Source organism: Paraburkholderia sp. BL25I1N1, from assembly GCF_003002025.1.
Lineage (GTDB): Bacteria > Pseudomonadota > Gammaproteobacteria > Burkholderiales > Burkholderiaceae > Paraburkholderia.
Map to the genome: position 1 here is coordinate 112,541 of NZ_PVZB01000003.1, position 115,343 is coordinate 227,883.

Genomic DNA, 115,343 nt, shown 5'->3' on the forward strand with positions numbered 1-115,343 from the left:
CCGCGATGCCTTCCTGCGAGGCCTCGGTCAGATAATGCGGCATCAGCAACACGCCGCTTGCGCCAAGACGTTCGGCTTCCTGAGCGTAGTCGATCGCGACGCGCGTCGGGCCGCCCGCGCCCGCGAGAATCGGCACCTTGCCCCGGCAGGTGTCGGTCGCCGTGCGGATGACGTTGGTGTAGTCGGTTTTCGTCAGCGAAAAGAATTCGCCCGTGCCGCCCGCGGCGAACAACGCAGTCGCGCCGTAGGGCGCGAGCCATTCGAGGCGCGCAGCATAGGTGTCGGCGCGAAACTCGCCGTGGGCGTCGAAGTCGGTCACGGGAAAGGACAGCAGCCCTTCGGAAACGATGGTTTTGAGTTCTTGAGGTGAAGTCATGGCGTGTATGGCGTGTATGGCGTTCAAGGCGTCAGGCGTGGTGGGCGCGCGCGGTGATTCGCGCCACCACACGGATCATCGATTGGATTAGCGCACCAGGCACGGACGCTTGTTATCGAACTTCCAGTTCGGAATCAGGTATTGCATGGCCACGCCGTCGTCGCGCGCGCCCAGGCCGTGCTGCTGATAAAGCGCGTGCGCCTTTTCGATCTCGTCCATGTCGAGTTCGATACCGAGCCCCGCGGCCTGCGGCACCTTGACCTTGCCGCCGACAATCCGCAGCGGCTCTCGCGTCAGACGCTGGCCGTCCTGCCAGATCCAGTGCGTGTCGATCGCGGTGATCTTGCCGGGCGCGGCGGCCGCCACGTGCGTGAACATCGCGAGCGAAATGTCGAAGTGATTGTTCGAGTGCGAGCCCCACGTGAGGCCCCAGTCGTTGCACATCTGCGCGACGCGCACCGAGCCCTGCATGGTCCAGAAATGCGGATCGGCCAGCGGAATATCCACGGAGTGCAACTGGATCGCGTGACCCATCTGGCGCCAGTCGGTCGCGATCATGTTGGTCGCCGTCGGCAGGCCGGTCGCGCGGCGGAATTCGGCCATCACTTCGCGGCCTGAATAACCGTTTTCCGCGCCGCACGGATCTTCCGCGTAGGCGAGCACGTCGTGCTGATCGCGGCACAGGCGCACCGCTTCGGCGAGCGACCAGGCGCCGTTCGGGTCCAGCGTGACGCGGGCTTTCGGGAAACGTTCGGCGAGCGCGGTGACGGCTTCGATCTCGGCGTCACCCGACAGCACGCCGCCTTTGAGCTTGAAGTCGTTGAAGCCGTAGCGCGCTTGCGCGGCTTCGGCCAGACGCACCACCGCCTCGGGCGTCATGGCTTCTTCGGTACGCACGCGCTCCCAGTCGTCGCGGCCTTCGGCGCCGCTCGCATATTCCAGATCGGTTTTCTTGCGGTCGCCGATATAGAACAGATAGCCGAGCATTTCCACTTCGTCGCGTTGCTGGCCTTCGCCGAGTAATGCGGCAACGGGCACGCCGAGATGCTGACCGAGCAGATCGAGTAGCGCGGCTTCGAGCGCGGTCACCGCGTGAATGGTGGTGCGCAGATCGAAGGTCTGCAAACCGCGGCCGCCGGCGTCGCGATCGGCGAATTGCGTGCGCGCCTTGTTCAGGACCGCTTGCAGATTGCCGATCGACTGACCGACGACGAGCGGACGCGCGTCGTCGATAGTCTTGCGGATACTCTCGCCGCCCGGCACTTCGCCGACACCGGTGTGCCCCGCGCTGTCGCGCAGAATGACGATATTGCGCGTGAAGAACGGGCCGTGCGCGCCGCTCAGATTGAGCAACATGCTGTCGCGCCCGGCAACGGGCACGACACGCAGTTCAGTGACGACCGGAGTAGCGTTCGATTCGGAAGGTTTCGTGGACATGAGGTTGGACCCGATGAGTTAGTGAGCCGGGCGGCGAAAATCGAGGCGCTTTGCGAGCGCGCTCGATAGCGGCACCGGACGGAAACTGGCAATGACGTGACGCATACTGGGCGGCTCTGTCAATCAGTGTAGTCAGTGAGTTTTATGCTGGAGCGATTCCGGCAGCGCGTCGTGATTCACGCGCCGGTTGCGCGCGAGGAAACCGGCCGCCGCCGCGATCAACGAAGCCACCGCGAGGCCGTACAGGCCGCCGGTAATTGAACCGGTGTGCTGCTGCAGATAACCGAATGCCGCTGGCGCGAAGAACCCGCCGAGATTGCCCACCGAGTTGATCAGCGCGATCACCGCCGCGGCCACGCGGGCGTCGAGATAACCCTGCGGGATCGGCCAGAACAGCGAAGCCGCCGCCTTGAAGCCGATCGCCGAGAAACAGATCGCCACAAAGGACAGCACCGGATCACCGGAAGTCGAAGCGAACAGCCCACACGCTGCGATGACGAGCGCCACGGCGAGCCACGCTTGCTGGAAGCGCCATTTCGCCGACAACAACGCGAAACAGTACATCGCGAACATGGCGATAAGCCACGGAATCGCGTTGAGCATGCCGACTTCGAAGTCGGACAGGCCGCCTATTTTGCGGATGATCGTGGGCAGCCAGAAGGTGGCCGCGTAGATGGTCAATTGAATCGCGAAATACAGGAAGCAGAACAGCAGAATCTGCGGATCCTTGAGCAGCTTCAAGGCCGGCAGATGCGCGCCGCCATGCGCCTCGCGTTCGGCCTGCTCCGCCGCGATCGAGGTTTGCAACACATGCTGCTCTTCAGCCGTGAGCCACGAGGCATCGCGAATACGCGACTTCAGCAGCGTCCAGCTCACCGCGCACAACACGATCGAAAAACCGCCTTCGACGAGAAACATCCATTGCCAGCCGTGCAAACCGAAGCCGCGAATGGACAGCAGACTGCCGGTGATCGGACCGGACAACACCGAGGCAAGCGCGGAGCCGCCGAGAAAAACCGCCACCGCCTTGCCGCGTTCCTTCTGCGGCAGCCATTGCGTGAAGTAAAAGACCACGCCGGGAAAGAAGCCGGCTTCGGCAACGCCGAGCAGAAAGCGCAACACATAGAACGAGGTGTCGTTCCAGACGAACGCCATCGCCGCCGCGACCAGCCCCCACGTGCCCATGATGCGGGTGAGCCACGCGCGCGCGCCGTACTTCTGCATCAACACGTTCGACGGCACCTCGAACAGCGCATAGCCGATAAAGAACAAACCGCTGCCGAGGCCGTAAGCCGCAGCACCGATACCGAGATCGGTCTGCATGTGCGAATTGACGAAGCCGATGTTCACGCGGTCGATGTAGTTCGCGATGAACATGATCAGAAACAGCGGCAGCACGTGCCGCTTGACCTTGGAGACCGCTGATTCGAGCGGATCGGCAGCGGTGGTGAGAGCAGACGTCAAGATTGTCTCCAGTTTCGGCCGCTCCGGCGGCCTGATCGAGCGCAACACGGCGCGTTCAGGAGCGCTGATTCGCGCTCCAAACGCGTGATACGTTGTCTGACGACAGTCTACCGTGTTTGCATCATGCTTTCCAATGCCGTGTTTACCCTGCAATCACGCCGTTTAGGCCGCTCCCAAGCGGAACGTGGCGTTGAGCAGAAAAGGAGATAACATTAAATAGGACGTCCGACCTCCTCGGAGATTAGCGTGCTGTCTGTGCGGACTCCGCAGCCGAACCTCGTCCCCGCAAACCATCGTCAACGCGAGAATCAAATCGTTCTCATCCGGACAAACGCTATGATGGCTATACCGAGCGTCACACGTCGCGACTCGCACGCGCAACGTGCGCATTTCCAGCCGAACAATCAACCAGCCACAGAAATGAGCAGCCTAACTGAGAAGGTGGTGGCCACCCTTTCCGATGAAATCCGCCGCGGCGCCCTGAGGCCGGGCGACCGCATTCCCACCGAAGTCGCGATGATGAAGCAGCTCTCGGTGAGCCGTTCCGTGGTGCGTGAGGCGATTTCGCGCCTGCAAGCGGCCAAGGTGGTCGAGACGCGTCACGGCATCGGCACCTTCGTGCTGGAGCCGGCCACGGAAAAAACCATGCAGTTGCCCGCCGCCGATCTTTCCAGCATGCTCGACGTGATGGCGATCATCGAATTCCGCATCGATGTCGAGGCCGCCTCCGCCGCACTCGCCGCGGCGCGCCGCACCGATCAGAATCTCAAGCAGATGCGCGCCGCGCTGGAGCGTTTCGAGTCCGAACTCGAGCGCGGCAGCACGGACACGCTCGCGCACGACATCGAGTTTCATCTGCAGATCGCACGCGCGAGCGGCAATCGCTATTTCTTCGACGTGCTCAGCCAGCTTGGCCGCGCGGTGAGTCCTCGCACGCGTCTGGGCTCAGCGGAGATCGCGGAACTCGACCATATCGAGCATTTGCGCAACGTGCTCAGCGAGCATCAGATGATCTATCGCGCGATAGAACGGCAAGACCCGGACGACGCGCGCGCCGCCATGCGCATGCACCTGAGCAATAGCCGCGAACGGCTGCGCCGCGCGCACGAGTTGAGCCAGGCGAGCGGCTGATTCGCCTTTAAGCCGGCGGCTCTCTGCCGCCTTTCATCCCCACAAAAAATACAATCGTACTGGTTTAAATACCAACCGGACGGCGAGGTGCGAGCCGATACGAATTGCAAGCAACTCGCCACGTTCATCGTGTCGTCGACGCAAGGCGCGTTTCTGCTCGCCAAAGCGCAGCGCAATCCGGCGCCGGTCGTCAATCTGAAGGAAGTGCTGTTTTCCAGCGTTTTGCAGCGGGCCTGACAAGGAGCTTCCCATGACGCAGCCCGATCAGCCAGATCGTTCTGCCGCAGCCACGGCGCGCGTACCCGCGCAGACCGTGAACGGCGAGAGCGGCGCTTCGCCCGGCGCGATGGATCGCTTCGGCTCACTCAACGTGTTCGTGCGCGCCGCCGAAACCCGCAGCTTCACTGAAGCGGGGCGCCAGTTGGGCATTTCGTCGTCGGCGGTGGGCAAGGCGATCTCGCGGCTCGAAGGACGCCTCGGCGTGCGGCTCTTTCACCGCAGCACGCGCAGCATCGCGTTGACACCCGAAGGCGCGACCTTTCTGACGCGCTGTCAGCGCATCATCGGAGAAATCGAAGCGGCCGAGAACGAACTGGCGCTCGCCAATGCCGCGCCACGCGGACTGCTGCGCGTCAGCATGCCGATGGTCAGCACGTTGATGATGCCGGTGATCGCGGCTTTCATGAAGACGTACCCGGACATCGTGCTGGATATCGACTTCTCGGACCGCATGGTCGATGTGATCGAAGAAGGTTTCGATGTCGTGACCCGCACCGGCGATGCGATCGACTCCACACTCGTCACGCGCACGATGGGCACGTACCGGCATGTGATCGTCGGATCGCCCGCCTACTTCGCGCAGCGCGGTATACCCAGCGAGCCCGAACAACTGCGCGAGCACGCGTGCCTGCAACATCGTTTCCCCACCACCAACAAACTGCGGCGCTGGCCGTTGATGCGCGACGGCGAGTTGCTGAACATCGACCTTCCGACCACAGCCATCGCCACCGCCGTCGAGCCCTTGACCATGCTCGCCGAACAGGACCTGGGCCTCGCCTGCGTGCCGGACTTCACGATACGCGCGCAGCTCGCTCGAGGCTCGCTGGTTGCCGTGCTGCAAACGTACACGGATACCCCGACTGTGTTTCGCGCGCTGTGGCCTTCCGGGCGTCAGATCTCACCTAAAGCGCGAGTCTTCGTCGATTATCTGAGCGAGCATCTGTTTCCGGTTTCCGCGGCGGCGGCGCGTGGCGCCGGCCACGCTTGAATGTGAAGCCTGTGGGCGCCTGGACATTTTCAACGCGTACCGCCACGCGCGAAAGAGCCGGCGTATTCAACAATATGCTGAGCATGCCGGCTTTCATGAGACATCCTGCTTCGCGCCTTCAGCGAGCTTATGCGTTCGCGGCCTCTTCCTCATAAAATGGATAGTCCGTATAGCCCACTTCAGTGCCGCCGAAGAACGTCGGCCGGTCATACGCATTGAGCGGCAGATTAAGGCGCAAGCGTTCCGGCAGATCCGGGTTGGCGATAAAGTCGCGGCCGAACGCGACGAGGTCGGCGTCGCCGTCGACGAGGATCGCTTCCGCCGAATCGCGCTTGAAACCACCCGCGGCGATGATCGTCCCCGCATAGTGCTTGCGGATCGTCTGCGCGGCGACCGGATCCGGATTGCGGCTTTCATCTTCGACATTGCCGGCGATGCGCGGCTCGATCAGATGCAGATAAGCGAGATCGAGCTTGGCCAGTTCAGCGGCGACATAGCTGAAAAGGCCGACCGGATCGCTGTCCGACATATCGCCCCACGAACCGCTCGGCCCGAGACGCACCGCAACCTTGTTGCTGCCCCACACGGAAATCACGGCACGGGTCGCTTCCATCAAAAGGCGCGCACGATTTTCGAACGAACCGCCGTAGATATCCATGCGCTTGTTGCTGCCGTCCTGCAGGAACTGGTCGAACAGATAGCCATTCGCCGCGTGCAATTCGACGCCGTCGAAGCCGGCCTTCACGCCACGTTCAGCCGCGGTGCGGAAACTCTCCACAATGCCGGCGATCTCGCCGATCTCCAGTGCGCGGTTCGGCGTGTTGGGAATCCAGCCGGCCGTGGTGTAAGCGACGCCGCCATGCAGCACTTCCGACGGGCCCACCGGACGCCGTCCTTGCGGCTGCAACTCAGCGTTCGACTGACGTCCCGCATGATAGAGCTGCAGGAAGATCCTGCCACCCTTCGCGTGCACCGCGTCGGTGACTTCGCGCCAGCCGGCGATCTGGCTGTCGTCGTAAAGGCCGGGCGCGCCGAGGTAGCCGTTGCCTTCAACGGCGGCAATGGTCGCCTCGCCGATCAGCAATGCGCCTGCGGAAGTGCGTTGCGCGTAATACTCGACCATCAGGCGGCCGGGGCGCGCGCCGTCTTCGGCACGCATGCGGGTCAGCGGTGCGAGCACCACGCGGTGCGCGAATTCATAAGGTCCTACTTTGACCGACGTAAAGAGCTTGCTCATGATGTTTTCTCTCTCGATGTGATCCGGGGAATGATTGCCGCCGAGCGTTCCGAACACTGTCTGGCGTTGATGACAATCTATAGGCGCGGATCATCGAGAAAAACGGGCCGCGGCTCCGAAGACTTGGGAGCCTGCAGTCCGCAATGCGCTGAAACCCTTGCGCCTGCTGGACTGCACAGCCGTCACCGATTGTTTCAATGGCGCGGCAACTGTGTTTCAACAGCGCACCGGTTACTTGTCGAGCACGTCCTTGAGGCTCGCGCGACGTGTGCTGAACGTCATGATCACGAGCAAGCTCAGCACCGCGGTCAAGCCGCCGAAGTGCATAGTCGAGGCGATGCGGAAGTGATCGACCACCGTGCCGCTCGCCAGCGAGCCGAGCGCGATCGGAGTCTGCACGGTGCTCACGAACATCGACGAACCCGCCTCAGGGCGTTCCGGCGGCGTCCATTGCATCCAGATGCTGAGGCTCAGCGGGATCGCACCGTACGCGATGCCCCCTCTATCCGACGCGCCGGCATCTCACGCCGAAGGTGCGGCTTTTTATCGATGAGTTGATCGAAGCGTGGCGGCCAGTGCCGCCCTGGGAAGAAGCGGACGCCCGAGGCAGCCGCAAACGTATCAGCGCACTACGAGGCAGGCGCCTCGACATCGAGATCCATCAACGCCGAACTCAGCGACTTGCCGTGCGCATCGAGTGCGAGCGAACGCGTTACACCGCCGCCGAGCGCATTGCCGAGCACGAAGTTAAACGCTGCAATCGTGGGCAGTTCATGGCGCACCACGTCGCCCTGCACGACATCACGCAGATGCGCCTTCACGCGTTCCGGCGTCAGTACCGTGCGTAGATGTTCGTAATGCTTCGCGTCGTAACAGATCACCGAGATGTTCAGCGTATTGCCTTTGTCGCCGGTGCGCGAATGAGCCAGTTCACGTAATTTCATCTCACGCCTCCACCATCGAGAACGCCGGCGTCACATGCTCGCGCGGCAGCAAAACCGATTGCACCGCGACGACTTCGCGCGCCGACTTCGTGACGCCGCCTCCGCCCGCCGGACCGTTGGTGTAAAGCGTCTCCACCTCGTTACCGAGTTGCACGGCCTGCGCGAGCGAGGCCGTGCGCCCCGCCACTCGCGCTCGTACTTCGTACGGCTCGGCGTAACCGGCAGCCGCGGTTTCGCCATGCAATGCGTTCACGCCAATCAGATCGAAGCGCAATTCACGCGTCTCCACACCGGTCAACACGAGCCGTTCCCGCACGATATCGAGTGCGAGCCGCGCACGCGCCAACGCGCCCGGACCGCCATAGGAAATTTGCCCTTCGCCGATATAGCCATCGAAATAAGCAACCGACACCTTCAACGTATCCGTGCGCGGCGTGCCTCGCCCGCCGCGCACGCGAACGCGATCCGGCGCTTCCTGCGCGACGCGAACCTGGGAGAAATCCGCGACCACGTCCGGTTGCAGATAGCGCTGCGGATCGTGAATCTCGTACAGCAGTTGTTCCTTGCACGTCGCTTCAGTGACGCGTCCGCCGGCTTGCGCGAGCTTGGTGATGACCACGGCGCCGTCCTGCCCGACTTCGGCAATCGGAAAGCCGAGTCTCGCGAGGTCAGGAACATCCTTGAAGCCCGGGTCCGCGAAGTAGCCGCCGGTGATTTGCCCCGCGCATTCGAGCAGATGCCCGATCACCGTCGCCTGGCCGAGCGTCTGCCAGTCGTCCATGCGCCAGCCGAATTCGTGAATCAGCGGCGCGACGAACAGCGAAGGATCGGCCACGCGTCCGGTCAACACGATCTGCGCACCGGCCGCAAGCGCATCGACGATCGCGCTCGCGCCGAGATACGCGTTTGCGGACACGAGCCGCTCCTTGTAGTCCGCGACACATTCTCCGGATTCCACGAAGCTGAAGTCGCCCTGACGCACCACGTCGAGCACGTCGTCACCGGTGACGGCGGCAATCTTCACGTCGCCGAGACCGAGCGAGCGCGCGATTTCCGCGGTCTTGCGCGCCGCCGCGAGCGGATTCGCGGCACCCATGTTCGAAATGATCCGCACGCCGTTGCGCAACGCGGCCGGCAACACCGCCTTCATGCGCGTTTCGAGCAACGGGTCGTAGCCGAGTTCGGCCTCTTTGCTGCGCGCCTGTTGCGCGATCGCGATTGTCCGCTCCGCGAGGCACTCGAAGACGAGGTAATCGAGCGCGCCGTGTTCCGCCAGTTCGACCGCCGGTTCGATGCGATCGCCGGAATAACCCGCGCCCGCGCCGATACGCACGGTCCGTTGAAATTGAGTGGCTGTCATGCTCGTCACATCCGTTCGTTCAGTGATGCTCACAGTGGGAATATCCCCAGCACGACGCAAGCAATCGTCATGACGATCGACGCGCCGAACAGCAAGGGGAACGTGAATTTCTGATGGTCGGCGAGATCGATTCCGCACAGGCCGACCACGAGAAACGTGGCCGGTGTCAGCGGGCTAACCGGAAAGCCGGTGGTCATCTGGCCGAGCAAGGCGGCCTGGCCGACGTGCACCGCGGGCACGCCGAGTTGGCCAGCCACTTCCGCGATCACAGGCAGCACGCCGAAGTAGAACGAATCAGGATCGAACAACATGCTGAGCGGCATCGACAGCAAGCCGAGCGCGACGGGAATATGGCCGGCCATCGCGGGCGGCACGAACCCGACCGCCGCCTGCGCCATCGCCTTCAGCATGCCGCTGCCTTGCATGACGCCGGTGAACACGCCGGCCGCCAGCAGAATGCCCGCCATCATCAAGGCCGCGCGGGCATGCGCGTCGATCCGTTTGCGCTGCATGTCCACGTTCGGATAGTTGACCATCAGCGCAATGCACAGACCGACCATGAACATGATCGCCGGTGGAATCTTCTCGCCCATCACGACCATCGTGCCGAGTACGACCAGCGTCAGCACGATGTTGAACCAGAAGTTTTTCGGCCGGCGCAGAGCCTGTTCTTCGGGCGTCAGTTCGCGTTTGGGCATGGGCACCGACCCGCTCGCGGCCGTGAGACCGAGCCGCTTTTCCTCGCGCCGGCCGAGCCAGAACGCCATGCCGAACACGAACACGAGGCCGATCGCCTGCACGGGAATCAGCGGATTAAACAGCGCCGAGATCGGCAGATGCAGCGACGCGGAGGCGCGAATCATCGGCCCTGTCCACGGCAAAAAGTTGATGCCGGCCGCCATTGAAACCGCCGCCGCCAGCACGCGCCGATCCATCTTCAGGCGATCGTAGAGCGGCAGCATGGCCGGAATCGTGACCAGAAAGCAGACAGCGCCGGAGCCGTCCAGATGGATCAGCAGCGCGAGCAGCGTAGTGCCCATCACGATGCGCGTGGGCCGCGTGCCGACGGCGCGCAGAATGCGGTCGATGATCGGATCGAGCGTGCCCGCGTCAGTGATGGTGCCGAAGTACAGAATCGCGAACACGAACATGCCGACGACCGGCGCGAGATTCTTGAGCCCGTCGATCACGAACTTGCTGGTCTGAAACCCGAAGCCGCCGATAAGCGACGCCGCAATCGGCACGATGATGAGCGCCACCAGCGGCGACATGCGTTTCGACAGAATCGCGCCGAGCAGCACGACGATGGTTGCGAGCCCCAGTAATGGCAGCATGTGCTTGTCTCCAAAGATTGTTTTTTACTGCGATCCAGCGTAAGTTCGAAGCGGCTATAAATCAATTGAAATGATTTGATCGCAGCAATTACAAACCATCATGGATCTGAATCTTCGGGACATCCGCGCGTTTATCGCCGTCGCGCAAACGGGCAGCTTCACGCGCGCGGCGACGCGGCTGCATCTGTCGCAACCGGCGCTGACGGTGCAGATTCGCCGGCTCGAAGAAACGGTCGGCATGCGCCTATTCGACCGCAACAGCCGCAATGTCGCACTCACACCGACCGGCCGTGAATTGCTGCCACTGCTACAGAAGTCGCTGCATGACATGGAGCATGTGTTGATCGACGCGCGCGCCCTGGGCGTTGGCGCAAGCGGTACGGTACGGATCGCCTGTTTGCCGACGTTCGCGGCCAGCGTCCTGCCCGAACTCGTGCAGGACATCAAGAAGGCCGTGCCGCGCGTGAGCTTTCATGTGCGCGACGTGGTCGCCAGCATGGTCAACACGTTGGTGCGCAACGAAGAGGTCGACATCGGGCTGACCGGCGGCCAGCTCGACGATGCCGCTTTCGAGGTGCTGCATGCGGGCATCGACCGGCTGGTTGCGGTGTTCCCGAAACGGCATGCGCTCGCTCGGCGGCGGCGCATCACGCTGGCCGATCTCGCGGCCGCGCCGCTCGTGTTGACCGCGCAAGGCACGAGCGTGCGGGCGGTGGTCGATAGCGCTTTCGCGAACGCCCGCTGCACGCCGGAGATCGCGTGCGAGCCGACCTACATGATGACCGCGGTCGCAATGGTGCGCGCCGGCCTCGGCGTAACGATCCTGCCGGAGTCGGCCCGCGAAGTCAGGGCGGAGCCCGAGTTGATCGTGCGCGCGGTCGACGACCCCGCATTCACTCGCCCTATCGCGCTCATCAAAAAGCGCGGCCGGACATTGCCGCCCGTAACCGAGACCTTCGTTTCGATGCTGATCGAGAAGCTCGGCGAGAAATGAACAGCAGCCGAATGCGCGTTAGCTTTCATTTTCAAACAGAGCCCGAATATCGCCGTTAATCGTCTGATTTAATTTAACACTCCCGCGCTAATATCGGCTTCGCGGGAGTTCGGGGGATTAAAGACCGCTCGCGCGTGTTTCCAAAACTCCAAAACTTCGAAAACGAAAACTGATAATGAGTCAATTTCGAATACTCGCGGCGACCGCGGCTTCGTTCGCTCTGACAGCGCTGACCGCTCCGGCGTATGCGGCACTGGGCGGCGCACCGACCTATCCGGTCACGGCCAGCAGCACGAGCGCAGGGGCGGCCGGCCAGAATAACGCGGCAGTGGCGCGCTTCGCCGCCAGCGGCAATGCGGCCTCGGCGAATTACACGGTGAGCCAGACCACGCTGCCCTCGGGCACCGTCGTAAGCGAGTACATCAGCGCCGGCAATACGGTGTTTGCCTTGAGCTGGGAAGGCCCGACCATGCCGCCGCTCAAGACACTGCTCGCCACTTATTTCCCGACTTACGTCCAGGCACTCACCGACGCCCACGCCACGCAAGGCGGCGGCTACGGGCCCGCCGTCGTGCATCAGTCGGCGCTGGTCGTGGAGACCGGCGGCCATATGGGCGCGTTCGTGGGCCGTGCCTATTTACCGCAAGCGCTGCCGCAAGGCGTGAGCGCTGACGATATCAAGTAACTCATTAAAATCATTAGAGAGAGAACAACAGTGCGCAAAATCGCAAGGATTATTGCCGCGGGGCTCGGGCTCGGGTTGGCACTCAGTCTCGCCGGCTGCGGCGGGGGTGGCGGCTCCAGCAACAACGCAACGGCCAACGCACCAGTTGCCGCCAGTGCGCCGGTGGGCCCGGGCAACACGACGTCCAATCCCCTCGTCACCGACTCGACACCCAACGTGCTCGCCGTCGACGCCTCCGCCGTGCCCACACCAGCCAATGCCGGCAACACAATGTCGGTCACGGTCAGCGCAACAGGCATTCATAATCAGCCGATGGTCAGCGTCAAGATCTGCGCCCCCGGCTCCAACGCAGCCACGAGTTGCACGACGATTCCGAACGTGATCGTCGATACGGCGTCGTTCGGGCTGCGACTGGTGCGCTCGGCGATCCCGAACGCCACGTTCAGTGCGCTCACCGCCGAAACGGACCAGTCGAGCGGCCTGCCGCTTGCTGAATGCGCATTGTTCGGCAGCGGTTATGCATGGGGTTCGGTGCATCTCGCGGACATCGGGCTGTCGAGCGAGGTTGCCCCGTCGGTGCCGATCCACGTGATTGGCGATCCCGCGCTGACCATTGCCGCACCGTCTGAATGCCAGGTCGGCCGTCAATTGGCGAGCGCGGCCGATCTCGGCGCGAACGGCATTCTCGGCATCGGCGTGAGCCCGACGGACTGCGGCTCGCAATGTGCGCTGACGACGATCTCGCAGTTCTATTACACCAATGCCGGCAATGCCACCTCGGTGCCCGTCGCAAAACAGATCAGCAATCCGGTCGCGCGCTTCCCGCAAGACAACAACGGTGTGATTCTGGAGATGGCGCAGGTGTTGGATAGCGGCAGCGCGACCGCTCAAGGCACGCTTGTGTTCGGCATCGACACGCAGGCCAATAACGTGCTGAACGGCACGGGCGCGCCGATTCTCCGGACGGATCTGAATGGCGACTTCACGTCGTCATATGGCGGCACCACGTTCACGCAGACGTTCTTCGATTCGGGCTCGACGGTGCTGTTCTTTCCGGACACGACGATCGCTCGCGACACGTCGTCCGGGTACTACATCCCGGCTGCGACCGTGGGTCGTACTTCGACGCTGGCAGGGACCAATCCGGCGAGCGTGACGCTCGGCTTCAATATCGCGAACGCCGCGACGCTGACATCATCGGGGAATAGCGCGTTCAACAATCTCGGTATCTACATGACCCGGCAGTTCGACTTCGGTCTGCCGTTCTTTTATGGCCGTCATGTGTATTACGGCATTTCCGGCCGTGCATCGACGGGTGGTGGCACGGGGCCCTACGTCGCTTACGTGTCGAGCTGAGCGCCGGTCTTCCCGCCTGTGAATGACGCTCGATCCGTCATGACGGGGCAATTGTGCGGCATGACACGGCAACAGGAGGCGGACCCACACCGCCCGAATGCAAAAACTCGTAGGTCTGTTGATCTTCTGATGGCAACGCTGGCAACCTAGCGAATCACAACGCAGCATGTTGCAAGGACCGGAGTAGCGCGCCAAAAGCGCCAACTCCGGTCGACACAGCGGAGACAACGGCAATGGAACCCTCCACCCACCCGCACGACGAAGACCTCGAACACTTCGAAGCCCACGGCGCCGCGCCGCTGCCGGTCCCGAGCGACGAAGGCTACGTCGAGCACGAAGGCGCGCGAATCTGGTACGCATCGTATGGCGCAGGCGCGCCGGTGATCCTGCTTCACGGCGGTCTCGGACACAGCGGCAACTGGGGCTATCAGGTTCCGGCGCTGCTCGACGCGGGGCATCGCGTGGTGGTCGTCGACAGCCGCGGCCACGGCCGCAGCACCCGCGACGCGCGGCCCTACCGCTACGAACTGATGGCCTTCGACGTGCTGGCCGTCATGGATGCGCTGCAACTCGAACGCGCCGCGCTGGTGGGCTGGAGCGACGGCGCCTGCGTCGCGATGGTATTGGGCGCCACGGCCCCCGAGCGCGTAGCGGGCGTGTTCTTCTTCGGCTGCAATATGGATCCGAGCGGCACCAAACCGTTTGTACCCACGCCCGCTATCGAGCGCTGCTTCAGCCGCCATGCCAAAGACTACGCGCAGCTATCGGCGACACCGCGCGACTTCGAGGCGTTCGTCGGCGCGGTCAGCGCGATGATGAAAACAGAGCCCAACTATTCCGCCGACGATCTGGCAAAGATTCGCGTGCCGGTCGCGATCGTGCAGAGCGAGCACGACGAGTTCATCAAGCCGGAACACGCCGACTATCTCGCGCGCAGCATTCCGGGCGCGGAGTTGATCCTGCTGCCCGGCATGAGCCATTTCGCGCCGCTGCAAAGGCCCGCGCAATTCAATCGCGTGGTGCTGGATTTCCTGCGCCGAATTGCACGTTGAACAGGACGGCGGCGCTCCTCGCGTCTTCTGGCTGCCACGCTTCGGCGCAAGCGTCGCTCAAAACCCTCAAAATTTCACGATGCGGAACGATCACGCGCTTCGTAAAAAATCGTGGTGCGTGGCACAAATTCGGCATTTCGCAATGTCGCCCCACGTTGCATATCGTGAAACCGAATCGATAAGCCGTTATTTATAAACAATAATTTTATAAGCAACGAAGCGTCTCACAGCCACTTGCGCCGCTGCGTGCTGACGTAGACTCTTTTACAAGAGCCGGCGCTTCAGTAGTCGAGCGGAGCGGGAAGAGACAAAACACTGTCTGAAGAATCCCAACCTCTGGAACGAAGCCGCCACGGCACCGCGGTTTTTAAATGGTACTTGGGAGACTAAAAATGAAAGGCTTTCGCTTCGGTTCGAATCAGGGTGCTTTCTATATTTTGCCGGGCCAGGACGGTTGGGAGGCGACCTACGGCAATGAAACGCTCGGTGAATTTGCCAGCCCGCAACAGGCGGCGGACGACCTCGCCCGCGGCTTGATCTGCCCGCATCTCTCGGAAGCCGACGACACGTCGACGCTCGAGATTCCAGAGAAACTCAGCGATTGGGAAATCGTTCACGTGTGATGGCCGGTATGGCCATTGTCCACGTTGGCGTAGAAACGACGATGGCGCTCGAAAGCGCCATCGTCATGTTTACCGCTTGTTTCTGTGCAGCCTACGGCCTCAATGCCTTACGCAATCGCGTCCACGATCTTGTTGAGCGTGGCGCTCGGACGCATGGCCTTGCTCGTCAGTTCGACATTCGGACGATAGTAACCGCCGATATCCACCGGCTTGCCTTGTGCCGCAGCCAGTTCTTCGACGATCTTCGCCTCGTTCTCAGCCAATGCCTTCGCCACGCCGGCGAACTGCGCCTGCAGCGCCGCGTCTTCGGTTTGCGCGGCCAGTGCTTCGGCCCAGTACAGCGCGAGGTAGAAGTGGCTGCCACGGTTGTCGATACCGCCAACCTTGCGCGCCGGCGACTTGTCGTTGTCGAGGAACTTGCCGGTTGCCTGATCCAGCGTCTTGGCCAGAACCTGCGCCTTCGGGTTGTGATACGCGCTGCTCAGATGTTCGAGCGACGCGGCCAACGCCAGGAATTCACCCAGCGAGTCCCAACGCAGGAAACCTTCTTCGACCAGTTGCTGAACGTGCTTCGGCGCCGAACCGCCCGCGCCGGTTTCGAACATGCCGCCACCGGCCATCAGCGGGACGATGGACAGCATCTTCGCGCTCGTGCCCAGTTCCATGATCGGGAACAGGTCGGTCAGGTAGTCGCGCAGCACGTTGCCGGTGACCGATATCGTGTCCTTGCCGGCGCGGATGCGTTCGATCGAGAATTTGGTCGCCTCGACCGGCGTCATGACGCGAATGTCCAGACCGGTGGTGTCGTGGTTCTTCAGGTATTGCTCGACCTTCTTGATGATCTGAGCGTCGTGCGCGCGAGCCGCGTCGAGCCAGAACACGGCCGGCGTGTTGGTGGCGCGGGCGCGATTGACCGCGAGCTTGACCCAGTCCTGAACCGGCGCGTCCTTGGTCTGGCACATGCGCCAGATGTCGCCTGCTTCCACCTGGTGTTCGATCAGCACCGTGCCGGCCGCGTCCGTCACGCGAACCACGCCGTTTGCCGGGATCTGGAACGTCTTGTCGTGTGAGCCGTATTCTTCAGCCGCTTGCGCCATCAGGCCGACGTTGGGCACCGTGCCCATCGTGACCGGATCGAACGCGCCGTGCTTCTTGCAGTCTTCGATCACCGCCTGATACACGTCCGCGTAGCAGCGGTCCGGAATCACGGCCTTGGCGTCGTGCAGCGCGCCGTCCGCGCCCCACATCTTGCCCGACTCGCGGATCATGGCCGGCATGGACGCGTCGACGATCACGTCGCTCGGCACATGCAGGCTGGTAATGCCCTTGTCCGAATTGACCATGGCCAGTTGCGGACGCTGTTCGTATTGCGCCTTGATGTCGGCTTCGATCGCGGCAACCGTTTCAGCCGGCAGGTCTTTCAGGCGCGCGTACAGATCGCCGATGCCGTTGTTCGGGTTGAAGCCGGCTTGCGCCAGCGCGTCGGCGTGCTTGCTCAGCACGTCTTTGTAGAACACCGACACCACGTGACCGAAGATGATCGGATCCGACACCTTCATCATGGTGGCCTTCAGGTGCACCGAGAACAGCACGCCCTTCGCCTTCGCGTCCGCGATTTCCGCTTCGATGAAGCTGCGCAGCGCGTTCTTCGACAGCACCGAAGCGTCGATGATCTCGCCCGCTTGCACGGCCGTCTTTTCCTTCAGCACCGTCTTCGAGCCGTCCGCTGCCGTCAGTTCTATCTTCACCGAACCGGCTGCGCCGATCAGCGCCGACTTTTCGCTGCCGTAGAAATCGCCGCCGCTCATGTGCGAGACGTGCGACTTCGAGTCCGCGCTCCACGCGCCCATCTTGTGCGGATGCTTGCGTGCATAATTCTTGACCGACAGCGGCGCGCGGCGGTCCGAATTGCCTTCGCGCAGCACCGGGTTGACGGCGCTGCCCTTGATCTTGTCGTAGCGAGCCTTGACGTCTTTTTCGGCGTCGGTATTCGCGACGTCCGGATACGCCGGGAGCTTGTAACCCTGATCGCGCAGTTCGCTGATCGCGGCCTTCAACTGCGGCACCGACGCGCTGATGTTCGGCAGCTTGATGACGTTCGCTTCCGGACGCGTGCTGAGTCCACCCAGCTCCGCCAGATCGTCGGGACCCTTCTGTTCCGCGCTCAGGTAATCGGGGAATGCAGCGATGATCCGGCCGGCAAGCGAAATATCGCGCGTTTCGACGATCACGTCGGACGAGCGCGTGAACGCCTTCACGATCGGCAGCAGCGAGTAAGTCGCCAGAGCAGGCGCTTCGTCGGTCAGGGTGTAGATGATCTTCGGCGGTGTGGACATGTTCGGTGCTTTGCTAGGTGAAGTGTTAGACAGAGCGTTCGGCGGTGCCGACCAGCACGTTGCGGCAAAACAACATTGCGGCGCGACGCACGGCACTACTTTCTACGGCCAAGCCGTGAGTATATGCGTGTTTTCCTCTACTCGCTGCTAAACAAACATATCCCGGAAACGCCATCAAGAGGGTCGAGCCCCGCCAGACAAGGCTTTCGGCCGATTTAGCGTCGTCTTATGACAGATGTCTTATAGATGACTCAGAACTCGCAACAAATATATTGTTAATGCGAATCAGATGCATTACCATTTAAACGCACCTGTGTTCTTACATTTCGATTACTCCAACCACTCGCTGTCGCTGAGGCCGTTTCGCACTTTTCCAGGTGCGTGACAGGCGTCACTCTGTCCAATTCAAACAACATGCAGATATTCTTTGTCGCCGGCCGACCGGCGTTTGTGCGCGGCCAACGCCGCACTCCCTCGCTGCTGAGCGCGGGGCTTCTCGCCAGCGTCGGTTTGACGCTTTCCACGCTATCGACTTCGGGCTGGGCGCAGGTCGCGGCCAGCGACGCCGGCGCGACGCTGCCGGCCGTGAGCGTCTCGGCGTCGAAAGACACTACCGTGGCGCAGGCCGACACAATCAGCGCGGGCGCGCTGGGTTCGCGCAAGCAGGTGGACACGCCGTTCTCGACCCACGTCGTGACGAGCGACGAAGCGCAGGACCTGTTCGCGACGACCGCCAATGATCTGTACAAGTACGATCCGGCGGTCTCGGTGACCAGCGAGAACGCGATCAGCGAAAACTCCATGTTCACCGTGCGCGGCATGCCGATCGACACGCTGAACAGCGTCAAGGTGGACGGCCAGAGTTTCCCTTCGTGGGATACCGACCTCTCGCTCGAACCGTTCGAGCAGGTCGAGTTGCTCAAGGGCCTGTCGGGCTTCATGTACGGCTTCGGCTCGCCGGGCGGTATCGTCAACTACGTGTTGAAGCGCCCCACCGACACGCCGTACCGCAGCATCTCGGTCGGCTACAAGTCGGCCGGCGTGTTCAGCGAGGCGGTGGATCTGGGCGGCCGCTTCGGCAATGACGACCGTTTCGGCTATCGCCTGAACCTCGCCAACGAAAACGGCAACACCGCCGAAGACCACGGCCACGTGCGCCGCCAGGTCGCTTCGCTCGCATTCGACTTCCGCATCACGCCCGATCTGACGTGGAGCGCCGACGCGTTCTACCAGAAGCGCAGAACCAACGGCACGCTGTTCGGCCTGATGTTCGGCGCCGACGCCGGCGGCATTCCCGACGCGAGCAAAGTCACCCACGCGCTCACGCAACCGCAGAACTACTATGAGACCGAAATGGCCTCGTTCGGCACGGGCCTGGATTACCGCATCTCCGAAAACTGGCATGCGAGCATCAAGTATCGCTTCGCCAAGGAGAACCGCACGAATTCGGATAGCTTGCTGTTCGTCACCGACCCTGCAGGCAACTACTCGAACACGCTCTACGCGGCCATGACGCGCTACTTCTATCAGAACGTCGACGGCATGGTGCAAGGCCATTTCAACACAGGCAGCATCAAGCACGACGTGGTGGTGGGCGCGGGCTTCCTGACGCAAACCAGTGAGTACAGCAACAGCACGGGTTGGAACGACGGCTACTTCCTCGGCAACGGCAATCTGTACGCCAGCACGTTGCTGACCAACGACGAAGTCAGCATCGGCTCGAACCTGTACCGTCAGCAGCGCACCACGCAAGCCGCCGTGTACGCGAGCGATACCGTGCAACTCACGTCGCGTCTGTCGGCACTGGTCGGCGTGCGCTACACGCAATATCAGCAGCACGTGTACGACCCGAGCGGCGCGGTGTCGTCGCAGTATCAGGCGGACCCGGTTACGCCGACCTTCGCGTTGATGTTCAAGACCGATCCGTACTCGACGCTGTATGCGAGCTACGTGGAGTCGCTGGAACAAGGGGGGGCGGCTTCGAACACCAACCTCAACTACCCGGACACCTTCGGCCCGCTGCGCAGCAAGCAGTACGAAGTCGGCTTCAAGACCGATCACGCCAAGTGGGGCGCCAACCTCGCGCTGTTCCGCGTCGATCAGGGTTACAACTACACGAACGTCGACAATATCTTCGTGCAGGACGGCACCAAACGCTATCAAGGCCTCGACGCGAGCGGCTGGCTTGCGGTCACGAGCGAATGGCGCGTGCTGGGCGGCGTGATGTGGCTCGATACGAAGGCCGTGGACGTGAACGACCCGACCGTGGAAGGCAAGCGCATCTACGGCGCGCCGCGCTTCACCGTGACGGGCCGCATCGAATACAACCCGTCGTATCTGCGTCCGCTGACGCTGGCATTCGGCGGCAAGTACGTCGGCAACCAGGCCGTCGATGCGCAGAACACTCAGTTCGTGCCGGCATACACCACGTTCGATCTGAGCGGCCGCTATGAGACGAAGATCGCGGGCAAGGACGTGACGTTCCGCGCGGGCATCAACAACCTGTTCAACCGCCGTTACTGGACGACGGCGTGGGGCTACTACGTGGCGCCGTCGCCCACGCGCACTGCCGTAGCCAGCGCAACGCTGCAGTTCTAAGCATCGCTTGAACGAGGGGCGCCCCTGGCGGGCGTCCCGATCATGGCGGGAATCTCCGCAACCAGCGCATCGATCGCACAGCGCGTTTTCAGCGGCAGATAGCGGCTTTTCGGCCACACCAGGTGAATCTCCTGAGCAGGCCGGAAACAATTCTCCATCACCGTCACCAGCTCGCCTGTTTTCTCATAACGGGCCAATAGCCAACTCGGCAGCCATGCGAGGCCGAAACCGGCGAGAGCGGCATCGACAATCCCTTTCATGTCGTCGAAACCGAGTTGCGGCTGAACCTGCGCGCGGCGGATTTGCCCGTCGACGTCGACCACATCCCACGGCTGCGCCGATCCTGCTCGCAAGTAGGCGATCACCGCATGGCCGCGTAATTCCTCCACGTTGCGCGGCGTGCCATGACGCGCGAGATAAGCCGGCGCGGCGCCGATACTCGCATGCTGCATGCCGAGCTTGCGCGCGGCGAGGCTCACGCTGTCGGCGAGCGGGCCCACGCGCACCACGAGATCGAAACCCTCTTCAATCACGTCCACGAAGCGGTCGGTAATCGAAATGTCGATCTTCAATTGCGGATGCTTGCGCGCAAGTCCGAGCAGCACAGGCGCCACGCAGTAGTGACCGAAAGCCTGCGGCACGCTCACGCGCAAACGGCCTTGGGGCTCGCGTCGGCCAGAGTCGAGATCGGCTTCGGCGGCTTCGAGTTCGGCCAGCGCGCGCACGCAGCGGTCGTAGTAAGCCTGGCCGTCTTCGGTGAGACGCTGGCTGCGCGTCGTGCGATTGAGCAGGCGCACGCCGAGGCGCTTCTCCAGCCGCACGATCACTTTGCCGACCGCCGAGCGGGTCAGGTTCATCCGCTCCGCCGCGAGCGCAAAACTGCCCGTTTCCACCACGCGTACGAAGGTCGTCACGCCGTCGAGGATGTCGCTCATCTGTTCGCCCTATTGGTTCCCATGGAGACGCATTTCCGGGATTTTTATGCGTCAATCGGGACGTGATTTCCCCCTATATTACACAGTCCATGGTGGGCGAGCCCATCGACTAACGAGGTGAATATCCATGTCACAAGACCCGATCGCGCCGCCACGGCGTGCACAACGGCCCAGCACGAACGCAGCGGTTCGACGTCAACCGATCTCGCGCGAAGCGCATCGTGCACGAAGCGTTGCGAGCGACGACACCCCACAACCCGCCGCTTTCCTCTCGCTCCGCAAAAACACTTTGGCGTTGGGCGCGGTATGCCTTGCGTCGCTGATGTTCGGCCTCGAAATCTCCAGCGTGCCGGTGATCCTGCCGACGCTCGAACGCGTGCTGCACGGCGACTTCAAAGGCATGCAGTGGATCATGAACGCCTACACGCTCGCGGTGACCACCGTGTTGATGGCGACCGGCACACTGGCGGACCGGTTCGGCCGCCGGCGCATCTTCGTGATCGGCATCGCGTTGTTCGGCATCACCTCGTTGATCTGCGGACTCGCGCAAAGCGTGCCGACGCTGATCGTCGCGCGCGTGCTGCAAGGCGCGAGCGGCGGCGCCATGCTGATCTGCCAGGTGGCCGTGCTATCGCATCAGTTCAACGAAGGCCCCGAACGCGCTCGCGCATTCAGCGCGTGGGGCATCATCTTCGGTATCGGACTCGGCTTTGGGCCGATCGTCGGCGGAGCCATCGTGGCGTTGTCGAGTTGGCAATGGGTCTTCTGGGTGCACGCGCTACTCGCTGTCGTGACCTTGACGCTCGTTTTCAGCGGCGTGCAGGAATCGCGTGACCCGCACGCGCATACGCTCGACGTTGCCGGCATCGTCACGTTGTCGCTGGCGGTGTTCGGGCTCGTGTATTTCATCACGCAGGTTCCGGCGCTTGGTTTCAGCAATCCACGTGCGCTCTTCATCATCGCGGCGACGCTGGTCGCTTTCGTGGCTTTTCTGTTTGCCGAGAAACTCAATGCGCGGCCCATGTTCGACTTTTCCGTGTTCAGGATTCCGCAGTTTTCCGGCGCACTGATGGGCTCGGCGGGCATGAACTTCAGCTTCTGGCCGTTCATGATCTATCTGCCGATCTACTTCCAGATCGGCCTCGGCTATGACAGCGTGAGCGCAGGACTCGCGTTGCTCGCCTACACGCTGCCGACGCTGCTGTTTCCGCCGCTTGGCGAACGTCTGGCACTTCGTTACGGCTCGGGAATCGCCATACCTGTCGGACTGTTTACGATCGGCGTCGGCTTCATGCTGATGCGTTACGGCAGCGGCGCCGCGCATGCCAACGCATGGACCCTGTTGCCAGGTTGCATGATCGCGGGCGCGGGCCTCGGTCTCACCAATACGCCCGTCACCAATACGACGACCGCTGCGGTTCCCGCGGAACGCGCCGGCATGGCGTCGGGCATCGACATGAGTGCGCGGATGATTACGCTCGCAATCAACATCGCGTTGATGGGTGCGATCCTGGTCGGCGGGATTCTCTTTAACCTGAAGACGCAATTGCCGAAGACGCTCGACACCGCGCCGCTCGGCAGACTCGCGGAGAAGATTGCGGCGGGCGATGTCGAAGCGGTCAGAACGGGGATGCCCGTGTTGGCGCAAATCGACCCGTCGGGCAGCGTCGTGCATGCCGCGTTGATCCAGGGCTTCGGCTGGGTGATGGTCTACGGCGGAGTCGGCGTGTGGGTGCTTGCCGCGCTCAGTTTCGTGATTTCGGGCAGCGCATCGAGAAGACTAAAAAGCGAGAAGCCCGCGCCGGCGAAGCAGCAGCAACAACCAGCCCGATGCGACGCGTGTTAGTTAGCGCTTCATCGACGGCGCGATGCGCAAGCAGATAAGTTTGGAGCGGCGCCTACACGCCGCCTCACCGCTCACGCTTCCACTTGTACCTTCTGGCCCGCCATCATCGCGAGCCCTTCATTCAAAGCCGGGAAAAGACTGCGGTTGAAATTGTTCCAGCGCAGTTCGAGGATCGTATCGTCCTTATCGATTTCGGTATTCAGCACGTCGTGAATCACCTCGCCCGAATCGATACCGTTGTCGACATAGTGAAACGATGCGCCGGTCAGATAGAGCGGTTCGACCGCCACGGTCTCCATCGTCTTCCAGTTGACGACCTTCTGGCCGCGCGCTCCGTAGAGCGCATCGAGCGTCGCATAGGCGCCGCGCCGCTCGTACGGCGATTCGGCGCGCGTCACGCCCGGATGAATGTTTACGATCTTGCGATAGAACGGCGCGCCCGGCCGAACCAGTTCGTCGAGAATGATCAACAACCCGTCGAGCACGACGATATCGGCCTTCAACTCCACCAGCGTATCTAGCAGATGCTTTTCGAAAGCGCTCTTGCCTGCCGGTCGTCCGGGCGCATCGAGCGGCTCACGCCGGTACGTCGATGGAATGGCGAGCAGCAGATCGTTGACCGGCTTGCCCTGCACACGCAGATTCGGCGGATAGAACCAGCGCTTGCCCGGTTCGTAAGCGAAGCCGTATTCCTTCAGTTTCTCGCGATCCACGCTGGACCCGGCGTCATCGTCGTAAATGACTTTTTCGAGTGAATACTGGTCGCCCAGTTCGGTGTCGTTGAGCGCCTCGACGAGTGACTCCAGCACCGACTTCATGTAGCGCGTGCCGCTCTTGTACGCGACGTCTTGCCCGGCCTTGTCGGCGGCTGCGTTTCTCAGCGACCAGATATAAACGAGTTTTTTCTTCGGCATAGTGGTTTCCTATGTGTGAGTCGTGGCACGCCAGGACCGGGTTTTTCTACGGCTGAAGCGGCCGTCTTTTATTAAAGAGCGAAGGCCATGCGGCCCACGTTTGTCGCGTTTTCTTGTGCCTGTTGTGTCCGGCCGGCCGGCCGGTCCTGCGATGCGTGGTGCGCGAGCGACGCGGCGATTTCGTCTGAGCGCAGCGCGAGCACCGACAGCAGCGTGTCGGACAGCCCATGACTGTCTTCGCAGCAGCCCTGCAGATAAACGCGCGGTTTGAAACTCGCCGGCGTGGCGAGCCGATAATCGCGTTCGACGTTGCCTTGCGCAAGCGCATCGCCGAGATGCGGTGCGAGGCCATCCAGCAGTTCGAAATGCGTGTCGCGGCGATAGCCCGTCGCGAGCACCAGCGCGTCGAACTGCTCGGCCCGCGCGTGGCCGCTCAGACGATCACGCAATGTGAGTTCGATCTGGCCGCCCGCCGTGCGCACCGCCGTTTCGATGCCGGTGTTCGCGAGCAGCCGGTGCCGCGGATCGGCGGACACGTTCTGCAAGTAAAGCATCTCGTAGATCTGCTCGATCAGCGGACGATCGACCACCGCGTAGTTGGTGTCGCGAAAGCGCTCGATCAGCGAACGGCGGCCGTCGCGCGGCTGCGCGTAGACGATATCGGTAAAGGCCGGGCTGAAAATCTCGTTGACGAAAGGGCTGTCGTCGGCGGGCTTCAGCGCGCTCGAGCGGATGACGAGGCTCGCATCGACGTGCGGAAAGCGGCGCGTCAGATCGACGAACACCTCGGCCGCGCTCTGTCCCGCGCCGATCACCGCCACGCGTTTTCGCGCGCCGCCCGCGGGTCCGACCGCGCGGTCGATGGACGTCAGGTACTGCGACGAATGCACGATGTTGTGCGTACCCAGCGCGGCGAAGGCTTCCGGAACCTGCGGACCGCCGCCGATGCCGACCGACAGCGCCCGCGTCACGCGCTGCCACTCGCGGCCCTCGCTGTCGCGCGAGAAAACCCGCAGCGCTTCGACGTCGTTCGTGTTGGCTGCACTCTTGACCGCTTCGATGCCGGTCACGGTTTGCCCGTAGTTCACGCGATCGTCGAACGACGCCGCGACCCAGCTCAGGTAATCGTGGAACTCCACACGCGTCGGATAGAAGTTCTTCAGATTGACGAAATCCGCCAGACGTCCACGCTCAAACAGATAATTGATGAACGTGAAGCGGCTTTTCGGATCGCGCATTGTCACAAGATCCTTCAGGAAGGAAATCTGCATCCGGCAATCATCGAGCAGCATGCCGCGATGCCAGCCGAATTCCGGCTGACGCTCGATGAAGCAATGCGCGAGATCCGGCACGCCGGCCTCTTCGGCGAGGCGCACGGCAAGCGCAAGATTCGACGGTCCGAAGCCGATTCCGATCAGATCAAATACGGTGTCTCTGTGCATGTCGCAGGTCCTTATCGGTGGAAGCCGGCGCCCCGCGTGCGCGGGCCGGTGAAAAATCTTTCGTGATTGATGCGGTTTTTATTGACTGCGGTTTTTGCCGGCTTTCTTACTGGGCTCATGCGTCGTCCCGTAACTCGACGACGCTCGATCCCCGCGCAACGAGCCGCGCCCCAAGCTGTGCGAAGGTCGGCGCGGCGAACATGTCGGCGATTTCCAACGCATGGCCGGCGGCCCGCGCGGCATCGACGAAGCGGACCACGTCGAACGAACTCGCGCCCGCTTCGAACAGGTCGTCGTGATGCGCGGGCGTGTTGCCTTCGAAGAGATCGCTCCAGACGCGTTCGAGCGCCTGCGCGCGTTGCGATGCTTTGTCGTGAGAGGTCGCGCGCGCCTGCGTGCCGGCCGCAACGCTGGCGGACTCCAGTGCAAAGCGCGCGGCTGAAGCACCGAGTTGCTCATGCGGTGCATCGACGAACTGTTGCACCACGTCCAGATAGTCTGCGGTCAGTATCTCGACGAAGCGGCCGTCCACCAGCTCGTTCGCGTACGAGAAGGCGCCGGTCACGCGCCCGTCGGCATGCTCGACCACATCCAGTTCCAGTTCGAACACCACGCGGTGCCGCACGTCGTTGAAATCGTCGAGCGTGAGGCCGGCCCAGTCGCGTTCCGCTGTTGCCGCCGGGCGCAGGTAGTTGAACATCACTGAGAACAAAGGATTGGCCGCTTCGGTACGAGGAGCGCGCAACGCCGCGACCACGTCGGCAAACGGCGTGTCAGCGTGCGCATAAGCGGCGAGCGCGGCGTCACGGACTTCGGCGAGCAGCGTCGTGGGTGTGTCGGTTTTCGCGAGCCGCGTGCGCACGACGACCGCATTGATAAAGAGTCCGAGCGCGCGGCGCGCGGCCTCGCCGGTCAGTTCGCGCGTGGAGGCGAGAACGCCGACCGGTTGATCGGTGGCGCCCGTCGCGCGATAGAAGGCCACGTTCAGCGCGGCATGCAGCAGCATGGGCAAGGTGGCGTGGACTTCGAGCGCCATCGAGCGGGCGCGGCGCACGAGCGCCGGGCTGAATTCGAACGCGAGACGGCCGCAACTCCAGGTGGGCGACACGGCACGGCCCGACGACGGCGACGGCAGCACCTGCGACGGCGCGTCGGCCAATGCATCGCGCCAGAACGACAGACGCGCTCGCGGCGCGGCGACCGGCAAGACCAGCTCTCGATTCTCAGCCGTTCCCACCACCGAAGCTCTCGGCGACGCGCCGCGCACGATCGCGACATATGTGGCGCGCACGTCGTCGAGCCATAGATCGATCGACTGACCGTCCGACACGATGTGATGCACGACCAGCGACAACACATGATCGCGCTCCGCGAGACGCAATAGGCGCACACGCCAGAGCGGCGCATTGTCGAGCAGATGGAATGGCGTGAGCGCGTCTTCGTCGGTGAGCGCGACAGCGGCGCTCTCGCGGATCGTGTCCGATCGATCGCCAGATAGATCGACAACGCGCAGATCGAACGGCGCCGGCTCGGCCACGCGCTGACCCGGCAACTGCCCATCGCGTTCAACCAGCCGCACACGCAGCGCCGGATGCCGCGCGGCCGCTTGAGCAAACGCTTCGCGCAACGCATCGACATCGAGCGCGCCACGCAAACGCAGCGCAACAGGAATGTTGTACGCCGCGCTCTCCGGTTGCGAGCGCCACAGGAACCACAAGCTCAATTGCGCGGAAGAAAGCGGCAGAATGCCGTTCGCGTCCGCTATCGGTTGTGAATTCGAAGCGCCACTCGAAGCGTCGTTGCCCGCATCGGCCAGCGCTTCGCTGTGGGCCGAAGCCAGCACCCGTTGCGCGTATTGCGCGAGCGTCGGTGCTTCGAAGAGCGTACGCACCGGCACATCACGCGCGAGCCGCTCGGCCACGCGCGTCGCCACACGAACTGCGGCCAGCGAATGCCCGCCGAGTTCGAAGAAATGATCGGCGCGGCCGACGCGCTCCACGCCCAGCACTTCGCGGAAAATCTGCGCAAGCGCGCTTTCGAGTCCCGCAGCAGGCGCCTGATAGACCCGCGCGACTCGCTGCGGCTCCGGCAATGCCGCGCGGTCCACCTTGCTGTTGGCATTGCGCGGCAATGCGTCGAGCACGACGATGTGCGCGGGCACCATGTAATCCGGCAACGTGTGACGCAGATGCGCGTCGAGCTCCGCCGCATCCGCGCGCGTGCTGCGCTCGCGCGCTTCGGCACTCAATTCCACGTATGCCACCAGCGCGGCTTGCGCGCCCTTGCCATGCACGATCGCCACGGCTTCACGCACATCGTCGTGCGCGGCGAGTTGCGCTTCGATCTCACCGAGTTCGATCCGCAAGCCGCGCAGCTTCACCTGATGATCGACGCGGCCGATAAAGTCAAACACGCCGTCCGCGCGCCGCTTGACGAGGTCGCCCGTACGATAGAGCCGTGCGCCCGGTGGACCGAACGGATCCGGCACGAAGCGCTCGGCCGTGAGCGCCGGCCGGTCCAGATAGCCGCGCGCGACACCCACGCCCTCGCCGCCCAGATACAACTCGCCGATCACGCCGACCGGCAGCGGATTCAAGCGTGCATCGAGCACGTGCGCCGAGCGCGCGCCGACCAACGTGCCGATCGGCAAATAGGCGCTGTCCGCGAGCTTCGCGGTGTCGTCGGTTGGGTAGAACATCCACAGCATCGGCGTGATGACGGTTTCGGTCGGCCCGTATCCGTTGACGATGCGCGCGTTCGGAAACGCCCGGCGCATCAGCGCGAACGCTTCGCGCGAGGTGGCTTCACCGCCCACCGTCAGCGAACGCAAGCTGGGCGGCGCACCGTGCGCGATCGCCCATTCGGCGAGTTGGGTTGCGCAACCTGGCGGCACGTAGGTCATGGTCGCGCCTTCGCGCGCCATCATCCGGCAGGTTTGCGCGGGCGGCCACAATGTGTCCGCGGTGACGGCCACGGCCGCGCCGGACATGTATTGCGAGAACCAGCCTTCATGCGCGCCGTCGAAATTGACCGACTGGAACAGCAGGAACACGTCACGCTCGCCCGCGCCGTAGCGCTCCGCGATCGCCGCGCAATGCAGCGCGAACGAACCGTGATCGACCACGACGCCCTTCGGCTTGCCTGTCGAGCCGGACGTATAAATCACATACGCCGCCTGGTGCGGCGACACGCGCGGCAACTCGACGTCCGCTGCCAAGGGCTCGTCAGCATGCGGCTCCTCGTCGATCAGCCACAATCGCAAACGGTCCGACGCCGGCAACGCAGCGAGACTCCCGCGTTCCGTGATGACGTGCGTGATCTGCGCGTCGTCGAGAATCTGTGCAAGACGCTCACGCGGATGGCTCGGATCGAGCGGAACGAACGCTCCGCCCGACTTCAGCGCCGCGATCAGACCGACCAGCAGATCCACCGAGCGGCTCAACGCGACGCCGACCCGCATCTCCGCACTCACGCCTGCCGCGACGAGGCGTTGCGCCAAACGCGCGGCTCGCGCATCCACTTCACCGCGCGTGAGCGAGCAGTTCATATCCGCGACGCCGCGTGCATCCGGCCGCGCTCTTGCGTGGTCGGCCACGCGCTCATGCACCGGTCTGAATACTGTTTCAGAAGGGGTTGCGGTGCTATTCCATGCGTCGAGTTGTGCGCGCTCCGCTTCCGGTAGCCATTGCAAGTCGCCAATCGCAGTGGCCGATGCCGCCGTCGCGTTCGACAGCAACTCGATGAATCGCGCAGCGAGGCGCTCTATCGCATCGGCGTCGAATAGATCGAGCGCGTAGATGAAGTACGCATCGATCGAACCGTCGTTCCGTTCCTCGAAGCTCAGCGTCAAATCGAACTTGGCGAACGGCGCACCGGAAGGCAACTCCGTCATGCGCACTTCCGCGAGCGACGGCAAACGACGCCGCGCTCCATATGCGGCCATCACCTGAAACAGCGGATGATGACTCGCGCTGCGCACCACGCCGAGCGCTTCGACCACCTGTTCGAACGGCACGTCCTGATGCGATTGGGCGTCGATCAGCGTTTGCTGCGTCGCGCCGACCAACGCGGCGAATGGCTGCGTCGCCGGAACCGGCGTGGCAAGCGTAAGCGTGTTCACGAAGAAGCCGACGAGACCGGCCACTTCGCCGCGCTCGCGATTGGCCGCGGGCACGCCGATCTGAATCTGCGTTTCACCCGACGAACGCGCGAGCAACGCACTCAACGCCGCCAGCAGTACGGCGAACGGCGTCGCGCGCTGCGCATGGGCCAGTGTCTTCACTTGCTGCACGAGCGCGGCATCGAGGACGAAACGATGCCGTGCGCCACGCGCGCTGCGCTGCGCCGGACGCGGCGCGGCGCCCGGCAACATCAGCACGTCGCGATTCGCATCCAGCCGATCGCGCCAGAACGACAACTGGCGTTCGCGTTCGCCCGCATCGAGCCAGCGACGCTGCCACAACGCGAAGTCGGCGTACTGGATCGGCAACGGCGCGAGCGAGACCGCCTCGCTCTTCGCATACGCGCGATAGAACGATGCCAGCTCCGCCAGTATCACATCCGAAGACCAGCCGTCGGAGACGATGTGATGTGTCGTCAACGCGAGCCAATGCGTGTTCGCATCGAGACGGATCAGATGCGCGCGCATCAGCGGACCGAGCGATAGATCGAAGGACTTCGCTTCATCGATCCGTGCGATGTCGGCGGCACGCGCCTCGCGCTGATCCGCGGGCCACGCGCTCACATCGCTGGCGTGCCATGGGCAGCGCGAGGGAGCATGCACCGTCTGCAAAACGCCGTCGCCGCTTTCGGCGAAAGTCGTACGTAGCGCTTCGTGGCGCGCGATCAGCGCGTCGCACGAAAGACGCAGCGCGTTGGCATCGAGCGCGCCGTCGAGTCGCAGCCGTTCGGTTATGTGATACGCGGCTGGTTCGTCGATCATCCGCGCATGCAGCCACAGACGCGTTTGCGCGAACGAAGCCGGCACGCTTGCGGTGCGCTCGGCGCGCGGCGGAATCGGCAGCACGCGAAAGTCGATGCCGGCGGCGTCGAGTTTCGTGAGAAAGGCCTTGCGCTGCACATCCGGCAACAGCGCGAAGCGTGACGCGAGGGACAGCAGATCCGGTTTGGCAGTGGTCATGCTAAGTGGTCTCAGTACGGGCCGACGTGTTGGCTCATTGCAGTTCGAATTCGTCGAGGAGCGCATCGATCGCGCTCGCGGTATCGCCTGCGCCGTGCGCGTCTCGCTCGGCGAGCGCGCGGTCGATCGCGGCGGCGCAGCGCTGCAAGGTGCGCTCGTCGAACAGGGTGCGTAGCGGCAGGATCAGCGTCCAGTGCAGATTCGCCTGAGCGTTGGCTTGCGTTGCGAGCAGCGAGTGGCCGCCCAGCGCGAAGAAGTCATCGTCGCGGCCAATCGTGTCGACGCGCAGCACCCGCTTCCAGATCTCGGCGAGTTCACGCTCCGTCTCCGTGGCGGCCACGCAGACAGCGCTTTCTGAGGCGGTCCCACGCACAGGAGCCGGCAATGCGTGACGGTCGCACTTGCCGTTCGGCGTGACCGGCAGCGCGTCCATCGCGATCAGATACGAAGGCACCATGTACGACGGCAGTCGCGCACGCAAATCGTCGAGCAGCGCCTGCGTATCGAGTGCGTTGTCCGCGCCGCACGCCACGTAGCCGATCAGTTGCTCGTCACGCACGATCACCACCGCGTCGTGCACGCCCGGCGCCGCACGCAGCAACGCTTCGATTTCACCGGGCTCGATCCGTTGACCACGCAATTTCACCTGCGTATCCAGGCGGCCGAGATAGTCGAGCGCGCCGTCCGCGCGGCGACGCGCAAGGTCGCCGGTTCGATAGAGCCGCGCGCCGTGCGAGAACGGATCGGGAACGAAGCGTTCCGCCGTCAGTGCGGCGCGGCCGAGGTAGCCGCGCGCCAGCCCCACGCCGCCCAGGTACAGTTCGCCGATCGCGCCTTGCGGCAGCGGTTGCAACGCCGCGTCGAGCACGTGCAATTGCAGGTTGGCAATCGGATGACCGATCGGCACGGACGCCGCGTCGGCATCGCGCGCCTCGCACGTCCAATGCGAAACGTCGATGGCGGCTTCCGTCGGGCCGTAGAGGTTATAGAGCCGCGCGTGCGGCAATTGTTTGGCGACCCGCGCCACCAGTTCCGGCGCGAGCGCTTCGCCGCTGGCGACGATTCGCTCGATGCTCGCGCAGCGCGCCGCCGCATGAAAGTCTTCCAGATGAGCGACAAAGGCCGCGAGCATCGACGGCACGAAATGCAGCGTCGTGACGCGATGTGTTTCGATGGCCGCGACGAGGCGCGCCGGATCGCGATGGTCGCCGGGCGCCGCGATGGCGAGCTTCGCGCCGATGGCGAGCGGCCACACGAACTCCCATACCGACACGTCGAAACCGAACGGCGTCTTGTGCAACACGACGTCGTTGGCGTCGAGGCGATACGCGTCCTGCATCCAGGCAATGCGGTTCGCCAGCGCGCGATGCGTATTGCCCGCGCCCTTGGGCTTGCCTGTGGAACCGGACGTGTAGATCAGGTAGGCAAGTTGATCGGGCGCGACTGGCACAGGAGCGCTGAGCGTGAAGTCGGCGCCGCGCAGTGCGTCGACGGTGAGGATCTTCACGCCGTTATCGCCAACCGCCGCCATGACACCTTCCAGCAGATGCGGCTGCGTCAGCACGACAGCGGGCTTCGCGTCATCGAGCAGATAGGCGATGCGGTCCGCCGGATAGTCCGGATCGATTGGCAGATACGCGGCGCCCGCTTTGAGCACGCCGATCAGCGCCACGACCATCTCGAACGAACGCTCGACGCAAAGCGCCACCGCTGTGTCCGCACGCACGCCGGCTTCGACGAGCGAGGCGGCGACGCGATCGGCGCTCGCATCGAGTTCGCCGTAGGTCATTTGCTGCGTGCGCCCTTGCGCGTCGACATATTCAAGCGCAATCGCGTCGGGCAACGCCAATGCCTTCTGTTCGAACTGGCGATGCAGCGCCTGCTGCTGTGTGTCCGGCCACACTTGCGCGGTCGAATTGAAACGCGCCAGCGCGGCCAGATCGCCGGCGGTGGAAATCGAAATCGTGCCGAGCGGCGCATCCGGATGGGCGATCAAGCCCGCGAGGCACGCGGCAAATGCGCGATGCAACGCGGCGACACGCGTTTCGTCGAGTTGCGCGGCGTCGTAACCGTAGTCGATCGTAAGCGTCGCGCCCGCTTCGATCAACAGCGTGAGCGCGAAGTCGGTTGCTTCGATATTGCGCAATTCACGCAGTTTGAGCGCGCGCTCGTCGCGTCCTTGCCAGGGTTCATCCACGGGATAGTTTTCGAACACCACCAAGGTGTCGAAGAGCGCGCCGCCACCCTGTCCCGCCCATTGCTGGATTTCATAGAGCGGCGTATGCGCATGCTCCGCGGCTGCGGCGTTGTCGCGCTGCAAATCGTGCAGCCATGCCGATGCCCGGCGTTGCGGCAACGGCGCGGTAATCACCGGCAGCGTGTTGATAAAAAGCCCCAGCACGGTATCGACGTCCGGCAACGCATCTGGACGGCCGGCGACGGTCGCGCCGAACGCGACGGCCGTGTGATGCGTCATCCGTTGCAGCGCGAGTGCCCACGCGCCCTGCACCATCGTGTTGACCGTGACCTTCAGACGGCGCGCGGTGTCGGTGAGGCGCGCTGTGGTCGCTGCGTCGATCGTTTCCCGCCGCGTGAGATGCCGCGGCTCGCGGCCGCTCGCGGACTCGCGCCCGGCAACCCGCGTCGGTTCGTCGAGCAACGCGAGACGCTGCAGCCAGAAGGCGCGCTCGCTGTCGGCGTCGCGTGCGGCCAGCCACGCGATGAAGTCGCGATAGCGCGTTTTGGCGGGCGCCGCAAAGGGTTGCGGACGCGGCGGCTCGATATAGTCGCGCAGCACGTCGGCGAAGAAACGCGCCGTGCTCCAGCCGTCGAGCAGCAAATGGTGACGTGTCCAGACGAGACGCCAAGCGTCGTCCGTCATGCGGATCAGCGCGACACGCATCAGCGGCGGCGACGTCAGATCGAAACCGCGCGCACGGTCGGCGCTGAGCCAGCTTTCGAATGCATCATGCGCTTGCGCACCGCGCTCGCGCCAATCGAGAATCTCCACCGGCATACGCGCCTGTCGATGCACGATCTGCATCGGCGTCGCTTCGTCCGGCGTGAAGCTGGTGCGCAGAATGTCGTGGCGCGGCACGGCGGCTTCGAATGCAGTGCGCAGACGCACCACGTCCGGCTCGATCAAGGTCGCGACCAGTTGATTCACATAGGTGGATTGCTCGGGCGCGAACAGCGAGTGGAACAGAATGCCGTGCTGCATCGGCGAAAGCGGATAGATATCGTCGACGCTGCGCAAGTCGAGCGGCACGCGTTCCAACGCGGCCTGCGTCAAGCCCCCCGCGCGTGCGAGCGGATAGTCGCCGGGCGTTGCGCCGCCGCCGCGTTGCGCGAGACGCGCCGCGCATGCCGCTGTCAATGCCGCGAGCGCGCTTTCAAAGCGCTGCGCAATGGCTTCCACGGTAGCGCGCTCGAATTGCGTTGCACCGTAGACCCAATGGATTTTGAGCGTGCGCGTGGCGTCGCCGTCGATATAGGCGTGAATCGCCAACGCATTGCCGATCGGTCCCGCCGGATCGCGTTCGCGGCCCGCGCCGCCGAAACGCGGCGCGAGCGCCGCTTCGCGCGGCGCGTCGAACTGGCCGAGATAGTTGAAGGTCACATGCGGACGCGGCACGGCGGCAAGCGTCGCGCGCGTGGCCGGGTCGCCGTAGTGGCGCAGCACGCCGAAACCGAGACCTTTGTTCGGCACCGCGCGCAGCGTGTCCTTGACCGCGCCGAGCGTGGCCGCCGGCGTGCTTTCAAGCGTGAACTGCACCGGATAGTGACTCGTGAGCCAGCCCGGTGTGCGGCTCACATCGACATCGTCGAACAAAGCCTCTCGGCCGTGGCCTTCGAGTTCGATACGGCACACGGGCATGTCGAGCGACTGCGCCAGCGCCGCGATCAGCAACTCGATCATCTGCGTGCGGTATGCGGCATTCGCTTCCGTCAATGCGGCGCGCGTCAGATCGGCGTTGATGGTCTGGATCACGGATTGTGCGTCGGCGTTGGTCGCCCTCGCTTGCGGACGGTCGAGCGGCAGATCGTCGTAGGGCGCGGCGAGCGCGGCCCAATACGGCAGTTCGGCGGCAAACGGCGAGTTAGTAATGTCGAGCGCTGCACGTGCGAGCCGTGCCGCCCATTCCTGCGCACTCGTCCCCGTCGACGCGAGACGCACGCTGCGACGCTCGCAAGCGGCGCGATAGGCGGCATCCAGGTCGTCGAGCAACACACGCCACGTCACGCCGTCCACAATGAGGTGGTGGATCGCAAGATAGAGCTTAGTCGTCCCGTCTGGCAGCAGCGCGGCCAGCGCGCAGACGAGTGGACCATGCGTCAGATCGAGCGTGCTCTGCAAGGCGTCGAATTGGGCTAGCGCGTCGGCTTCGTCGCATGCGGAACTCGCGGCAAGCGGCAGTGTTTCGAATGCGCGCTCGGCCAGTTCGAGACGCCATTCGCCTTGGGTGCCGACAGGCGTGAAACGCTGACGGAAAATCTCATGATGCGTCAGCAGCGTTTCGAATGCCCGCGCAAAAGCGTCGAAGTCGAACGGTGCCTGCGTATCGAGTTCGATGGACTGATTCCAGTGACCACGCCGCGGAATATCCAGCGCGAAGAAACGCAGTTGCGCGGGCGTGAGCGTAGCGGAGAGCTCGCGTTTTGCGGGTGCGGCCGGTGACTTCGACACACCCGGCGCAGCCTGCGCGGTGACATCCACTATCGTTGCAACACGTGCGAGTTGCGCTAACGTTGGCGCATCGAACAGTTGTTTCGGTGTGAAGCGCACACCGCGCTTGCGCGAACGGGCGATCACCTGCAACACCAGAATTGAATCGCCGCCCAACTCGAAGAAGTTGTCGTCACGGCCCACGCGCTCGGCTTTGAGTACATCCTTCCACACTGCGGCGAGCGCTTCTTCCGTTGCGTTTCGCGGCGCATCGCCCGCGGCCACCGACGGCGCCGGGGCAGCCGCCAGGGCCCGCAATGCCGCACGATCCACCTTGCCGTTCGCGGTTACTGGCAGTGCGGCGACATGCTGCAACACGGCCGGCACCATGTAGTCCGGCAAGCGCGCGCTCAACGCTGCGCGCAATGCGGCTTCGTCGAAACGGGCACCACTCGTCAAGGCGACGAATGATGCCAGACGCAAACGCCCCTCATGCTCCACGGCAAGCGTTTCAGCTTGAGCGATGCCGTCGAGCGCGCGTAGTGCCGCACTGACTTCGCCAGGCTCGACGCGGTAGCCGCGAATCTTGACCTGATCGTCGAGGCGGCCCAGAAAATCCAGCCGGCGATCGGCGCGCAACCTCACGCGATCACCCGTTCGATAGAGACGCTCGCCCGGCGCGAACGGATTCGGCACGAAACGCTCAGCGGTCGCCGCGGCGCGATTCAGATAACCGCGCGCCAAACCCGGTCCGCCTAGATACAACTCGCCGATCGCGCCCGGCGGTACGCTCGCGCCGAGGCTGTCGAGCACGCAAGCGTATGCGTTCGGCAGCGGCAGACCAAGCGGCACCGCTTGTGCGTTGCGCGCGCTCAGCGCGTGCAACGCGGCTTGCGCCGGCGCGGACGTGTCGCACGTCAATGCGCCTACCGTCGCTTCGGTCGGTCCATAGTGATTGATTACGCGGCAGGCCGGCTTCAGTGCCGCGATCCGCTCGACCAGCGACCACGGCAGCGTTTCGCCGCCCGTCACCAGCGCATGCGCGGGCAGCACGTCGGCCGGATGTTGCGCGTCGAGCAATGCATGCAGGTGGCTCGGCACGATCTTCAGAATGCCGACATGGCGCGTGCGCATTTCGTGGGCGAATCGATCGGGATCGAATGCGCATTGCGCGGGCAATAGATGCAGCGTGCGGCCCGAACAGAGCGCGCCGAATAGCGTCGTGTGGCCGAGGTCGGCGGCGACGGTGGAGATCATTGCCATGGATGCGTCGGCGACGAATGCGAGTTCGTCGAGCATGCCTTCGACGTAGTCGGCCAGTGCGCCGTGCGAGATGACGACGCCTTTCGGCGTGCCGGTCGAGCCGGAGGTGAAGATCAGGTAGGCAGCCTGGTTCGCTAGCGGTGACGTGTGCGCGATCGTGTCGTCCACACTTGCTGGCGATGAAGCTTGGGTGAGCGTATCGAAGTCGAGCGCGGTCGCTGCGCCTACTGGCGTCTCAGCTTGCGCTAGCGCCGCTGCGAGAATCCATCGCGCGCCGCACGCCTCGACGGAAGCAGTCAGACGCTCACGCGGCGCGGCAGGATCGAGCGGCACGACGTAAGCACCGGACTTCATCACACCGATCAGCGCAACCGCAAAGCGCACCGACCGCTCGATACAGACGGCCACCGGCTGCTCCACGCCAACCCCACGTTGGCGCAGAGCAGATGCGATACGGTCGGACGCAGCATCGGCTTCGGCGTACGTGAGTTGCGTCTCGGCATCCACAAGCGCCACGCGATCCGGCGTTTCACGTGCATGCCGCGCGAACAACGCAATCACGTTGTCAGCCGCCGGCTGGAATTCACGACCACGCCGCGCGGCGCGATAGTCAGCGCCATCCGCGCAATCCAGTTCGGCAATCGCACGCTGCGGATCGCGCACGGCATCGGCGACGAGCGCGGCATAGCTGTGCAGCCACGCGCGGGCGGTCGCTTCCTCGATACCGTCGAGCGCATAGGCGACGACCAGTTCGATGCCGCGCGGATCGTCGGTGAAATCGAGCGCGTAGTCGAAGCGGGCGGCAAGGTCCAGACCCGGCGACATGCGCACGGAAGCGCCCGGCAATTCAGCCGACAGTTCCAGATCGAACTGCTGCGCGAACTTCACCGTGAGCCACGCGTCGCCGCGCCGCACCGGCGGCTTGACCGCGTCGAGCACCTGATCGAACGGCACATCCTGATGCGCGAACGCGTCGAATGCGGAATGGCGCACGCTGTCGAGCAGCGCGGCGAACGATTGATCCGGCGCGACACGCGCGCGCAGCGCAAGCGTGTTGAGGAAAAGACCGACCAACGGCGCGGTCTCCGCGCGTTGCCGATGCGCGATCGGCGCGGCCACGACTATATCGGTCGTGCCGGTCAACCGGTAAAGCCAGGCGTCGAAGGCCGCGAGCAGCACAGTGAACGGCGATGCCTGCGCGCGTCGCGCCGTTTCGCGCACGGCCTCGGAAAGCGCGACGGGCAAACGCAGCGCGACACGGCCACCGCGATAGTCGTGTTCCGGCGAGCGTGGCCTGTCGAGCGGCAAGGCTAGCGCTTTGGGTGCATCGCGCAATGCGTCGCGCCAGTACGCTAGTTGCCGTTCGCCTTCGCCGGCTGCGAGCCAGTCGCGTTGCCATTGCGCGTAGTCGGCGTATTGGACAGACAACGCGGGCAATTGCGGCTCGCTTCCCGTTGCGAACGCCGCGTAGGCGGCTCGCAGTTCGTCGAAAGCGCAGCGTGAACTCCAGCCGTCGCTGATCGAATGATGCGTGGTCAGCAGGAAACGCTGCGTGTTGTCGGTGAGCGTGACGAGCGCGGCCCGCACGAGTGGACCTTTAGACAGATCGAAAGCCGCGCCCACTTGCTGTTCGGTCAACTCCACCAATCGCGACGTGCGTTCGGCCTCGCCGCAAACGCGCAAATCGATTTGCGCGACCGGCACCGGCAAGCGTGCATGAATGCGCTGTACGACGATACCGTCGTCGGACTCGACCAGCGTGGTTCGCCACGCCTGATGACGCGCGATCAGACAATCGAGCGCGCGCTGCAGCGTGCCGATCTCCAGCACGCCCTGCACGTCCCATTGCACGGCGACGTGATATGCCGCGCCGGCGTCCTGCGTTTGAGCGAGCACCCAGAAGCGCTGCTGCGCGAACGAGGCGGCACGGTCGACGAACGGCGCGCCCGTGGTCTGCACCACGGTGATGGCATCCGAACCCACCGACGTTTCGGTCTCGCTGTCGTCGATCAAACGCGCCAGTGCTTCGAGCGGTTGATCGTCGAACAACGCGTCGAGCCGCAGATTCACGCGCCACTCGATACGGATCGCCGCCTGCAATTGCATTGCCGCAAGCGAATCGCCGCCGCGTGCGAAGAAGCGGTCGCCGCAACCGATCGGCGCCGGGTCGCTCAGCAAGGTTTGCCAAAGCGCGGCGAGCCGCGCTTCCGTAGCGGTTCGAGGCGCGACGTGATTCACATCGACAACGGCCGGCATCGTGGCAATGAAGTCACGCAATGCCGCGCGATCGAGCTTGCCGTTCAATGTGTACGGCAGGCGCTCGAAGCGCACCAAACGATGCGGCATCCACGCCTGCGGCAGATGCGCGGCGAGATGCGCTTGCAGCGCGGCATCGTCGAGTTCGTCTTGCAGCACGACGCAGGCGATCAGTTGCGTTCGGCCGCCAGCCGTCTCGGCGAGCACACCCGCATCGGCCACTGCCGGATGCGTCAGCAGACAAGCCGCAATCTCGCCCGGTTCGACGCGCACGCCGCGCACCTGAACCTGATCGTCGATGCGGCCGAGATAGTCGAACGAGCCGTCCGCGCGTTCACGCGCGAGGTCGCCGGTGCGGTAGATCCGCGCGCCCGGTTCGCCGCTCGGGTCCGGCAGAAAACGTTCAGCGGTGAGTGCCGCGCGACCATGGTAGCCACGCGCGAGACACACGCCGCCCAGCAACAACTCACCGCTTTCACCCTGTTGCGCCGCGCCGTCGATGCGCGCCACGCGCCGCCCAATCGGCCAACCGATCGGCAGCGACGCAAAGCCATTGCCATCTTCGAGTGCCGGTGTCATGCCGGGATCGACGGGCCACAGCATCGGCGAAATCACCGCTTCGGTCGGCCCGTAGCCGTTGACCAGACGCACCGCAGGAAACACACGGCGTATCTCGTCGAAACTGTCTTGTGACATTGCCTCGCCACCGAACAGCAGTGTGCGCAGCGAAGGCGGCACGCCGAGGCGTTCGCAAACGTTCGCGAACTCGCGCACATAAGCGGGCGGCAGTGTCGTATTGGTGATGCCTTCACGCAGCATGAACGCATGCGTGGTTTCCGGCGCGAACGGCGGCGGATCGCTGATCACCACGCTGCCGCCGACGGCTAGCGGTACTAACCATGCCTCGATTGACACGTCGAAATTGACCGACGCGAAATGCAGCACGCGGTCATTTGCACCGATCGGCAACGAGTCGGCCAGCGCTTCGCCGTGCGCGGCGAGCGGTCCATGTTCGACGGCCACGGCTTTCGGCGTGCCCGTCGAACCCGATGTATAGATCATGTAGGCCGCCGCGCGCGGATGCACCGGCGCTTCTTCTTCATCGCCATCGAAACGCGGTGCTGCCGCATCTGTCGCAGCAGCGCTTGCGACGTCGAAGCATTGCGCGAAACGCGCGCGCATCGCCGCGTCGGCGGAACCGTCGACGATACCGTGCATGAGCCCCGCGTCCTGCGCGACCCAATCGAGGCGCGCCGCCGGATGACGCGGATCGAGCGCGACGAATACGCCGCCCGCCTTCAATACAGCGAGCAACGCGACGAACAGATCGCACGACCGCGCGACGCACACACCCACGCGCACTTCAGTCGTCACACCCGCCGCGCGCAGTTGCGCGGCAAGGCGCGCCGCGCGGTTATCCAGTTCGCCGCGCGTCAGCCGCACGATATGCGGCGTAAAGGACGCCAGCGCGGGCGCATCGGGATCGATGCGCGCCAGCGCGCGGATCTGGTGGTGCAACGCAATCGGGAAGCTCGTCATGGGCATGAAATCCGTTAGAACTGACCGTATAGGCCAAGTCGCAGGCCGCAATGGGCCGCTTCATTGGTGTGACGATCCGCAATCGCAAATCTTTACCGCCTGTGCTGTTTTTATTTGGACTGCATCTTTTTGATGTGGCAGATGAACGCGCGCGGTAAATGTTTGCTTCGCCCATTCGTCTATCAGGCGAGGGGCGTGTCTTTGCGCCCCGCTGGATGGCCGCACGCCCGCATGCGCCGCCCTTCACCGATCCATTGCGACCCACTGCGACACATTGCCGATGACCGCTGCCAACGAGCGCTACGACGCGCCACCCTCGTCTGCTTCACCTCCCTCCCACTCCGCGGGCAAGCCCGCCATGCGCCTGATCGTGGCGCTGCTCAAACGCTCTCGCGGTGCCTTCGCGATCGCGCTGACCGCCTGCGTGCTGAATGGCATCGCGAGCGTGCTGCTCGTGGCGACCTTGAGCCGCGCGCTGTCGCAAACAGGCGCCGCCGATATGTCGCTCGCCATGCGTTTCGCGGTGTGCGCGGTCGTCGCGCTCGTCACGCGCGTGATCACCGGCGTGCTGTTCGCGCGCCTCTCGCAGGACACGATGGCGCAGTTGCGTGAGCATGTCGCGCGGCGCGTCGCCGAGGCCGAGTTGCGCGATGTCGAACGGATCGGCGCGGCGCCCGTGCAATCCGTGCTGACCGACGACGCCACCAACGTGTCGATGCTGTTCTTCGCATTGCCCAATCTGGTGATGCACGGCTCGATCGTGTTCGGCTGCCTCGGTTATCTGGCGTGGCTGTCGTGGCCGGTTTGCCTGCTTGCGGTCGCCGCGATCCTGGTCGGCTCGTTCGGCTATCACGCCGGCGACAAGCGCGCGATCGCCTCGCTCGAAGCCGCGGGCCGCTCGCAGGACAAACTGTTCGGCTATCTCGGCGCGCTCTTCACCGGCGCGAAGGAACTCAAGCTGCATCAGGCGCGTTCGCGTCAATTCGTGGACGGCCAGCTCGGCTCGGCCATCGACGAAGTGCGAGATCACCGGCGTCGCGCGTTCAGCGCGTATGCGGTCGGGGTCGGCTGGATCGTGTTCCTGTTCTATGTGTTCCTGGGCGTCGCGGCATTCTGGCCGGCACTCGGCGTGCACGCCGATGCACCGTCGGCATCGGGCTACGTGGTGGTGTTCCTTTTCATGCTGCTGCCGCTGGACGGCCTGCTCAACAACGTACCGACTTTGAATGCGGCGCGCGTCTCGCTCGATCGCATCGAAAAAGTGATGGGCGAATTCGGCGCGCTGCGCACCTCGCCGCCGCCCGACGAAAATGCTTCGCACGCGCCGTATCGCACGCTCACGCTCAGCAACGTCACGCACTCGTACTTTCATGAGCGCGACGAGCGGATGTTCCGGGTCGGGCCGGTCAATCTGACCTTCAGGCCGGGTGAGCTGGTGTTCATCGTCGGCGGCAACGGCAGTGGCAAGACGACGCTCGCGAAAGTGCTGACCGGTCTCTACGAACCCGAAGACGGCACGATCGAACTGGACGGCAAGCGGGTCGGCTTTGCTGAGCGCGCCGCGTATCGTCAGCGCTTTACGGCGGTGTTCAACGATTTCCATCTGTTCGACGCGCTGCTTGGCATCGTCGATCCGAACGATGCCTCACGCGCGCAGGCGGATGCCCGCGCCAACGCCCTGGTCGCGAAGCTCGCGCTCGATCACAAGGTGCAGGTTGTGAACGGCGCGTTCTCCACGCGGGCGCTCTCTACCGGTCAGCGCAAACGCCTCGCGCTGGTCGTCGCGTATCTGGAAGACCGGCCGTTCTATCTGTTCGACGAATGGGCCGCCGATCAGGACCCGCAGTTCAAAGCGGTGTTCTACGAGCAACTGCTGCCGGAGTTGCGCTCGCGCGGCAAGACCGTGCTGGTGATCAGCCACGACGACCGCTACTTCCATCTTGCGGACCGTGTGTTGAAGCTGGAGAACGGCAGTATCGTCAGCGAGACGCATGGTTCGGCACAAGCGGTGCAAAACCCGGCGGTGGCCAACGGTACGATGGGGTGATGATCTGAAGGATGGCTCGCCAGGCCCTGGTGGTCTGGCGCTCAGCGGACTTACGCATCTCGCGTAACGAATAGGGACGCATCGCCCACCTTCGCGGCTTGCTCTACGCATTTTTTTGTACCTTCATGTCATTGGCCTGTCGAATCCTTGTGGATTCGATCGTCGTAGTGTTGAAGTCACCGAATGCATGTCTTCCGACGAAACAGGTGACCCACCTTTCTGACAGGAGAAACGAAATGCGCGTGATGGTCATGGTCAAGGCAACCCCCGAATCCGAAACGGGGCAACTGCCCAGCAAGGAAGAGTTCGCGGCGATGGGCCGATTCAACGATGAACTGGTCAAGGCCGGCATCCTCGTCGATTGCGACGGTCTGAAGCCCAGTTCGAAGGGCGTGCGGGTGAAGTTTTCCGGCAAGGATCGAAGCGTCGTTGACGGTCCGTTCGCCGAAACCAAGGAGTTGGTTGCCGGCTTCTGGATCTGGCAAGTGCAGTCCATGGAAGAAGCAATCGAATGGGTGCGCCGCTGCCCGAACCCGATGCCGAGCGCCTCGGAAATCGAAATTCGTCCCTTCTACGAGGCTGCGGACTTTGGAGATGCGTTCACGCCTGAACTTCAGGAAAGCGAGGCGCGGCTGCGACAGCAGATCGAATCCAATCAAGGTAAACAGCGCCGTTGATGATTCGTGTCCGAGCCGATTGGATTGCGGACCGACTACCGGACGGAGTCGCAGGACCGTGTTGGAGGCTGGCTGGATTCCCACGCCTGGCCTCTGCACGAACCGGCTCGTCGTCGAATTAGCGCTCCTGCTTCCTGACACCCGGCGCCGGCAACGACAGCAACGTATCTGTCATCGTATCGGCGAGCCGCAGCGCCGACATCGGTCCACCAAAACCCCAGATATTCCGCTCGACAAGCCCGACGCGTCCCGCGCTGCGAGCCGGCACGAAACGCCAGATCGGCGAATCGAGTTTCGTGGCGAGCGGGACCTGCGTTTCCGTCGCACTGACGAACAGCACGGTCAGCTTCGGCTTCTTCAATAGATCTTCCGAACTCACATACGCGGTGCCTTCGCGCGTCGCCTCAGCGGGCCACAAGTCGAGCCCGAGCGCATGCGCGACACCCGCTGCCGTGCTGTTGCCGGTGAACGCCCAGTAGCGGTCCGGCAAGCCCAGTTCCTGCAACCACGCTACCTGTTCGCCGCGACGGCCCGCTTCGGCGAGGCGCCGCGCGTCGCGGGCGAATCCTGCATCGACCCTGGCTTCGACGGCGCGCGCCGCCTCCTCGCGTCCCGTCAGACAGCCGATGGTACGCAGAATCTTGCGGCTCCAATCGAGTTGCGTGACGCGCGAGCCGTCTTCGGTGAAGTTCGGACCGTATTTGAACAGCACGGTCGGCGCAATGCGCTCTAACGCCGCAAAAATCGGCGCATGGCGCAATCCGACGCCGAGGATCAGATCGGGCTTGACCGCCGCAATCGCCTCGAGACTCGGCTCCTGACGCGTGCCGATATCGGGCACCGACGCAAGACGCGCATTGTCATAACCGATCCACACCGGGTAATACTCGGGATCGGCCATGCCGACCGGCGTGATACCGACGGCTGCCAGGTCCTCGGCGAACATGAACTCGAGGACGACGATGCGCTTCGGCTTTGCAGGCAATGACGGGCTGGCTTGCGAGACGATCGGGTTGTCGGCGAGCGGCTTGCAGGTTTGCTGCTGCGCTTGTGCGGTGTTTGGGTGAGTCGGGCTGCTTGCACTCGCAGCGGCCGCTGCGCCGCTGCTACCTTGTGCAAATGCATACGCGGTGGAAAACAAGGTGGCCGCGATCACCGCATGCGTGCAAAGCTGCCTGAAACGCCGAGCTTTCTTCTCGCGGCGCGACCTCGGCATTGAGGGCGTCCTTAACTTAATCACTGTCAATGCGAAGCGGCCTGCAATGCGATTTCCGCATCGCTCATCGTCAGTAGCAGGGGGCAGCGTCCACACAATTGCGTCTCTCCAGGAATTTCATAACGTACGCAGCACACGCGCCGTGCGCTGAACGGATTCGGCAAACTCGCGGCGCGCGGTTTTGCCGGTCGCACGGGCAGACGCAGCGGATTAGTCTCGCCATCGGCAGCGATCGGACCGAAGAGCCACGCGATGTCGCTCGTCAGATCGAACTGCGGCGCGCATTGTTCGAACAGGTAGTCCAGCAGATTGCCGGCGTTGCTCCACAACACGCGCGGCGCAATTTTTGTCATTGCGCACAGCGTCTCGATCACCGAATCCAGATGTTCGACCAGCGGCGCAAAACGGCGTGCCGGATCGCACTCAACCGGCTGCAATGCGTCGGGCGCGAAATACGCGGCGATGGGAAGACCGTCGCGCAGCACGACATGCGTTTTATCCGGCGACATCGCGAGCGGCCGGCGCAGCAACGCTGCCGCAACGAATCCTGCCGTCGCCGCGAAACCGAAGTAGTACTTGGTCCATTGCGACAACAACGCACGTGCATGCGTTTCGCGCTCGCCGCCGTAGAGCGTGACCATTGCATCGAGCAATTCAGCGCGATGCCCGGCCAACTCGCTGACGCGAATCACGCTCAGCGACGCGGTTGCGTCGCCGGCGAGTGCGGCTTCCTCGATCGCGTTCGGCGTGCCGAGCCACACATGCTCGAGATAATGCGCGATCGACTCCGGCGCAAACTGCGCGAAGCACTGCGCGCGCTCATCGTCGTCGCGTTGCCGCATCACCGTTTGCCCCGCTTCTCGCGCCGAGCCTCCACGATCAGCAGCGCAAGCAGATAAGGCGCGCCGATCAGCGCAGTCAGCACGCCGGCGGGAATTTCGCGCGGCGCCAGCAGCGTGCGCGCCGCGATATCGGCCACGACCAGCACCAGCGCCCCGCACGCCGCCGCGAGCCACAAGCGCGTGCGATGAGCCCGCGCGCCGAGCATGGACGCCAGATGCGGCGCCATCAAGCCGATAAAGCCCACCGGTCCCACCGCGGCCACGGCGGCGCAGGTGGCAAGCATCGCCACGGTCAGCACCAGCGGACGCAACACGCCGATCGGCAAGCCCAGTGAGGCGGCCTGGTCGTCGCCCAATGCAAGCAGATCTAGCGGCCGCGCGAGCAGTGCGAACACCGGCACGGCCAGCACGCACCACGGCAGCAACGTCGTCACTTCGCCCCAACTGCGCCCGTACGTGCCGCCCACCAGCCACACGACGAAGCGCGCGGGCTGCACGCTTTGCTGCGTGATGAGCCATTGCGACAGCGTCGTCCACAGCGTGCCGATGACGATGCCCGTCAGCGCGACCGCGAGCGGCGCATAGCGATGCCGGCGATTCAGCAACAGCGTCAGGGCCAGCGTGAGGCCGCCACCCGCGAGCGAAGCGGCGGCCAGCGTCGAATGGGCGGCAAGCGGCCACATCACGAGCGCGGCGAGCGTCGCGAGGCCCGCGCCCTGCGTCACGCCGAGAACCTCCGGTCCGGCAAGCGGATTGCGCACGATGCTTTGCATCAGCACCCCGCTCGCGGCGAGCAGCGCGCCCGCGAGCAATGCGCAGATGAGGCGCGGCAAGCGCAGGTCGAGCAGCATCCGCGCGAGGTCGTCGCGGTGATCGAACGCTGCGAGCCAGCGCTGCACACCGACGGTCGTGGGACCGAACGATGCGCCCGCACAGACGAGCACGACGCCGAGCAGCACCAGCACGCATGCTGTCAGCAGCCACGGCCACGCGTCGATCGCGCGCACGAAGCGCGTGCCCGCCCGCGCGACCGCGCGCTCCTGACCGGCGTGCAACGCGCCCGACCACGCGGCGCCGCTGCGGATCATCGCGAGCATCAACGGCGTGCCGACGAAGGCAATCGCCACACCGGTCGAAAGCGTCGCGTCGAGGTCGAGCGCCTGCACGGCGCTATCGGTGACGAGCACCAGCGCGCCGCCGACCAGCGCGGACAAGGGCACGAGCGCCGCCAGCCGCGACGCTTTCGCGCCACGCATCTGACGCAACAGGTTCGGCGCGATCAGGCCGACATACGAAAGCGGTCCGGCAACGCTGACCGCGACGCTCGCGAAGCCCACCGCGACCACCATCGCCGCGAGCCGGGTGGCATCCACGCGAACGCCGGCTGCCGCTGCGGCGTCGTCACCCAGGGCGAGCGGATCGAGTGGGCGAATCACGAAGGGCAACGCGATCAGCGGCAGCACGAGCCAGGACGCGGCGATCTTGAGCCCCGCAGCGCCGGGTTGATAAAGACTGCCGCTCGCCCACAACGACACGCCGACGATGCTCTGCTCGAAGAACGCGAGAATCAGCGTGGTCAGCGCGGAGAACAGCAGCATGCAGACGCTGCCGGCGAGCACGAGCCGCAACGGCGTGGAGCGCCAGCCGCCGGCCGCCGCGGCCACGCACGCGGCCGCGCCCAGACCGCACACGAACAGCAGCGGCACGGACGCCACGCCCGCGAGCGACGGCACCAGCATCGCGGCAAGCAAGCCGAGTTGCGCGCCGCCGGTGATGCCGAGCAGATCGGGCGAAGCCAAAGGATTGCGCGTGAGCGATTGAAACAGGGTGCCGGCCACCGCGAGGCAGCCGCCTGCCACGAGGGCCGCCAGAATGCGCGGCACGCTCAGGTCGAACAGCAGAATGCCGGCAAGTTGCGCGGCATCGCTGCCCGTGGGCGCGGCCAGCCATGTGCGGAAACCGGGCGCAAGCCGCATCACCGCCACGATGACGATCAACGCGACGAGTGCTGCGCCGATTGTCGTGACGCGGCTTCTGACAGGCGCGCGATAGCTGTCGGTCGCTGGCGTGCTATGGCGCAGGCGTTTGCGTGCGGCAAGCGTCGTCATGCGGCGACGTCCTTGCTCATCGCTTCCTCGCGGAGGGAAGCGGCGTCGGCTTGGTTGCCCATGAAGTCGCCTTCGTAGGCCGGCACGCACATCGGCGCGCCCGTTTGCGGGTGCGCGATCTTGAGCATCGGCACGCCGAAGGTCTCGTTCAAGTGACGCGGGTCGAGCATTGCATCAGGCGAGCCTTGTGCGACGATGCGGCCGGCGCGCATCAACACGATCTCGTCGCTGTAGGCCGCCGCCTGATTCAGATCGTGCAGCACCCACACGATCGTCAGGCCGCGCTCGCGATTCAGGCGCCGCAATTCACGCAGAATATCCAGTTGATGATGGATGTCGAGATACGTGGTCGGTTCGTCGAGCAGCACGATCGGCGCCTGTTGCGCGAGCGCCATTGCGATCCACGCGCGTTGCCGTTCGCCGCCCGAGAGCGCGGCAACGTCGCGTGCGGCGTCGTCGGCGAGACCGCTGGTCACGAGCGCTTCGTCGATCGCCGCGTGGTCGGCGCGCGAGAGTCCGCGCAGCCAGCCGCCGTGCGCGTAGCGGCCATACGCGACCAGCTCGCGCACGGTGAGGCCGAAGGGGATCTGATTGAACTGCGCGAGCATGGTGAGCGTGCGCGCCAACACGCGGCGCCGGTGCGAAGCGAGCGGCACACCGTTCACATCGACGCTGCCGGACAATGCCGGTTGCAAGCCGGCAAGCGTGCGCAGCAGCGTGCTTTTGCCGCAGCCGTTCGGTCCGCACAACGCCGTGACGCGGCCGGCCGCGATGTTCAGATTCAGACCGTGGAGCACGACGTGATCGCGGTAGCCGACCGTCAGCGAATGCGCTGCAAGCGCCGCGCCCTGCGATTTCGTCATTGCGCGGCCGTCCGCTTTTCGCCTTCGGCTTCGCTGTAGCTTCGCGCCATCGCGACCACGACTTTGCGCGGGCCTTCGAACGGATCGCGTGCGTGCGCCGTCAGCATGTTGTCGAGCATCAGCACGTCGCCGGTTAGCCACGGGAACACGATCCGTTGCTGATCGAGCACGCCGCGAATTTCCGCGAGCGCGTCGGCTTCGAGCGGTTCGCCGTCGCCGTAATAGACGTTGCGCGGTACGTTGTCGAGGCCGACCGAATCGATCAACGCCTCCTGCATGTCTTCGTCGAGCGACGAAAGATGGAACAGATTCGCCTGATTGAACCAGACACGCTCGCCGGTGCGCGGATGGCGCGCCACCGCCTGGCAGCGCTCGCGCGTTCGCAGCAGCAGTTCGCCGTCTTCGCTGTCGCGCCATTCGCATTCGATGCCGCGCGCACGGCAAATCTGCTCGACGGTGCGCGGGTCGTCCGAACCGAACGCCTGCTCCCACGGCAGATCGAGCCCTTGCCCGAAGTTGCGTACGTAGAGCAGTTTACGTTTCGCAAAGCGCTCGACCAGCGCCGGATCGAGCGCACGATAGATCGCGCGGCTATCGGCGATCGGCGTCGCGCCACCGCTGCGCGCGGCAAGCGCGCAATGGAACCAGATACGCAGCGGCCATTCGCGCGTGTACGACTGCTCGTTATGCAAAGGAATCGAGCGATGCGGCGGATATTCCGTCGAGGTATAGACCGCGCCTTCCACCTGGCTGCGCGGCGTCGAAGCGAACTCATAACCGATCAGCGGATGCCCGAACGAACCCGCGAAACTTTGAAACGCGTCGATCGAGGCCACGCGAAACCCCGTGAACAGCACGCCGCCCGCGCGCTCGAGCGTGTCGTCTACGATCGAACGTAGAAGCGGCGCCGCTTCCTCCAAAGACATCTCGGCGCCCGCGCGCGGCGAGACGACAGTCGGCAAGCCCGGCTCGATCGATAAATCGGCGAGCGTGGGCAGCGGCATGGAAAGCATGGTCATACTCTGAATCCTTTTGCTGAAGCGGGGCGGTTGGCACATAGCCGACCCACTCAATGGCACTGCGCGTGCTTAGGCCGTCACGTTCTTCAGGCCGTTGCGTCCATGTGTCTGCGCAAGCTGGCTGGACGCATGTCGGTCCACACGGCCTCGATGTGCGCGAGGCATTCGGCCTTCTGGCCGCGCACGCCCACTTCGCGCCAGCCGGCCGGCACGTCGCGGAACGTCGGCCAGATCGAGTACTGCTCTTCGTCGTTGATGACGACGGTGTAGACGAGGTCGTCCGCCTCGCCGGCTGCGGCGCTGGAAGTCTGCTGTGCTTGCGTCATGATGAAAGGCTCAGTCGATGAAAGGTCAGGAAGCGCTGGGACCGCCCACTGGCATGTCCCGGCATTGCGGCGCGGGCATTCGCTCACGCACCGCTTCTAATCAGTTGACGTTTGATGCGCGCGCTTTTTTACCGCCGGCGCGAGCGGCCGCTACAGAACGCGGGGCCGGCCACGCCGCGATTGCAGGCGTCGAGGCAATCGACGCAATGCTTCTCGGCGTCGCGCACCATGAAATGCACCAGCGTCTGCGAGACGTCGAGGGCGCGCGCGGTGTTTTGCAGCGTTTCCTCGCGCAGGCGCACCATTTCGAAGGCGGCGCGGCTGCGCGGCGGCAGTTGCTCCAGCGCGTTGTAGACGTGCCGCAGCGTGTCGCGCACGAGCAGCGCCGCCTCCGGCGAAGGTTCCGGCGATGGCACGTGCAGGCCGTCGTCTTCGTCGGCGTGATAGGTGTTTTCGAGGCTCTGGCGGCGGAAGGCGTCGATCGACGCGTTGCGCACCATGCGCGTGACGTAGGCGACCGGCTGACGCACGGCGTCCTGATCGTGAAAGTCGACCAGCTTGATGAAGACGTCGTGCACCACATCTTCCGCGAGACTCGCGCAACCCACGAAGCCGCGCGCCAGATTGACGAGCATCGGCCGGTTGTCGATCAACACGTCAAGCAGTGTGCCCTTCTTCCCATCGACCGCGCGCGCGTGATTGCGAGGGCGCCGCGAAACCGGTGGACAGGCGCCTGCGGCGTTGAGAACCAATATCGGCATCGCTGTTGAAGGCTCTCGCCGAACGAGCACCTCAGCCATAGATTCGCTCCGCTGTCTCAAAGGATGGAGCGCCAATCTAACGTAAACGCGAATCATTCTCAATCAAGATTTAGAATAACCTTACAATTTCCAATAGCTTTGTCTGATGCATTCCAGATGCATAACGGTCATCGGCCGTTTGACGGCTCGGCTAGCGGGCGGGAAATTATGTAGGCATCCGTATCATTGGCGACGAAGCGCGCGGATCGAGACACCTGCGCGACAGCGGAAACACGTGCCCTGGTCCCCAGCCATCGCGTCGGGCTCTCTTGCGCTCCCACGCCTGGCACACTCCGCATGCATCGAAGTCTTCGCGACGGAACGCTACACATTTCCCCGCAGCGTCGACGCACTGGAGCAAGGCGATCCGAATCTGGTACAACTGATGTCTGCGCCCATGAAGGACGGCGCCGTCGTGGCCTCGACCCCGCGACAGCGAGTCGTGGAATCCGCATCCTGAACGTTGCAACGTCGATGTACTCACCCTGTTGGAGTGACTGATGGCCCATGCTTACCTGCAGGTGATCGCGCATTTTTTCGCCAAGCCCGGTAATGGCGACGCGATCGTGAAGCCGCTTACGGAACTCGCCGCCGCAACCCGGAAAGAGCCCAAGAACCTTTACTACGAATTCTTCCGCTCGCCGCTGGAGCCCGACCACTTCGTGATTCTCGAGAAGTACAGCGACGCCGACGGGCTCGCCGATCATCGCGAAACCGAGCATTTCCAGCGACTCGGCTTCGGCACCATCATTCCGCTGCTCGACCGGCGCGAAGTCGAGAGCCATTTAGTGTCCGGAGACGCGCCATGATGAACCCGTTCCGGTTTCAAACGGTGCCGACGCTCGTCGTCGAGTTCGGTGCCGCGCGCCGCCTCGGCGCTTTGTTGCGCGCGCAATTTCCGGGGCTGTCGCGTGTGTGCGTCGTCACCGATGGTTTTCTGCACACTAGCGGGTTGTTGAATCCGGCGCTCGCCGATCTCGCGGCGCATGGCTGGGACGCCACCGTGATCAACGACGTGATCGCCGATCCGCCCGAGCACATCGTGCTCGAAGCGACATCGCGGGCCCAGACCGCCGGTGCGGAAATCGTGCTGGGGCTCGGCGGCGGTTCGTCGATGGATGTGGCCAAGCTGATCGCCGTGCTCGCGCCGCAGCAACAGCAGGCGCTCAGCGAGATGTACGGCGTCAACAAGATCACGGTCGCGCGTCTGCCGCTCGTGCAGATGCCGACCACCGCAGGCACCGGTTCCGAAGTCACGGCCGTGTCGATCGTGACGGTGGGCGAAGCGAAGAAGATGGGCGTGGTCGCGCCGCAGCTGATCGCGGATCTGGCGATTCTCGATGCCGAACTCACGCTTGGCCTGCCCGTTGCAGCGACCGCGGCGACCGGCGTTGATGCGATGGTGCATGCCATCGAGGCGTACACGTCCGCGCATCTGAAGAATCCGGTTTCCGACCTGCTTGCGGTGAAGGCGCTCGACCTGTTGTCGCGCAACCTGCTGCCCGCTTGCGAGAACGGCGGCAACCGCGAGGCGCGTGAGGCGATGTTGCTGGGCGCCACCTTCGCGGGTCAGGCGTTTGCGAATTCGCCGGTCGCCGCGGTCCATGCGCTCGCGTACCCGATCGGCGGCATTTATCACGTGCCGCATGGTCTCTCAAACGCGCTCGTGCTGCCGCATGTGTTGCGGTTCAATGCGGAAGCGGCGGCGCCGTTGTACGCGGAACTCGCAGAGGTAGTGGTGCCCGGCGTTACGGGCAGCGACGAGAGCAAAACGCAGGCGCTGATTGAACGGCTCGAACATATGATTGCCGCGACGGCGATTCCCGCGCGTCTGCGCGACGTCGGCATCGAGCAAGGCGGGCTGGAGCGGATGGCGAGCGATGCCATGTTGCAGACGCGGTTGCTGGTGAATAATCCGCGACCGGTGACGGAGGCCGATGCGCTGGCGATTTATACGGCCGCGTTTTGATGCGGGTTTGCGGCATCGGCCGGCCGTTTCGATGCGAAGGTGCTGCTTTGATGGATTACGGCGTGCTTCGTATCGTTACGGCGGCCGCTCGCGTTACGTAGCACGCTCGCGGAACACGGATCTGAGTCGAGACGTCAAACCACGATTTTGTCGGGATAAATTCTTATTTTGTTTGATTTTTTGGATATACCTTTGCTTTGAGCGCGTGATCGAGCAATAACCAGCATTTGGCGTGTAACTTGCAGCAGTGTCCCCGTCAATAGTCGTTCAACGGGGACATCATGAAGAAATTTGCTGGTCGGACAGCCATCGCGGTGGCGGCGTCTACATTACTCGCGCTGTATGGATGCGGATCAACGCTCAACACGCCAAGTCCCGGGCTTGGCGGGGGCGGTTTGGGCGGCACGTCGGGGGCGGGGACTTCTGGGACTTCTGGGACTTCTGGGACTTCTGGGACTTCTGGGACTTCTGGGACTTCTGGGACTTCGGGGACTTCCGGTACTTCGGGGACTTCCGGCACTTCCGGCACTTCGGGCACTTCGGGCACTTCCGGCACTTCCGGCACTTCGGGCACTTCGGGCACTTCCGGCACTTCCGGCACTTCCGGCACTTCCGGCACTTCCGGCACTTCCGGCACTTCCGGCACTTCGGGCACTTCGGGCACTTCGGGCACTTCGGGCACTTCGGGCACTTCGGGTACTTCGGGTACTTCCGGCACTTCGGGTACTTCCGGCACTTCGGGTACTTCCGGCACTTCGGGCACCTCTGGTACATCGGGCACCTCTGGTACATCGGGCACCTCTGGTACATCGGGCACCTCTGGTACATCGGGCACCTCTGGTACTTCGGGCACCTCTGGTACGTCGGGCACCTCTTCCACCCCGATCGGCAACATCATCACTCAGGCCAGCAATCTCATCACAGCCGTCGGCACGACAGCCGCCGATACCGGCACCAAGATCACCGGCACCTCGGTGCCCGGCGTCAACGGCGCAACGACCTAAAACCTCGGCAACGCCATCACCGATCTCGGCAACGGCGTGAAGGTGCTGGGCAACGGCACCGCCACTGGCCTCGGCACGGTCGGCAGCACGGCCAATCCGCTCGGCCCGACGCTGACTTCGACTTCCGGTGTCGTCGCCGATACCGGTGCCGCCGTGACCGCGCTGGGCGGCGTAGTGAACAGTCTCGGCAGCGGCCCGTTGAAACCGCTTTCCCCGGTGACGTCGACGCTGGGCAGCGTCGTCGGCGGTGTGGGCAGCGGCGTCAACGCAGTGGGCTCGGGACTGAATACCGCGCTCACCAGTGCGCCAGTCCAGCAGATCGAAACGCAGCTCAGTTCGTCGATCAACCCGATCACCACTACCGTCTCCAACACGACGCAGACGCTCGGCAACGCGACAGGTCTCGGCGCGCCGCTCAACAATCTGCTCGGCACGCTCGGCAACGGACTCAACGCGGCCGGCATCAAAGTGTCGGGCGCCACCGGCGATCAGGTCGGCAAGGACGTCGGCGGCGTCGTGAGCCAGTTGGGCAAATCCGTGACGGGCACGGGCGGACTGTTCACCGGCGCGACCACCAATCCGCTCGCGCCGATCACGGGTCTGCTCGGGCCGCTCGGCGGACTGGGCGGCGCAGGTGGCTCGAGCGGTGCCTCCATTCCGCCGTTGACCGGACTGATCGGCAACCTCGGATCGCTGGGCGGCGCAGCGGGTGGCACGGGTGGCGCCGGCGGCGCGGCCGGCCTGCTCGCGCCGCTTACCGGCCTTCTCGGCAAGCTCGGTTCGCCTGGCGGGACGTCGGGCACGGGCGGTCCGCTGGCGCCTGTCGTCAACGTGGTCGGGTCGTTGACGGCCGGCGTCACAGGCGGTGTCGGCGCCGGGGGTTCGTCGGGCGGCATGGCCGGCAATCCGGTGACGGGCCTTATCAGCGGTTTGACTGGCGGCTCGGCCAGCGCCTCGGGCAGCAGCGGCTCCGGTAGCAAGAATCCGCTCGCGCCGGTGACGAACCTGGTCGGCGGACTGCTCGGCGGCGTCGCAGCGGCCGGCAAATAAGCGTTACGCAGGCACGCGGCCGGGCACCAAAAAATCAATAGCCCGGCCGCCTTCAATGTCATGACGACGAGGGATGACATGAACTCCACTTTCCATACCGTCGCGCGCGTGCATGACCCGCGGCCGCGCTCGGCGACACCTTCTTCGATCGGCCTGCTCGGGATCGCCGTCGGACTGCTCACGCTCTGGTTGCTGCGCGACAGCAGTTCGCTCGATGGCGCGACGCGAAGCACCGTTGCCTGTCTGGCGATCATTGCGACCATTGCCGCTTACGAGCTATTCGTCGCGCGCGTCTATTTGCGCCCGAGCGCCGGCCTCGCGAGCGGTGCGTTGCGGCCGCTGAGCATCGTGCGCGTGGAATTGCGCCTCGCGGCGCTGGCCTCGGTGTACGCGGGCATCGGCTCGCTTTACTGGCTGCTGCCCGAGTACCACGGCGCCTTCTATAACCCGTTCTGGTCGCTGCTCGGTACGCTCGCGCCGTATGTCCTTATCGCGGCGCCCTTCTACTTTGCGTGGATGGACCGGCATCAACGCGAAACCGACGACGCGTACCTGCTATGGGCGCGCTTCCTATTTCGCGGCGAGCATCCGGCGAACTGGCGCCCAGTGCGCGAAATGCTGGCGGGATGGATGGTGAAGGCATTCTTCCTTCCGCTGATGATCGTCTACCTGTCCACCAACGCGGATCACCTCAACGCGTCGTTGACGGCCGCGCTGAACGCGCCGTTTTCGCTCGCGACATTCCGGTTCATGTATGACCTGTCCTTTGCGATGGACTTGATGTTCGGCACTGTGGGTTACCTCTGCACGTTGCGCATACTCGACAGTCACGTGCGCAGCGCAGAGCCGACGACGTTAGGTTGGCTCGTGGCGCTGATCTGCTATCAGCCGTTCTGGTCGCTCATCTCGAACCAGTACATTCGCTACGAAGGTTCAGTGTTCTGGGACAACTGGCTTATTTCGATGCCGCTTGTGCGAGTCGTGTGGGGTACGGTCATCGTTGCATTGCTGCTGTGCTATGCACTGGCGACCATCTCGTTCGGTTTGCGGTTTTCGAATCTGACCAATCGCGGGATCATTACTTCGGGACCCTATCGGTTCACCAAGCATCCCGCTTATATCGCGAAGAATATGTCTTACTGGATGGTCACAGTGCCGTTTATCGAGCCGCTGGGATGGCGAGCAGCGGTGACGCATTGCGCGGCGCTACTGGCGGTGAACACGCTTTATTTCTTGCGGGCGAAGACGGAAGAAAAGCATTTGATGAATGATCCGGAGTACCGGGAGTACGCGGAGTGGATTGCAAGAAATGGCGTCTTTGCCCGGTTGTCGCGAGTGTTTGATTGAGCAGCGAAGTCTGGGAAAAGCCTGCGCTCCGATACCCACAACCAGCTCAATCAGCAGTTGCTCATGGCCAACGCCAATCGAGCAAGCAGCGTCATTGGAAACAATGCAGGCCAACCGTAAGCGAGTCGCCTTTCCATGGATGCAAATAACTGACACCATGCTCGAATTCGCCGGCTTTCGACCCGGCTAGCGTGTCTTTCTCAGCATTGGTCATCGTTGTAGCCGGATCACCATCGGCGTCGATCGCGACTACACGATTGCCGGGAACCGATGACGAAACAGCAGATCATGCAGTGCAGCAAGCGCATGTCGGATTGAACAGACCACGTGACGGCCCGTTTGGGTCGGGCCGTTCTTGCGTCATCGGGAATTGGAAACCTTGACCGGGGGATTGCGGCTTTGTAGGATGATGGCCGCCGCAATCGGACACGCACTGCCTGATAGATTCAGCCCACCCGCAACGTACGAACAGAACAGGACCACTACTAAATGAATGGTGAGGTCATCGGGGTTATGGCATGACAATGGATGAAGACATCGCGCACGTGGCGCGTGTGATGGTGCCGTCGCTGAGCGCGTTTCGCGGTGAGCCCGTGTTGCAGCCGGCTTATTGGCGGAGGCGGCTTCAACGGATACAGAGCGAATTCCGGTTGACTGAGATGCAAGCTTCGCAGATCCAGCATTTGCTGGGGGATCTGGATAAGTTTGAGGCGGAAAAGGGCGCGAAGAAAAAGGGGGTTGGTGGTGAGATTCCGGCGCCTTGGAGGCCGCGGTGACGCGGCACATCTACCAGTTTCTTTGAGTGGAGTGACAATGCGCGGCAGGCTGACAGGGGTCACGTCTTCCTCGCCCTCAGCTGCGATAGCCACACAACCGACCATTCCCGTTGATTGCGAATCAGCGGCGTTCGCGGCATTGTTCAAATCTGCAATACGCTCATCTAAGCGCGATGCAGTACATCAGACCATACCGCAGTAACTGCGATACGCGCACGCACAACTCTGTGCATCTAGCGGTGAACCGTCCTCGCGAAAACGGACACATCGCCAAAATAGAGTTCCAGTGCATCGACGTCTGAAGGCTGCTTTAACCAACCGGGTTTGTATATTCCGAACTTCAGATATGCGCGTCGGTCGCGAGGATATGCATTCGCCAAGCCGTTTCCGTCGAGCACAAGCTTCCCGCTTTTCCAGAGGCGCGTCACCGCCTCCTGCCCGCTGGCGTCTGGCGCATACTGTAACGTCCAATTAACCCACCTGCCGAGATCGCTGCGCGCACAACAAACGCGGCCACCTGATCCGTGCTCTGTATTTAACCCTCCGCGCACGGAAAACGTATAGTCCTCACCGAGCAGCGTCAGCATGAACGGCGGCGGGCCGCTTGATTCACTCTGATGGATCTGCGTGATGATTTCCATTTGCTGCCGATCAAATGCGAAATCACGCGGGAGATATGTCTGCCAGCGGATCAGATATTCTTGGCCCGGGCCCATGTAAACATTTCGGGGCAACGTGAACTCACTGCGCGGTGCGCCGTTGGCCACCTTCGAAAAATCGTTGTTCTTGTGGATTTGTACGCGAATGACATGCCGGCTCGGGGCAGCGGGATCGTTAGCCAACGCCACGTCGGTCGCTTGGCCTGCCTGAATTAGCAAACCTCCAAATCCAATTCCTGAAACAATTGAGTAAGCCGCAAGATAAGTACCGCTGCTTGGGACTGTCTGGCCTGACGGACCGACTGCCTCTGCCGGCGAAAGCGTAAAGATTAGTCCAAGCATCGACACCAACGCTCTGAACAAGGACGGCTTCCTATTCATATATCTCTTTTTCGCTGAGACATAACCGCAGCCAACGCGAGGTATGGAGCGACGACAGCCGACACGAAGACGTGACCTGCCGACGACGCCATTGCAACAATGATCCAGAAAAATATCCGGCCAAACCGACTAGCTGTGCGGTCTGAACCGCCGCAAGCAAAGGTCCGTGCCAGCGCGGCAAAATAGATTATGAAAATGGGAAAGCCAAAGGCGAGTATCAGATCTGGAATGTCGATCTCCACCATGTATCGAACGACGGGATGCCCGCCAGTTAACAACGCAATGAAGTTATCCTTCTGAACCTCGGCCCAAACGTTGGCGAACTTTAAGTTTCGTCCCGACAGCAGAAGCGTCACAATCTTATCGTCACCGATTCGCCCGCCCTGGTGCTGAAAATAACGCAAACTTAGATCAACAGCCGCATTGACCTTCGGTATGAAGAGGTAAGCAGACGCAGCCATTGTTGCCAGAGCCAGCAGAATCAGGCTCGTGTAAAACGTTGCCTTGATTGCGTTGTGGCGTGAGTAGAAATACGCGCACGTCCCAGCAAGCGCCCCGAGGATTGCACCCTTCGTGCCGGTCAGCGCGGCCGCGGCCAGCATGCATCCGATCAGCAGGACAGAGCGCCACGACCAACCGCGCAGCAGCGCGTGAAGGTAGCCGAACCCAATGGCCACAACGACGAGAGCCGCCGCTTCGTTTTGCGCGTAAATAATGCCTTTGTATCCGGATCGAATGTGAGTGTCTGCCTGGTAGCTGAGAAACATGTCAATTGACAGCGCAGCGCCCATCACTATCGAAACGCCATAAACCATTAGCGATATGAATGCAACCAACTCGATTTGCTTCAGGCGTCGATCGCTTAGCATGCTCATCGCAGCAGGATAGACAAAAAAACTGAACACCTTCAGTACAAATATCACCTGTTCCTGAAGCTCGTGCCTTGTTAACACTCCGAACACATAGGAACCGAACGTCGCACATAGCACAAATGCAAATGCGATCGCTCGCCACAGTCCAGTTTGAGTTAATCGAAACCCATACGTCAGCGAAGCAATAAGACCGACAATTGTCACGCCTCTCAACAATAGCGAGACTCGCGCATCAGCGGCGTGAGACGGCACGCCCTTTGCTGCATAGACAGACAGAAAATCCCCAATCGGAGAAAGCCCTAAACCAATGACCAGGACTGTCCACGCGAGCGTCGTGGCGACCCGCGTGTTCGACTCCGGAAAACCTGCGGCCGGAGCCGCCCCGTATGGCAAATAGCGGCTATTCATGGTGCGGATACATCTTCTCGCGGGAAGCCGTTGCCATAAGCAACGCCACTACTAGCCATCGACCACCCGTACGTATGACTCTTAGAGGCTTAAGCGCCATCTCATAGGCGAAAGACCGGCGCTTTGATAGCACATCCCGACTTGATGAAATTGAGCTCGGCATCGTCTCGAATGCTTCCCAAACGACGTACGGCCGCAACTCGGCAATGCGCAAACCGCCATGGTCGCGATGCCATGGCCAGTCGTCGAGAAGTCTCCCAATTCGTCCGCATGCATGATCAAGCGCCTTGCGAGCACCACTGGCACTGATCCAGTAGCCGACCGAACCGCTCGTCCATTGTTTGAACGGTACGCCAATCCATAACCTGCCGACACGGCTCGCGCGCATCAGCGGCTCGTACACATAGGTTGTCTTCGCGTGCCGACGCGCGAGCTTGGAGCGTCCGAGCAGAACAACGTCGGCATTTGCCGATAAAGCACTCTCCGATGTGTGCAACACTGATTCAAAAAAAGCGTCGTCCAGCATCGCATCATCTTCCAATATGATTGCCGCACGCCCGGATCGCGCGATCTTCGGCCACAGCGACCGATGGCTGTAGAAACATCCCACTTCGCCGCGACTGAGTGGACGCCCGTAGCGCATCGTTGCTTCCATCGGATCGCAAATCTCAGTAAACGCATCACCGTCAAGGCTCCGCGCATCGAACGCGTTTTCGAATTGACATTCCAACCCACGATCTGCCAGTACTTTCTCAATCGAAGCGCGGCGCGGTGATCCCGGAAGTGAAATTACGTAAATATCAAACATGGTCGGTCTCAGGATGTCTTTAGCTGCATAAAGTGAGCGCGCATTTCCGTGGAGCGGACAATCCACATCACATATACGCCAAGCAATGCGACCTCCGCCGTCAGATACGCCACCGCTGCGCCGTACGCGCCGAATCGTGGTGCAAGAAGGAACGCCAACAGAACATTGAACCCGCCTGCTCCGAGCATCGCGCGGGCGCGCCGTGCAGATCCACTGAATGGCACAAGCACTTGCAAACCAAGAAAATAGGCCAGGTTGCCGAAGATCGTCGACAAGCAAAGCAAGTCGACGATCGGGGCCGCCTCCACGAAATTTTGGCCGAGTGCAATACGGGTGAGAACGTCTGACAGCGACAAGCACACGATCAAACCAATACACGTTGTCGCCGCGGTCGCGAGAAGGCCCACGGTCGTCAACCTTGCAGCCATCCTCACCCCTTCCGCTGTTTGCTGGGAAAAGAACGCAGCGACACGGGGGTAAAGCACAGTATTGATCTGAGCCGGCACCATGTTTCCCACGGTCTTCAGCTTGTCAGCCGCCGCGTATAGACCGACCTGATACGGGCCGGAAATACCGCCAAGAATGACCGCATTGGTTGCGCTGAACAAGCTGACCGACGCTGTCGAAATAAACATATCCGTACTTTCAACGAGCTGCGTGCGAATGGTGCGCCAGGAAAATAGCGGAGCCGCCAGTAGGCCCTGCTGGTAAGCGACAGACATTGAACCCACTGCGACGATCAAGGATGCCGCCGACTGGACGGCTACGGCTGCGTTGACGTCACTCGGCGAAGTGACCACACAGAAGGTCAATGGAAGCGTCGCAAACCGCCCAACGAGCGCGATCGTTGCGAACAGCGAAAAGCGTTCGAGACCTTGAAGGAGCCAGTTAAGAGTAAATACGTTTGCCAGGACGCTCAGCCAGCCGATCCAAACCGCGGCTCCCAACCCCTGTATGTGGTGATCAAAACGAATAACCGCGAACAGAGCGGTGGACGAAATGACACACAGGCTCGCCTTAGCTCCGATGATCGACCAGACCAGTTCATTCAGCCTGGCCCGGTCCTGACGGCACTGCGAGACCATGCGGGGCCCGCTTAGATTGAATCCCCACTCAGTGCACACCGTGCCATACACCGTTATCGCGATCACATAGCTCACAACGCCGAACTGCGACGGCCCGAGAATGCGTGTCAGATATGGAAACGTGGCAAGAGGCACGAGGTAATTTCCGACCTGCCACGCCAGCATCGCCGCAAAGTTCCGGCCGAGTCCGGCCGCTGCGCGTACCGATCCGCGACCGCGAGGGATGCGATCGTGCTCAGACTCCTGCGCCGACGGTAATGTCGCCTTTTCCATTATCACCGTCACTCGTGCTTGAGGCGCTTTGCGGTATCCGCGCCTTCATATGCGTAAGCACCGTAATTGCCGTACTGAGCGGATCTCAATCCAGGACTGAAACAGTTGAAAACGACGCCCGAGACCTTTGCTCCGACCCGACCAATACGCTTGGCCGACTCTCGAATCTCCCCCAGACTCGTGACACCAGAACGCGCCACCAGCAAAATCGTCCCTGCAAATGCCGCAAACACTGTCGCATCGGTCACGGGCAAAAGAGGAGGCGCATCGATCAGCACCAGATCGTACTGGTGCGAAACATCCGACAGCAAGCTCGACAGGTTGTTCGATTGGAACAGTTCAACCGGCTGCCCGACCCGCGGACCAGCGGGAAGAAAATCGACGTGCGCAGAAACATCCCGAACGATGGCGTCTTTCACCTGAACCTCGCCACGAAGCACGTTCGCAAGGCCATTTTCCGAGCGAACGCCAAATTCTTTAGCCAGATGACCGCGCCGCAAGTCACCGTCGATCAACAGCACGCGCTTATTCAGTTGGCCGAGAAGTGTCGCAACGTTAGCCGAGGTGAAGGATTTCCCGATATCGCTAGACGGCCCAGTGATAAGTACGAGATTGTTCTTCGGCTTATCAAGTAGGAGGAACTGCATTGCGGTACACAGACTGCGTAGCGCCTCAACCGCAGGCTCGTGCGGGCGTGAAAGAGAAAGAATGGAGCGCGCCTGAGCGGCTCCCACGACCGCCAATTTCTTCTGGGCCGGACTCCTCGGGATCGTTGCAATCACCTCGAGATCGGTGTCCCGCTCGATCTCCGACGGATCCGTGACCGCACCGTGCAGGACGGCTCTGGCAATTGCCACGCATATCCCGACCAGCAACCCGATGATCGTTGCCAGCACCACGATCAAGGCAACCTTTGGCCGCACGGGCTCGTCCGGAACAACCGCGTGGTCGATCACGCGCACGTTGCCGATCTTACTGGCCGTTGCGAGACGCAGTTGCTGAATGCTGTTCAGTAATCCAACATAGATCGCCGTTTGAACGGTGACGTCGCGTCGAAGTCTCACGACATTCTGTTGCGCATCCGGCAAGCGCGAGATCGCGCTCTCGAATGACGAGATATTGAGTCTCGCGGCAGCGATTTGCTGGTCCAGCGAAGCAAGTTGGGGATGCTCGGTGGTCAATACCGATCCAAGTGCTTTTCGCTTCTGTTCCAATTCGAAGAGTGCAGTCTGTGCGCTCACTGCCTGGCCAAGCATTGCATTTGCCTGTTCGCTCAAATCGACGATCTGGTGCTTGTTCTGATATCCATTCAGACGATCCTCCACAACCCTCAATTGCCCTTCGACTTGTGGCAATTGAGCGGTCAGAAATTGCAGAGATTTTTCTGCTGTCGCGGCTTTTCTATCGGCGTTCTGACGCACATAATTATCAGCTATTTCGTTGATCACTCCTGCGCCAAGAACGGGGTCGATACTCTCGTATTTCACGCCGATCACTCCCGACTGGTCTTTACCCTTCTCAGTAACCACCAGATCTTTCTGAAGCTGCGTGAGCATCTTTTGCGTGGAGAAACGCCTGACAATGAACTGTGCATTTGGACGCCCCTCGATGTGATCGACAACCAGATTTACGTTGCCTGACGCAGTTTGCACGCGCAACGGCACGCCGACTTGTCCGGTAGCATCGTTATCGACGTCATCTCCTGACAACCGATAGCGTCCATCTGGAAGAGTCGTGATAACGAACCGGTCTTCCCAGAAGTCTCGCGGCACGTCGAATGAGGATACCGTGATGCTTTCACGTCCCCAAACAAAACCACCGATGCCGAGCAGTCCAGGGGTCGACAGCTTCTTGTTGCGACGAGCAATTACGCTCCCGATAAGCGGGAAATACCTGGGATGTGCATCAATATAAAGACGCTTGTCTTTGACGACAGACTCCGTGACAAGGCGTGATTGAAGAATCTCCATTTCGCCGTCATCGGTCGACTTCACGTCGAACAGAGTGCTCAGGCCGCCAACCAGACCTCCTTCTGCCCCTCCCATCATATCGGCGCCGCTGCTTTCAACCTGGACGACGACGTCTACGCCATAAACAGGTGCCGCAACGATCGCGTACAACGTGCCAAGCACGCAAAAGACGCCCGTCACCACGACGATGAGCCTGACGTTCTTGACGATCATGTCAACGATTCCGCGAACATCGATTTCATCCGATTCGCGAAAGTTTTGAGAATTCGATTTGGAAGAGTTCATGTCGACTTCAGATATCCTTTTGAAGCGAGACGCGCTCGCTTAGCGCTGGTTGCTCTCGGCCAATTGGCAGATGCGTTCGGCCCAATCATTGACACCATGCTCAATCAGCGTCATTGCGTAGTCGTAATTGCGCTGCGAACGCTGGTACGGATCCTTCACATCAGACGGAAATACTTCCGCGACGCGATAGATACGTCCTCGTGCGACCGGATAAAAGCGTTCAATAGCCCTGCGCTGCGCGAGCTCCATGACAAGGATTAAGTCGGCCGAGCGACAAATACCTTCATCGAGCCGCACGGCGCGGTGTGACGACATGTCGATCCCACGTAACTCGAGCATGCGCCCGGCCACCGGATCGATCGTCATGCCTTGTCTGGCAGCTAAGCCCGCCGATGAAACCGAGATATCAGGCAACAGCCGCTGAAACAAACCCTGCGCCATCGGACTCCGGCATAAATTGCCCTGACAAACCACGAGAAGGCGCCGGATCATTTCGTCACGACCGCCGCGGTAAGGCTGGCATTGATCGCAGGTAGCAGGAGGTTCAATACGCGGCTGAAACGAACGAGGCCGTTACCGTCCACATAGACAACATCCTTAGGCAACAATTCAAACTGATTGGCCAGTACCATCGACACTGGAGAACGTGCATCCAGATGAAACACTCTGGGTTCGCTACTTTGCGCGCCACGGATCACGTAAAGCTGCGCGGCATCCGCACTGCCGCTATTGAGGCTACCGGCTTGTGAAAGCGCGTCGCTCAAACTCAATTTGCCGGTACGCAGCGGTAACGCCGTCATCGGCTTGTTGACCTCACCCATCACGTAGACGCCGCTCTCCTCACGCGACACAACGCGCAGCAGGTCACCGTCCTGGAGCAAGATGCTAGCGGGATTGACATTGCGCGCCAGCATGCCTGGAACATCGAGCGAATACGACACGCCTTTTCGTACAAGAACCAGATGACTCTGATCCGCAGTCGGCGCAAATCCGCCGGCGCGGTTAACTGCTTCGAACAACGTCATCGGAATGTCATTGATGGGCACAGTGCCAGGGACACGGACCTCGCCATCAACAAAAATCTCCTTGGCGCGAAATGACGTTACCCGTACGGAGACCTTCGGCTTGATAAAGAATCGAGACAATGCACTGGTTACAACCGAGCGCGCTTCATCCATAGTCAACCCGGCAACATGTGCGTCGCCCGCATACGGAATCTGGATGTTGCCGTTATGATCGATCACAAAGCCTTGCGGCGGATCGTAGGGGCGGCCATTTGACTGCTGCTGCGGACCTTGCGCCTCCGCAAGCTCAGGATGATCCCAAACAACAATCTGCAGTACGTCGCCTGTGCCGAACGTGTACGGCGACGGCTTGTCCGATAGCCCTTTGATCTCCTCTGAGTTAATCGCCGAAGAAGACATCTTTAGTTGTTGAATCAACGTCGCATTGATCTCCGCAATCGGCACCTGCATCGACGTGTTATCCGATGTCGCGAGGGTTGCTGGCTCGCTCATTCGCATCCCCGGCGCGACTGTGCATCCGGACAGGACTACGCCGATCCCAAGGACAAATGCAATTACTCGACTGCCGCGTAGGCCTGACGCGACGGAATCGGGAAGATAGGTTTTTGAATTTCTCATTATTTTTGATTACATGTGAACATCAAGCAAATGTCCGCCACAGTGCCGCTTTTCTTCTTATAGCGATCTTCGATTTGGCGGACGCCACTCGTCTACTTCGATCTGCATACGTGCACGCCAGGAATCCAACGCGTGCAAGTGAGCCAAGTTCGACAACTGGCCCCACTGGTTCAATAGGCATTCGGATGAACGAAACTTTTGACGACGGTCGCGGCAACGATCCGCATGTCGAGCCAGAACGACCAGTTTCGCAAGTAGAAGAGATCGTGCTGCACCCGTCCGATCATCTTGTCGATATGATCTGTTTCGCCACGAAAGCCATTGATTTGCGCCCAGCCAGTAATTCCTGGTTTGATGCGGTATCGGTGGATATACCCGTCGACAAGCGGCTTATAGTGATTGTCGTGCTCGATTGCGTGCGGTCGAGGGCCGACGACGGACATGTCGCCTCTCAGGACATTAAAGAACTGCGGCAACTCGTCGAGGCTCATGCGTCGCAGGAACAGACCCACCCGTGTGATGCGAGCGTCACCGCGCGTAGCCTGGCGTAGCGCACCCGCCTGCTCGTCGTGTAGCCGCATAGTTCTGAATTTGTAGATGCGGAAGACGCGCCCGTCCGCGCCTTTTCGGAGCTGGGTGAAGATTACGGGGCCTGGCGATGATAGTTTCACCATGATGGCAATGACGAGTAGTACCGGCGCAAGCACGGTGAGGACGAACGCAGAAAATAGCCGATCGAATAGCGCCTTCTTCAGCATTGCTGCATTCGACAAAGGCGACGCCATCAGATTGATGGTCGGCATGCCGATAAGATCTGTTACGGCGCCGCCGATGAGCCCGATACTTCCCATGTCCGGCATCAAGCGGATATTGACGAGATCGTCACCAAACGTTTTGAGGACAGCCTGAATCGTGAGCGCTTCCGCTAACGGCAACGCTAGCCAGAGCTCCGGGATGTCTTCGGCTCGAACAAACGTAGCGAATGCATCAACGTCCGCAAACGTCGACACGGCAGATGACAGAAAACATTGCTCGGGCGTGTAAAGCGCGACGGCCCGGAATCCGCTCGCTGGCGACTGGGCGAGTTGCTCGATGACATAGCGGGCATGCTCGCCACTGCCAACCACAGCGACCTTGCGCAGATTAAGCCCTGCGTAACGAACACGCCCAAGCAACAGGTAAGCGGTCGTACGAATGCCGATCAAACCGATGCCCGTGAGGCTGGTCCAGTATGCGAACCACAACCGCGACACGTGGTCTGTCCGATGCATCATGAACAACAACACGAGGCTTGCGGCCTGAACGGAAATCCATGCGAAGCACACTTGGCTGATCATCGCGATCGATGACCGCCCGCGCCACGACACGTAAATCTGGAATGCTGGAAACGCTACAAGCGTGAACATGGTGACAAACGACACGAGCATGAAATCGGGTCGCTCGAGCGCGTTGCTGTCAAGGCGAACGTCCGATGCCACGATCGCACCGATAACCACTACTAGTCCGTCCAGAATACGTGCAACAATTGATCGGATTCCGATCATGATGACCCCGGCATCGCTGGATCTGCGATCGTTCTCAGACCTGCGATCCATTTTATTAACATGGCTTGAAGCCGGAAATATCGAATTCGGCGCAATTTACGCGCGAATCAAATTTCCGCAACGCCCGACGATCCGAACATTCCGGAAACGGGCTGAAGCCTCCTTTAACCTAACACCGTGCGAGCTGGCCCAACCCGCACGCGCTTCATTCGACGATCGAACTGAAAATTCAACCGAATCACCTTCGCCGAGACACCCGCTCAGTATGTGAAGAAGACTATGTGGTAGCCGCTTCCCGAGACCGCGAAGACGAGATACTTTGGTCTTCCCGACCATTAGTGAAATTCGTGTCAGCGACCCTCTATAAGCAGCTATCATGCCAATCATAAAAAGAGTCGTTTTCTATAGTCGTTAAAGAGGGTTCACCGCTCCGGCAGCGCCATTTCCCGCGCGTACGGCACATTTCGGCGTAAAAAACGAACTGCGCGGCGCTGTGTGGAAAGAGCGTTACGTCGAGAGTCACGTAACACGGCAACGACGTTACGTCGTGACGGCACGGGAGGCGCGTTGTCTAGAACGGCTGCGACAGGCCAAACGACCCGGCGTGTGGCTAGGAACAGAATCGACTTTCAAGCCATCAGGAATCTCATCGTTGCGTCACCGCAAGTGTCTGTGGGCTCCATCCAACCAGATTTCAAGTTGGCTGGGGGCGACGTCGACTGAGACATTGAAAGAGAGGACGCGAGGGTTGGGCAATGCCGAAGAGCGTTGACGGTCTGCGGAAGCTTTGTATAGCTTCAAACGTCGCTGACACGGCGGCAGCGAGCGGCCGCGCCTCGAACGACCCGAGTACGGCCAACACCGTCGCCGCGAAAGGCCGGCACGTTTGTCGAACAGAGTTCGCCGGTGACCCACTATCTATCACCCGCGGCGCAGGCCTATTCGTTCGACTGGCCTGCTGCACCTTGAATCGCCGATGCAATACGTGCTCGTAGCAGCATGACGGCGAACCGGTTATTCGTAACTAAATATCGCTTCCACATGCGTCTTGGTTCCTGCGCGACCCGAAAGGCCCATTCCAGCCCGTTGCGCTGCATCCACTGCGGGGCTCGACGTACTTTTCCAGCGACGACGTCGAAAGTCCCGCCGACTCCCATTACAAAGTCGACACCGAGACGATCCTGCCAGCGATTAATAAAGCTTTCCTTCTTCGGCGAAGTAATGGCGACAAAAAGAAGTCTTGCGCCGGATCGTCGAATTTTCTCAACCACCTTCTCCTCGTCGTCCCAGAAGTATCCGTGATGAAAACCAACGACCTGCAGGCCGGGGTACCGTGCCGCTGTCAATGATGCCGTCCTTGCCACGATCGCCTCCATCGCGCCCAGGAAAAACACGGGCAGACCGCGCGCCGCGGCCATCTGCAAAAGTCGTTCAAAGAGATCCACTCCCGCAACTCGCTCCGGCACAGAATGGCCTAATAGTCGCGCGCCCCAAACTACGCCCATTCCGTCAATGTTGATGATGTCGCAAGCCCGGACCGACGCGTCGAGTACCGGGTCGGTCTGCATGCCAACAAGTTTCGCGACGTTAACCACCACATGCTGAGTAAATTGTTTGCGTTCAATTCGATCGCCAATCATGTTGACGGTCTCATGCATGGTGGCAACATCCATCGGACATCCAAAAAGCTCGATCCGTTTCATTGTGTCATCCCCGGTAGGTACTCAAACCCTCGTTGTCTTTGCTCTTGAAGTTCACCTCTCAAACGAACGCGATTAGCGTATGCCCCGATCGCGTAAAACGCCCAAGCTTGCGTCCAGCGAAGATAGTTGATTCGGTTTGTCGTCAGTTTCCCTTTCTGGTACATGAAACGACGTTCGCGTGGCATATAGAGCGTGTCTACTGCACGCTCAAAAATTCTGGTCGCCAGGAGGTGGTCATCATCGCCGGAACCAACGCTTTGCAACGTAAGCAACGCTTGAGCAACCGAATGCGTATCAAGCGGCCAGACTGAGTTGTCGTAGTATTTGACTGTGCCGTCCGGGAGAAAAAAATTGTCCCGGTAATAAGCCATTCCTCGGCGTATCGCTTCGTCGAATTCATCGAACTTTGCGGTGCGTTGCAGGGCTGACAGTGCTTCCAGGTTGTAACCGGTATGGAACCCATCCACAAACGAGTGGTGGTCCCGCGTACCGTATTGCCATGCACCGTCCGCGCGTTGCATTGTCACTGTGCGGCGCGCGGCGCTGATCGCCCGATGCATCATCGCGTCGTCCCCTAAGCGATTTGCAGCTTCTCCGGCGACCGCAGCGGCCCAAAGGTTCGCGTTGTGCACGAAAGCGGATTCACCGGGGATATAGGCGTAATATCCTCCGTCCGCCCGGAAAAGCGAATCTACGAAGAGACCTGCGTCCGTTGCGGCCTCCAGCAATCGCGGCTCGCCCGTCTCAAGTCCGAGCGCGGCAAGCGCGCGCGCTACATAGCAGGTAGTAATTGCGTTGGGCGTACCAGAGGGGACAAAGAAAGCGCGTGCGGCCCAGTCAAAGTGATATCCCCAGGAACTGTGCTTCCACTTCTCGCGGTCACAACGTTGCTCCAATAACCATTCCGCTAGTCGGGTGGCCTCCTTAATACTCCATCCGTCGCACAATCGTCGTTCACGCTCGATAAGTCCCAGAATGATCAGCGCAATTCCTTTCGGATTGCGGCGGCGCGGCACACCGACAAACGGCCTCAGGTTCCAGAGGCTGCGCTTATGAAGCTGCAGCCACGCAATCTTTGCGAAAGGCAGAGCGCCAAGCTTTAGCTGTTTGAAGAACGAGCTGTTGAGGCCATCAAACGGGTCGTATCCGGCGTAATCGCTCGCGCGACATTGTGCGATCAGTATGTCAGCCAGCGAGTCGGCATCGAGGCGGTCCGTCATTTGCTTTGCTCCAAGTGCTTAGTCGTTGATACTAGTTCTCCGGCGCCAAACACATGAGCGTTGCGATAGCATTGAACATACCGCTGCACAATCGACGTCGAACGATAAAGGGCACATGCACGCGCTAAGCCGGCGACACCCATCTTGCGCGCATGCCCAGGATCATCGAGTAGCTTCGAGATCGCATCCGCCAGTGCTCGGGAATCACGCACATCGACCAGATATCCGCTGACTCCTTCCACGACCAGGTCGAGGAACCCGCCTAATCGCGTTCCGACAACTGGCAAACTGCAAAACATCGCCTCCAGTGTCGCAATGCCGAAAGACTCGAAATGACTCGGCATGCAGAACAGACTCGCTCCGCGATAAAACGCAAGTTTCGCGTCGCCCTCCAGCCAGCCTTCGAAGATCACGCGGTCAGCAATGCCGTGCTTAAATGCTATACGCCTCCAGCACTCAACGTCACCCATTCCGGCCACTCGTACCTGGATATCCCGGCCCTTTCCCGTTAGCTCGGCGACTGCGCGAAACAGATCTTCCAGTCCTTTCGCTTCGCTCAGTCGTCCGGCAAAAGCAATGTATGGCCGCTCGCATGCCTGCGATCGACGTGTGAAAACTCGCTGTTCGGCGCCGAGGGCCATATTTCCGACCACGTGGACCGCATCGGTACCTCGCTGACTTTGCAGCCAATTAGCCAAAGGTGTCGAAACGGCGATTACACAATCGACCCTCTGTAGAAACGACCTGCATAGGAAGCGCGTGAGAGGATCGGCGTTCTCAACGAAGCGCTCGAAATTCCCAGAATGCAAATGAAAAACCGTACGTTTCCTTAACACCGCCGCGACGAGAAAAAGGACAAATTTCCGGTACAGCGAGCCTCGCTCGGATACATGGAAATGCACGACATCAGTTTTTTTGGCAGCGAATACGAAACGTGGAACGTCGATGAAGGCAAACGCCAATATCCCGCCAACGGTTCGGAACCCGCGCGTTTCAAAGAACGAAGTGGACACGCCGGCTTGTTCGAACGTGCTTCGTAGCATTGCCAACTGCGCGAGGATCGACGCAATACCGCCTCTTTGCCCGCGACCGGGCCCGACATGAAGGATGCGAATGCTCATCACGAATTTCCCGGTAAGCTCACCCGGCCGTTCTCCCCCAGACCGCAGACTCTCATTGCAACAATGCAGCGATAGGTGTAAGTGTGTCGCGTATCAATGACTGCCTGCATACCCTCAGCCGATCTTGCGTCGTCTAGACCATCGGTCCCGACATGTCGCATACTTAAGCTCGTGGGTTTTCGCCGTGTCACGAGAAGATCCCTCGCGTATCGACGAGAAGCTTCGACTGCAATCGGCGTCTGTTGATATCCTTGAACTCGCGGTGATCGACCAACAGCAAAACTATATCGGCCGCTTCGATCGCGCTAGTGAGGCTAGTTAGCTCAACCTTCCCACGCAGCGCCTCTGGTAGGACCGCCACGTTTGGCTCAACCACCACAATGTCTGCCACGCGCTCGTCGGCTAGTTGATTGACAATGTCTATGGCCGGACTCTCACGCAAATCGTCGATATTGGCCTTGAATGCAAGACCGAGACAGGCAATCACTGGAGCCTTGAAACGTGCCGCCAGCCGCTTCGTCTGCTCGATTACGTAGTGAGACTTGCCGTCGTTCACTCCGCGCGCGGTTCGAATCAGTTTCGCCTCGTCAGGTGCGGAATCGACGATGAACCAGGGATCGACTGCAATGCAATGTCCGCCGACACCCGGACCAGGCTGAAGAATACTCACACGCGGATGGCGATTGGCGAGACGAATGAGTTCCCACACGTTGATGTCGAGTCGATCGCAGATCATCGACAGTTCATTTGCATAGGCAATGTTGACGTCACGAAACGCGTTTTCGGACAGCTTGCACATCTCCGCAGTACGAGCGTCTGTCAAGATGCAATCCCCTTGAACAAAGATCTGATATAGATCGCGAGCCAACTCGCCACAGCGGCGCGTCATGCCACCGATCACGCGGTCGTTCTGCACGAGCTCTCGAATCACGTGTCCCGGCAGAACGCGCTCCGGACAGTGGGCGATTCGTATGTCGGACTGCTCGCCAGCATGTTGCGGAAACGTCAGATCGGGGCGGCAATTAGCGAGCCATGCCGACATCTTTTCAGTCGCGCCCACCGGGGAGGTCGACTCGAGGACGACGATATCTCCCTTCTTAAGTACCGGGGCAATCGAACGGCTTGCCGCCTCTATGTAACTCAGGTCTGGCTTATTGCCGTCGCAAAACGGCGTCGGGACGGCAATGAGAAACGCGTCAGCTGGTTCAGGGATCAGTGTCGCGCGCAAATGGCCTTGGGTGACGGCCGCATGAACCAGCATGTCCAGTTCGGGTTCGACGATATGTATCTCGCCTTTGTTGATGGTATCGACCGCGCTTTGCGATACGTCGACGCCGACAACCTTCTTCCGGCGTGCGGCAAATGCTGCAGCAGTGGGCAAGCCGATATACCCAAGTCCAATAATGGAGATGACATCGAATGACATAGCGTTGGTCTCGTCGCTTAATAAGTCTTTTTTCTAGGAAGCTTCAACTGCTTGCCGCCGCACTACGCGCTCGAAAACGCAATGGTGGTGCTCGCGAGCAACCAGCGTCGTCGCTGCCGACATGATTCGGCTCAGGTCGCCCCCCCAACCGAACGGTCCCTATCTCTATTGCGTGGGCCGCTTGGTCGTGTCTCGCATAGCTAGCCCCCGGCGCTATTTCGTGGTCGTGCCGGTGCCGCCGGTTCCCCCCGTAGTACCGGTATTGCGGGGCCAAACCCTGCGACACGACGCCGTACTTCGAGCAGAAGTAATGTGTTCTACCGCCAATGTCAGTTGCACCGAAAGCAATGGACGGTTGACATTTGAAAAACTTGGGTACTTCCACATATACATCGGACATCAGATGCCGAAGAATCGTGTGATCTTCACGAGTAAATACCGCACCGCCGTCCGCTGGGTAGTTCGCTAATCCCCCGGACATCTCGACATAAGACAAAATGCCGATGGCACCCAGCCGGCCTGTTAAGCACAGATAAAACTGGGGGATTTTTCGACATGCCTTCCGCATCCAACTCGATCTGGAAACGCCGACACGGCGCAAACACAGCGCGGTCTTCGGTGGAAGACCGCATCGCTCTGCGTTGAGAAGACCACCTGATAACCCCCGATCAGGCGATCGTTTGAAACAGAATTCGCTGCAACTTATGTCTCTACTTCCTGCGCTATTCGGGCAGCGCGCAACCTATAAAGCACCATGCGTGCCAATTGCATTTATATTCTTGTAATTGTCGGCGGCTACTCCTTGAAGAGCGCGTCCACGCTTGATCTGTTGAGATAAGATCATCACGATGAACTGTCTGCCGACCTCGGTTAGATTGCAATGCACCCCGCGACGTTACGTAACGTCGCGAGCGCTTGTCACGCCTTCTGCCGTAGCGCCAACACACTCCCCAACCCAGCCTGCGGACGCGCGAACCAGAACCCCTGCACCAACGCGTCGGGCCACCGACTCACCCACTGAAACTGTTCTTGAGTATCCACGCCGCTCACCACCACTCGCACATCGAGTGCATGCAGCAGATCCATGATCGCGCTCATCACCGCTGCGCCACGTTTATCGCCCGGCACTGTCGCCATCAACTCGCGCGCGACAACGACGGTGTCTACATCGAGCGACCCGAGCAATGCGAGCGACGATGCGCCATTACCCCACTTGCCTATCGAAAGACCGACACCTGTTTCCCGAAGACCCTCGGTCAACGTACGCAAAGACAATAACTTTGCTGCCTCCGCGCTATCGGTAACTTCAATTTCAAGTAGAGAAGCCGGCACGCCATACGAATCGGCGACTCGCATGAGTTCCTCTGCGAAAGAATCGAGCAGCGCCACTTGCGCACGCACCGTGATCGCAACCGGTTGCATCGGCAGCTTCGCGTCGAGAGCGCCGCGTAATTCACGGCACACGCTGTCCACGACGAAAGAGAACATCTCGCGCGCGACGTTCGGATGTTCGAGCGGCATCATGAAAATGCCCGGCAGCAGTAAGCCGTAGTCCGGATGCGTCCATCGAACTTGCGCTTCAAGGCGCGCCAATACGCCACTCGCGGCGCGATAGGCGCCTTGAAACACGAGATGGAATTCTCCTGCGCGCAGTCCGTCGCCGACACGCCTTTCGAATTCGCTCAGGCCCAAGGAAGCATCGCCGGAAGTAGCCGCGTCATTGTGCGCAACACGGTCGATGCTTGAGTCCAATATGTTTGCAGACGATTCGGGTTGTGCATAGTCGAGCGTGTACATGGCGGAAATGTGTTATCCAACCCCGTCAACGTATGCACATGTCGTGCCAAGTACCCGGCTCAATGCGTAAAGAGAAGGGGAAGAGGAACAGAGAACCATGCCGCACAAGCGTTCTCGAGGAAAAGAACAAATTCCGCAGTGGGGCGAATCTGCTTCGCCAAACGTTTGCGTGAATCTGCGCGTAACGTAGCATTCCGCGTGACGTTACGCTGCTTCGCTCGCCACGTGATTGTGTGCGAAGACATTCAGCAAGACAATTTGACCGAGTGAAATAGATTGACTAGTATCACCGTCAACAGCAGCATGTAAAACTAATAACATCCACAGTACTCAGACCAGTCCGATGCTAGAAATTCCCCTTTCAGACGCCAATTGGGCTCGCGTCCAGAGTCTCTTCCCAGTGCTTTCATCAACACGTGGACGGCCTCGCCGCAGCGATCGCGACATCCTCAACGCGATACTCTGGCTGCAACAACGAAAAGAAAAATGGCACAGACTTCCTGCGACTTTCCCGCCGCAACAGACTTGCTATCTTAGGTACATGGCGTGGAAGAAGACCGGCGTGCTGGAACAAGTGAACGAGCGCCTTCCTCTGCACGATCCGGATATTTCGAACGTTTGATTAATACGTTTTCATTTGTCCGAATCCCATAACGACGGGGAGGTGAGGCGCGATCTAGCGGGTCACACCGATGACAAAACCGATCTCAGCGCCCCGGTTGCGAGATTGCCAGCCGACGTGCCCAGCGCGAAACGTGACCGGCACCGCCGCCCAATAAAAAACTCTCGGCGTCGGTGAAAACACTAAACGCAAGGCATCGACAATGTACAGTCAGGCGATTCAATTCGCCCTTGAACCGCTACAACGCAACAGCAAACGCTTCGCGCGGTTCTTCTTCACGCAGAATGTAGCCAAGCCCGCGCAAAGTCATGATCTTCGCGCTTGAGGCCGCGAGATGCTTGCGCAAACGGTGGATATAGATATCGATTGCATCGGCGCTCGGTTCGTCGTCGAGTGTGAAGACTTTGTCCATTAGCGTCGCCTTGGAAACTGTCTTGCCCTGTTTCAGCATCAACGTCTCGAGAATGGCATGTTCGCGCCGACGCAACGGCAAAGGCTCGCTTTGCAGCATGAATTCGCGCGAGTCGAATAGATAGCGCAAGTCGCCGCACTCGATCGACTGGCCCTTGTCGCCGGCCGCCTGACGGCGGATCAACGCGTTGATGCGCGCCAGCAGTTCGCGTGCGTCGAAGGGTTTGACGACATAGTCGTCGGCGCCGGCGGAAAAGCAGGCCACCTTGTCGTCGGTCGAGCCGTTCGCGGTCAGCATGAGCACCGGCACGTTGTCGCGTTTGCGACGCAGCCACGCGAGCACATCCTTGCCGCCAATGCCGGGCAAGCGCAAATCGAGCAACACAGCGTCGTAGCATTGCAGGCCAAGCAGCGTCTCGGCCTGTTCGCCGTTCTCTGCCCAGTCGATCACAAACTGCTCGACCTGCATCAGGTTCATCACCCAGCGCGCAAGTTCCGCATCATCTTCTACAAGCAGCAGTTTCATTATTCTTCCCTCATGTAGCCGCGCGTCATGTGGCGGCAGTCCATATTTGCATTCCCACCGTGGCGACAAGGCCAACACCATCCGCGCCGGATTCGAGCGTGACGGTGCCACCCTGGCGATGGGCAATCTCCCGCACGATCGGCAGGCCGAGGCCCGTGCCGTCTGCGTGACTCGACGCGCGATAGAAGCGTTCGAACACCCGCGCCCGCGCCTCGGCCTTGATACCCGGTCCATTGTCGATCACACGCACGATAGCCATGTCGTCACGGCGCTCGGTCTGCACGGTCACGCGGCCGCCCGGCTGGGTATAACGCAGCGCGTTGTCGACGAGATTGGTGACGAGCGCCGCGGTCAATGCCTCGTCGCCGGTAACGATCATTCCGTCTTCCAGCTCGGCGCCCAGATCGATTTCACGAGACTGCGCAAATGCAATCAACTCCTCAAGAACACCTGCAATCAACGCACTGAGATCGACGCGTTCGCACGCACCGACGGGCGCGGCGGACTCGGCCTGCGCGAGCAGCAGAAGTTTGTTGGTTAACGTGGTCAGCTTGCGGCTGCTTTTATGCATGCCCGCCAGCGCCTCGGCGAGTGGCGCGTCGTGGTTCTCACGCTGGCGCGCGAACTGGATTTGCGCCACCAGTAGCGTGAGCGGCGTGCGCATCTGGTGCGCGGCATCGGAAATGAATTGCCGCTGAGTCGCGGCCTGCTGACCCATACGCGCGATGCACTGGTTGATTGCATCGACAATCGGTCTTAGTTCGACATGCAAGCGCGCAACACGTATTGGCTGTAGCTGCGACGGATTGCGATCGGCGACGTCGTCTTTCACTTTCATCAGGGGACGCAACTCGAAAGTCAATCCGAGGTACACGAACACCATCGCGAGCACGAGCGTGAGCACCTCGCCGAATAGCTGCGGACGCAGCAGCCGCCACACCATCGCGTCTCGCGAGCCTTCGGTCTTTGCAACCGCGACGATGACTTCCTCCGTACGCCCCGTGTCGTAAAGTTGCCGGACGTAGGCAGCGGCGCGCACGGTGCGGCCATCTTCAAGACGGGTGACGTAGAGCGTTGGGTTGTCACCGGTGTGCGGCGGCAGTGGCAACTCCAGGCTGCCAGCTACCAGGCGGTGGCCGCTCGCCTCGATACGATAGAACACGCTGTCCTGTTCCGGCGACTCGAACAGCTCCAGCGCAGCCGGCGGAATCTGGATCGAGACATTGCCGTTGTCCCAATCGATATCCTCGCCGATGATACGCATCGACGAGAGCAACGCATTGTCCTGCACGAGATCCGCCGTGGTCTGCGCATTGCGGTAAGAGATCACACCGGAAATGGAAACGAATGCCGCCAGTGGCAGCAGTAGCCACCACAGCAAGCGTCCGCGCAAGCTGCCTGAAAACACGATGCGTCGCCCCTCTCTAAAGGATGCCGGCGCGCCTCGTCGAGAGAGGTGCGCCCAGCTTCCGCCTTACGGCTTTACTTCGTTGACGAACTGATTAGTGAACGTCCTCGACAGATCGATATGACGACCCTTCACCGACGGGTTGAAACCCGCCAGCACCTTGAGCACCGTTTCCGGCCCGTCGGCGGGCATCTTGCCGTCGGCGGTGTACATGGGTAGCGTCGCCTTTAACGCGCTCACATAGAGCGCCTTGTCATTGCCGATGTAGTCTTTCGGCATGTTCGCGGCGATCTCGTCTGCGCTATGTGTATTCAAATATCGCAACGTCTTCACAAACGCGCGTGCGAGTTTGGCCGCCTCCTGTGGATGCCTGTCGAGCCACGCGCTCTGCACATACAGGCTCGATGCCGGATACGTTCCGCCGAGCGCGGCGCGCGTGCCTTCGACATTGCGCATGTCCACCAGCACCTTGGCGTCACCGGATTTGAGCAACCGCGAGACGGTCGGCTCGGTAGTCATGCCGGCGTCGATCCGCCCTTGCCGGATCGCGGCGATAAAGCTGTTGTCCGCGCCCACCGGCAGCACCGTGTACTGTGAACGCGGCACCCCTTTCAGGCTGGCCAGGTACTGCGTGAGAAAGTTGGTCGACGAGCCGAGCCCCGTCACGCCGAGCGTTTTACCCTTCACGTCGGCCATGCTTTTGATCGAACCGGCCGCCCTGGTCGCGACCATCTCCACTTCGCCGGGAACCTGGCCGAACACAACAATCGCCTTGACTTCCTTACCCTTGGCTTGCAGGTCGATCGCGTGATCGTAGAAACCGACCACGGCCTGCACACCGCCCGCGAGCAATTCGTTTTCCGCATCGACGCCCGCCGGCTGCGATTGCAGTTCGACGTCGAGTCCCTCTGCCTGGAAGTAGCCTAGTTGTTCGGTAAGGCGTGCGGGCAGATAGATGAGCTTGGTAATGCCGCCCACCATGATGACGGTTTTTTCGGGCGAGTCCGCATGCGCGTGCGCTGCCGGCTGGGCGAGCAGCAAGATCGTGAGCGACGCCGCGACGGCGGCGTGGACGGCGCGCGCAACGCGCGTCGCAGCATGAGGCATGGTGGATGTCTCCGTTGTTTTCCGCATCCGCGGTGGGCGCCTGAGGGACCGCCTGCAAAAATTCTAGGCACGCGAAGCCTTCTCAAAGCTTTCGCCAATGGCTTTGCTGCCCTAACTGCGGGTTTGTCCTGAGTCGTGCTGAAGTAACGGCTCTAACCTGCTTTAAAACGCTCTGCCGCGGCTCGCGGAAACGTCACACTGATGTGCACGCCTTTGCCGCCCTCGCCCGGCTTGAGCGCGATCTCGCCGTGATGGGCGTCCGCGATTTCACGCACGATGGCGAGCCCCAGGCCGGTGCCCTCCGTATCCGCCGACGCCCGGAAGAACGGCTCGAACACGCGGCTGCGCGATTCGGCCGGAATGCCGGGACCATCGTCCAGCACGCTTACGGTGACCGTATCGGCGTCGGCGCTCACGCCCACGGTGACATGGCCGCCGCCGCCCGTATAGCGGATCGCGTTCTCCGCGAGATTGGCAATCAACGCCTGCAATAGCCCGCGATGCCCCGCCACCGGCGCGGCACCGTTCAGCTCTGCGCCTAGATCGATGTCTCTGGCCTGCGCGAGCAACGCGAGGTCCTCCACGACTTCCAACGCGAGCGGCACCAGGTCCACCGTTTCCACCGCGAGTTGCGTGTTGTCGGCGGCCTCGGCCTGCGCGAGCAGAAGCAGCTTGTTCGTGAGACCCACCATCGAACGATTACTGCGATGCATGGCGGCCAGTGCTTCGTCGAGCGCGGGGTTCAAGTCGTCCTGTTGCCGCGCGAACTGCAATTGCGTGCCGAGCAAAGTGAGCGGCGTGCGCAACTGATGTGCGGCGTCGGCGATAAAGCGGCGTTGCGCGGCCACCTGCACGCCGAGCCGCGCGATGCATTGATTGATCGCTTCCACGATCGGCCGCAACTCGGTGTGCAGACGCTCGACGCGAATCGGCTCCAGCTGCATCGGGTCGCGATCCGCCACCTCCTCTTTCACTTTCATCAGAGGCCGTAACTCGAAAGTGAGACCAATGCAAACCAGCGCCACCGCCAGCACGATCATTTCGATTTGCCGCACGAGTTGCGGTTGCCACAATTGCTGAGCCATGGCGTCACGCGAGCGCACGGTTTTGCCGACCGTCACGCGCACGCGGCGCGTCGCGCCGTTGTCGTACATGAGACGCACGAGCCCGGCTGCGCGCACATTGTGGCCTTGCAGATGGGTGTCGTAGTGATCCGGCGTATCGGCTGCCTGCGCCGGACGCGCGGGGAAATCGGGGGTTCCGGCGAGCAGCCGTCCGTCGTCGACCTGCACGCTGTAGAACACCTGGTCGCGGTAGGGCGAGACGAATACTTCGAGCGCGGCGGGCGGCACATCCACACGCAGAAAGCCGTCCACCCATTCCACTTCGCCCGCGATCATGCGCGCCGATGAAATCAACTGATTGTCCTGCACCAGATCCGCCGTGCGCCGCGCATTGTCGTATTCGGCCTTGCCGGTCACGAATACGTACAACGCGAGTGGCACCAGCAGCCACCACAGCAGGCGCATGCGCAGACTATTGGTCATCTTCTTTCTTGCGCAGCAGATAACCGAGACCGCGCAACGTGACGATCGCCGCCGAACTGCCGTCGAGTTTCTTGCGCAGACGCGAGATGTAGATTTCGACGGCATCTTCACTCGGCTCGTCGGCGAGCGTGAAGATAGCGTCGACCAGCGCCGGCTTCGTGACGGTTTTGCCCAGACGCAGGATCAACGTTTCGAGTACCGAACGCTCGCGTGGCGTGACGTTCAGCGGCGCGCCCTTCAGCGTGAACTGCCGCGTGTCGATGTCGAACGCGAGATCGCCGCACACCACTTCGCTCGCCTTGGAAGGTGACTGCCTGCGGATCGCCACCTTGATCCGCGCGATCAACTCGCGCACTTCGAACGGCTTGACGAGGTAATCGTCCGCGCCGGCGCCGAGCAGTTCCACTTTTTCGTCGATCGAACCGCTCGCCGTCAGAATCAGCACCGGCGTCGCGTCGCCGCGCTGACGCAGACGCCGCAGCACGTTCTTGCCCGACAGCTTGGGCAGATTCAGGTCGAGCAGGATCACGTCGTAGTGATTGGTGCGCAGAAGCAGGTCTGCGGCGTCGCCGTCCTGCACGGCGTCGAGCGCGAACGCCTCCTGCTCCAGCATCTTCGCGAGCCAGTGCGCCAGCGTGGGGTTGTCTTCGATCAGCAGCAGCTTCATGGCGGGAACGGCAAGAGTCAGGCCGTCGATTGTGCCGTAAAAAAAGGGGTTTGCGCGCGTGCTGTGTGTTGTGCGGGAACCGTCGCGACGTTTTAGGCAGGCTCGGGGGAACGTTGCGGGTTAACACCCATGATTTGGCCACACCCCCGAAAGCTGCCAGAAGGTTTCCCATTTCTATAATCGCCGTCATTCACCCAGAAAGCGCCGCATGCAGCACCCAGCGGCGACCAAACCTAAGGAGACTGCTTCATGCGTACCTTGCGCCAGATTGCCGCTGTATCAGGTGTTGCGTTCACCCTTGCGGCCGCTTCGGCCGCCGCTCACGCGGAAAAGCTCACGATCATGGTCGGCGGCGCCACCAAGATCATCTATCTGCCCGCCAAGCTGACGGAGCAACTCGGCTACTTCAAGGACGAAGGCCTCGACGTCGAAATCCTCTCGCAGCCGGCCGGCGTCGACGCGGAAAACGAACTGCTCGCCGGCGCGGTGCAAGGCGTGGTGGGCTTCTACGACCACACCATCGACCTGCAAAGCAAGGGCAAGGAAGTCCAGGCGCTGGTGATCTTCGGCCAGGTGCCGGGCGAAGTGGAAATGGTGTCCACCAAGGCTGCGGACAGTTTCAAGAGCATGGCCGACGCGAAGGGCAAAACGCTCGGCGTGACGGGGCTCGGTTCGTCGACCAGCTTCCTCACGCAATACCTCGCACAACGTGCGGGCGTGCCGTCCACGCAATACACGCTGCTGCCTGTTGGCGCGGACAACAGCTTCATCGCGGCAATCAAGCAGAGCCGTATCGACGCGGGCATGACGACCGAGCCGACCGTCTCGCAGTTGCTGAAGACCGGCGACGCCAAGGTGCTGGTCGATATGCGTACGCTGGAAGGCACGCGTGCCGCGCTCGGCGGCACCTATCCGGCTTCGAGCTTCTACGTTCAGCGCGCGTGGGCTGAGTCGCACAAGGACGACGCCGCGAAGCTCTCGCACGCTTTCGCAAAGACGCTGAACTTCATCGCGACGCATAGCGCCGAAGAGATTGCCGCGAAGATGCCGAAAGACTACTACGGCAACAACAAAGACCTGTACGTCGGCGCGCTGAAGGCGTCGCTGCCAATGTTCACGAAAGACGGCAAGATGCCCGCCGACGGTCCGGATACCGTGCTGAAAGTGCTGTCGGCGTTCAATCCTTCAGTGAAGGGTAAGCATATCGACCTCGCCAAGACTTACACCAACGACTACGTGTCGGCGCCGGTCAAGACGGCGGCGAAATAGCGCCTTTTTCAACATCCCGAGAACAACGAGGCACCAGCCGATGAACCAACCTTTGTCACGCGACACGCCAGCGATCGAGATGCGCAACGTGTCGTGCCGTTTCATCTCCCCTGATGGCAAGGCGACGATCGCGTTGCGCGACTTCAGCATGTCGGTGGCGCGCGGCGAATTCGTCGCCGTGGTCGGACCCACGGGTTGCGGCAAGTCCACCACGCTCAGCATGATTACCGGCCTGCTGAAGCCCACCACGGGCGAAGTTCGCGTGATGGGCGCGCCGGTGGACGGCATCGATCCGCGTATCGGTTTCGTCTTTCAGGCCGACGCCGTATTCCCGTGGCGTTCGGTGCTCGACAACGTCGCCGCGGGTCCGCTGTATCGCGGCCGTTCGAAATCCGCCGCGTACGACGAAGCCAACGAATGGCTGCGTCGCGTGGGCCTCGACAAGTTCGGCAAGCACTATCCGCATCAACTGTCCGGTGGCATGAGAAAGCGCGTGGCGCTCGCGCAGACCTTTATCAACAAGCCGGAAATCCTGCTGATGGACGAGCCGTTCTCGGCGCTCGACATGCAGACCCGCACGCTGATGCAGGACGAACTGCTGCAACTGTGGGGCGGCGCCGGCTCAGTGGTGTTCGTCACGCACGATCTGGAAGAAGCGATTGCACTTGCCGACCGTGTATTCGTGCTGACCGCGCGCCCGGCGACATTGAAGAAGGTGTATGAAATCGATCTGCCGCGTCCGCGGGTCACCTCGGAGATTCGCTACGAGCCGCGTTTTATCGAAATCTCGCGCGACATCTGGCATGACTTGCGCGAAGAAGTGCAGATCGGTTAATCAAGGAACGGCAAACATGTCTACTACCCCTCAACGAATGATGCCCTCGGGCATCGACGCCGCGTCGCTCGCCCACGTCGAACGTGTGGCGCAAAAACGCATCCGGCAACGTCAGGCACTGGTAATCACGCTGCGTATCGTCGTGCTGGTCGTCGTGCTCGGCGGCTGGGAACTGTCCGCGCGCCTGAAGTGGATCGATCCGTTCTTCTTCTCGATGCCGAGCGCCATTTTCGAACAGATCGTCGACTGGTTCGTGAACGGCACTTCGCAAGGTCCGCTGCTGACGCAAGTGTGGGTCACCCTCGAAGAAACCGGACTCGGCTTCATTATCGGTTCGGTGGCCGGTGTGTTCTGCGGCATCGTGCTGGGTCGCAACAAGCTGCTCTCCGACGTCTTCAGTCTTTACATCAAGATCGCCAACTCGATTCCGCGCGTGGTGCTCGGGTCGGTGTTCGTGATTGCACTGGGACTGGGCATGGCGTCGAAGGTGGCGCTGGCGGTGGTGATGGTGTTCTTCGTCGTGTTCGCCAACGCTTTCCAGGGCGTGCGTGAAGCGGATCGCTACATGATCGCGAATGCGCAGATTCTCGGCGCGTCGCGCCGCCAGGTGACGACCTCGGTGGTGATCCCGTCGGCATTGAGCTGGATTCTCGCGAGCTTGCACGTGAGCTTCGGGTTCGCGCTGGTCGGTGCGGTGGTCGGCGAATTCCTCGGCTCGAAGCAAGGTATCGGACTCTTGATCTCAACTGCGCAAGGCGCGTTCAACGCAAGCGGCGTGTTCGCCGCGATGATTGTGTTGGCCGTGGTCGCACTGGCAGCGGACTATCTGTTGACTGCGGTCGAACAGCGGCTGTTGAAGTGGCGGCCGGCTGCGGTTTGAGCGAGCGACATTAGCCGAGTAGAAGCTCACGTTTAAAAAACGCCGTTCAGTCACAGGCTGAACGGCGTTTTGTTTTTGGCAAAATGAAAGATTAAAGTAAGGCCCAATTAACCTGGCTGGATTTTTTCAAGCAAGGAGCCATTCGCGCATTCAGGATGGCTGATTAATACTTGAATTTGAATGCAACCCATCCGTCTCCTTCACATGGTGGAGGCAAGTCCGACTCTCTGAACCGTCGCCGAACGACAAAGCCCCAGCGTGCACCTTTCCTTGCAATACGAAGCTTTTCGATAACGCACATCTCTGGTGCGCTGCGCAGAATTCGACAAGGAAGCCGGTGATCGTCTCCGCCCTGTGTCCCGCCAGATTGTCCGGCAAGTGTCGCGTTCAATCCTGGCGGAACTTCCGCAATGAGGTGCCGCAAGGGCGGCGCCAAGGGTTTGAAGGAGAGGGACATGAAGAAGGCTCTGATCATCGCAGGCGGACTGCTTTGCGGGTTCGCATGGCAAGCGCACGCTCAGGACGCCAGCACGGAGAGTACCGCGCAAGCTCAACCGACAGCGGCCGACGCAATGGGCGGGCAGCCCTCCACTACTTCGATGTCCGGCGGTCCGGCAAAAGCACAGGGACTCACGCGTGCGGACGTCTACCAGCAGCTCATTCAAGCGCAAAAAAGCGGCGAAGCAGCGCGCTTGCAAGATCTGTTCAAGGGAGGCAACTAAACTGTGCTGTGGCATGGGGCCGGCCGCCTGGTTGAATAATTTGCCGCCGGCTCCATTGCATGCATGACGCGTATTTGTCCTGTCGCCCGACAGGACACATACGGCGTCTGATCGAAACACCTCATTTTCCCGCCCCTCCCTCGCAGCCTGTCTCCCGCCGGCAAACTCACCCTCGTCATTCGTTGGTCGCCACGCAACACATTCCCGCGCTCAAACCCATCGCGATTGCCTACACGCCCGTTGCATAAGGCACTGTGCGCAATGGCACGGTCGATGCGTAATAACCACCACCCAGTCGTGCACTTACCAACATCGGTTGAATCGAGGTGCGTCATGTCGAGTGTGCAGAGCCAACGTCGGCCAGTGAATTGGCGAAGCCGGCCTTTTTCCGCAGACGGCCGTTCAAAGCGTCATACGGCGAGCCGCAACTTCTCAGCGGGATTCGTGCCGTTCGGCTTGCGGACCGCCGGCTTCATCGGGCGAGGTCCGAAACAATTGTGGCCGTATGTTTTGCCGTGGGTGTTCGCGGTGCTTACCGTCGGTTTTTTCTGCCTCGTCGTACGCGGCGTACTTACGCGGCAATTGCTGGTGCCGCCCGTCGAGACGCCGCAGTCGCTGGTGGAACGCGGCTATACATCGAACTTCCTCGCGGAACGCATCATGTCTTCGATGCGGGCGATCGGACAGGACGCCGAGTCGATTCCGCACGACACCATGACGGACAACGACGCACAACCGGACATTCAGATCCCCGGTCAGGAGATGTCGTACGCGACCACCGTGCGCTTCATTAAAGGCGTCATCAAACGCACGGACGTTGTCGTTCATGTCGGCATCACGAAGGTCAACGACAGCGCGGATTCCTACGTGGCGCATGTGCAGATTGAAGGCGGTCCGTTTGATTCCCGCGAAAGCACGGTGTCCTTCGAAGGTCGCGATCTGGAGAAGTTCGTGCACGACATTGCGGTCAAAGCCATGCGCCTGGCGGAGCCGAATATTCTCGCCAGTCATCTCTATTCGCAAGTGCAGAGAACCAAGTGTTCGCTCGCGCAATGCGACTACGGCGAGATCGTCACGATCTACAACGAAGTGCTCGCACTGCCCGCCTCCGAGCAAGGCGAATGGGCGCTCGCCGGCAAAGCGTGGCTGCTTGCCAATCAGGGGCTGTCCAAAGAGGCCGAGCAGCAAACCCGCGAGGCACTGACCGTGTACCAGCATTCAGCGGTGCTGCACGCAAGCCTTGGCATTGCACTCGAACAGCAGCATCGCATCGACGACGCACTCGAAGCCCTGCGAACCGGCGCGAGCGAGAAGTCGAAGACGGCGGAAAATCTGCGTCTTCTCGGCGACGTGCTGTTGCATGCGAATCGCTATTCGGAAGCACTGGATGCATTCAAGCAGGCCGACAGAATGAAGCCGGACTCTGTCGACAATCTGCACGATTGGGGCGAAGCGCTCGTCACTGCCGGCCGCTATGACGAAGCAATCGAAAAGCTCTCTCGCGCCGTTGCATTGCGCCCCGATCTGGCGCCCTCTTACGCGGAATGGGGCCGGGCACTGGATCGCAAAGGCGATCTGTCCGGCGCCTCGCGCAAATACGCGCAAGCGTTGCAACTCGACGCGGGCACTTTGTCAACGCGGGAAACTCATCTGGCGCGGCTTGCCAGAGCGGCGCAGGGAGGCAACCGCCCAGACGCGTCAAAACCCGACGGCGGAGTCAGACCCGTTTCGAATCCACCCGCCTCGCTTGCGTTGCAAACCGCGTAACGCACACCCGGCCTTGCAGAAAGTTTAGCCCCGCAGCACCCAACCGTTGCAGTAATACACCCAGTTGACGAGGAGATGTTCGATGGACAGTTTCGAAGATGCGTTCAAGGCTCTGATCGGTAGTGAAGGCGGTTACTCCTTCAATCCGCACGACCCTGGCGGTGAAACGATGTGGGGCGTCACGGCGCGCGTGGCACGAAGCGCGGGCTATGCCGGCGCCATGAAAGACCTGCCGCTGGATACCGCCAGACAGATCGCCAAACAGAAATACTGGGACCCGCTGCACCTCGACGAACTCGACCCGCGCGTCGCCTTCCAGATCTTCGACGCCAACTACAACGGCGGCCTGGTGGTGCTGTGGATGCAAAAAGCTTCCGGTGCGAAAGAGGACGGCAAGTTCGGCCCCGACACACTCGATGCAATCAAGAGCGCCGACCCCTTGAAGTTTGTCATGCGCTTCGCCGCTTATCGCTTGCGTTACCTGCGCAACCTGCACGCATGGCCGAACTTCAGCCGTGGATGGACCGAAAGAATGGCCGCTAATCTTCTCCTGGGAGCAGCATGATGGACTGGTCTAAAGTAGCGTCGAACATCGGCAGCAGCGCGCCGCTTCTCGCCGGCCTCGTGGGTGGTCCGATTGGCGTAGGCGTGAGCGCCGCCGCTGCGATCATTTCGCATGCGCTCGGCACGCCGAGCGACCCGGGCGTGGTGGAACTCGCGTTGAATGATCCCGGCGCACTCGAAAAGGTCCGGCAAGCCGAGAGTGCGAACTCGTTGCAGTTGCAACAGTTGATGGTCACCGCCGCCCAGGCGAGCCTCGCGCATGAAAGCGATATGGCGCGCATCCAGGCCGCCGATCGGGCCGACGCGCGCGCAATGGGTATCAGCAATAAGGACTGGGTGCCCAAAGTCCTTGCGATGGCGGTCACCGCCGGCTTCTTCGGCATTCTGCTGCTCATGGCCTTCCAGCCGCTGCCGGGCGCGAACAAAGATCTCGTCAACGTGATCGTCGGCGCATTGGGTACGGCGTGGATCAGCATCATCGGCTACTACTTCGGCACGTCGGTAGGATCGATGCGAAAGACCGAACTGCTCGCCAAGCCCAGCGTGCCCATCACCCCGGACAGCGCGCTCACGCTGCGTGAGCCCGCCACGGCTTCAACGGCGCGGCCACAAGCGGCGCCGGCTCCGTCGCACAGCGAGGCATTCCAGCAATTCACGCCGGGTGGACAGGGCCCGATTTTCTCGGGCAGTTAATGGCGATTCGTTCACGGACCAGACGCAGCGCGCGGCGAGAGAACGGCTCGGCGCGTGCCACGTCGCACGTATCCCTCCCGCATCCCTTGTTTTGTCTCAAATCCAGCAACAAACATTACCTGAAACGATGATTACTCTCTCCAGTTCGCAAAACTACAATGTAATCACTGAATACGAACAACACCGTTCGTAGCAAGATAAAGACCGAATTGGAGGTAGTTCATCATGAAATCACTCATTCAAGCTGTTGTTATCGCTGCCGTGCTGGCCGCTCCGGTTGCTTCGTTTGCGCAGTCCAACCAGCCTGTGACCCGCGCCCAAGTGCGCGCCGAACTGATTCAACTCGAAAAAGCAGGCTATCAACCCGGCGCCGCCGATCCGTACTATCCGGCCGACATTCAGGCCGCCCAAGCTCGCGTCGCCCGTGAAAACGGCACGGCACAGGCAGCGGAAAGTGGCTACGGTGGTACGGTGAGCGGCGCTTCTCAAGCAGGCCGCCCGGTTCCCGCAAATGGCCCGCAGTCGGTTTATTTCGGTCACTAAGCAGTAGCTGCGCGGTAATCAGGCAGTAACCCGACCGTAACCAGCTATCAGGCGAGTTGAACGGCACAGGCAAGAAGCCTTCTCGTGCGACGATCAACCGCCTGGCGCACCAGTAACCGGTGCGCGATGATTCAAAAACAAACTGGCCCGCGACCGGTATCTCCGATCGCGGGCCAGTTGTCTATTGGTTACCTCCGTCATCGGCCTTCCGATGGCTTCGCCTGGACCCTTCACGGTCCGGGCGCTTTTTATTGGCGCTGCCGTTCCGCAGCGCCTTTGTCAGTATCGAAACGAAGCCCGCATTGGCGGATCGAGGCCGGTTTCAGATAATGGGCACGCGACTCGTGTCAGTCCCGTGCGATGAGATCACCCACTTGACCGCGCCCGGTGACGAGACAGCTTGAGAGAAAATTCTCGCCTTGGCTGCTGGCCCCGATGTCTCCAAAGCCTTTTTTCAGCGCGTTCGATTTGACCATTTCCGCGCCCTGGTGACACGTTATTGTCCCGATCTCCCCCGCTTGCGCGCGCATCAGCGCTCTATCTGCCATCAGATAGCCGAGCAACAGCACTACGGCAATATTGAACGCTTGTCTCATGGTTCGCCTCCTCTTTGGAAGAGACTAACGCGAACCATGAATACACGGTCCTAGGGGTTTCCCGATTGATGGCTATTCCATGATGCAGATTAAATCAGCTCTGCTTGTCTCGTCACCCTCAAAGCCGGGCTTCAATTTGGCTAATTCGCTGTTCAATGGCGTTGCGCACCAATCTATTCGAAGGCACCAGCAACAGTGACGACGCGATGATCTGATACACCTTATTCCGCCGCACTTTGGACACTCTCTGCGGATCGAGCCAGGCATCGTTGTCCGCGAGCAGAAGCAGTGTCTCAAGGCCAATCAGGATCGGCCACAAACAGGCGAGCCGCAAACGCACGGAAAATGCGGGAATCGCCAGCGTGTAATCGAGGGCTTCGCGGAAATGATCGAGTGTCTTGCGCAAAAGCTCCACCATCAACGGCCGGGCACGCAACGAATTGGCCGGCACCAGCAAATCCTGCGCGCTTAGACCATATCGGTCGAGCAAGGTCTGCGGCAGATAACAGCGGCCGATCCGTAAATCCTTGCCGCAGTCGCGCAGCACGTTGGTCATCTGCAGCGCCTTGCCGAAGCGCACGCCGCGCCGTGCCATCGTCTCGGGCCGCTCCTTCAGCGTGCCGGGCATGTGCGCGTAGGTCATCGTGGTCCAGAATTCGCCGACACAACCCGCCACCAGATACGTGTAGCGGTCCAGTTCATCGTATTCACGCAGCGCCGCGATCTGTCCGGAACGTTCGTCGGGGAAAGTGCGAAGATCGAACTCCATGCCTTCGGTCAGCGTCGAAACGATCTCGCGCACGGCCTTGCGATCCGATTCGCTCAGCTGCGACAACACAGCGAGCGCGGGTCCGAGCGATTCGAGCAGCACTTTCTCGTCCGACTGGTCCTGCTGCCCCGCCACTTCCGCGGCCATGCGTTGGAATAGCGCGCCGTCGTCCGTTGCGCCGTTCACCTGAGCACGCAGCGACAACAGCAAGGTGAGGCGTTGTTCCGGCGAGATCAGCGAGGTGTCCGCAATCGTGTCGGCCGCGCGCGCCAGCAGGTAAGCGAGTCCGATCGGATCGCGCATCCCGACGGGCAGCACGCGCAGGGTGAGATAGAAGGAGCGTGAAACGCCTTTCAGGAGCGGGCCGAGAAGGAAGGCCCGGGTCGGATTCGGCATGGATGGGATCAGGTCGGAGTTGTGCAAGACGCAGGCAAAAAACGGGCAAAAGTCGGGCGCTGCCGAATTGTATACGGCGAAGCGCCTCTGCCGTGCGCGGTAGACCTGTCCTGCCCCATCAGCCTTCTTACTGCTCCCTCGCCGCTCAGGCGTCTTGCTGAAGTCCCAGCACGCCGATTGCGTTCTGTTTGAGAATCAACGGCTGCACCTCTTCCCTGAACCCGACCTGCTTGAAATCCTCCAGCCAGCGGTCCGGTTGAATCAGCGGAAAATCCGAACCGAACAGCATCTTGCGCTTCAGCACCGTATTGGCGTGGCGGATCAACTCGGGCGAGAAATACTTCGGCGACCAGCCGGACAAGTCGATATAGACATTGGGCTTATGCAAGGCGATCGACAACGCCTGCTCCTGCCACGGCCACGACGGATGCGCGATCACGATGTTCATGTCGGGGAAATCCGCCGCGACGTCGTCGAGATGTATCGGCTCCGAATACTTCAGGCGCAACCCGCCGCCGCCTCGCATGCCCGACCCCATGCCGGAATGGCCGCTGTGAAAAACCGCCGTGAGCCGATGTTCGGCGATCAGTTCGTACAGCGGATACGCCAGCCGGTCGTTGGCAAAAAAAGCCTGCATCGTGGGATGAAACTTGAAACCACGCACGCCGTGTTCCTCGATCAGCTTGCGCGCCTCGCGCACACCCATCTTGCCCTTGTGCGGATCGATGCTGGCAAAGGCGATCATGATGTCGCTGTTCTTCTGCGCGAATTCGGCGATCTCCTCATTCGGTATGCGACGCCGTCCGAGGTTCGCTTCACAGTCCACGGTGAACATCACGAAGCCGATCTTGCGCTCTCGATAGTGGTCGATGGTTTCAGGAATCGTCGGCCGCCGGCCGAGTTTCAGCACGGTGCCGAAGTACTTGTCGGCGGCATCGTCGAATTCCTTGCCGAACAGATCCGGCGGCTGGCAGCACGAAACCTCCGCGTGCACGTGCGTGTCGATTGCGACGAGTTGATCGAGATTCATCCACCTTTCCCTGTGTGATTCCGCGGCGAGCACATCACGTCACGTTGCGTTACGTCGCGCCGCATGCGCTCGCGACAATCACCGCGGGATCGCGCCGCCCCGCGTCATACATCGCCTCGACGAGCGCCGCACGGTGCGTCAGCACCGCGCGCTGATTGATCGAGCCTTTGTCGGTTATCTCGCCGAGATCGAGCGACGGCGCGACATCCATGAGCCGCAGACGCGCGATGGTCGTCGCGCCGCCCGTGGCGCCGCGATTGAGCGTGTCGAGCAGCGCGGCGAAGTGCGCGCGCACGGCGGGTGCTTCGACCACCTCTTGCGCGCTCGCCGAAGCGGGCAAGCGAGCCAGCCGCTTGCAATCGTCGAAACGTGGAAAGACCAGCAGGCCCACATCGTCGCGATTCATGCCGGCGACCACCACGTCCTGCACATACGGTGCGCCTTCGGAAATCACGCGTGCCCGCATCGGACCCACGCTCACGAAGGTGCCCGAACTCAGCTTGAAGTCCTCCCCAATACGCCCGTCGAACAGCAGTCCGAGTTCGGGTCGCGTCACGTCGACAAAGCGCAAGGCGTCGCCGCTGCGGAAATAGCCTTCTTCGTCGAACGCGTTTCCCAACTCCGCCGCGTCGGCGCGCCAATATCCGGCCATGACGTGCGGCCCGCGATAACGCGCCTCGAGCTTGTCGCCGACCGGCGCGAGTTTGACCTCGCAGCCATGCGCCGGCAGTCCCACATAACCCGCGCGCATGATCGGACCCGTGGTGAACAGACACGAAGGCGAGGTCTCCGTCATGCCGAGTCCGGCCATGATGCGTATGCGCTCGCCGCAATATGTTTCAGTGACGCGTTCGAGCCTGTCCCACGCTGCTTGCGACAGGCCGGCACCTGAGAAGAAATAGACTTTCACGCGCGAGAAGAATGTCTCGCGCAATTGCTCGTCGCGTTCCAGCGCGATCGCCAGTTCCTCCCAACCCTTCGGCACGTTGAAGTAGATGGTTGGCGCGATTTCACGCAGATTGCGCAGTGTTTCCTCGAATTTGCCGTTGACCGGTTTGCCGTCGTCGATATAGAGAGTGCCGCCGTTGTAGAGCGCGATACCTGCGTTATGGCTGCCGCCGAACGTATGGTTCCAGGGCAGCCAGTCGACCAGCACCGGCGGTTCCTTCGCGAACTCGGGAAACGTTTCGAGCAGCATCTGCTGATTGCTGCACAGCATGCGGTGCGTGGTCGGCACCGCCTTCGGCAGCTTGGTCGAACCGGAGGTGAACAGAAATTTGGCGATGGCGTCCGGGCTCACCGCGGCGTGAACGGAGTCGACCGTGGTGGGCGTTGTGTTCAGCAGGTCGTCGAACGAGGTCACGTTGCGTGCCGCCGGCTGTTCTCGCGGCAATTTCGCGGCCATCACTTCGACATCGGAAGACACGGTTGCGTCGATTGCCTTGGCGAACGTATCGTAGGCGCTTACAAACACGAGACCAGGTGTCAGCAAATCGATCGTATGGCGCAGCTTGCCGAAGTCGCCGGAAGCCAGCGCATAGGCGGGCGAAATCGCGGCGTAGGGAATGCCCGCCCACATCGCGCCGAGCGCAAGTTGCAGATGTTCGAGATCGTTGCCCGACAGAATCACGACGGGCCGCTCGGCGGACAAATCGCGTGCGAGCAGCGCCTGGCCGATCGCGCGTGCGCTTTGCAAGGCCTTCGCGTAGCTCAGGCCGATCCATTGACCGTCGCTGCCGCGACGCGCCGCCAGCCATCGTTCGGGATGCGCCTGCGCGCCGCTCACGAGCCGTTCGGTCATCCGTTGCGGATGCGCGCCGAGCGGTTCGGCCGCGCGCAAATACCACGTGTCGCCCTGCCGCTGCGTGTGCAACGACGAAGCGCCGATCGTCGTCGCCCGGTAGCGCTTCGGCGCATCGGGGGTGTTCGGTTGTATCGGCTCGGAATGCAAAGCCTGTCTCCTCTGTGAAAAGCGCGATCGCAACGATCAGATCGGATAATGCCGAGGTCCGGTTTGAATCGTGATCCAACGCAGATCCGTGAACTCTGCAATCGACGCCTTGCTGCCGAATCGCCCGTAACCGCTTTTCTTCACACCGCCGAACGGCATCTGCGCTTCATCGTGCACGGTCGGACCGTTGATATGGCAGATACCCGATTCGATACGTTTCGCCACGTTCAACGCTCGCGACACATCGCGACTGAATACCGCTGCCGAGAGTCCGTACTCGCTGTCGTTGGCGATTCGAATCGCTTCCTCGTCGCCGTCCACGCGCTGCACCGTCACTACCGGCCCGAACGATTCTTCCGCATACAGCTTCATGGCAGGCGTGATGCCATCTACGATCACCGGCTGCATCGCGGCGCCTTCCACAGTGCAGCCAACGGGCAACTTGGCGCCCTTCTCGTGCGCATCTTCGATCAACGCTTTGATGCGTTGCGCGGCGGCGGCGCTTTCAAGCACGCCGAGCACGGAATCCGCAGCGGCCGGATCGCCCGCTTTCAAAGTCCGCGCTTTCGCCGCGAGCTTCTCCACCAACGCATCCGCAATCTTCCGGTCGACGATCACGCGCTCCGTCGACATGCAAATCTGCCCCTGGTTGAAAAACGCGCCGAACGCGATGCCGGCCACCGCCGCGTCCAGATCGGCGTCGTCCAGCACGACCACCGGCGCCTTGCCGCCGAGTTCGAGCAACGCCGGCTTCAGATGCGACGCCGCATGTTGCGCGACAATGCGCCCGACTCGAGTCGAACCCGTGAAATTCACGCGACGTACCGCCGGATGCGCGATCAGCCGTTCGACGATCGCCGGCGCATCTTCAGCGGAATGCGTGATCACGTTGACGACGCCGTCGCCGAGACCGGCTTCCTGCAGCACGCTGCCGATCAGTCGATGCACGCCGGGACAGCCTTCGGATGCCTTGAGCACGACCGTGTTGCCGCACGCGAGCGGCATGGCAATGGCCCGCGTGCCGAGAATCACCGGCGCGTTCCACGGCGCCATGCCGAGCACCACGCCGCATGGCTGGCGCACCGCCATCGCGAGACTGCCTGGCACGTCGGAGGGAATCACGTCGCCGTCGATCTGTGTGGTCATGGCCGCGGCTTCGCGCACCATGTTGGCGGCGAGCATGACGTTGAAGCCGTACCAGTTCGGCATCGCGCCGGTTTCGGCGACGCCGGTTTCGATGAACTGCGCGGTGCGGGCATCCATCAGATCGGCTGCCGCCAGCAAACGCTTGCGGCGCTCGGTCGGCGCCAGCGCCGACCAGGCCGGAAAGGCCCGCGACGCCGCTTCGACCGCGGCGTCGGCATCGGCCAGCGTGGCCGCCGCCGCGCGCGACGCAGCCTGGCCGCTCGCGGGATTGATCCGCTCGAAGGTCTTGCCGTCCGCCGCGCCACGGCTTTCGCCGCCAATCAACAAAGTCACTTCATGCATGTCTGTCGTCTCCTCGCTGTCTGTCTTGCTGCATCTCTCGTCGTAGTCTGCGTGAATTGAAATCCACGCCGATGCGACCGATCAGCGCTTGTACGTTTGCAGACCCGGCTTGATCGCCTTGTCGTCGAGGAACTGCTTGAGGCCCTGCTCGCGGCCGCCTTCCGGATCGCGCAGCTGCGCCTGATCGAGCTTGGCGTACAGGTAGTCTTCGTTCTGATCCCACGTCAATTCGCGGCAACGCTTGAATCCATGCTTGGCGGCGCGCAACACCACCGGATTCTTTTCGAGCAGTTTGCCGGCGAGCGCACGCGTCACCTCGCGCAACTCGGCACGCGGCACGCTCTTGTTGACGAGGCCCATCTGCGCCGCTTCCTGACCGGTGAAGGTCTCGCCCGTCATGATGTAATACAGCGCCTGACGATGCCCGACGGTATCGGCCATTGCTTTGCTCACCAGATTGCCCGGCGGAATGCCCCAGTTGATTTCGGAAAGACCGAACGTGGCTTCGTCGGCGGCAATCGCCAGGTCACATGCCACCAGCGGCGAGAAGCCGCCACCGAAGCACCAGCCGTTGACCATCGCAATGGTCGGCTTCGCGTACATGCGCAGCAGCTGCCATTGCCAGCGGCACGCGTCGCGGCGAATCTTTTCCTGCAAGATCTCGGGGCCGGCGTCGACTTCGCGGAAATATTCCTTCAGGTCCATGCCGGCTGTCCATGCGTCGCCTTCGCCAGTGAGCACCAGAACCTGCGCTTCGGCGTCGAGTTCAACGGCTTCGAGCACCTCGATCATTTCCTTGTTCAGCGTTGGGCTCATGGCGTTGCGCTTCTCGGGCCGATTGAACGAAACCCATGCGATTCCTTCCGCGACATCCACCTTGACGGTTTTCCAACGGCCTTCATAACTCATCTGTTTTCTCCGTGAACGTTGGCCGCGACCGCGGCCTCATGAACGCATTTAATATCAGGCTGCCTGATATGTAAAGTGGAAATTCGTAAGCTCGGTGCAAACCCCTAGCAGCGAAATTCGGGGCGAGGCACGCTAAGATGCCGGATAGACCGAACCTCCTGTCCATGATGAGCAAAAATCAAAATACGCCTGCCGAGCCTGCCGCCACACGCACTCGCCGTTCCAGCCTGCGCCTGACCTATGTGATCGGCAGTCTCGACCGCATCCTGCGGCGCCGCATGACCGAAGCGCTCGCGCCGCTCGGCCTGACGCTCGCGCAATTCACCGCGCTTTCCGTGCTCGAAGCCAAAGGGCAGGCGTCCAATGCGCAGGTCGCCGAGCGTTCGTTCATCACGCCACAATCGGCCAATGAAGTGATGAACGCGATGGCCGCCCGCAACTGGGTGAGCCGCGAACCGGATCCGACGCACGGCCGCATCGTGCTGCTGCAACTCACGGACGAAGGGCGCGCCGTGTTGCGTGAATGCGAGCAGGCCGTGAAAACCATCGAAAAGCAGATGATGGAAGGCATCGAGCTCGACGCCGCCGGCGCGGTTCAAACTCACCTCGAAACTTTCGTTCGTAATCTGCGCGGCTAGATCCGCGCACGCCACGCCGCCGAATTGCTAGGTGTTTTCACCGAACAATTTGCGCTTGTGTTATCAGCCTACCTGATATTAAATCCAGTCCACGATGCAGCGTGTGGAGACGCGCCGCCTCGCCTCGAAGCAAATGCACCGTCGTCTGGCCATCGAAACGATGCGCCGCGCGCGGCGGTGTTCGCTGCGCTGCTGCCGGGCATTCCATCGCCGCCTCGACGATGATCTGACGCCCGCTTGCCGAACCTGTCTGTCGTGCGGACAGCGACTCGGCATCTGCTGTCTTCCAGCGAAACCGGAAAACCACGCCATTTAATAAGGATCACTAACGTGAAAAGAGCCGGAACATTGAATTCGACCGAAGCCACCGCGGTCCCGGCAGCGTCGAGCCGGACAGGCGCCTTCGTCACCCTGGGATTGTGCTTTGCCATCGCCCTGCTCGAAGGACTCGACCTGCAGTCGGTCGGCGTCGCCGCACCGCGCATGGCGCGCGAGTTCGGCCTTTCCGTCGCGCAAATGGGACTGGCGTTCAGCGCCGGCACCTTCGGCTTGCTGCCGGGTGCGATGTTCGGCGGACGGCTCGCCGATCGCATCGGCCGTAAGCGCGTGCTGGTGATATCCGCATGCCTGTTCGGCCTGCTGTCGATCATGACCGCGCTGGTGAGCGACTTTCACACGCTCGTGATCGTGCGGGTGCTGACAGGTATCGGACTCGGCGGTGCGTTGCCGAATCTGATCGCGTTGTCGTCGGAAGCGGTCGAACCGCGCTCGCGCAGCACCGCCGTGAGCGTGATGTACTGCGGCATTCCGTTCGGCGGCGTGATCGCGTCGGTGATCGGCGTGTTGAGTGCGGGCGACACCGAATGGCGTCACATTTTCTATGTCGGCGGTGCGGGGCCGCTCGTGCTGGTGCCGCTGCTGCTCGCATTCCTCGCGGATTCGAAGGCATTCACCAAAGCATCACGCGATGGACAAGCCAAGCCCGCGCCGGTCGGCGAAATCCTGTTCGGCGGCACGCGCGGGCTCTCCACCGTGCAGATCTGGGTCAGCTACTTCTGCACACTGATCGTCCTCTACTTTCTGCTTAACTGGCTGCCCTCGTTGATGGCCGCGAGCGGTCTGACGCGCGCGCAGGTCGGCTACGTGCAGATCTTTTTCAACATCGGCGGCGGGATCGGCGCGTTGTGCATCGGCATGTTGATGGATCGCATCCGCTCGGGCGTCGTGGTGGCCGGTATGTATGTCGGAATCATCGCTTCGCTCGCGACGCTTTCGACGGCGCACGGCTTCGGCGCGCTCGCGGCCTCTGCTTTCTTCGCGGGGATGTTCGTGATCGGCGGCCAATCGGTGCTGTATGCGCTTTCCGCCGCGTTCTATCCGACGGCCATGCGCGGCACCGGCGTGGGCGCGGCGGTGGCGGTGGGCCGCATCGGCTCGGTGGTCGGGCCGCTCGCGGCGGGCCAATTGCTGGCGATGGGCCGCAGTTCGTCGACCGTGATCGGCGCGAGCATTCCCGTCACGCTGATCGCGGCAGCCGCCGCGCTGCTCCTGCTGCGCCGCCCACGCGCCGACGACTGACCATCGGCACAAGAAGACCCAACAACAACACACATTCATTCAACGGTTCGGAGACACCCTTCATGCAAGCATCCGCACGTCTTTTACTCTGCGGCGCACTGTGCGCCGTCAGCGGCGCCGCAGCGGCCCAATCGAGCGTGACGCTCTACGGCATTATCGATACCGGCATCGAATACGTTTCGCACGCGAACGCCGCGGGCAAGAGCGTGTTCCGCATGCCGTCGGTCACGGGCGAATTGCCTTCGCGCTGGGGTCTGCGCGGCAACGAGGACCTGGGCGGCGGCTATAGCGCGGTATTCACGCTGGAAAGCGGCTTCAACGTGCGCGCCGGCGATCTCGGTCAGGGCGGACGGCTGTTCGGGCGTCAGGCGTTCGTCGGCATCAAGAGTCCGTACGGCACGGTCTCGTTCGGTCGTCAGTACACGATGACGTACCTCGCGCTGATGGGCGCGGACCTGATCGGCCCTGACATCTACGGCCTGGGCTCGCTCGACGCCTACGTGCCGAATGCCCGCGCCGACAACTCGGTGGTGTACCTCGGCAGCTATGCGGGCGTGACGTTCGGTGCGAACTACTCGTTCGGCCGCGACTCGGCCGGCACCGGCAACTCGCCGGGCCAGGGCACGTGTACGGGGTCGGTCGCCGGACAGGCGACTCAATGCCGCGAATGGTCCGTGATGCTGAAGTACGACGCGCCGCTGTTCGGCGTCGCGGCGTCGTATGAAGAGCAGCGCGGCGGCAGCACCGCGGCGGCGAACTTCTTCGACGGCATCGCGCCGACTCCGCTCACCAGCGCCGCCGACAAGGACATCCGCACGCATGTGGGCGCCTACGCGAACCTCGGCAAAGGAAAGCTCGGCGTGGGATGGCTCAACCGCCGCGTCGAACCCGGGGCGGAAACGATTGCCAGCGTGCGCTCGAATCTGTTCTTCGTCGCCGCATCGTACAACGTGACGCCCGCTTTCATCGTCGACGGCGAGGTTTATCACATCACCAATAGCGAGCACGACACGCGCGCCACGATGGGCACGCTGCGCACCACCTATCTGCTTTCGAAGCGCACGGCTGTGTACGCCCAGGGCTCGTATCTCGCCAACAGCGCGAAGGCGCGCTACTCGGTCAGCGCCGGCGGCGGCGGCACGACGCCCACGGCAGGCACCGGCCAGACCGGTGTGATGGTTGGCGTTCGTCATTCGTTCTAGGAGACACAGCATGAAGTGCACCTCTATCGCGCTTGCGGCCGCCGCAGCGCTCACACTCGCCGCGTGCGGCGGCAACGATCTCGGCAGCGCCGCCAACAGCAGCGCCAACAGCTCCGCGTTGCCGCAACTGAGCGCGGCCACGCCCGGTACGCTTGCGGGCAATTGCGCCGCACTCGCCGCGAAGCTCAGCTTCGCCAATACCGTCTTCACCACCGTATCGGATGTCGCGGCAGGCACGCTCAAAGTAGCCGGCAAACCGATCGCCGAACATTGCCTGATTCAAGGCCGTATGAATCAGCGGGTCAGCAGCGTCGACGGCAAGACCTATGCGATCGGCTTCGAGATGCGCCTGCCGATTGCGTGGAATGGGCGTTTCTTCTATCAGGCCAACGGCGGTCTCGACGGCAATGTGGTCACGGCCACCGGCGAGATCGGCGGCGGCGGTCCCACCAGCGACGCGCTCAACATGGGCTTCGCAGTCATCAGCTCCGATGCGGGGCATAGCTCGGCGCAAAATCCGCTATTCGGTCTGGACCCGCAGGCGCGCATCGACTACGGCTACAACGCAGTCGCCACGCTCACGCCGATGGCCAAGCAGGTCATCAAGCTCGCTTACGGCAAGGCGCCGGATCGCAGCTATTTCGACGGTTGCTCTAACGGTGGACGTCATGCAATGGTCGCGGCGGCACGCTCCTCGGCGGAATATGACGGCATCATTGCGGGCGATCCGGGCTTTCATTTACCGAAGGCGGCCGTCGGCGAAATGTGGAGCGCGCAGCAGCTCGCGAAAGTGGCGACCGCGACGACCTCGAACGGCCTGCCCGATATCACGACCGGCTTCACCGCCGCGGAACGTCAAATGGTGGCGTCGAAAATACTGTCAAAGTGCGATGCGCTCGACGGCGTCAGCGACGGCCTCATTCAGGATATCAAGGCATGCCAGGCAAATTTCAGCCTTGCTACCGATGTCCCCACCTGCACGAACAACGTCCGCGACGGCACGTGTTTGACGAGCGCGCAGAAGGACGCCGTCGGCAATGTGTTCTCCGGTGCGCGCAACAGTGCGGGCACGGCCCTCTATGCAAGCTTCCCATACGACGCCGGACTCGGCCCTGGCTGGTCCGGATGGAAGCAGGGCAACTCGATCACACTCGACCCGGCTGCGGCGGCCTTCACGTTCACCACGCCGCCGCAGACCGCTTCCGTGTTAAGCCAGTTGTCCGCGTACGCGCTGAACTTCAGCATGGACACCGACGCGCCGAAGATCTTCGCCACCAGCGGCGCGTATAGCGAGTCGGCCTGGTCGTTCATGACGCCGCCCGACGAAACCAATCTGAGCGCATTGAAGCAGCGCGGCGCGAAGCTGATGGTCTATCACGGCACGAGCGACCCGGTGTTTTCATCGAACGACACGACCGACTGGTATCAGCGGCTCACAGCCGCCAATAGCGGCGACGCGTCGAACTTCGCGCGGCTTTACACGATTGCCGGCATGAACCATTGCAGCGGCGGTCCGAGCACCGACCAGTTCGACATGCTCACGCCGCTCGTCGCATGGGTCGAACAGGGCAAGGCGCCGGACAGCGTGGTCGCCACCGCGCGCGACGCAGGCAATGTCGTGCCGAACTCGGACGTGCCCGCCGCCTGGGGCGCGGGACGCACGCGGCCGCTTTGCCCGTATCCGAAAGTGGCGCGCTATCAGGGCGGCGACATCAACGCCGCGAGTAGTTTCGCTTGCAGCTGAGCTTGTAGCTGAACCAGGAGCGGGCCGTCGGTCCGCTTCGCTCTCCCGTCTCGCTGTCCCGCCTCGCGCATGCAATGGGCTTGTGTACTACCGCCTGCGCGAGGCGCGGCCCCGTCTCTCCTCATCCCTGCATCGCGTTGAAAGATTCACCGCGATTCGGCGGTCGGCACTGCTCCTCCTTACGCGCCTCGCACCTATGCCCGACTTACGGTTCGCCAAGCGGCTCGCCGCCAGGTAGAATCCCCTGCATCTCATGCCGACGCACAGCGTCGCCGCCCAGGAGCGGGAACGCGGATTGCTGATTATAGTAATTTGAGCAATGGACGGTTCCTGTGCGAGCCATCGCTTCTCCGCACTTTGAACGACTCTTCGACAATGACTAACGACGAATCTCAGACGTCTCCCCGATCCAACGTGGAAACGGGTGTCCCCGGTCTCGACGAGATCCTGGGCGGAGGTCTGGTCCGCGGCGGCGTGTATTTGCTGGAAGGCATGGCCGGCGCCGGCAAGACGATCCTGTCGAGCCAGATTGGTTTTCATCGTGTAAGCCAGGGCGAAAAGGTGCTGTACATGACCTTGATCGCCGAATCGCACGACAAGTTGCTGGGTCATCTCAAGGGTCTGAGCTTCTTCGACGAAAACGCGGTCGCCCAGCAGATGCTGTTCGTGTCCGGCTATCACGAACTGATGAAGGACGGCCTCGACGGCTTCCTCAAGCTGATTGCCTCGATCATTTACGATTACCGCCCGAGCCTGATGATCATCGACGGGTTTCGGAGCGCGCGCGAATTCAGCGAGACCGAACTGTCGCTGTCCAAGTTCATCCACGAACTGAATGCACTGGTCGCGGCCATGGATTGCACGACCTTGCTGCTCGCGCCGCTCTCCGGCAACGAACCGCATCCGGAACATACGCTCGTCGACGGCCTGATCGAACTGAACCGCTACAGCGACGGCATGCGCCGCGCGCGCGAAATCGAAGTCCACAAGATGCGCGCGCGCAATCATCTGATGGGCAAGCATTTCTTCCGCATCGCCGAAAGCGGGCTCCTGATGTTCCCGCGCCTGGAAGCGCAGAGCGCCCTGCCGCCGGGTCCGGTGGATCTGAAAACGCGGCTCGGCTTCGGCCTGCCGCATCTCGACGCCCTGCTCGGCGGCGGCTTTGCGCAAGGCTCTACGACTACGCTGATCGGGCCGTCGGGCGTGGGCAAGACCCTCCTCTGTCTGCAGTTTCTCGCGGCCGGCATCGCGCGCGGCGAGCGTTGCGTGTACCTCGGTTTCTATGAAGGACCGCAGCGGCTGGTCGGCAAAGCTGAGGCCGTGTCGATCGGACTCGCGGACGCGTATGCGGATGGCCGGCTCGTGATTCAATGGCAACCGGCCATCGAACTCGCCGTCGACGAACTCGCGGCCACCGCGCTCGCCACGGTCAAGAAAATTGGTGCTTCGCGCATCGTTATCGACGGCGTGGAAGGTTTCCGCGATTCCGCGTTGCGCACCGAGCGCTTCGGCCTGTTCCTGAATGCGCTGCTACACCAGCTTCGCGAAGCCTGCATCACCACGCTGCTGACCGAAGAATTGCCGCTTTACGCCGATACCGGCCACGCGAAGAGCGTGCGCGTTTCGGCGCTGACCGAAAACCTCGTGCTGCTGCGTTACGCCGAAACGGAGACGGGTCTGCGCCGCATGATTTCGGTGGTCAAGCAGCGTGAAAGCGCCCACGACACCTCCCTGCGCGAACTCGTGATTTCGTCTCAAGGCCTCGACGTGATCGAAAACTCGGGGAGCCCCGCCAGCCTGCATTCGCCGGGCGGCCTGTCGGCTACGCTGCCGCAGCGAAGAAATACCTAGCCGCCCATGAAAACCATTCTGGTCGTGGACGACGAATTCGACATCCTGACTGTCTGGCGGCTGCTGCTGGAGCGGCACGGCTATACCGTGCTGACGGCGTCGAACGGGGCCGCCGCGCTCGAACAGATACGCAAGACCCGGCCCGACATCATCGTGTCGGACTGCATGATGCCGATCATGTCGGGGCTGCAATTGTGCGCGGCGCTGAACGCCGATGCCGACCTGCGTGCCATTCCGATCATTCTGTGCAGCGCGGCCGCGGATATCCCCGTGCAGCCGAATCCCCGCATCGAATATGCGCGCAAGCCGCTTTCATTCGACACGCTGCTGGCCATGCTTCAGCGCATGACCGCATAAAGCGTTGGGGCGCCGGAGTGCCCCATCCGGCGTGCCGGCGCGAGCGCCCAGCCGCAGGCGCTATTTCTCCTCTCTAGGTAAAACCCCGAATTCCCCGCTACCGGCCACACCGACTACTCTCGGCACACCCATTAAATAGAACGCCGTTCTGTCTAACAGACCGATACCGACGAGAGACACCGAAGGAGATATTCCATGGCAAGCCTGCCGATCGACGATGCATCCGGCGCGTCGCCCCACTCAAGCGCCGACGCGCCGGCGCTCACGCCCGGCGTCAACGCGCGCATCGACCGCCTGCCCGCGACGCGCGCGGTGTGGATGCTGGTGTTCCTGCTGTCGATCGGCGGCTGGTTCGAGTTCTACGATTTGTTCTTCACCGCGTACGTGGGGCCCGGCCTCGTCAAAAGCGGGGTTTACTCGACGACCACCGCGTCGTTCTTCGGCGTGTCCGGCCTTGGCGCGTTCGTGGCGGCTTCGTTTGCCGGGCTCTTCATCGGCACGTTCTTTCTGGCGGGCATGGCCGACCGCTACGGCCGCAAGACCGTGTTCACCGTGTCGTTGCTGTGGTACTCCGCCGCGACGCTGATCATGGCGCTGCAAAGCACGGCGCCCGCCATCAATCTTTGGCGCCTGATCGCCGGCATCGGCGTGGGCGTCGAACTGGTGACGATCGACACTTACGTCAGCGAACTCGTGCCTAAACATTTGCGCGGACGTGCGTTTGCATTCGTGCATCTGGTGCAGTACACCGCGGTGCCGTCGGTCGCGTTTCTCGCGTGGTGGCTGGTGCCGCTCACGCCGTTCGGACTCGACGGCTGGCGCTGGGTTGTGATCATCGGCGCGTTGGGCGCGGTGGTGGTGCGGGCGATCCGCCGACGCCTGCCGGAAAGTCCGCGCTGGCTCGCGCAACAGGGCCGCGCCGCCGAAGCCGAGCAGGTGCTGCAGGCGCTGGAAGTGAAAGTCGCCGCGCAATACGGCAAGCCGCTGCCGCCCGCCGTGCCGACCGTCGAACCGGCGACCACCAAGGCCGCCTTCCGCGAAATCTGGCAGCCGCCGTATCGCAAACGCGCAATCACGATGCTCGTCTTCAATCTGTTCCAGGCAATCGGCTTTTACGGCTTCGCCTCGTGGGTGCCGACGCTGCTCGTCTCCAAAGGCGTGACGATTACACACAGTCTGCTGTACTCGTTCGTGATCGCGGTGTCGAATCCGTTCGGACCGCTGATCGGCATGGCGATCGCGGACCGCATAGAACGGAAGAGGTTGATCGTGCTGTCGGCACTCGGCATTGCCGTGTTCGGCAGCCTGTTCGCGACGCAAACCTCGCCTGCCATGCTGATGACGCTCGGCGTGCTGATCACGCTGAGCGGCACGCTGCTCTCGGTCGGCTATCACGCGTACCAGACCGAACTCTTCCCGACGCGTCTGCGGGCGCGCGCCGTCGGCTTCGTCTACTCGATGTCGCGTCTGTCAGCCATGTTCTCCGGCTTCATGATCGCCTTCGCGCTGCGTCATTTCGGCGTAAGCGGTGTGTTCGCGTTGATCAGCGCGTCGATGGTGATGGTGATGGGCGCGATCGGCATCTTCGGGCCACGGACCAACCATCGCAATCTCGACGAGATTTCACATTGAACGCATTGCATCGCATTCTGAACAAGAGGTTTTGAACATGACGCTGCCGTTGGCTGGAGTCCGCGTACTGGACTTATCGAATGTATTGGCCGGCCCGTTTTGCGCGTATCAACTCGCGTTGCTCGGCGCCGAAGTGATCAAGGTCGAGCATCCGGAAGGCGGCGATCTGGCGCGGCGCCTGGGCGCCGACAAGGAGGCGTCGGCGCGCAACATGGGCGCCTCGTTCGTCGCCGTGAACGCGGGCAAGCAATCCGTCACGCTCAATCTGAAAGACCCGCGCGGCAAGGCGATTCTGCGCGATCTCGTGAAAACCGCGGACGTGCTGGTCGAAAATTTCCGGCCCGGCGTGATGACGCGTCTCGGCCTCGATTTCGACGCGCTGCGCGAGGTCAATCCGAAGCTCGTGTATTGCGCGATCTCCGGCTTCGGCATGGACGGCGAGTTTTCGAAACGGCCTGCTTACGATCAAATCATTCAGGGTATTTCCGGCGTGATGAGCGTGACCGGCGATGCAGACAGCGCACCGTTGCGCGTCGGCTATCCGGTGTCGGACACGGTGGGTGGCCTCACGGCGGCGTTCGGCATTTGCGCCGCGCTGCTCGACGCGCGCGCCACAGGACATGGCCGCATGCTCGATGTGTCGATGCTCGAAGCCACGCTCGCGACAATGGGATGGGTCGTCTCGAACTTCCTGAACGCCGGCGTCACGCCGACGCCGATGGGCAACGAGAACTTCACCGCCGCGCCCTCGGGCACCTTCAAAACCGGCGACGGCCCGCTCAATATCGCCGCTAACGAAGACAAACAGTTCGCGAGCTTGTGTCAGTTGATCGGACGAGCGGATCTGCTCGACGATCCGCGTTTTTCCGAGCGCAACGCGCGCAAGGTGAATCGCGCCGCATTGAAAACGGAAATCGAAGCGGCACTCGCGCGCGACAGCGCCGCGAACTGGGAGGCCCGTTTCTTCGAAGCCGGTGTGCCGGCCGGCCGCGTGATGTCGGTGCCGGAGATTCTCGCGCATCCGCATCTGGAGTCGCGCGGCTTCATCCGCGAATTCGCCGCCGACGCCAATACGGACCGCCAGCGCGTGACTCGCGCGGGCTTTCGTCTGCACGATGCTGACACGGCGCCGAGCACACCCGCGCCGGTTCTCTCGGCCCACACACATGAACAGCTCGCCGCGCTCGGTTACGACGACGCACATATCGATCAACTACGCGCCGAAGGAGTGATCTGAACATGACGCATGGATTCGACTCAGCGAAGCTCGCTGCCGATTATTGGAGCACCTCGATCATCGACATTCATCCAGGCTCGATCAACGTGCGCGGTTTCCCGATCCAGGAGCTGATTGGCAACATCAGCTTTCCGCAGATGATCTGGCTAATGCTGCGCGGCGAATTGCCCGACACCGAGCAGGCGCGCTTGTTCGAAGCGGCGTTGGTGTCGTCGGTGGATCATGGGCCGCATGCGCCGTCGATTGCGATCTCACGGATGGCGACCAGTTGCGGCTTGCCGCTAAACGGCGCAATGGCCTCCGCGATTAACGCGCTGGACGACGTGCACGGCGGCGCCGGTCAACAGGCGGTCGAACTGTATGACTCGATCGATGCGCGCATGCAGGCGGGCGCCGTGTTGGAAGACGCCGTAGAACAAGGTGTGGATACGTTCATCGCGGAGCACGGCAAATATCTGCCCGGCTTCGGGCATCGCTTTCCTCCGGTCGATCCGCGCGCGCCGCGGCTTCTTGCGCTGGTTGACGAGAACGTGCGTACGGAACGCATCAGCGGACGCTATGCCGCGATTGCGCGCGGCATCGAAGCGCTGCTGATGGGCCGCAAGAGCAAGCCCGTACCGATGAACATCGACGGCGCCACCGCCGTGATCTATGCCGAACTCGGCTTTGCGCCGGAACTGGCGCGCGGCGTGTTCTGCCTTTCGCGCGCGGTCGGGATTCTGTCGCATGCATGGGAACAGCGCGGTCGCAAGGAACGCAACAAAGGTCCGATGCCGCGCCAGATGGCCTACACGTACACCGGCAAGCCCGAGCGGCATTTGCCTTGAGCCGCTTGCGTTGAACCGCTCACCCTAACTACTTGCCATGAACTACTTGTCCTGAACTTCGGCCGCACGCCGCTGCGCATTGCGCATGGCGCGCGAATCGCCGCCCAGGGCATCGGTGGCGCGCGCGGCGCAATCGAATAGCGCGCCGAGATTGCGTTCCAGGAATGCCTGATCGATACGCGAGCTCGGACCGGCCAGCGTCAGCACGCCACGCAGGCTCTGGCGCACGCCGAATACCGGCATGGAAATGCCCGCCGTCTCCCGGTCGCGTTCGCCGATCGACACACAGTAGAAGTCCTCGCGAATCTTCTCGTACGGTGGGCCCGGCATGCCGCCGAAGGCGAGCAACGCAAGGCCGCCCGAACCGCTTTCCAGCGGCAGCACGTCGCCTTCGCGCACGTGAAAACGCACCGCGTGCTTCGAATCCACCCGATGCAAACACACCCGCACCGCTTCGTCACGCACATAGAACGACACGCTTTCGCCGCTGGTTTCCGCGAGATCGCGCATGAGCGGCACGACAATATCGCCAAGGTTCAGGCTGCGCTGGTATAGCGCACCCAGCATGAAGGTGGCGGAGCCGAGCTGATAGCGGCCGTCGTCGAGACGCAGCAGCAAGCGGTGCTGGATCAGCGAGCCCGCGAGCCGCAACAACGTGCTCTTGTAAAGCCCCGTGCGCGCCGCCAGTTCGGCGAGCGTGAGCGCGTCGTCGTCTGGCCGGAAGGCGAACAGGATGGCGCAAGCACGATCGATGACGGCCACACCTTCGCTTTCCTTCGTGTTCGATTTGTCCGCGGGCGTTGGCATGGATGGCATGACTTCATGGGGAAGCGGAAATTTTACGCCATGACGCGGGGCTGTCATACCCGCCACGCGCGGTTTGGCGCTGATTCCGCGCGGAATGCCGAACTCGAGCGGCCACCGCCGTGCGAACGCCGGCCGGATGTGTCACGTTGCATCTTGAGACGATCGCGCGATTTGTTGAGCGCGCCCAGCATTCAACGCTTGGCCGCGGTCTTTTACAGTACGTCATCGATCGCGCAGAGCCGGAACAACGGCGCGCGACGCAACTTTCGGAGGATCGGTGATGAACAGCAATCGTGGCACGATTCCAGTTGCTTTCTTCGGGATCGCGGTGGGCGCACTGGCGCTCGCCAATTTGTGGCGCGTGGCGATCAGGCTCTGGCACCTGCCCACCGTGATAGGCGATGTGATGACAGTGGCCGCGCTCGTCGTGTGGCTCGTGATTCTGGTGGCCTACGGGCAAAAATGGCTGACGCATGCGGACGAAGCGCGAGCGGAAATGCAGCATCCGGTGCAATCGTCGTTTGCGGCGCTCGGTCCTATTTCGAGCCTGCTCGCGGCCCAGCTTCTGCAGCCTTACGCGCATACATCGGCGCTCGCGCTGTTCGGCGTCGCCGTAGTCGCGCAACTCGCTCTCGGCACGTATTTGCATGGACGGCTCTGGCAAGGCGGCCGCAAGCCCGAACTGGTGACGCCCGCCATCTATCTGCCGACCGTGGGCGCGAGCTTCGTGGCGGGCACGGCTTCGGCCGCCTTCGGCTTTCACCAACTGGGCGAACTTTTTTTCGGAGCAGGTTTGCTGTCGTGGCTCGCGATCGAATCGCTGATCCTGCACCGCGCCGCCGTGCATGAACCGCTGCCCGACGCATTGCGCCCGGTGCTCGGCATCCAGCTTGCACCGCCGGTCGTCGGGGGCGTGACCTATCTGAGTCTGAGCAGCGGTACACCTGACCTGTTCGCCATGATTCTGCTCGGTTATGGCTTGTACCAGGCTCTGCTGCTCCTGCGTTTGCTGCCGTGGATTCGCCAACAGGCCTTCGCGCCGGCTTACTGGGCCTTCAGCTTCGGCGTCGCCGCGCTGCCGACGATGGCGCTCCGGATGGTCGAACGAGGTGCGACGGGTCCGGTCGAATACGCCGCGCCGGTTCTGTTCATCGCGGCGAATGTGATCATCGCGATTCTGGCGGGGAAGACGTTGGGCTTGCTGGTGCGCGGCAAGCTGATTCCCGCCACTGCGGTTACAAGTGCCCTGCCGGCACCGCAGGCATCCGCCGATTCACGCATTGCACGGGTCGGCTGAAACGCCCGAACAGCGTCAGCGAGACGAGGCGCGTCCCGTCTCGCCGAAGCGCATCAACGCAACGCCATCACGATCAGCACGGCGCCCACGATCGCCACCGCGTCTTCGATCAACGCGGCCGGCTGGTCCCGCCCAAAGGCACGCGCCAACGCGCCGCGGACTCTCGCGCCGCCCAGGGTGCCGATCACGGCGCCGATCAATCCCGCGATCAACCCGTTGCCCACTCCGCCATGCGCCGCGCCGATCGCCGCGCCGCTCAAGCCGCCAAGCACGAGACGCGCGCCGAATTGCATCGGCACGGTACGGCTAGGGGTTTTCGGCAGTTGATCGGTGATCAGTTCGACGATGGCCAGCACCGTGAGGATATATGGCGTGGCGGTAAAGCCGAGGAAGGCCAGCGGCGTGTCTTGCAACGGCAACCAGCCCAGATGCGCCGCCCAACTGACCGCGGCGGGCGCGGTCATCGCGCGGAGACCGGCCACGACGCCGATCAGCAATGCCAGCACATAGACAGACATAGGGGACTCCGAATCAAGGCAGCGATGCGTGGTTGAACAAGCCGACTGCTTACCTGGACGAACGTCGGCAGAAGGTGTCGAGCATTTCCATGGACAGTCAACTTCTCACCGCATCCATCGAGGCCGATTCGCTGTTGCCCCTTTCGGTGTGGCCCTAGTGTCGCACACTTCGATCGGCGCTTCGGTCATCGCATCGCGTTGCGTGGAACGCGTGTGTGCCTGTCCCCGCCGGGATCAGATAGACGCCGCCACCAGCGCGCCCACATCCGCGATCGCCGCATTGCTGCGCGCCGCGTTGCCATCCGTTTCGGTCAGATACACGGTCACCAGCACAGGACCGCGTCCAGGCGGCCAGAGAATTGCTATGTCGTTGGCCGTGCCGTGATCGCCGGTGCCGGTCTTGTCGCCCACGCCCCAATCCTTCGGCAGCTTGGCGCGAATCCGTGCGCCGCCGGTCTCGTTAGCGGCGAGCCACGCCAGCAGTTGCGCCCGCGACGATGACGACAACCGCTCGCCGAGCAGCAGCTCGCGCAGATTGCCGAGCATGGCGTTCGGCGTGGTGGTGTCGCGCAGATCGCCGGGAGTGCCTTCGTTCAGCATCGGCTCGATGCGATCCAGCCGCGTGACACCGTCACCGAGACTGCGAGCGAACGCGGTCAATCCCGCCGGGCCGCCAAACGTGGCGAGCAACAGATTCGCCGCCGCGTTGTCGCTGAGCGTGATCGCCGCCTTGCACAGCTCGGCGATGCTCATGCCCGCATTGCCGGTCAGTTCGCGCGTGTGCTTGCTCGTGGCCGGCGAATTGGACACCACGTCGCTTTGTGAAAAGACCACGCGCCGCTGCAAGTCTTCCTCGCCACGATCCGTACGCGCCAATACAGCGCCCGCCATCAGCATCTTGAAGGTGCTGCACATGGGAAAGCGCTCGTCGGTCCGCAAGCCGGCGTGCAAGCCGGACATCGTATCGACGATCGACACACCCAGCCGGCCGCCGCTCGCCGCTTCGATTTCAACAAGCCGCCGACGGACCGCATCCGCCTTCGCCAACTCGGACCCTTGCTCCGCCGTGCCCGTTTTCACCGCTTTGCCGGATACCTTGCCAAACGCGCCGGCACTCCCAACCGCAAGCCCAGCTATCGAAACGCCCAGCATCGCACCCGCGAACTTCCGTCTTGTGATCATCGCCGCTCCTTTGTGAAGCCGCCACTATCGGTTTTCCGCCGATCGCTGACAAACGATGATAAGTTAGCCTACTCCCAAGAAAATCTTATGCCTTCGCCATGAGACCGTACCTTCCGTTGAACGCGCTGCGCGCGTTCGAATCGTCCGCCCGGCATCTGAGCTTCACGCGCGCGGCACTCGAACTGAACGTCACCCAGGCCGCCGTCAGCCAGCAGGTCAGAACCCTGGAGGAGCGGCTTGGCACCACGCTGTTCAAACGTCTGCCGCGCGGCCTCGCCATGACCGACGAGGGCCTCGCGCTGCGTCCGGTGCTGACCGATGCATTCGATCGCATTGAAGCGGTGCTCAAACAATTCGAAGGCGGCCACTTTCACGAGGTCCTGACGGTTGGCGTGGTGGGCACCTTCGCGGTCGGCTGGCTGATGCCGCGCCTCAAGTCGTTCCGCGACGCGCATCCGTTCGTCGAACTGCGGCTGCTGACCAACAACAACCTGGTCGATCTCGCCACCGAAGGCCTCGACTTCGCGATCCGTTTCGGCGACGGCACGTGGCCCGGTTCGGTCGCGACGCGCCTGCTCGACGCGCCGCTCGCGCTGCTGTGCACACCGGAGATCGCCGCGCGCCTGTCGAAGCCGGAGGATCTCGTCGACGAAACCTTGCTGCGCTCCTACCGCACCGATGACTGGATGAGCTGGTTCAGCGCCGCGGGCATTCCGCCTCGGCCGATTCGCGGACCGGTGTTCGATTCGTCGCGGCTGATGGTGGAAGCGGCGATGCAGGGCGCGGGTATCGCGCTCGCGCCCGCGCTGATGTTCGATCACGAGATCAACACAGGCCGGCTGGTGCGCCCGTTCGACGTGGAGGTTCATGCCGGCAGTTACTGGCTGACATGGCTGAAGGGCAAAACCATGACACCGGCGATGCTGCTGTTCAATCAATGGATCATCAAGGAAGCGTCTGCGCAGACGTCGAACTAGGCAGCCAGCAATGCGCGGCGATGTCCGTTCATGGCGGGCCGTTCGGCTTGCGGCGGAAACACATTCCACGAGCCGTCGTCGTGACGGAAGAAGAAGATCGACAGCATGCCGCCCGGACGCAAGGCTTCCACGCACACATAGCGCTGATGTTGCGACGCACGGTGGCAGAACTGCACGACGCGTGCGGGCATCGACGGGGTCGGGGCAAGCCATTTGTCTACGGCCCAATGCAAGGTCTTTTCCGCTGCGGCCATGATGTTCTCCTTGAATCCTTGAACGGTTGAATTACTGAAATGAGTCACTGAAGTTCGATGCCGCTGGTTCACGCCAACTGAGCGGCGCCGTGAACGCCCTTCGCGCTGCTTTCCACAAAGGCCTTCACGAGGCATACCAGCGCGTGCATGCCGGTACGCGGATGGCGCAGGCAGCAATGCACTTGTTCGCTACGGCTTTCGCCAATCAGGCACCATGCGCAGAAGTGCTCGCAGTTGTTCGTCAGCAGGCGATAATGGTTTTCGCCGAGACGGGAGCGTGCGCGGCGTACGGCTTCGTCGCCGACGTAGCGGGCGGACGGGGTCGAACGAATCGTCAACGGATGGCCGGCGGCGAAGCGTTCCAGTTCTACTTCTTCAACCGGGCCGCGATGCGCTGAGCCTGCGAAGCCCGAGTAATGAACCACGCGTCCATTGCCCACATAAATGCCGTGGTGCTCGTAACCGCGACGTTGCGTGACGAGATGCGCGCCGATCGGCAGGTCGATGGTGGACGCGGCGTCGCAGCGGTCTGCGCTGTGTTCGCTGCTGGTTTGGTTCGTGTTCATGGCTGTCTCGCTTCGATTCCAACACTGTTGCGAGATCTTTTGCATCATCCGGGCCATGCGCGCGAAAGCCCTTATTTAAAGGGTTTCGCGGGAAATGATGTAATTCCGGAAGCGACGAGTGTGCGTTGCGGGCCGACAGAAATCCCGCCGAAGTGTTGGCGAGCGGCGCTCATTTTTAGCGCTGTGGATGGGGGAAGTACTTCGATTGAAGCGGCGCGGCGAGCGGCGGAAATGTGTTGGGTCGCGCATCGGTTCGAGTGCGGGCATGTTGGCTGCCAGCCGACCGATGAATTCATGCGTGCTCATGCACTGCATAACCAGACGCTCGGAATCGCCCGGCAATCAAGGCGCTACGACAAAGCGCGCGAATCATTCGCAAATTGGCATAGCACTTGCACTATAACGGCCAGATACATCTTAACCGCGCGTCACCGCGCGCGTTACACACGCGGCCAACCGGAGAAACGACATGGCTTCTATTACAGTGAGCGACCTCTCGCTGAACCTCGCGCTAGACCGTAAAGCGATGGCGGCGATCCGCGGCGGCGGCGGCGCCCCGTGGGTGTACGGCTGGATTCAGCCCTATGTGCGCGATACGCCGAGCATTGGACCCGTCGTGAACCTGTACGACGTCACCAACAACTTCTATGCTAACCAGATGATCAACACGTTCCAGTCGGTCGATGTACGCAACACCGGCGCGAACTCGAACATCCGTGTCTCTCCCGACGCACGCAGCACAAACAATACGGTGTAAACGTTGTGACCTGTGCGAGCCAATTTCGCTGGACGTCGTCCGCGCGTTCCGACGCCGGATGCGTCCGCGAAATCAACGAAGATTCGTGCCTCGACCAGTCCGCGCTCGGACGCTGGGCCGTCGCCGACGGCATGGGCGGACACGCGGTCGGCGATCTGGCGAGCCGTCTGGTGATCGACGCGCTCAGCGGGCTGACGCCGCCCGTCAGCATGAAGTCCTTCGTCGCCGATGCGCGCGCGCGCCTGCAAACCGCCAATCGCCAATTGCGGGAAGAAGCCGCGCGCCGCCAGGTGCAGCGTATCGGCAGCACGGTCGTCGTGCTGCTCGCCTGTGATCGCTTCTGCGGCTACATCTGGGCCGGCGACAGCCGCCTGTACCTGCTGCGCGAACACAGCCTGCGGCAACTCACGCGCGACCACAGTCAGGTGGAAGCGCTGAAGTCGCTCGGCGTGCTTACGGAGGAAGAGGCGCGGCATCATCCGGCACAACACATGATCACGCGCGCCGTCGGCGCCACCGATCTGCTCGAACTCGACGACGATGCGATCGAGGTCGCGGACGGCGATGTCTTCCTTCTCTGCAGCGACGGCCTGAGCAACGAAGTCAGTGAAGAAGACATGCTCGCTGTGCTGAGCAATGCGGCAAGCGCGAACGCGTCTGACGAACTCGTCAACATGGCGCTCGCGCGTGGCGGCCGCGACAACATCACCGCCGTGGTCGTGCGCGCCGAAGACCCTAATGCGGCCGACAAAACGCTGCTCAACCCGGCGCCATGAACCTATTGGCGTGACGCCGCGGTCTCAAGTCTCGTTGTCTTCATCGTCGCGGTCTTCAGCGCCGTTCTTGTTCGCGGCCGGCTGATTACGATTGCGAAAATCCTTCGAATGCAAGCCGTGTTTCTTCAGAAGCATTTGCAGATGCGAACGGTTCATGTCGATACGGCGGGCCAGTTCCGCGACGGTGCCGCTCACTTCGCGAAGGCCGCGCTCGAGGAAGGCTTTTTCGGCGTCGTCGCTGGCGGCGCGTTTTGCGTCGCTCAGCGACATCAGGTTCGCCACGCTGATCGGCTCCTGCCCGCTTGCGGTCGCGGCGTTGGACGCCGCCGCCGACCCGGGCGCCGCCGGCCGCATATCCACAGGCAAATGATCGACGTCGGCCATATCGCCGGCCAGGCACGACACGCGATACATCACGTTGCGCAACTCGCGGATATTGCCCGGATACGCGTAGTTCAGCAGAAAGTCCCGCAAACGCGGCGTCAATCGCACGGGCCTGCGCTTTAACGTGCCGGCGGCTTCGTCGCCGAACCACGAAATCAGCAACGGAATTTCGTCGCGACGCTCGCGCAGCGGCGGCAACGTCACATGAATCACGCTAAGCCGATAGAACAGATCCTCGCGGAATTTGCCCTCTTCGCTGAGCTGCCGCAAATTGCGATTGGTCGCCGCGACGATGCGTGTGTCCACCGCAATCGTCTCATCGGACCCGACGCGTTGAATCTCATGCGCCTCCAGCACACGCAGCAGCTTCACCTGGCCGGCAAGCGGCAATTCGCCGATTTCGTCGAGAAAGATCGTACCGGTATGCGCGCTTTCGAATTTGCCCTTGCGATCGTTCGAAGCGCCCGTGAACGCACCCTTGCGATGCCCGAACAATTCCGACTCCAGCAGGTTGTCAGGAATCGCGCCGCAGTTCACGGAAATGAAGGGTTTGTCGGAACGCGAACCGTTGGCGTGAATCACCTTTGCCATCAGCTCCTTGCCGGTGCCGCTTTCGCCGTCGATCAATACCGGTAAATCAGTCGGCGCGGCTTTCTCGGCGATTTCAAGCGATTCGAGCAGGCGTGGATTGTCGCCGAATGTCCCTTCAAAAATGAAACTGCGTTCGAGCAACGCCTTGCGACGCGCGCCACGCGACAGGTCGGCGCGCTCCTGCGGCTCCGCAGCCACCGCCGCCTGCACGAAGCGCTCCTTGTGCGAAAGCTGCATCACCTCGTCGCGCAGCGAGGTGGCTTGCCGGAGCAGCTTGTCGATGTCCGCGCGCTCCAGCCGCGACGACCAGCGCAGTGTCGAGCGTAGAATCTCGATCCGCTCGATCAGCCCCGCGTATGAAATCGCGGGGCTGGCCTCTTCAATCTGATCGAGTATCTTCATCATCATGCACTCAACTGTTTCTGTACCAGCTGGTAATACATGCCGCCGCGCTGAATCAGTTCATCGTGGCGCCCCTGTTCGACAATCGCCCCTTCATACAGCACGAGAATCTTGTCGGCACGCATGATCGTGCTGAGCCGGTGCGCGATGATCACCGCCGTGCGGCCCTTCAGAATGTCGTGCATATTGCCGAGGATATTGCTCTCCGATTGCGAGTCCAGTGCCGAGGTCGCTTCGTCGAATACGAGCAGACGCGGATCGTGATACAGCGCCCGCGCAATGCACAGCCGCTGGATCTGCCCGCCCGACAAGCCGATGCCGCGCTCGCCGACAATCTGCTCGTAGCCGAGCGGCATCTTGCTGATGAATCCGTGCGCGTCGGCCATCTTCGCGACCTCCTCGATGCGGCGCCGGTCGGGCGCGTCGTCGCCGCTCGCGATGTTCTCGGAAATCGTACCGGAGAACAGTAGATTGCTCTGCATCACATAGCCGATCTGCGCACGGTAATAGGCTTTATCGACCACGCCGAGATCGTAGCCGTCGATCGTCATCTTGCCTTCAGTCGGCGTATAGAAGCCGACCAGCAGTTTGGCGAGCGTGGTCTTGCCCGACCCGCTGCGTCCGACAATCGCCACCAGTTCGCCGGGCTTGATATCGAAGCTGATGTTTTCGAGCACGTACGCCGAGTCGTTTTCGCCATAGCGGAAATAGACGCCGCTGAGGCTGATCTCGCCTTGCAGTTCGGGTAACATCACGCGCGACGGCAAATCCTGCGGCTTCTGCTCAGGTTCGATATCGAGCACATCGCCCAGGCGCTCCATCGCCACGCCCGCGTCGTTCAACATGCTCCATAAACCGACCAGGCCCATGAGCGGACCCAGCACGCTCCCCATGAACGCATTGAACGCGATCAACTGACCAATCGTCATTTCGCGCGCCAGCACGAGATTCGCGCCGACCCACAGAATCGCGATCGTCGTCGCGGCGTTCAGCAACTGACTGCCGAGTCCCACGAGAATGTTGAACGCGTGCGCACGATATTGCACTTCGAGCGCCTTCGCGTACTTCTTCTCCCAGCGCAAGCGCACCGGCCGCTCGATACCCATGCCCTTGATGGTCTCCACGCCAGCGAGCGCTTCCATCAGAAACGACTTCGATTCGGTCGACGCGGTGAACACTTCGCGCGCATAGCCTTTGATCTTCGGCGTGGCGATCGCGGTCAGGGCCATGATGGGAATGACAAAAGCAATCAGCACTAGCGTCATCTTCACGTTGTAGACGAACATGATCGTGAAGTAGATGAAGACCATCAGCAGGTTCAACGCCGTAGTGACAGTGGACTCGGTGAGGAATGCACGGATCGTCTGGTTCTCCTGAAAGCGCGCGAAAATGTCGCCGGTCTTGCGCTTGGCGAAAAACGAGAACGGCAGCGACATGGTGTGCTTGAAGAACTGCGACATCATCGCGAAGTCCATGTTGCGCACCATAAAGTTCGCCAGATACGCGCGAATCGACGACATCAATTGCGAAAAGACATTGGCGATGATCAGGCCGCCGATCAGCAGATGCAGCAGGCTGACATTCTGATGCACGATCACGCCGTCGAGAATGTTCTGGATGATCAGCGGCGGA

The 115,343-nt window shown here is 62.0% G+C and carries 90 protein-coding genes and 1 pseudogene (2 of these 91 running past the window's edge); 39 read left to right on the top strand and 52 right to left on the bottom strand.

The window, feature by feature from the left end; all coding sequences use genetic code 11:
* The 3 genes from kdgD to B0G73_RS05360 all read right to left on the bottom strand — a co-directional run.
* Positions 1 to 376: the 5' portion of a 5-dehydro-4-deoxyglucarate dehydratase gene (gene kdgD, locus B0G73_RS05350; RefSeq protein ID WP_106278606.1), read on the bottom strand. It extends 542 nt beyond the left edge of the window; 376 of the gene's 918 nt are visible here — the first part of the coding sequence; its start codon is at positions 374 to 376; its stop codon lies beyond the left edge, outside the window.
* An 87-nt stretch (positions 377 to 463) separates the two neighbouring features.
* On the bottom strand, positions 464 to 1,813 hold the full coding sequence (gene gudD / locus B0G73_RS05355) for a glucarate dehydratase (protein WP_106278608.1): 1,350 nt from the start codon (positions 1,811 to 1,813) through the stop codon (positions 464 to 466).
* Between the two features lie 132 nt (positions 1,814 to 1,945).
* Positions 1,946 to 3,277, bottom strand: coding sequence for an MFS transporter (locus B0G73_RS05360; RefSeq protein ID WP_106279156.1), 1,332 nt, complete (start codon positions 3,275 to 3,277; stop codon positions 1,946 to 1,948).
* 420 nt (positions 3,278 to 3,697) lie between these two features.
* Between B0G73_RS05360 and B0G73_RS05365 the strand changes: the two genes are divergently transcribed.
* The 3 genes from B0G73_RS05365 to B0G73_RS05375 all read left to right on the top strand — a co-directional run bounded on the left by B0G73_RS05365 (position 3,698) and on the right by B0G73_RS05375 (position 5,675).
* The gene (locus B0G73_RS05365) at positions 3,698 to 4,408 is read left to right on the top strand and encodes a FadR/GntR family transcriptional regulator (RefSeq protein WP_106279158.1); all 711 of its coding nucleotides are present in this window, start codon (positions 3,698 to 3,700) and stop codon (positions 4,406 to 4,408) included.
* A gap of 87 nt (positions 4,409 to 4,495) precedes the next feature.
* A complete protein-coding gene (locus B0G73_RS05370) occupies positions 4,496 to 4,645 on the top strand; it encodes a hypothetical protein (RefSeq protein WP_181196498.1) in 150 nt (49 codons plus the stop codon).
* Positions 4,646 to 4,658: 13 nt separating this feature from the next.
* Positions 4,659 to 5,675, top strand: coding sequence for a LysR family transcriptional regulator (locus B0G73_RS05375; protein ID WP_308706111.1), 1,017 nt, complete (start codon positions 4,659 to 4,661; stop codon positions 5,673 to 5,675).
* Positions 5,676 to 5,802: 127 nt separating this feature from the next.
* Here the strand turns inward: B0G73_RS05375 and B0G73_RS05380 are convergent, their stop codons facing one another.
* The 5 genes from B0G73_RS05380 to B0G73_RS05405 all read right to left on the bottom strand — a co-directional run bounded on the left by B0G73_RS05380 (position 5,803) and on the right by B0G73_RS05405 (position 10,550).
* A complete protein-coding gene (locus B0G73_RS05380; protein ID WP_106278610.1) occupies positions 5,803 to 6,912 on the bottom strand; it encodes an alkene reductase in 1,110 nt (369 codons plus the stop codon).
* Positions 6,913 to 7,143: 231 nt separating this feature from the next.
* Positions 7,144 to 7,368: a hypothetical protein gene (locus B0G73_RS05385; RefSeq protein WP_181196499.1), complete on the bottom strand. Its 225-nt coding sequence runs from the start codon at positions 7,366 to 7,368 to the stop codon at positions 7,144 to 7,146.
* Positions 7,369 to 7,541: 173 nt separating this feature from the next.
* Complete coding sequence (locus B0G73_RS05395) at positions 7,542 to 7,856, bottom strand: hypothetical protein (protein WP_106278611.1); 315 nt, start codon at positions 7,854 to 7,856, stop codon at positions 7,542 to 7,544.
* Between the two features lies 1 nt (position 7,857).
* Entirely contained in the window at positions 7,858 to 9,216 is a 1,359-nt protein-coding gene (locus B0G73_RS05400; protein WP_106278613.1) for an acyclic terpene utilization AtuA family protein, read from the bottom strand.
* Positions 9,217 to 9,245: 29 nt separating this feature from the next.
* Positions 9,246 to 10,550: a CitMHS family transporter gene (locus B0G73_RS05405; RefSeq protein WP_106278615.1), complete on the bottom strand. Its 1,305-nt coding sequence runs from the start codon at positions 10,548 to 10,550 to the stop codon at positions 9,246 to 9,248.
* Positions 10,551 to 10,650: 100 nt separating this feature from the next.
* On the opposite strand from B0G73_RS05405, the gene B0G73_RS05410 reads away from it, so the two are divergent.
* From B0G73_RS05410 to B0G73_RS05430, 5 genes are all read left to right on the top strand, one after another.
* The gene (locus B0G73_RS05410; RefSeq protein ID WP_106278617.1) at positions 10,651 to 11,544 is read left to right on the top strand and encodes a LysR family transcriptional regulator; all 894 of its coding nucleotides are present in this window, start codon (positions 10,651 to 10,653) and stop codon (positions 11,542 to 11,544) included.
* 175 nt (positions 11,545 to 11,719) lie between these two features.
* On the top strand, positions 11,720 to 12,229 hold the full coding sequence (locus tag B0G73_RS05415) for a DUF2844 domain-containing protein (RefSeq protein ID WP_258193186.1): 510 nt from the start codon (positions 11,720 to 11,722) through the stop codon (positions 12,227 to 12,229).
* A gap of 30 nt (positions 12,230 to 12,259) precedes the next feature.
* A complete protein-coding gene (locus B0G73_RS05420) occupies positions 12,260 to 13,585 on the top strand; it encodes a DUF3443 domain-containing protein (protein ID WP_106278619.1) in 1,326 nt (441 codons plus the stop codon).
* A 233-nt stretch (positions 13,586 to 13,818) separates the two neighbouring features.
* Positions 13,819 to 14,637, top strand: coding sequence for an alpha/beta fold hydrolase (locus B0G73_RS05425; protein ID WP_106278621.1), 819 nt, complete (start codon positions 13,819 to 13,821; stop codon positions 14,635 to 14,637).
* A 392-nt stretch (positions 14,638 to 15,029) separates the two neighbouring features.
* Positions 15,030 to 15,260: a hypothetical protein gene (locus B0G73_RS05430; RefSeq protein ID WP_106278622.1), complete on the top strand. Its 231-nt coding sequence runs from the start codon at positions 15,030 to 15,032 to the stop codon at positions 15,258 to 15,260.
* Between the two features lie 107 nt (positions 15,261 to 15,367).
* Here the strand turns inward: B0G73_RS05430 and B0G73_RS05435 are convergent, their stop codons facing one another.
* Positions 15,368 to 17,596, bottom strand: coding sequence for an NADP-dependent isocitrate dehydrogenase (locus B0G73_RS05435; protein ID WP_106278624.1), 2,229 nt, complete (start codon positions 17,594 to 17,596; stop codon positions 15,368 to 15,370).
* 414 nt (positions 17,597 to 18,010) lie between these two features.
* Between B0G73_RS05435 and B0G73_RS05440 the strand changes: the two genes are divergently transcribed.
* Complete coding sequence (locus tag B0G73_RS05440) at positions 18,011 to 20,194, top strand: TonB-dependent siderophore receptor (protein ID WP_106278626.1); 2,184 nt, start codon at positions 18,011 to 18,013, stop codon at positions 20,192 to 20,194.
* Here B0G73_RS05440 and B0G73_RS05445 read toward each other — a convergent pair.
* Complete coding sequence (locus B0G73_RS05445; protein WP_106278628.1) at positions 20,191 to 21,129, bottom strand: LysR family transcriptional regulator; 939 nt, start codon at positions 21,127 to 21,129, stop codon at positions 20,191 to 20,193. The genes B0G73_RS05440 and B0G73_RS05445 overlap by 4 nt on opposite strands.
* A 127-nt stretch (positions 21,130 to 21,256) precedes the next feature.
* Between B0G73_RS05445 and B0G73_RS05450 the strand changes: the two genes are divergently transcribed.
* Positions 21,257 to 22,975 carry an MFS transporter gene (locus tag B0G73_RS05450; RefSeq protein WP_106278629.1) on the top strand — a complete coding sequence of 573 codons (1,719 nt, stop codon included), beginning with the start codon at positions 21,257 to 21,259 and terminating at the stop codon, positions 22,973 to 22,975.
* 71 nt (positions 22,976 to 23,046) lie between these two features.
* On the opposite strand, the gene B0G73_RS05455 is transcribed toward B0G73_RS05450, so the two are convergent.
* From B0G73_RS05455 to B0G73_RS05470, 4 genes are all read right to left on the bottom strand, one after another.
* Positions 23,047 to 23,889 carry a formyltransferase family protein gene (locus B0G73_RS05455; RefSeq protein WP_106278631.1) on the bottom strand — a complete coding sequence of 281 codons (843 nt, stop codon included), beginning with the start codon at positions 23,887 to 23,889 and terminating at the stop codon, positions 23,047 to 23,049.
* A gap of 71 nt (positions 23,890 to 23,960) precedes the next feature.
* Complete coding sequence (locus B0G73_RS05460) at positions 23,961 to 25,331, bottom strand: lysine N(6)-hydroxylase/L-ornithine N(5)-oxygenase family protein (RefSeq protein ID WP_106278632.1); 1,371 nt, start codon at positions 25,329 to 25,331, stop codon at positions 23,961 to 23,963.
* A gap of 115 nt (positions 25,332 to 25,446) precedes the next feature.
* Positions 25,447 to 30,471 (bottom strand): non-ribosomal peptide synthetase, encoded by a 5,025-nt coding sequence (locus tag B0G73_RS05465; RefSeq protein ID WP_106278634.1) that lies wholly within the window; start codon positions 30,469 to 30,471, stop codon positions 25,447 to 25,449.
* Between the two features lie 34 nt (positions 30,472 to 30,505).
* Positions 30,506 to 40,195 (bottom strand): non-ribosomal peptide synthetase, encoded by a 9,690-nt coding sequence (locus B0G73_RS05470; protein WP_106278636.1) that lies wholly within the window; start codon positions 40,193 to 40,195, stop codon positions 30,506 to 30,508.
* A 280-nt stretch (positions 40,196 to 40,475) separates the two neighbouring features.
* Here B0G73_RS05470 and B0G73_RS05475 point away from each other — a divergent pair, with 280 nt between their 5' ends.
* Positions 40,476 to 42,242, top strand: coding sequence for a cyclic peptide export ABC transporter (locus B0G73_RS05475; protein WP_106278637.1), 1,767 nt, complete (start codon positions 40,476 to 40,478; stop codon positions 42,240 to 42,242).
* 236 nt (positions 42,243 to 42,478) lie between these two features.
* Positions 42,479 to 42,919: a YciI family protein gene (locus B0G73_RS05480; protein WP_106278639.1), complete on the top strand. Its 441-nt coding sequence runs from the start codon at positions 42,479 to 42,481 to the stop codon at positions 42,917 to 42,919.
* Positions 42,920 to 43,037: 118 nt separating this feature from the next.
* On the opposite strand, the gene B0G73_RS05485 is transcribed toward B0G73_RS05480, so the two are convergent.
* The 7 genes from B0G73_RS05485 to B0G73_RS05515 all read right to left on the bottom strand — a co-directional run bounded on the left by B0G73_RS05485 (position 43,038) and on the right by B0G73_RS05515 (position 50,093).
* Positions 43,038 to 44,135, bottom strand: coding sequence for an ABC transporter substrate-binding protein (locus B0G73_RS05485; protein WP_258193188.1), 1,098 nt, complete (start codon positions 44,133 to 44,135; stop codon positions 43,038 to 43,040).
* Positions 44,136 to 44,161: 26 nt separating this feature from the next.
* Positions 44,162 to 44,977 carry a siderophore-iron reductase FhuF gene (fhuF, locus tag B0G73_RS05490; protein ID WP_106278641.1) on the bottom strand — a complete coding sequence of 272 codons (816 nt, stop codon included), beginning with the start codon at positions 44,975 to 44,977 and terminating at the stop codon, positions 44,162 to 44,164.
* Positions 44,977 to 47,085: a Fe(3+)-hydroxamate ABC transporter permease FhuB gene (gene fhuB, locus B0G73_RS05495; RefSeq protein WP_106278644.1), complete on the bottom strand. Its 2,109-nt coding sequence runs from the start codon at positions 47,083 to 47,085 to the stop codon at positions 44,977 to 44,979. Before fhuB ends, fhuF begins: the two co-directional genes overlap by 1 nt.
* A complete protein-coding gene (locus B0G73_RS05500) occupies positions 47,082 to 47,948 on the bottom strand; it encodes an ABC transporter ATP-binding protein (RefSeq protein WP_106278647.1) in 867 nt (288 codons plus the stop codon). The genes fhuB and B0G73_RS05500 overlap by 4 nt, the downstream gene beginning before the upstream one ends.
* Positions 47,945 to 48,967, bottom strand: a complete 1,023-nt coding sequence (locus B0G73_RS05505; RefSeq protein ID WP_106278650.1) for a TauD/TfdA family dioxygenase — start codon at positions 48,965 to 48,967, stop codon at positions 47,945 to 47,947. The genes B0G73_RS05500 and B0G73_RS05505 overlap by 4 nt, the downstream gene beginning before the upstream one ends.
* 86 nt (positions 48,968 to 49,053) lie before the next feature.
* Positions 49,054 to 49,293 carry an MbtH family NRPS accessory protein gene (locus B0G73_RS05510; RefSeq protein WP_106278652.1) on the bottom strand — a complete coding sequence of 80 codons (240 nt, stop codon included), beginning with the start codon at positions 49,291 to 49,293 and terminating at the stop codon, positions 49,054 to 49,056.
* A gap of 128 nt (positions 49,294 to 49,421) precedes the next feature.
* On the bottom strand, positions 49,422 to 50,093 hold the full coding sequence (locus B0G73_RS05515) for an RNA polymerase factor sigma-70 (RefSeq protein WP_106278654.1): 672 nt from the start codon (positions 50,091 to 50,093) through the stop codon (positions 49,422 to 49,424).
* Positions 50,094 to 50,593: 500 nt separating this feature from the next.
* On the opposite strand from B0G73_RS05515, the gene B0G73_RS05525 reads away from it, so the two are divergent.
* The 5 genes and pseudogenes from B0G73_RS05525 to B0G73_RS05550 all read left to right on the top strand — a co-directional run bounded on the left by B0G73_RS05525 (position 50,594) and on the right by B0G73_RS05550 (position 56,239).
* Complete coding sequence (locus tag B0G73_RS05525) at positions 50,594 to 50,902, top strand: putative quinol monooxygenase (protein ID WP_106278656.1); 309 nt, start codon at positions 50,594 to 50,596, stop codon at positions 50,900 to 50,902.
* On the top strand, positions 50,902 to 52,062 hold the full coding sequence (locus tag B0G73_RS05530) for an iron-containing alcohol dehydrogenase (protein WP_106279165.1): 1,161 nt from the start codon (positions 50,902 to 50,904) through the stop codon (positions 52,060 to 52,062). The genes B0G73_RS05525 and B0G73_RS05530 overlap by 1 nt, the downstream gene beginning before the upstream one ends.
* A 281-nt stretch (positions 52,063 to 52,343) precedes the next feature.
* Positions 52,344 to 54,116 (top strand): annotated as a pseudogene (locus B0G73_RS41840) (collagen-like triple helix repeat-containing protein).
* Between the two features lie 78 nt (positions 54,117 to 54,194).
* Positions 54,195 to 55,463 (top strand): isoprenylcysteine carboxylmethyltransferase family protein, encoded by a 1,269-nt coding sequence (locus B0G73_RS05545; protein WP_106278665.1) that lies wholly within the window; start codon positions 54,195 to 54,197, stop codon positions 55,461 to 55,463.
* Positions 55,464 to 55,987: 524 nt separating this feature from the next.
* The gene (locus tag B0G73_RS05550; protein ID WP_258193189.1) at positions 55,988 to 56,239 is read left to right on the top strand and encodes a hypothetical protein; all 252 of its coding nucleotides are present in this window, start codon (positions 55,988 to 55,990) and stop codon (positions 56,237 to 56,239) included.
* Between the two features lie 233 nt (positions 56,240 to 56,472).
* Here the strand turns inward: B0G73_RS05550 and B0G73_RS05555 are convergent, their stop codons facing one another.
* From B0G73_RS05555 to B0G73_RS05620, 13 genes are all read right to left on the bottom strand, one after another.
* Positions 56,473 to 57,279, bottom strand: a complete 807-nt coding sequence (locus tag B0G73_RS05555) for a heparin lyase I family protein (protein ID WP_106278670.1) — start codon at positions 57,277 to 57,279, stop codon at positions 56,473 to 56,475.
* Positions 57,276 to 58,559, bottom strand: coding sequence for a hypothetical protein (locus B0G73_RS05560; RefSeq protein ID WP_106278672.1), 1,284 nt, complete (start codon positions 58,557 to 58,559; stop codon positions 57,276 to 57,278). The genes B0G73_RS05555 and B0G73_RS05560 overlap by 4 nt, the downstream gene beginning before the upstream one ends.
* Positions 58,552 to 59,367: a glycosyltransferase family 25 protein gene (locus B0G73_RS05565; RefSeq protein WP_106278675.1), complete on the bottom strand. Its 816-nt coding sequence runs from the start codon at positions 59,365 to 59,367 to the stop codon at positions 58,552 to 58,554. The genes B0G73_RS05560 and B0G73_RS05565 overlap by 8 nt, the downstream gene beginning before the upstream one ends.
* An 8-nt stretch (positions 59,368 to 59,375) precedes the next feature.
* Entirely contained in the window at positions 59,376 to 60,725 is a 1,350-nt protein-coding gene (locus tag B0G73_RS05570; RefSeq protein WP_106279167.1) for a flippase, read from the bottom strand.
* 8 nt (positions 60,726 to 60,733) lie between these two features.
* On the bottom strand, positions 60,734 to 62,980 hold the full coding sequence (locus B0G73_RS05575; protein WP_106278678.1) for a polysaccharide biosynthesis tyrosine autokinase: 2,247 nt from the start codon (positions 62,978 to 62,980) through the stop codon (positions 60,734 to 60,736).
* Between the two features lie 39 nt (positions 62,981 to 63,019).
* Positions 63,020 to 63,472, bottom strand: coding sequence for a low molecular weight protein-tyrosine-phosphatase (locus B0G73_RS05580; protein WP_106278681.1), 453 nt, complete (start codon positions 63,470 to 63,472; stop codon positions 63,020 to 63,022).
* Positions 63,469 to 64,497 (bottom strand): polysaccharide biosynthesis/export family protein, encoded by a 1,029-nt coding sequence (locus tag B0G73_RS05585; RefSeq protein ID WP_106278683.1) that lies wholly within the window; start codon positions 64,495 to 64,497, stop codon positions 63,469 to 63,471. The genes B0G73_RS05580 and B0G73_RS05585 overlap by 4 nt, the downstream gene beginning before the upstream one ends.
* Positions 64,498 to 64,793: 296 nt before the next feature.
* Entirely contained in the window at positions 64,794 to 66,167 is a 1,374-nt protein-coding gene (locus B0G73_RS05590; RefSeq protein ID WP_106279169.1) for an undecaprenyl-phosphate glucose phosphotransferase, read from the bottom strand.
* A gap of 938 nt (positions 66,168 to 67,105) precedes the next feature.
* Complete coding sequence (locus tag B0G73_RS05595; RefSeq protein ID WP_106278686.1) at positions 67,106 to 67,870, bottom strand: WecB/TagA/CpsF family glycosyltransferase; 765 nt, start codon at positions 67,868 to 67,870, stop codon at positions 67,106 to 67,108.
* Positions 67,867 to 69,090, bottom strand: coding sequence for an aspartate-semialdehyde dehydrogenase (locus B0G73_RS05600; RefSeq protein ID WP_106278688.1), 1,224 nt, complete (start codon positions 69,088 to 69,090; stop codon positions 67,867 to 67,869). The genes B0G73_RS05595 and B0G73_RS05600 overlap by 4 nt, the downstream gene beginning before the upstream one ends.
* The gene (locus B0G73_RS05605) at positions 69,087 to 70,211 is read right to left on the bottom strand and encodes a glycosyltransferase family 4 protein (RefSeq protein WP_106278691.1); all 1,125 of its coding nucleotides are present in this window, start codon (positions 70,209 to 70,211) and stop codon (positions 69,087 to 69,089) included. The genes B0G73_RS05600 and B0G73_RS05605 overlap by 4 nt, the downstream gene beginning before the upstream one ends.
* Before the next feature lie 187 nt (positions 70,212 to 70,398).
* The gene (gene wecC, locus B0G73_RS05610) at positions 70,399 to 71,637 is read right to left on the bottom strand and encodes a UDP-N-acetyl-D-mannosamine dehydrogenase (protein ID WP_106278693.1); all 1,239 of its coding nucleotides are present in this window, start codon (positions 71,635 to 71,637) and stop codon (positions 70,399 to 70,401) included.
* Between the two features lie 918 nt (positions 71,638 to 72,555).
* Complete coding sequence (locus B0G73_RS05620; RefSeq protein ID WP_258193190.1) at positions 72,556 to 73,266, bottom strand: EAL domain-containing protein; 711 nt, start codon at positions 73,264 to 73,266, stop codon at positions 72,556 to 72,558.
* A gap of 511 nt (positions 73,267 to 73,777) precedes the next feature.
* On the opposite strand from B0G73_RS05620, the gene B0G73_RS41845 reads away from it, so the two are divergent.
* Complete coding sequence (locus B0G73_RS41845) at positions 73,778 to 74,056, top strand: transposase (RefSeq protein WP_106278699.1); 279 nt, start codon at positions 73,778 to 73,780, stop codon at positions 74,054 to 74,056.
* 238 nt (positions 74,057 to 74,294) lie between these two features.
* Here the strand turns inward: B0G73_RS41845 and B0G73_RS05630 are convergent, their stop codons facing one another.
* The 5 genes from B0G73_RS05630 to B0G73_RS05650 all read right to left on the bottom strand — a co-directional run bounded on the left by B0G73_RS05630 (position 74,295) and on the right by B0G73_RS05650 (position 79,722).
* On the bottom strand, positions 74,295 to 74,993 hold the full coding sequence (locus B0G73_RS05630; protein ID WP_106278701.1) for a response regulator transcription factor: 699 nt from the start codon (positions 74,991 to 74,993) through the stop codon (positions 74,295 to 74,297).
* 25 nt (positions 74,994 to 75,018) lie between these two features.
* A complete protein-coding gene (locus B0G73_RS05635; RefSeq protein ID WP_106278704.1) occupies positions 75,019 to 76,401 on the bottom strand; it encodes a sensor histidine kinase in 1,383 nt (460 codons plus the stop codon).
* Between the two features lie 66 nt (positions 76,402 to 76,467).
* Positions 76,468 to 77,508: an ABC transporter substrate-binding protein gene (locus B0G73_RS05640; protein ID WP_106278706.1), complete on the bottom strand. Its 1,041-nt coding sequence runs from the start codon at positions 77,506 to 77,508 to the stop codon at positions 76,468 to 76,470.
* A 152-nt stretch (positions 77,509 to 77,660) separates the two neighbouring features.
* Positions 77,661 to 79,055, bottom strand: coding sequence for a sensor histidine kinase (locus tag B0G73_RS05645; protein ID WP_106278709.1), 1,395 nt, complete (start codon positions 79,053 to 79,055; stop codon positions 77,661 to 77,663).
* Complete coding sequence (locus B0G73_RS05650; protein ID WP_106278712.1) at positions 79,045 to 79,722, bottom strand: response regulator; 678 nt, start codon at positions 79,720 to 79,722, stop codon at positions 79,045 to 79,047. The genes B0G73_RS05645 and B0G73_RS05650 overlap by 11 nt, the downstream gene beginning before the upstream one ends.
* A 249-nt stretch (positions 79,723 to 79,971) precedes the next feature.
* On the opposite strand from B0G73_RS05650, the gene B0G73_RS05655 reads away from it, so the two are divergent.
* From B0G73_RS05655 to B0G73_RS05690, 8 genes are all read left to right on the top strand, one after another.
* A complete protein-coding gene (locus tag B0G73_RS05655) occupies positions 79,972 to 80,991 on the top strand; it encodes an ABC transporter substrate-binding protein (protein ID WP_106278713.1) in 1,020 nt (339 codons plus the stop codon).
* A gap of 40 nt (positions 80,992 to 81,031) precedes the next feature.
* Positions 81,032 to 81,826: an ABC transporter ATP-binding protein gene (locus B0G73_RS05660; protein WP_012425936.1), complete on the top strand. Its 795-nt coding sequence runs from the start codon at positions 81,032 to 81,034 to the stop codon at positions 81,824 to 81,826.
* A 16-nt stretch (positions 81,827 to 81,842) separates the two neighbouring features.
* Positions 81,843 to 82,706 (top strand): ABC transporter permease, encoded by an 864-nt coding sequence (locus B0G73_RS05665; RefSeq protein ID WP_106278716.1) that lies wholly within the window; start codon positions 81,843 to 81,845, stop codon positions 82,704 to 82,706.
* Positions 82,707 to 83,161: 455 nt separating this feature from the next.
* A complete protein-coding gene (locus B0G73_RS05670) occupies positions 83,162 to 83,428 on the top strand; it encodes a hypothetical protein (RefSeq protein WP_106278718.1) in 267 nt (88 codons plus the stop codon).
* A 333-nt stretch (positions 83,429 to 83,761) separates the two neighbouring features.
* Positions 83,762 to 85,195 carry a tetratricopeptide repeat protein gene (locus B0G73_RS05675; RefSeq protein ID WP_106278720.1) on the top strand — a complete coding sequence of 478 codons (1,434 nt, stop codon included), beginning with the start codon at positions 83,762 to 83,764 and terminating at the stop codon, positions 85,193 to 85,195.
* Between the two features lie 82 nt (positions 85,196 to 85,277).
* Positions 85,278 to 85,760, top strand: a complete 483-nt coding sequence (locus B0G73_RS05680; protein ID WP_106278723.1) for a glycoside hydrolase family 108 protein — start codon at positions 85,278 to 85,280, stop codon at positions 85,758 to 85,760.
* Complete coding sequence (locus B0G73_RS05685; protein WP_106279170.1) at positions 85,760 to 86,452, top strand: hypothetical protein; 693 nt, start codon at positions 85,760 to 85,762, stop codon at positions 86,450 to 86,452. The genes B0G73_RS05680 and B0G73_RS05685 overlap by 1 nt, the downstream gene beginning before the upstream one ends.
* 225 nt (positions 86,453 to 86,677) lie before the next feature.
* The gene (locus B0G73_RS05690) at positions 86,678 to 86,995 is read left to right on the top strand and encodes a DUF4148 domain-containing protein (RefSeq protein WP_106278726.1); all 318 of its coding nucleotides are present in this window, start codon (positions 86,678 to 86,680) and stop codon (positions 86,993 to 86,995) included.
* A 347-nt stretch (positions 86,996 to 87,342) separates the two neighbouring features.
* On the opposite strand, the gene B0G73_RS05695 is transcribed toward B0G73_RS05690, so the two are convergent.
* From B0G73_RS05695 to B0G73_RS05720, 6 genes are all read right to left on the bottom strand, one after another.
* Entirely contained in the window at positions 87,343 to 87,591 is a 249-nt protein-coding gene (locus tag B0G73_RS05695; RefSeq protein ID WP_106278728.1) for a hypothetical protein, read from the bottom strand.
* A gap of 118 nt (positions 87,592 to 87,709) precedes the next feature.
* A complete protein-coding gene (locus B0G73_RS05700; RefSeq protein WP_106278731.1) occupies positions 87,710 to 88,756 on the bottom strand; it encodes a phytoene/squalene synthase family protein in 1,047 nt (348 codons plus the stop codon).
* Positions 88,757 to 88,901: 145 nt separating this feature from the next.
* Positions 88,902 to 89,786 carry an amidohydrolase family protein gene (locus tag B0G73_RS05705; RefSeq protein WP_106278733.1) on the bottom strand — a complete coding sequence of 295 codons (885 nt, stop codon included), beginning with the start codon at positions 89,784 to 89,786 and terminating at the stop codon, positions 88,902 to 88,904.
* 49 nt (positions 89,787 to 89,835) lie between these two features.
* Positions 89,836 to 91,737 carry a feruloyl-CoA synthase gene (locus B0G73_RS05710; protein WP_106278735.1) on the bottom strand — a complete coding sequence of 634 codons (1,902 nt, stop codon included), beginning with the start codon at positions 91,735 to 91,737 and terminating at the stop codon, positions 89,836 to 89,838.
* 36 nt (positions 91,738 to 91,773) lie between these two features.
* Positions 91,774 to 93,225, bottom strand: coding sequence for an aldehyde dehydrogenase (locus B0G73_RS05715; protein WP_106278738.1), 1,452 nt, complete (start codon positions 93,223 to 93,225; stop codon positions 91,774 to 91,776).
* An 81-nt stretch (positions 93,226 to 93,306) separates the two neighbouring features.
* The gene (locus tag B0G73_RS05720; RefSeq protein ID WP_106278740.1) at positions 93,307 to 94,134 is read right to left on the bottom strand and encodes a p-hydroxycinnamoyl CoA hydratase/lyase; all 828 of its coding nucleotides are present in this window, start codon (positions 94,132 to 94,134) and stop codon (positions 93,307 to 93,309) included.
* A gap of 137 nt (positions 94,135 to 94,271) precedes the next feature.
* Between B0G73_RS05720 and B0G73_RS05725 the strand changes: the two genes are divergently transcribed.
* From B0G73_RS05725 to B0G73_RS05765, 9 genes are all read left to right on the top strand, one after another.
* Entirely contained in the window at positions 94,272 to 94,772 is a 501-nt protein-coding gene (locus tag B0G73_RS05725) for a MarR family winged helix-turn-helix transcriptional regulator (protein WP_106278742.1), read from the top strand.
* 348 nt (positions 94,773 to 95,120) lie between these two features.
* Positions 95,121 to 96,350: a 3-(3-hydroxy-phenyl)propionate transporter MhpT gene (gene mhpT / locus B0G73_RS05730; protein WP_106278746.1), complete on the top strand. Its 1,230-nt coding sequence runs from the start codon at positions 95,121 to 95,123 to the stop codon at positions 96,348 to 96,350.
* 62 nt (positions 96,351 to 96,412) lie between these two features.
* The gene (locus B0G73_RS05735) at positions 96,413 to 97,552 is read left to right on the top strand and encodes a porin (RefSeq protein ID WP_106278749.1); all 1,140 of its coding nucleotides are present in this window, start codon (positions 96,413 to 96,415) and stop codon (positions 97,550 to 97,552) included.
* A 10-nt stretch (positions 97,553 to 97,562) separates the two neighbouring features.
* Positions 97,563 to 99,296, top strand: coding sequence for a tannase/feruloyl esterase family alpha/beta hydrolase (locus B0G73_RS05740; protein WP_106278752.1), 1,734 nt, complete (start codon positions 97,563 to 97,565; stop codon positions 99,294 to 99,296).
* 375 nt (positions 99,297 to 99,671) lie between these two features.
* Entirely contained in the window at positions 99,672 to 101,147 is a 1,476-nt protein-coding gene (locus B0G73_RS05745) for an ATPase domain-containing protein (RefSeq protein ID WP_106278755.1), read from the top strand.
* Between the two features lie 6 nt (positions 101,148 to 101,153).
* Entirely contained in the window at positions 101,154 to 101,504 is a 351-nt protein-coding gene (locus tag B0G73_RS05750) for a response regulator (protein WP_106278758.1), read from the top strand.
* A gap of 195 nt (positions 101,505 to 101,699) precedes the next feature.
* On the top strand, positions 101,700 to 103,136 hold the full coding sequence (locus B0G73_RS05755; RefSeq protein WP_106278760.1) for an MFS transporter: 1,437 nt from the start codon (positions 101,700 to 101,702) through the stop codon (positions 103,134 to 103,136).
* Between the two features lie 37 nt (positions 103,137 to 103,173).
* Entirely contained in the window at positions 103,174 to 104,373 is a 1,200-nt protein-coding gene (locus tag B0G73_RS05760) for a CaiB/BaiF CoA-transferase family protein (RefSeq protein ID WP_106278763.1), read from the top strand.
* A gap of 2 nt (positions 104,374 to 104,375) precedes the next feature.
* Positions 104,376 to 105,200, top strand: a complete 825-nt coding sequence (locus B0G73_RS05765; protein ID WP_106278766.1) for a citryl-CoA lyase — start codon at positions 104,376 to 104,378, stop codon at positions 105,198 to 105,200.
* 42 nt (positions 105,201 to 105,242) lie between these two features.
* On the opposite strand, the gene B0G73_RS05770 is transcribed toward B0G73_RS05765, so the two are convergent.
* Positions 105,243 to 106,007, bottom strand: coding sequence for an IclR family transcriptional regulator (locus tag B0G73_RS05770; RefSeq protein ID WP_106278769.1), 765 nt, complete (start codon positions 106,005 to 106,007; stop codon positions 105,243 to 105,245).
* A 280-nt stretch (positions 106,008 to 106,287) separates the two neighbouring features.
* Here B0G73_RS05770 and tehA point away from each other — a divergent pair, with 280 nt between their 5' ends.
* On the top strand, positions 106,288 to 107,304 hold the full coding sequence (gene tehA / locus B0G73_RS05775; protein WP_106278772.1) for a dicarboxylate transporter/tellurite-resistance protein TehA: 1,017 nt from the start codon (positions 106,288 to 106,290) through the stop codon (positions 107,302 to 107,304).
* Positions 107,305 to 107,357: 53 nt separating this feature from the next.
* Here tehA and B0G73_RS05780 read toward each other — a convergent pair whose 3' ends face one another.
* Entirely contained in the window at positions 107,358 to 107,822 is a 465-nt protein-coding gene (locus B0G73_RS05780) for a DUF4126 domain-containing protein (protein ID WP_106278774.1), read from the bottom strand.
* 234 nt (positions 107,823 to 108,056) lie between these two features.
* The gene (gene bla / locus B0G73_RS05785; protein WP_106278777.1) at positions 108,057 to 109,004 is read right to left on the bottom strand and encodes a class A beta-lactamase; all 948 of its coding nucleotides are present in this window, start codon (positions 109,002 to 109,004) and stop codon (positions 108,057 to 108,059) included.
* A gap of 98 nt (positions 109,005 to 109,102) precedes the next feature.
* Here bla and B0G73_RS05790 point away from each other — a divergent pair, with 98 nt between their 5' ends.
* On the top strand, positions 109,103 to 109,981 hold the full coding sequence (locus tag B0G73_RS05790) for a LysR family transcriptional regulator (RefSeq protein WP_106278779.1): 879 nt from the start codon (positions 109,103 to 109,105) through the stop codon (positions 109,979 to 109,981).
* Here the strand turns inward: B0G73_RS05790 and B0G73_RS05795 are convergent.
* Together B0G73_RS05795 and B0G73_RS05800 are read right to left on the bottom strand one after the other, a co-directional pair.
* Positions 109,978 to 110,235 (bottom strand): hypothetical protein, encoded by a 258-nt coding sequence (locus tag B0G73_RS05795; protein WP_012425909.1) that lies wholly within the window; start codon positions 110,233 to 110,235, stop codon positions 109,978 to 109,980. The two genes, B0G73_RS05790 and B0G73_RS05795, sit on opposite strands and share 4 nt — an antisense overlap.
* Before the next feature lie 68 nt (positions 110,236 to 110,303).
* The gene (locus B0G73_RS05800) at positions 110,304 to 110,801 is read right to left on the bottom strand and encodes a lecithin retinol acyltransferase family protein (protein WP_106278781.1); all 498 of its coding nucleotides are present in this window, start codon (positions 110,799 to 110,801) and stop codon (positions 110,304 to 110,306) included.
* 469 nt (positions 110,802 to 111,270) lie between these two features.
* Between B0G73_RS05800 and B0G73_RS05805 the strand changes: the two genes are divergently transcribed.
* Together B0G73_RS05805 and B0G73_RS05810 are read left to right on the top strand one after the other, a co-directional pair.
* On the top strand, positions 111,271 to 111,558 hold the full coding sequence (locus B0G73_RS05805) for a hypothetical protein (RefSeq protein WP_106278784.1): 288 nt from the start codon (positions 111,271 to 111,273) through the stop codon (positions 111,556 to 111,558).
* A 5-nt stretch (positions 111,559 to 111,563) separates the two neighbouring features.
* Positions 111,564 to 112,334, top strand: coding sequence for a PP2C family serine/threonine-protein phosphatase (locus tag B0G73_RS05810; protein WP_106278786.1), 771 nt, complete (start codon positions 111,564 to 111,566; stop codon positions 112,332 to 112,334).
* Positions 112,335 to 112,358: 24 nt separating this feature from the next.
* On the opposite strand, the gene B0G73_RS05815 is transcribed toward B0G73_RS05810, so the two are convergent.
* Both B0G73_RS05815 and B0G73_RS05820 read right to left on the bottom strand, forming a co-directional pair.
* The gene (locus B0G73_RS05815; RefSeq protein ID WP_106278789.1) at positions 112,359 to 113,714 is read right to left on the bottom strand and encodes a sigma-54-dependent Fis family transcriptional regulator; all 1,356 of its coding nucleotides are present in this window, start codon (positions 113,712 to 113,714) and stop codon (positions 112,359 to 112,361) included.
* Positions 113,714 to 115,343, bottom strand: the 3' portion of a protein-coding gene (locus B0G73_RS05820) for a peptidase domain-containing ABC transporter (protein WP_106278792.1). The gene runs 1,427 nt beyond the window's last position; only the last 1,630 of its 3,057 coding nucleotides appear in the window; the start codon falls outside the window, past its right edge; it ends in the stop codon at positions 113,714 to 113,716. Before B0G73_RS05820 ends, B0G73_RS05815 begins: the two co-directional genes overlap by 1 nt.

Bases quoted from the DNA above. Each gene is read 5' to 3' on its own strand.
- B0G73_RS05415 (WP_258193186.1), top strand. From the start codon at position 11,720: ATGAGTCAATTTCGAATACTCGCGGCGACCGCGGCTTCGTTCGCTCTG.
- B0G73_RS05705 (WP_106278733.1), bottom strand. From the start codon at position 89,786: ATGAATCTCGATCAACTCGTCGCAATCGACACGCACGTGCACGCGGAG.
- B0G73_RS05510 (WP_106278652.1), bottom strand. From the start codon at position 49,293: ATGACGCAAGCACAGCAGACTTCCAGCGCCGCAGCCGGCGAGGCGGAC.
- B0G73_RS05745 (WP_106278755.1), top strand. From the start codon at position 99,672: ATGACTAACGACGAATCTCAGACGTCTCCCCGATCCAACGTGGAAACG.
- B0G73_RS05405 (WP_106278615.1), bottom strand. From the start codon at position 10,550: ATGCTGCCATTACTGGGGCTCGCAACCATCGTCGTGCTGCTCGGCGCG.
- B0G73_RS41845 (WP_106278699.1), top strand. From the start codon at position 73,778: ATGCTAGAAATTCCCCTTTCAGACGCCAATTGGGCTCGCGTCCAGAGT.
- fhuF (WP_106278641.1), bottom strand. From the start codon at position 44,977: ATGCGGCAACGCGACGACGATGAGCGCGCGCAGTGCTTCGCGCAGTTT.
- B0G73_RS05445 (WP_106278628.1), bottom strand. From the start codon at position 21,129: ATGAGCGACATCCTCGACGGCGTGACGACCTTCGTACGCGTGGTGGAA.
- B0G73_RS05455 (WP_106278631.1), bottom strand. From the start codon at position 23,889: ATGCCGAAGAAAAAACTCGTTTATATCTGGTCGCTGAGAAACGCAGCC.
- B0G73_RS05515 (WP_106278654.1), bottom strand. From the start codon at position 50,093: ATGGCTGAGGTGCTCGTTCGGCGAGAGCCTTCAACAGCGATGCCGATA.
- B0G73_RS05740 (WP_106278752.1), top strand. From the start codon at position 97,563: ATGAAGTGCACCTCTATCGCGCTTGCGGCCGCCGCAGCGCTCACACTC.
- B0G73_RS05795 (WP_012425909.1), bottom strand. From the start codon at position 110,235: ATGGCCGCAGCGGAAAAGACCTTGCATTGGGCCGTAGACAAATGGCTT.
- B0G73_RS05755 (WP_106278760.1), top strand. From the start codon at position 101,700: ATGGCAAGCCTGCCGATCGACGATGCATCCGGCGCGTCGCCCCACTCA.
- B0G73_RS05770 (WP_106278769.1), bottom strand. From the start codon at position 106,007: ATGCCAACGCCCGCGGACAAATCGAACACGAAGGAAAGCGAAGGTGTG.
- B0G73_RS05500 (WP_106278647.1), bottom strand. From the start codon at position 47,948: ATGACGAAATCGCAGGGCGCGGCGCTTGCAGCGCATTCGCTGACGGTC.
- B0G73_RS05725 (WP_106278742.1), top strand. From the start codon at position 94,272: ATGCCGGATAGACCGAACCTCCTGTCCATGATGAGCAAAAATCAAAAT.
- B0G73_RS05760 (WP_106278763.1), top strand. From the start codon at position 103,174: ATGACGCTGCCGTTGGCTGGAGTCCGCGTACTGGACTTATCGAATGTA.
- B0G73_RS05425 (WP_106278621.1), top strand. From the start codon at position 13,819: ATGGAACCCTCCACCCACCCGCACGACGAAGACCTCGAACACTTCGAA.
- B0G73_RS05685 (WP_106279170.1), top strand. From the start codon at position 85,760: ATGGACTGGTCTAAAGTAGCGTCGAACATCGGCAGCAGCGCGCCGCTT.
- B0G73_RS05790 (WP_106278779.1), top strand. From the start codon at position 109,103: ATGAGACCGTACCTTCCGTTGAACGCGCTGCGCGCGTTCGAATCGTCC.
- B0G73_RS05550 (WP_258193189.1), top strand. From the start codon at position 55,988: ATGGATGAAGACATCGCGCACGTGGCGCGTGTGATGGTGCCGTCGCTG.
- B0G73_RS05365 (WP_106279158.1), top strand. From the start codon at position 3,698: ATGAGCAGCCTAACTGAGAAGGTGGTGGCCACCCTTTCCGATGAAATC.
- B0G73_RS05670 (WP_106278718.1), top strand. From the start codon at position 83,162: ATGAAGAAGGCTCTGATCATCGCAGGCGGACTGCTTTGCGGGTTCGCA.
- B0G73_RS05480 (WP_106278639.1), top strand. From the start codon at position 42,479: ATGCGCGTGATGGTCATGGTCAAGGCAACCCCCGAATCCGAAACGGGG.
- fhuB (WP_106278644.1), bottom strand. From the start codon at position 47,085: ATGACGACGCTTGCCGCACGCAAACGCCTGCGCCATAGCACGCCAGCG.
- B0G73_RS05585 (WP_106278683.1), bottom strand. From the start codon at position 64,497: ATGAGCGAGCCAGCAACCCTCGCGACATCGGATAACACGTCGATGCAG.
- B0G73_RS05780 (WP_106278774.1), bottom strand. From the start codon at position 107,822: ATGTCTGTCTATGTGCTGGCATTGCTGATCGGCGTCGTGGCCGGTCTC.
- B0G73_RS05485 (WP_258193188.1), bottom strand. From the start codon at position 44,135: ATGCCGAGGTCGCGCCGCGAGAAGAAAGCTCGGCGTTTCAGGCAGCTT.
- B0G73_RS05575 (WP_106278678.1), bottom strand. From the start codon at position 62,980: ATGAACTCTTCCAAATCGAATTCTCAAAACTTTCGCGAATCGGATGAA.
- B0G73_RS05750 (WP_106278758.1), top strand. From the start codon at position 101,154: ATGAAAACCATTCTGGTCGTGGACGACGAATTCGACATCCTGACTGTC.
- B0G73_RS05400 (WP_106278613.1), bottom strand. From the start codon at position 9,216: ATGACAGCCACTCAATTTCAACGGACCGTGCGTATCGGCGCGGGCGCG.
- B0G73_RS05555 (WP_106278670.1), bottom strand. From the start codon at position 57,279: ATGAATAGGAAGCCGTCCTTGTTCAGAGCGTTGGTGTCGATGCTTGGA.
- B0G73_RS05465 (WP_106278634.1), bottom strand. From the start codon at position 30,471: ATGACCACTGCCAAACCGGATCTGCTGTCCCTCGCGTCACGCTTCGCG.
- B0G73_RS05690 (WP_106278726.1), top strand. From the start codon at position 86,678: ATGAAATCACTCATTCAAGCTGTTGTTATCGCTGCCGTGCTGGCCGCT.
- B0G73_RS05560 (WP_106278672.1), bottom strand. From the start codon at position 58,559: ATGAATAGCCGCTATTTGCCATACGGGGCGGCTCCGGCCGCAGGTTTT.
- B0G73_RS05765 (WP_106278766.1), top strand. From the start codon at position 104,376: ATGACGCATGGATTCGACTCAGCGAAGCTCGCTGCCGATTATTGGAGC.
- B0G73_RS05695 (WP_106278728.1), bottom strand. From the start codon at position 87,591: ATGAGACAAGCGTTCAATATTGCCGTAGTGCTGTTGCTCGGCTATCTG.
- B0G73_RS05475 (WP_106278637.1), top strand. From the start codon at position 40,476: ATGACCGCTGCCAACGAGCGCTACGACGCGCCACCCTCGTCTGCTTCA.
- B0G73_RS05665 (WP_106278716.1), top strand. From the start codon at position 81,843: ATGTCTACTACCCCTCAACGAATGATGCCCTCGGGCATCGACGCCGCG.
- B0G73_RS05470 (WP_106278636.1), bottom strand. From the start codon at position 40,195: ATGACGAGCTTCCCGATTGCGTTGCACCACCAGATCCGCGCGCTGGCG.
- B0G73_RS05650 (WP_106278712.1), bottom strand. From the start codon at position 79,722: ATGAAGCTGCTGCTGATCGAAGACAACCCCACGCTGGCGCACTGGCTC.
- wecC (WP_106278693.1), bottom strand. From the start codon at position 71,637: ATGTCATTCGATGTCATCTCCATTATTGGACTTGGGTATATCGGCTTG.
- B0G73_RS05505 (WP_106278650.1), bottom strand. From the start codon at position 48,967: ATGACCATGCTTTCCATGCCGCTGCCCACGCTCGCCGATTTATCGATC.
- B0G73_RS05530 (WP_106279165.1), top strand. From the start codon at position 50,902: ATGAACCCGTTCCGGTTTCAAACGGTGCCGACGCTCGTCGTCGAGTTC.
- B0G73_RS05600 (WP_106278688.1), bottom strand. From the start codon at position 69,090: ATGACGGACCGCCTCGATGCCGACTCGCTGGCTGACATACTGATCGCA.
- B0G73_RS05720 (WP_106278740.1), bottom strand. From the start codon at position 94,134: ATGAGTTATGAAGGCCGTTGGAAAACCGTCAAGGTGGATGTCGCGGAA.
- B0G73_RS05800 (WP_106278781.1), bottom strand. From the start codon at position 110,801: ATGAACACGAACCAAACCAGCAGCGAACACAGCGCAGACCGCTGCGAC.
- B0G73_RS05605 (WP_106278691.1), bottom strand. From the start codon at position 70,211: ATGAGCATTCGCATCCTTCATGTCGGGCCCGGTCGCGGGCAAAGAGGC.
- B0G73_RS05590 (WP_106279169.1), bottom strand. From the start codon at position 66,167: ATGATCGGAATCCGATCAATTGTTGCACGTATTCTGGACGGACTAGTA.
- B0G73_RS05680 (WP_106278723.1), top strand. From the start codon at position 85,278: ATGGACAGTTTCGAAGATGCGTTCAAGGCTCTGATCGGTAGTGAAGGC.
- B0G73_RS05715 (WP_106278738.1), bottom strand. From the start codon at position 93,225: ATGCATGAAGTGACTTTGTTGATTGGCGGCGAAAGCCGTGGCGCGGCG.
- B0G73_RS05525 (WP_106278656.1), top strand. From the start codon at position 50,594: ATGGCCCATGCTTACCTGCAGGTGATCGCGCATTTTTTCGCCAAGCCC.
- B0G73_RS05435 (WP_106278624.1), bottom strand. From the start codon at position 17,596: ATGTCCACACCGCCGAAGATCATCTACACCCTGACCGACGAAGCGCCT.
- B0G73_RS05395 (WP_106278611.1), bottom strand. From the start codon at position 7,856: ATGAAATTACGTGAACTGGCTCATTCGCGCACCGGCGACAAAGGCAAT.
- B0G73_RS05375 (WP_308706111.1), top strand. From the start codon at position 4,659: ATGACGCAGCCCGATCAGCCAGATCGTTCTGCCGCAGCCACGGCGCGC.
- B0G73_RS05570 (WP_106279167.1), bottom strand. From the start codon at position 60,725: ATGGAAAAGGCGACATTACCGTCGGCGCAGGAGTCTGAGCACGATCGC.
- B0G73_RS05645 (WP_106278709.1), bottom strand. From the start codon at position 79,055: ATGACCAATAGTCTGCGCATGCGCCTGCTGTGGTGGCTGCTGGTGCCA.
- B0G73_RS05380 (WP_106278610.1), bottom strand. From the start codon at position 6,912: ATGAGCAAGCTCTTTACGTCGGTCAAAGTAGGACCTTATGAATTCGCG.
- B0G73_RS05640 (WP_106278706.1), bottom strand. From the start codon at position 77,508: ATGCCTCATGCTGCGACGCGCGTTGCGCGCGCCGTCCACGCCGCCGTC.
- B0G73_RS05595 (WP_106278686.1), bottom strand. From the start codon at position 67,870: ATGAAACGGATCGAGCTTTTTGGATGTCCGATGGATGTTGCCACCATG.
- B0G73_RS05430 (WP_106278622.1), top strand. From the start codon at position 15,030: ATGAAAGGCTTTCGCTTCGGTTCGAATCAGGGTGCTTTCTATATTTTG.
- B0G73_RS05735 (WP_106278749.1), top strand. From the start codon at position 96,413: ATGCAAGCATCCGCACGTCTTTTACTCTGCGGCGCACTGTGCGCCGTC.
- B0G73_RS05805 (WP_106278784.1), top strand. From the start codon at position 111,271: ATGGCTTCTATTACAGTGAGCGACCTCTCGCTGAACCTCGCGCTAGAC.
- B0G73_RS05565 (WP_106278675.1), bottom strand. From the start codon at position 59,367: ATGTTTGATATTTACGTAATTTCACTTCCGGGATCACCGCGCCGCGCT.
- B0G73_RS05440 (WP_106278626.1), top strand. From the start codon at position 18,011: ATGCAGATATTCTTTGTCGCCGGCCGACCGGCGTTTGTGCGCGGCCAA.
- B0G73_RS05815 (WP_106278789.1), bottom strand. From the start codon at position 113,714: ATGATGAAGATACTCGATCAGATTGAAGAGGCCAGCCCCGCGATTTCA.
- B0G73_RS05655 (WP_106278713.1), top strand. From the start codon at position 79,972: ATGCGTACCTTGCGCCAGATTGCCGCTGTATCAGGTGTTGCGTTCACC.
- B0G73_RS05580 (WP_106278681.1), bottom strand. From the start codon at position 63,472: ATGATCCGGCGCCTTCTCGTGGTTTGTCAGGGCAATTTATGCCGGAGT.
- B0G73_RS05700 (WP_106278731.1), bottom strand. From the start codon at position 88,756: ATGCCGAATCCGACCCGGGCCTTCCTTCTCGGCCCGCTCCTGAAAGGC.
- B0G73_RS05660 (WP_012425936.1), top strand. From the start codon at position 81,032: ATGAACCAACCTTTGTCACGCGACACGCCAGCGATCGAGATGCGCAAC.
- bla (WP_106278777.1), bottom strand. From the start codon at position 109,004: ATGATCACAAGACGGAAGTTCGCGGGTGCGATGCTGGGCGTTTCGATA.
- tehA (WP_106278772.1), top strand. From the start codon at position 106,288: ATGAACAGCAATCGTGGCACGATTCCAGTTGCTTTCTTCGGGATCGCG.
- B0G73_RS05460 (WP_106278632.1), bottom strand. From the start codon at position 25,331: ATGCACAGAGACACCGTATTTGATCTGATCGGAATCGGCTTCGGACCG.
- gudD (WP_106278608.1), bottom strand. From the start codon at position 1,813: ATGTCCACGAAACCTTCCGAATCGAACGCTACTCCGGTCGTCACTGAA.
- B0G73_RS05630 (WP_106278701.1), bottom strand. From the start codon at position 74,993: ATGAAACTGCTGCTTGTAGAAGATGATGCGGAACTTGCGCGCTGGGTG.
- B0G73_RS05545 (WP_106278665.1), top strand. From the start codon at position 54,195: ATGAACTCCACTTTCCATACCGTCGCGCGCGTGCATGACCCGCGGCCG.
- B0G73_RS05385 (WP_181196499.1), bottom strand. From the start codon at position 7,368: ATGCAATGGACGCCGCCGGAACGCCCTGAGGCGGGTTCGTCGATGTTC.
- B0G73_RS05410 (WP_106278617.1), top strand. From the start codon at position 10,651: ATGGATCTGAATCTTCGGGACATCCGCGCGTTTATCGCCGTCGCGCAA.
- B0G73_RS05675 (WP_106278720.1), top strand. From the start codon at position 83,762: ATGTCGAGTGTGCAGAGCCAACGTCGGCCAGTGAATTGGCGAAGCCGG.
- B0G73_RS05450 (WP_106278629.1), top strand. From the start codon at position 21,257: ATGTCACAAGACCCGATCGCGCCGCCACGGCGTGCACAACGGCCCAGC.